Source organism: Mycobacterium sp. PO1 (assembly GCF_017312405.1).
Classification (GTDB): domain Bacteria; phylum Actinomycetota; class Actinomycetes; order Mycobacteriales; family Mycobacteriaceae; genus Mycobacterium.
In genome coordinates this window covers 1-82,918 of record NZ_BLTG01000052.1, presented here as the reverse complement: position 1 = coordinate 82,918, position 82,918 = coordinate 1, and the positions used below count along the sequence as shown (strand labels likewise).

The window sequence follows — 82,918 nt, the reverse complement described above, 5'->3', positions numbered from 1 at the left end:
AGCCGCTCCGGCGGCGACATTAGACATCGCGACAACTCTAACCGGCGCTTCCAGGCGCGGATGCTCCACCTGACGGTGTCTGTGATCTGTTGCAGCGCCGTTATCCGTCCGTTTCGTACGGCGATGACGTGTGCGAACGCCGCGTCGACGCGGGTGTGGCGTCGCGTGCGGCGCCTCGGTACGTCACCATGAGGGCGACGTGTCGCCGGCGCCGATCTCGAGGAAAGCCACGGCCGGGTCGTACGCCGCATCGGTGCGCCCCCGCACCTCGGCGATCGTCGCGACACGCCCGTGGTGCTCGCCTCCGACGCCGTGCGGCATCGCGACGCTGACTGTCGCATGGAAACCTGCTGAGAGCGCGGCGGATAACGCGACGGCATCACCGTCGGAAGGGGCGCGACAGACGGGCTCGGCGACGGCGATGGCGGTGGGCGCGGGCGGCTGCCGTCATATTAGAGATGTACCTCTACTTTAGGGTGGTGCAATGCCGCGGCCCGCCCGATACTCCGTAGACCTCCTTCTCGATGTGGCCGCGGAGCTGCTGGCCGCCGAAGGGCCTTCGGCCGTCACGATGTCTGCCGTCGCCCGCGCCGCGGGAGCGCCGAGCGGCTCGGTGTACCACCGCTTTCCCACTCGCGCCGCCCTGTGCGGCGAGCTGTGGGTGCGCACCGAGGAGCGGTTCCAGGAGGCGCTGATCGACGCGCTGTCGGAGGACAGCGACGCGCAGCAGCGCTGCGTCGCCGGGGCGTTGCGGATCGTGCAATGGTGCCGCGAGAACTCGACCGAAGCGCAGGTGCTGTTGGCCGGCCCGCACGAGCTCGGTCTGGGGGACTGGCCGGACACGATCGCCGGTCGGCGGAAGCGCTTGCAGCGCAAGCTCCGTAAGGCGATGAACGACCTGCCCGACGAGGAGGGACGGGTCAGTGCGGCCGTGCTCGACGTGCCCGGCGCCATCGTGCGCCGTCATCTCCGGGCTCGTCAGAGCATTCCGGTCAGCGCCGACACGATCGTCGCCGATTGCGCCCGGGCGCTCATACCCCCGGTGTGACGGTGTCCGGGGAACCGGTCACCACACAGTGCGTGTGGCTGTAGATCGTCGCCATGCACTGATTGCAATGCGTGCACAACGATTTCACCGCCTCACCGTCGGCCTGGATCCGGTTGAGCAGATCCGGTTCGGCCAGCAGCGCGCGCCCCATCGCGACGAAGTCGAACCCCTCGGCCATGGCCAGGTCCATCGTCTGGCGGTTGGTGATGCCGCCCAGCAGGATCAGCGGCATCGACAGCTCGGCGCGGAATTGCTTGGCATCACGCAGCAGGTAGGCCTCTCGGTAGGGGTACTCCCGCAGGAACTTGGTGCCCGTCATCCGGATGCCCCAGCGCAGTGGCGGCTTGAAGGCGCCGGCGAACTCCTTGATCGGCACATCGCCGCGGAACAGGTACATCGGGTTGACCAGAGAGCTGCCGGCCGTCAACTCGATCGCGTCCAATCCTCCGTCCTCCTCGAGCCACTTCGCGGTCTGCAGCGCTTCCTCGGTCGAGATGCCACCCCGCACCCCGTCGGCCATGTTCAGCTTCGCTGTCACCGCGATCGGTGTGCCGGCCTTCTCCACTGCCCGGCGCACCGCCAACACTGTTCCGCGGGCGACCTTGGCCCGATTGGCCAACGACCCGCCGAACTCGTCGGTGCGCCGGTTGATCAGCGGCGACAGGAACGAACTCGCGAAGTAGTTGTGCCCGAGATGGACCTCGACAGCGTCGAAGCCGGCGTCGATGGCATAGCGTGCCGCCGCGGCATGGGCCGCCATGACGTCGTCGATGTCGGCTCGGGTGGCGTGGCGGGCGAACCGCATCGACAGCGGGTTGAAGAACCGCACCGGCGCCAGCGCGGTGGCCTTGTTCGACCGCGCGTTGGCCACCGGACCGGCGTGACCGATCTGAGCGCTGATCGCCGCACCCTCGGCGTGGATGGCGTCGGTGAGGCGACGCAACCCGGGGATCGCCTCCGGACGCCAGTAGATCTGGTTGCCCTCGGTGCGGCCGCCCGGGGACACCGCCAGGTACGCCACGGTCGTCATGCCGACCCCACCGGCGGCAGGCAGCCGGTGGTAGGTGATCAGATCATCGGTGACCAGTGCGTTCGGGGTCGACGCCTCGAAGGTCGCCGCTTTGATGACACGGTTGCGCAGGGTGATCGGGCCCAGCTTGGCAGCAGTGAACACATCGTTGGGGGCTGTCATGTCGCAGAGCCTGCCACGGCTGCTGTCAGAATGGCAGCCGTGGGTGCAATCACTTTGGACGGCAAGGCCACGCGCGACGAGATCTTCGTCGATCTCACCGAGCGGGTGAAGAAGCTCACCGACTCCGGTCGCACGCCGGGGCTGGGCACGGTGCTGGTCGGTGACGACCCCGGTTCGCAGGCCTACGTGCGGGGAAAGCACTCCGACTGCGCCAAGGTGGGCATCAACTCGATCCGTCGCGACCTGCCCGCCGACATCAGCCAGTCGGCGCTCGAGGAGGTCCTCGACGAGCTCAACGCGAACCCTGACTGCACCGGCTACATCGTGCAGTTGCCGCTGCCCAAGCACCTGAACGAGAACGCTGCGCTCGAGCGGGTCGACCCCGGCAAGGACGCCGACGGGCTGCACCCGACGAACCTGGGCCGGCTCGTGCTCAACGAGCCGGCACCGTTGCCGTGCACGCCGCGCGGCATCGTGCATCTGCTGCGCCGCTACCAGGTCGAGATCGCCGGCGCGCACGTCGTGGTCATCGGGCGCGGTGTCACGGTGGGCCGGCCGCTGGGGCTGCTGCTGACCAGGCGCTCGGAGAACGCGACCGTGACGCTGTGCCACACCGCCACCCGGCATCTGCCACAGATCACCCGGGAGGCCGACATCATCGTCGCCGCGGCCGGGGTGCCGCACATGGTGACCGCGGAGATGGTGCGTCCGGGCGCGGCCGTGGTCGATGTCGGGGTCAGTCGCGACGACGCCGGCAAGCTCGTCGGCGACGTGCATCCCGGGGTTTGGGACGTCGCCGGCCACGTCTCCCCGAACCCCGGCGGAGTGGGTCCGCTGACCCGGGCGTTCCTGCTGACCAACGTCGTCGAGCGCGCCGAGGCCGCCGCAGCCTCGTGACGCTGAAGGATGTCGCCCGCAAGGTGTTCGCCGGGCAGTGGCCGATCTTGCTGGTCGGCCTGTTCCTGGTGGCCGCGTTCGGGTTGGTCGCCTTCGGTTACTGGCGTCGCGGTGCCGCCGTGATGGCGGTCGGTGTCGGAGTGGCCGCCGGCTTGCGGCTGATGCTGTCCGAGGATCGTGTGGGGTTGCTCGCGGTGCGCAGCCGCACGGTCGACGTGGTGACCACCGCGTCGGTCAGCGCGGCGATGCTGTACATCGCCTGGACCATCGATCCTCTCGGTACCAGCTGAGGCGCCCTCGTCGGTTGCGGACGATGTGTGTACTACGCCGCAGGCGATGTTTGGTTACTGCTCAGTAAGGTTACTCGTCCGCCGTCAGCGTTGTGACAGCTGTCACAGCACCGAGAGACGGGAGGCCTGATGTCGGCGATCAAAGCGTTGGCCCGGTGGAGCAAGGCTCCCGCGCGGGACGTCGAAACGGCGTCGGGACCCTGGGTCAACATCGTGCGGGGATTGGCGGCCCGGGCGACGACGCCGTTGCTGCCCGACGACTATCTGTCTTTGCTGAACCCGCTGTGGTCGGCGCGCGAACTGCGCGGCGAGATCATTGCGGTGCGGCGGGAGACCGAAGACACCGCCACGGTGTTCATCCGCCCGGGATGGGGTTTCGCCGGGGACTACCGACCCGGCCAGTACGTCGGCATCGGGCTGCGGGTCAACGGCCGGTGGCACTGGCGGTCGTATTCGTTGACCTCGGTGCCCGAACAGGACGGTGAGCAGATCTCGATCACGGTCAAGGCCACCCCCGAGGGGTTTCTGTCGACCCACCTGGTCAACGGTGTCGAACCGGGCACCGTCATCCGGTTGGCGGCGCCGAAAGGGGACTTCGCGCTGCCCGATCCGCCCCCGCCGGCACTGTTGTTCATCAGCGCCGGCAGCGGGATCACCCCGATCATGGGCATGCTGCGCTCGCTGCGGGCGCGCGAACAGCACCCCGACATCGTCCACGTGCACTCGGCGCCGTCGGCCGACGCGGTGATCTTCCACGACGAGCTGCGCGAACTGGAGAGCAAGCAGGACGGATACCGGCTGCATCTGCAGCTGACCGACAGCGACGGCCATGTCGACTTTGCGCAGTTCGACACGGTGGTGCCCGACTGGCGGGAACGTTCGGCGTGGGCCTGCGGTCCCGCGGCGATGCTCGACGATGTCGAAAACCTGTGGAAGGAGCACGGTCTCGACAGCGAGCTGCACATGGAGCGGTTCACCATCGCCGCCACCGACAAGGGCGGCGAGGGCGGCACCGTCACATTCGCCATCTCCGACAAGCAGGTCGAGGTCGACGGGGCGACGACCCTGCTCGAAGCCGGTGAGCAGGTCGGCATCCAGATGCCGTTCGGCTGCCGGATGGGAATCTGCCAGACCTGCGTGCTGCCGCTGGACGGCGGGCACGTCCGCGACATCCGCTCCGGTGACGAGCACGGCGCCGGCGATCGTATCCAGACCTGTATCTCCACCGCATCCGGCGACTGCACCATCAACATCTGAGAGGCAACCATGGCCATCACCGACATCAAGGCGTACGCCCACCTCACCGACGAGGACATCGAAGCGCTGGCGGCCGAACTCGACGCGATTCGTGCGGAGGTCGAGGAGTCACGCGGCGAGCGCGACGCTCGCTACATCCGGCGCACCATCCAGTTGCAGCGGGCGCTGGCCGCGGGCGGGCGTATCGCGTTGTTCGCCAGCAGCAGTCGCCTGGCCCGCATCGCGGGAACGGCGATGCTGGCCAGCGCCAAGATCATCGAGAACATGGAGCTGGGCCACAACGTCATTCACGGTCAGTGGGACTGGATGAACGATCCCGAGATCCACTCCACCGAGTGGGAATGGGACACCGCCTGCCCGTCGGCGCAGTGGAAGCACTCCCACAATTTCGTCCATCACAAGTACACCAACGTCGTCGGACTCGACAGCGACGTCGGCTACGGGATCATGCGGGTGACGCGTGACGAGCCGTGGGAGCCGTGGATGATCGGCAACCCGGTGTACAACCTGCTGCTGGGCACGCTGTTCGAGTGGGGCGTGGCGCTGCACCACATCGAGACCGAGAAGATCCGCAACAAGGAGAAGACCTGGGCCCAGGCGATGAAGGATCTGCGGGTCATGGGCAAGAAGATGGGCAGGCAGGCCGGCAAGGACTACCTGGTGTATCCGGCGTTGGCGGGGACGAACTGGAAGAGCACCCTCAAGTGCAATGTGGTCGCCAACCTGATCCGCAACTACTGGGCCTACATGGTCATCTTCTGCGGGCACTTCCCCGACGGGGCCGAGAAGTTCACCGTCGAGGAGTTCGAGAACGAGACGCGCGGGGAGTGGTATCTGCGGCAGATGCTGGGGTCGGCCAACTTCAACGCCGGACCCGTGATGGCGTTCATGAGCGGCAACCTCTGCTACCAGATCGAGCACCACCTGTTCCCCGACCTGCCCAGCAACCGGTACGCGGAGATGAGCGTGCGGATACGTGAGCTGTGTGAGAAGTACGATCTGCCCTACACCACCGGACCATTGGCCCGTCAGTACTGGCAGTCGTTCTGGACGATCCTCAAACTCGCGCTGCCCGATAGGTTCCTGCGGGCCACGCCGGACAACGCGCCCGAGACGAACTCCGAGCGCCGCTTCGAGGCGGCGGTGCCGCTGGCCAAGACCAACGGGGACACGTCGGGACAGCGTCGCGGTCTGCGCACGGCTATCCGGCAGCGGATGACGTCCGCAGCCTGACAATCCTGCCTGTGCTGCGCCGAATGTGACTGCGCTGCGCCGAGCGTGCTCTGCCGGTAGCGGTTTCACTCACCTGGCTACCGTGCGAGCACGTTCGGCGCACACGCTGGGCGAACCTGACGCCGGCCACGCCGACGCGGAGTCGCGCCGGCGGGGACGCTACTGCAGGCCGGCGGGGACGATGTCGCGGGCGGCCAGGAAGCTGGGGCGCCGGGATTTGGCGGCGAACGGCTCGACGAGGCCGTTGTCCACCGAGTTGAACACCAGGAACACGTTGGAGCGCGGATACGGCGTGATGTTCGAGCCCGACCCGTGCAGCAGGTTGGCGTCGAACCACAATGCGGTGCCCGCCGGTCCGGTGAACTGGTCGATGCCGCGTTCGTCGCACGCCTTGACCAGGGTGTCCTGGTCGGGGGTGCCGATGCGCTGGGATACCAGCGACGACGTGTAGTTGTCGTCCGGGGTCGCCCCCACGCACGGATAGAACGTCTGGTGCGAACCCGGCATCACCATCAGCGAGCCGTTGAACGGATAGTTGTCGGTGAGCGCGATCGAGCAGGAGACCGCCCGGATCGCGGGCATACCGTCTTCGGCGTGCCAGGTCTCGAAGTCCGAGTGCCAGTAGAAACCGCTCCCGGTGAAGCCCGGCATCATGTTGATCCGTGCCTGGTGGATGTACACGTCGCTGCCGAGCAGTTGACGCGCCACCGGCAGGACGGTCTCCAGGCCCACCACCTCGGCGATCAGATTGCTGAGCAGGTGCGGTTCGAACACCGAGCGGATGCCGCCACCGGGCTCGCGGATGACCCGCGGGTCATCGTGATCGAGCTCGGCGCCGAGGCGGTTGAGCTCCATCGACAACGGCGGCAGCCACTCCGGCCCGACGGTGCGGGGCCGGATGAGGTAGCCGCCATCGGCATAGCTCTGAAGCGCCTCGTCGTCGAGCGGGCCCTGATCGGCACTGCCCCACACACCGGGTTCGATGCGCGGGATCGGCGGGATCGCGTGGTCGAGTCGGGTTGGATAGTGGTCGTCAGTGCGTGTGTTCATAGGCAAAAACTTCGTTGGCTAGTTGGTCATGCGATTTGCGCTGGCGGAGGGTACGCCCCTGTCTCGTCGTGGACCTCACGGCCGGTGACCGGCGGGTTGAACACACACAGCATACGCATCTGCTCGTCGCAGCGGATGCGATGGCGTTCATGCCCGTTGAGCAGGTACATCGAGCCGGCTTTGAGCGGATGTTCCTCGCCGGTCTCGAGGTTGGTCAGCACGCCGGAGCCCTCGACCAGCCAGACGGCCTCCACGTGGTACTGGTAGTGGAACTCGTTGACCGAGCCGGCCTGAATCGTCGTCTCGTGGAACGAGAATCCGACCCCGTCGTCGGCCAGGATGATGCGCTTCGATCTCCAGGTCCCGTCCGACACATCGCGTTCGGTGCCGGTGATGTCGTCAGTGGTGCGCACGATCATGAAATTGTCACTCCTCGGGTGTGGGTTTCGGTCAGCCGAGTGCGGCGGAGATGGACTCGTCGAGCACCTCGAGCCCGGCGGTCAGGTCGGCCTCCGATGTGGTCAGCGGCGGCAGCAGCTTGACGACCTCGTCGGCCGGGCCACTGGTTTCGGCGAGCAGACCACGTTCGAAGGCAGCCTTGCAGACCGCGCCGGCCAGATCGGCATCCTCGAATTTCAGCCCCTGGACCATACCGCGGCCGCGGGCGCTGATGCCGTCCCGGTTGGCGGCCATCTTCTCCATCAGATCGCGCATGAGCGTGCCCTTGGACAGCGTCTCATCGCTGAATGTGCTGTCCTGCCAATAGGTTTCCAGCGCCTTGGTGGCGGTGATGAATGCCGGGTTGTGCCCGCGGAAGGTGCCGTTGTGCTCGCCGGGGGTCCACACGTCGAGATCGCGGCGGAACAGCGTCAGCGCCATCGGCAGCCCATAGCCGCTGATCGACTTGGACAGCGTGACGATGTCGGGGGTGATCCCGGCTGCTTCGAAGCTGAAGAACGGCCCGGTGCGCCCGCACCCCATCTGCACGTCGTCGACGATCAGCAGGATGTCGCGCTTTCGGCACAGCTGCTCCAGCGCCTGCAGCCACTCGGCGCGGGCGACGTTGACGCCGCCTTCACCCTGCACCGTCTCCACGATCACCGCGGCCGGCCGGTTCAGCCCGCCGCCGGAGTCGTCGAGCACCCGCTCGAACCAGTGGAAATCTTCGGTGACCCCGTCGAAGTAGTTGTCGTAGGGCATCGGGGTGGCGTGCACCAGCGGGATGCCGGCGCCGGCCCGCTTCATCGAGTTACCGGTCACCGACAGCGCGCCCAGCGTCATACCGTGAAAAGCGTTGGTGAAGTTGATGATCGATTCGCGACCGGTGACCTTGCGGGCCAGTTTGAGTGCTGACTCCACGGCGTTCGCGCCGGTCGGGCCGGGAAACTGCACCTTGTAGTCAAGTTTGCGCGGAGCCAGGATGACGTCGTTGAAGGTCCGCAGGAAGTCGGTCTTGGCCACCGTGGCCATGTCCAGCGAGTGGACGATCTTGTCCGAGGTCAGGTAGTCGATCAGGGCCTGCTTGAGCGCCGGGTTGTTGTGGCCGTAGTTCAGCGCGCCGGCACCGCCGAAGAAGTCCAGGTAGCGGCGCCCGTCGACGTCGGTGACCCAGGAACCCTGGGCGGTGTCCATGACGGTGGGCCAGCCGCGGCAGTAGCTGCGGACCTCGGACTCGATGCTGGTGTACTCGTCGGGAAGGCTGGGTTGCGACAGTGTCGACTCCGTAATGATGGTCATTGACATCCTTTCGTTCGACCTATTGCAGTTCTGCACTAGTCGTTTCAATTACTTCAATCGTTCAAAGGGGCCGTGATCGGTCCGATTCGCAGCAGTGGTTCGTCCTCGTGTGCGCCCTCGGGGTCCAGGTCTGCGGCCGAGAAGTGGTCGTGCTCGGTCATCGGCACACCGTGCCGGCGGGCCAGCCCGCCGAACAGCGCGCGCGATGATGCGTTACTCGGTGCGACGGTCGCCTCCACCGTCACCGGGTGTCCGCCGCGCTCGCTGCGGATGCGGTGCACAAGTGCGTCGAGCATGGCTCCACCGAGTCCGGTGCCACGCTCCGAGGCGGCGACCACGACCTGCCACACGAACAGCACGTCCGGTCGCTGCGGAGGGTGGTACCCACCGATGAACCCGCATACACGTCCATCTCGCTCCGCAACGATGGAACTATCGGCAAAGTCGGTGCACAGCAGCACATAGGCGTAGGTGGAGTTCAGGTCCAGCACACCGCTGTCGGCGACCAGCTTGTGCACGGCCAGCCCGTCGGCCGCGCGCGGACGGCGCAGGTGCTGTTCCCTGGGTTCAGGGCGTGGTTGCCCGCCTGGGGCGCTTTCACCTGAAAGATCGTTTAGCGCAGGGTTGACCGATTCCATAAGTTGTTAGCTGTCACCACCGAGTTACGTATCGCGTGTCGAATTTCAAATCGTCGGCCCAATGACCGTATGCGAGGTGACGTGCCGACTTCAAGTTGCTCGACGACGCAGTTGACCAGGTAGTCAGCCGTCCACACCGTGCTCAGCTGGGCAAACACGCACGAAGGCGTGTGCAAAACCTGTGAGCGTATTGTTTCCGAATTGTTACCTCGGCTGTGGGCTGGGTCATGCGACCATCGCGCGCACGCACACCGTCACGTAGGGCAGTGCCAGGCCGTTGGCGCCGGCCAGCGCGGGGTGCGTGTCAAGTAGCCGGCGGACCTGCTCGAGTGTGCGCGTGCGAACGTTCTCCGGCGAGGTGATGCAGTAACTGCGCGAGGCCACCAGGTCGATCAACGCCTGCGGGGTCAGGTAGCTGGTCCACTCCACCTGGTGCCGTGCGACATCGGTGAACGGCGTCGGCAGCTCGACCGTCTGGCTGAATGGGTCGGCCTCGTGGCCGATTATGCGCCCCAGCTCTTTGACCCAGCCGAGACGTTCGTCACGGTTGTTCCACACCAGCCCCAGCCGCCCCCCTGGTCGCAGCACCCGGGCCACCTCCTGGATCGCCCGCTCGGGGTCGAACCAGTGCCAGGCTTGGGCCACCAGCACGGCGTCCACGCTGTCGTCGGGCAGGGGAATCTCCTCCGCCGTGCCCAGCAGCGCCGGTGTGTCGGGCAACGACCGGGTCAACAGCTCCAGCATCTCCGGAACCGGGTCGACGGCGACGACGTCGAGGCCGCGCTCGACCAGGCGGGTGGTGAGCTTGCCCGTCCCGGCGCCCAGGTCCAGGACACGGCGTGCACCGTCGGGGAGCAGCCAGTCGATGGCCTCGGGCGGATACGACGGGCGACCACGCTCGTAGGCGGCGGCCTCGGCGCCGAACGACAGGGAGCGCTGTCGCGAGGTCTCGGTCACCGCTCCGCGAGTTCCAGGGTCCGGCGGATCAGTTTGCCGACAGCCTCGGTTTCGAGCAGGAAGCCGTCGTGTCCGTATTTCGAGTCGACCACGTCGAGACCGTCGCAGCCGGGCAGCAACTCGGCCAACTCGGCTTGCAACCGCAGCGGGTACAGCCGATCGGAGGTGATGCCACCGACCACCGCGGGCACCGGGCAGCCCCGCAGCGCGGCTTCGATCCCCCCGCGGCCACGGCCGACGTCGTGGCTCGACAGCGCGTCGGTGAGAGTGACGTAGGTTCCGGCGTCGAAGCGCGCGACCAGCTTTCGGCCCTGGTACTGCAGATAGCTCTGTACCGAGTAGCGTCCGCCGTCACCGGGGTCCTCCCCGGCCTGCGGGTCGTTGCCGAATCGGTCGTCCAGTTCGTGCTCGCCGCGGTAGGTCAGATGTGCGAAGCGCCGCGCGATCTCGAGGCCGACGTCGGGGCTGCGGCCTGTGCCGTAGTAGTCGCCGCCGCACCAGTTCGGGTCGGCCTTGATGGCCGCGACCTGGTTGGACTGTGTGCCGATCTGGTCGGCGGTCGCGCGGGCGCCGACGGCCAGGACCAGCCCGGCCCGGACCCGGTCGGGATGGGTGATCATCCACTCCAAGGCACGGGCACCGCCCATCGAGCCGCCGACGACGGCGGCGACTTCGCTGATACCGAGGCGGTCCAGCACCGCGATGTCCGCGGCCACCTGATCGCGGATCGACACCGCGGGAAAGCGTGAGCCCCAAGCTTTTCCGTCGGGCGCGGGCGAGCCCGGCCCGGTGGAGCCGCGGCATCCGCCCAGCACGTTGGTCGAGATCGCGCACCAGCGGTCGGTGTCGATCGGGGCACCCGGTCCGGCCACCCCATCCCACCATCCGGCGGTGGGATGACCGGGCCCGGCCGGTCCGATGATGTGCGAGTCGCCGGTCAGCGCGTGCAGCACCATCACCACGTTGTCCCGCTCGGGCGACAGTGTGCCCCAGCGCTGCACCGCGATCGACACGTCGTCGACGACCCGACCGTTCTCCAGGGTGAGCGAGCCGATGTCGACGACACCGACCTCGCCTTCGGGGGGCAGTGTCACCGGATGCGCAACCACGTCCACGATTGTCACGTCACGATCCCTAGAACGAGGCAACGGTGTGCGGATCCGTACTCGTGGAAGCCGACCGGGCGGCCCCGGCGGCGGCGAAGCCCTGTTCGAGGTCGGCGATGATGTCGTCGATTCCTTCGATGCCGACCGCGAGACGGACCAGGCCCGGGGTGACCCCGCTGGCGAGCTGCTCCTCGGGCGACAGCTGCTGGTGCGTCGTCGACGCCGGATGGATGACCAGGGAGCGGACATCGCCGATGTTGGCGACATGGCTGTGCAGGGTCAGCGCGTTGACGAAGGCCTTGCCGGCATCGATGCCGCCCTCCAGTTCGAAGGCCAGCACCGCGCCGGTTCCCTTGGGCGCCAGCTTCTTCCCGAGCTCGTGCCACGGTGAGCTGGGCAGCCCGGCGTAATTGACCGAGATGACGTCGGGGTGTGCGGCCAGGTATTCGGCCACCCGCTGCGCGTTGGCCACATGGCGTTCCATGCGCAGGCTCAACGTCTCCAGGCCCTGCGCGATCAGGAAGGCGTTGAACGGTGAGGCCGCCGAACCGAGGTCGCGAAGCAATTGCACCCGCGCCTTGAGCGCGAACGCCGGCGCGCCCAGTTCGGCGAACACCACACCGTGGTAGCTCGGATCGGGGTTGGTGAAGCCGGGGAAGCGGCCGTTGGTCCAGTCGAAGGTGCCGCCGTCGACGATCACGCCGGCGATCGCGGTGCCGTGTCCGCCCAGATATTTGGTCGCCGAGTGCACGACGATGTCCGCCCCGTGGGCGAGCGGCTGGATCAGATACGGCGTGGCGATCGTGTTGTCGACGATCAGCGGGACCCCGGCGTCGTGGGCGACGGCTGCGACGGTCGGAATGTCGAGGACGTCGATCTGCGGGTTGGAGATCGTCTCCCCGAAGAACGCCTTGGTGTTCGGCCGGACCGCGGCACGCCACGACTCGGCATCGTCGGGGTTGTCGACGAAGGTGACGTCGATGCCGAGCTTGGGCAGCGAGTAGTGGAACAGGTTGTAGGTTCCGCCGTAGAGGCGCGGGCTGGAGACGATGTGATCGCCGGCGTTGGCGATGTTGAGGACCGCGAACGTCTCCGCGGCCTGGCCGGAGGCCAGGAACAGGGCGGCCACCCCGCCCTCGAGGGCGGCGATGCGCTGTTCGACGACGTCGGTCGTCGGGTTCATGATCCGCGTGTAGATGTTGCCCGGTTCAGCCAGGCCGAACAGCGCCGCGGCGTGATCGGTGCTGTCGAAGCTGTAGCTGGTGGTCTGGTAGATCGGCAGAGCCCGCGCGTGGGTGGCGGTGTCGGGCTGCTGTCCGGCATGGACCTGCTTGGTCTCGAACGACCACCGGGCGCTGGGGTCGGTGTTGTGCTCGCCGCTCATTGTTGTGTTCTCCTCCGCGAAGGGGCCTGGAATGGGTGAGGTGATCGCTGCTGCGCGTTACCGACAACAGTGGATCGGTGACCTCGCCATCAGGTGTCCCCATCTACTCAGGGGGCCCGTTCACGGCGGACCCGCGCTTGCCGCGTAGCCGGTGTGGCTACTCAACCTGGTTCATCACCCGGGGCACCCCACCGCGGTTGGAGGGTTGCCGGCCAGCAAGCCGGGGCTTCACGCTGGCGCTCATGACCGAGACGAAGCGTAGCGCACTGCGCAGCGACGATGCCAGCGGGTTGGACGCGCGGAGGTGCTGACCGGCGTCAGCCGGTGGCCTGCCCAGGGTCGGCGCGGGAGTCGGAGTGCCGGTCGATGAAGTCGGCGATCAGCGCCGAGATCTGGTCGGGTGCCTCGAGCATCGGAATGTGTCCGACGCCGGGCAGGCGGACGACCTCGGCGCTGTCGGGCAGATGCTGCAGGAAGTAGCGGTTGCCGCGGGGAGTCGGGAACACCCGGTCCTTCTCGCACAGCACCAGTTGGGTCGGCGCGCCGAGACCGGCCAGCTCCAGCAGTCCGGGTAGGTGCAGCGTCTTGACCAGCAGCTGCAGGTAGGCGCGGCAGTGGGTGGCGTCCTCGACGAGGGCGCGCAGCTCGGCCTCGGGCGGTCCGTCGGCGGGTCCGCTGACCGGAAGGGTCGCCAGCCGGCGGACGAACGGCCACGTCAGGATGCGCGGACCCACCAGCCGGGCCGCGATCAGCGCCGGGCCGCCGAGGACGAACTTCAGCACGGTTTCGTACTTGGACAGCGAGTGATGCGGCCACCCTCCAGCCGGGGCGATCGCGGTCAACGTCCGGGCCCGGCCGCGGCGCTCGAGCTCGAATGCGGCCCAGCCGCCCAGCGAATTGCCCACGATGTGGGCGGTCTGCCAGCCCAGCTCGTCCATCCGCTGCTCGATGTCGTCGACGAGCATCGCGGTGTGCAGCAGCCAGCTCGGCGACGGACGCCCGCCGTGGTGGCCCAGCATCGTCGGGGCGTACACCTCGAACCGACCCGTGGCGGCCAGGTCGGCAGCGACGGTGTTCCAGACGTTCTGCGAGCACAGGAAAGGGTGCAGCAGCAGGACCGGCTCGCCGGTTCCGGCGTGGATCGGCTCTCGTTGTGCCATGCGCCCGACACTAAGGTGATACCGCCGGTACCGCAAGAATGTGCGCGCCGACCGGCCCGTTATGGTCGGCGGTCGTGACAGGCCCTCTCACGGTGAGCACCGTCAACGTCAACGGCATCCGGGCGGCGGTCAAGCAGCGCTCGGCCGAGAACCTCGGGTTGTTGCCGTGGCTGAGGCAGACCACCACCGACGTGGTGTGCCTGCAGGAGACCAGGGCGGACGACGAGCAGCTCGCCGCCGCGCTGGCCCCGGCATTGGCCGACGGCTGGCATCTGGCCTCGGCCACGGCGCACGTCAAAGGCCGCAACGGTGTCGCCCTGCTGTCCCGCGCGCCGTTCGACGACGTCAGGATCGGCTGCGGCGCCGAGGAATTCGCCTGCCACGGCCGCTACATCGAGGCGGACACGGCCGGGGTGACGGTGGGCAGCGTGTACGTGCCCACCGGCGAGGCCGAGACCGAACGGCAGCGGGAAAAAGAGCGCTTCATGGCCGCCGTGCAGGCGCGGATGGCCGATCTGCTGGCGCGAGGTGCCGATGCGGTGCTGTGTGGGGACTGGAACATCGCGCACACCGAGAACGACATCAAGAACTGGAAGGGCAACGTCAAGAAGGCCGGCTTCCTGCCTCAGGAGCGGCAGTGGTTGACCGACCTGCTGGCCACCGGCTGGACCGACGTCGTGCGCCAGGCGCATCCCGGGGTGCCCGGCCCGTACGCGTGGTGGTCGTGGCGCGGCAAGGCGTTCGACAACGACGCCGGCTGGCGCATCGACTACCAGCTCGCCACCCCGAAGCTGGCCGCGCGCGTGGCGTCGGTGCGCACCGAACGGCCGGCCGCCTACGCGTTGCGCTGGTCCGACCATTGTCCGGTCACCGTCGAATACCGCTGACCACGAGGACACTCAGGCCGCCGGGCAGCCCTCCCGGTTGGGGCCGTCCAGGGCCGCGGGGGCGTTCTCGATGGCGGCGTGCACCGCGTCGAGGACCGCCGGATCCCACGTCAACGCGGTCTGCCAATCCAGGTCGGCCAGGTTGGACACATAGATGCTGTGCGTGTCGTCGAACACATGGCAACGCCGGTGCGGCAGCACGGGATCGCCGATATCGGCGGCCAGCGCGCTCTGCAACGCCACCAGGCCGTCGTTGGGCCAGACCGCCGAGTTCACCGGACCCTGCTTGGTGAACTTCTTGCCGCCGATCAGCACCACGGGGATCTGGTCGAGGACCCCTGACTGGAATTCGTTCCAGCCGTTCTCGCCCATCAGGTACGCCTGATTGACTTCTCGGCCCGAACCGGCCATCAACCGCTGCACCTCGGTCTTCATGTCCTTCATCGCGCTCTCGCAGAATTCGTCACCGAGGCAGTCGGACAGCGGAAGCAGACCGTTCGCGTAGTCGGACAGATAGGAACCCTGCCACGGTGTCCCGAGGGTGGTCAGCGAGCGGACGCGCACCGGAGAATCCGTCGACACGAGCACCCGGATCGCGGCGCGGGAGTACAGACCGCCCATCGAGTGGCCGACCAGGTCGACCTCGTTGACGCCTTTCTCGGTGTGCAACCACGTCAGGAAGCGCGCCAGGTGCTCGCCGGCGGTGTCGATGCTGCCGGTGGAATTGACCGTCATGTTCTCCGGCAGCGTGACCGGGCAGACCCCGAACGCGCCGAAGCCGGTCTGGTCGACCACCTGTCCGCGTCCGGCCATCGCCGGCGACGTGTACACCGTCAGCCCCTTGTCGAGCAGGTACTCCCGCAGTGCGGTGTCGGTGTTGCCGGCCGCGAGCCCGGTGGCACACGCCTGGTCCGGGGTGGTGAACGGGCTCGTCGCGTCGCCTCCTGAGACGATGACCGCCGCGCTCGTCGAGTCGCGGGACGCGGATCCACCGTCGCTCTGGCATCCGGCCAGTGCCGCCGTCATCACCGCGGTCACACCCAAAGCCAGCAATCGTCGCACGAAGCGGAATGCTAGCCCTGCCGGCGGTGACCCGTACCGGAGTTGACCGCAGACGTCGCGGCAACCCCGTCAGCGTCACGGCCCAGATGGCGCAGGAGTTGGGCGAAGTCGTCACCGACGTCGGCGTCGGTCGCGGTTGGCTGGACCGAGCGCGCGAACGGGAAGGCGTCGTCGTCGCGAATCTCGCCGTCGGGCACCGCCATTGCGATGGGCAGCGCAGCGGCGATGACATCGGCGGGCAAGCGGTACGGCCGTCCGAGCGTGGTGGCGACGTCCCATCCGTGCACCACGTAATCGACGAAGTGGAAGCCCAGTGCCATCGCGCCGGGCACGGTGATCTCGGGTCCGAGTTCAGGCAGAGCGAACAGCGCGTCTTCGACGCCGTCGGTGGCGAACGCCCGGAGCGCGTCGTCGGCGGCCGAAGCGTAGGTGCCGGCCGGATCGGCAGTCACGGCGCCCGCGTAGGACTCGGCGTTCCACACCGCGTGCTCGCGACCGCCCCCGCGCGCCGCCGCGGCGAATCCATGATGCTGGGCGGTCATGTGGGTCAGCAGGTCCGCAAGCGTCCACCCGGCGCACGGCGTGAGCAGCGTCAGCATGTCGGGCCGCACGTGTCGGACCACCGCGACGGAGGACTCGATGGCGGTCCGGTGCTGAGCGTTGAACGTGTACATGAGCGGATAATAGGCATCCGCACATCATTGTGCAATGCTTATGCTGTCGCGGTGGCCTCCGGAACGCGCCCCGATCTCGCGGCGATGCTCACGCCGCTGCTGCGCGAACTGGTTGCCGCAGAGAAGCCGGCTCTCGCCCGAAACGACCTGACCATGTGGGGTTATGTCGTGCTGTGTGCGTTGGATCGAGGGACAGTACGGACACAGGCCGCGCTCGCGCAGGCGGTGAACGCCGACAAGACCCGGATCATCGGCACTCTCGACGAACTGCAGGACCGGAACTTGATCGAACGACGTCCCGACCCTGAAGACCGACGGGTTCGGCTACTGGCGATCACCGATGCGGGTCGTGCGGTCAAAGAAGCGGCGCAGGCGGAGATCCAATCGGGCGAAGAACGATGGCTGGGCCTGTTGACCGCCGAGGAACGCTCGGTGTTCCTGCGCGCGCTCCAGCGGATGACCCACGCGTGACCTCGCGCCCAGCAATGGGAAAATGGTCAGCACCATGAGCACCACAACCAAGCCGGTCGTCTTCTCCGGCGCGCAGCCGACCTCGGATTCCCTGCATCTGGGCAACGCCCTGGGCGCGGTGGCCCAGTGGGTGGGTCTGCAGGACGGCCATGACGCCTACTTCTGCGTCGTCGACCTGCACGCGATCACCGTCGCGCAGGAACCCGAGACTCTTCGCAAACGCACCCTGGTCACCGCCGCGCAGTACCTGGCCCTGGGTATCGACCCGCAGCGGGCCACCGTGTTCGTCCAGAGCCACGTCCCAGCCCATGCTGAATTGGCCTGGGTGCTGGGGTGTTTCACAGGTTTCGGACAGGCCTCGCGGATGACGCAGTTCAAGGACAAGTCGCAGAAGCAGGGTGCTGATGCCACCACGGTCGGCCTGTTCACCTATCCGGTGTTGATGGCTGCCGACGTGTTGCTCTACGACACCGACCTGGTGCCCGTCGGTGAGGACCAGCGCCAGCACCTGGAACTGGCACGCGATCTGGCGCAACGGATGAACGCCCGATTCCCGGACACGTTCGTGGTGCCCGAACCGATGATCCCCAAGGCCACGGCCAAGATCTACGACCTGTCCGACCCGACCGCGAAGATGAGCAAGTCGGCGGCCACCGACGCGGGGCTGATCTCGCTGCTCGACGATCCGGCCAAGACCGCCAAGAAGATCCGGTCCGCCGTCACCGACAGTGAACGCGAGGTCCGCTTCGACCCGGAGGCCAAACCGGGGGTGTCCAACCTGCTCACCATCCAGGCCGCGGTCACCGGCGCCGACATCGACAAGCTCGTCGACGGTTATGCCGGACGAGGGTACGGAGACCTCAAGAAGGAGACCGCCGATGCGGTCGTGGAGTTCGTCACGCCGATCAAGAACCGGGTCGACGAGCTCCTTGCCGACCCCGCAGAACTGGAGAGTGTGCTGGCCACCGGTGCGCAGCGCGCACGTGAAGTGTCTGGACAGACGTTGCGGCGGGTATATGACCGCCTAGGGTTCTTGCCAGCGAAACCATAAGCCGTCGCTGGGCGACGACGACAGATCCAGGGGGTCGGATGACCGGGCCGTCCGCGACCGAGGCCGACGAGAAGCCCGGTTTCCTCGACCGGATGCGTGCCCGCATGCCGTGGTTCGACCACGTCATGCGGGCCCAGGAGCGTTACGCCTCCAGCAAAGGTGACTTCTACGCAGCGGGCATCACCTATTTCACGATCTTCGCGCTGTTCCCGCTGCTGATGGTCGGGTTCGCGGTCGGAGGCTTCGTGCTCGCCAGCCGGCCCGAGCTGATCGTCGAGATCGAGGAGCAGATCCGCGCGAACGTCTCCGGGGACCTCGGTCAACAACTCATCGAGCTGATGGAGTCCGCGATCGAATCACGCGCCACCGTGGGCATCATCGGTCTGGCCACCGCGGCCTGGGCCGGGCTGGGCTGGATGAACAATCTGCGCGAGGCGCTCAGCCAGATGTGGGGGCTCTACCGTGACGAACTGCCCGGGTTCGTCAAGAAGAAGCTGTCGGACCTGCTCGCCCTGGTGTCGCTGTTCCTGGCCAGTGTGTTGACGCTGGCACTGACGGCGCTGGGCAACACGACCGTGATCCAGGACATCCTGATGTGGTTCGGGTTCCCCGACTCCACCGCCCTGAGCGTGCTCCTGCGTGTGGCGTCCATCGCGATCTCGATCCTGGTGTCGTGGCTGCTGTTCACCTACGTCATCGCCCGGCTGCCGCGCGAGTCGGTCAGCCTGCGCAGCAGCATGCGCGCCGGGCTGATCGCCGCGGTCGGGTTCGAGATCTTCAAGCTGGTCGCCTCGATCTACCTGAAATCGGTGCTGACCGGCCCGGCGGGCGCGACGTTCGGTCCGGTGCTGGGCCTGATGGTGTTCGCCTACATCACCGCGCGGCTGGTGCTCTTCTCCACGGCATGGGCGGCGACGCTGCCGGAGAACATGGGGGAGGAGCCCGTCCCGGCCCCCGGGCCGGCGGTCATCAACAACCGCATCATCCACCGTCCCGGCCTTCGTCCCTGGCAGGCCGCTGCGGCGGTCGCCGCGGGAGCGGCTGGCGCGCTGAGTCTTTCGCGGTGGCGGCAGCGGTAGTCGTCAGTGCTGCGGGCGCCGGTTGAGCGCTCGTGCGCCCATGATGAGGCTGAACACGATCACACTGCCGATCACGCCCACGCCGACCCGCACCGGCATCGCGTCAGCGTCGGGCAACACGGCGTCGGCCATGGTGGTCGTCGTCGCGGACTCGGGGCCCGGTTCCGGCGCGACGAGCGCCGGATCGGGTTCGATCAAGGTCCCCACCTTGGTGCCGGGCGCGGTGGCGAATCCGTAGTCGAGCAGCCGTACCGCTTGCTCCCACGGCGCGATCGGCTGGCGGGTTCCGCGCAGCAACACCGCGATCAGCCGGCGGCCGTCGCGTTCGGCCGCGCCGACGTACGTCTGGCCCGCATCGTCGGTGAAGCCGGTCTTGCCGCCCAGCGCCCCGGGATAGTTGGCGAGCAGCCTGTTGTCGTTCTCGATCGGGTAGCTCGACCCGTCCCGGCCGGGGAAGGTGAAGTCGCGGGTGGCCACGATGTCCGCGAACACCGGGTTCTTCCAGGCGTATCGGTAGAACAGGCCCAGGTCGTACACCGAGGTGCTCATGCCGGGTCCGTCGAGTCCGGACGGGGTGGCGATCCGGGTGTCTCGGGCGCCCAGTTGCCCGGCGAGCACGTTGAGCTTGTTCAGCGTGGTCTGCATGCCGCCCATCTGCATGGCCAGCGCGTGCGCCGCGTCGTTGCCGGAGTACATCAGCAGCCCGTGCAGCAGGTCGTTGATGGAGTAGAAGCCGCCCTCGCCGACCCCGACCTTGGTGCCCTCCTGGGCCGCGTCGTCGGCGGTGCCCGGCACCACTTTGTGCAACGGCAGATCGCGCAGCGCCTGCGCGGCGGTGGCGACCTTGATGACGCTGGCGGGCCGGTGCCGGCCATGCGGGTCGCGGGCGGCGATGACGTCGCCGGTGTCGAGGTCGGCGACCAGCCAGGCTTCCGCCGAGACCTCCTCGGGTACCGGCGGGGTGCCCGGGGCGGTGATGATGCCGCAGCCGGACAGCGCGTCGCCGCCCATCGGTTTGGCGGGCACGGGCAGCGGAGCCGGCGGATCACCGAACTCGGGTACCTCCGACAGGTCGACAGCCGGCGGTGTCGTTTCGCGGTAGGGGCAGATGTTGGGGTCGACGGCGGGGTCGGCCGCCGCGCCCGGGGCCATCACCAGCATCCCGGCCATGACCAGCGCCGACGCGCGCACGCAGAACTTCCGTAGGGTCGCCATCGTGAGCGCAGATTAAGCGATGCGGGCCGTCGGATCGGTGCGCCACGCGGTGACTGTTGTGATCAGTGTTGCAATTGTGACTCGCCCTCTCCGTTCAGACTGCGACCACTGCGGGGTCCTCTCGCACTTTCCCGCCAGGAGCGCAGCCTCAACGCAGGGGCCGTGACTTTCGTCGGCCGAACTAGGGTGGTGCCAACGCCGCGTCACGCTAAGGACCCCATGTTCATCCTTGTTCTCGGCTCGATCCTCGGGCTGATGCATCTCTATGTCTGGAAGCGGACGGTCAAGGACACGACCTCGCCCGGCCGGACGAGAGTCCTGATGTCGGCGGCTCTGGTGCTGCTGCTGGCGCTGTTGATCGCCGCCCTCGTGTTGCCCCGGACACTCGGGGTGACCCACACCGGGTGGGTGGCCTGGCCGGGATACCTGTGGTTCGGCGTGGTGGTGTACCTGTTCCTGCTGCTGCTCGCGGTGGAGCCGGTGCGGCTGGTGCTGTGGCTGGCGCGTCGGCGCCGGCGCGCCGACCCACCGGCGGCGGAGCCGACCGTGGATCGCCGGGTGTTTCTGGCCCGCACCACCGCCGCAGCAGCGGGAGTCGCGGCCGTCGGGTTGGTCGGCGTCGGCGCCACCACCGCGCTGCGGCGCCCCGATCTGCTCCGCGTTCCGGTCCGCCTGCGGCGCCTCGACCCTGCGATGGACGGCTTCCGCATCGCCGTGGTGTCCGACATCCATCTGGGACCGCTGCGCGGACGGGCACACACCGAACGGATCGTGTCGATGATCAACGCGACCGAACCCGACCTGGTAGCCGTCGTCGGCGATCTGGTCGACGGGACCGTGGCCGAGCTCGGCTCCGCCGCACAACCGCTGCAGGACTTGGTCTCCCGCGAGGGGACATTCTTCGTGACAGGCAATCACGAGTACTTCGTCGAGGACACCGCCGAGTGGTTGACCGAACTCGAACGGTTCGGGATGAACATTCTGCGCAACGAGAGCACCCGGATCCGTCGCGGCAGCGGTGGTTTCGTCCTCGCCGGTGTCAACGATCCTGCCGGCGACTCGGATTCAGCCGGGCCGGACTACGAACGGGCGCTGGCCGGTGCGACCCCCGACCAACCCACGATCTTGTTGGCGCACCAACCGGTCCAGGTGCAGCAGGTGGCGCAGCGGGGCGTCGACCTCCAGCTCTCCGGTCACACCCATGGCGGTCAGATGTGGCCGTTCCACTACGCGGTCGAGCTGGCCCAGCCCGCGTTGGCCGGGTTGTCCGAGGTGGACGGGACGCAGCTGTACGTCACCCGCGGAGCAGGCTTCTGGGGACCACCCGTCCGTATCGGGGCGCCGCCGGACATCAGCGTGTTGACGTTGCGCAGCGACAGCGTTTAGCCCCTGATCCGGCCGGGCATTTCTTATCAAGTTCACGGCAAACGACGACGCAAATACTCAGGTCACCTGGGCACGCTTGTCATATCCAGCCTCAGCGGAAGGGCTCTGAACATGATGCCGACCATGACGACGAAGACCGCCGCCAACCCTGTTGTCCACCTGGAATCGCACCCGGCCTGGCGTGCGTCGCGACGGCGTGCCCGCGAGCTCGACGAGGCGATGCGCCGACATCCGTCCTACCAGTCGAGGACAGAACTGCCGCCGGTTCGACTGCACAGCGTCTAGCACCGCGACGAAAAGGGGCACCCCGGGTACTCGGGGTGCCCCTCTGTCGTCGGGCGGTCCGCTCAGCGGACTCCTGCCTGATTATCCGCTCAGCGGACTCCTGTCCGATTATCCGCTCAGCGGATGTCGACGTAGTAGACCTGGCCGGTGACGACGTCCTGGCGGTTGTCGTCGTTGTAGCCGGTGTTGGGCACGGTGCCGCGCAGGGCCGGTCCCGGTTGGACGGCGACGACGGTCGCCTGCGACAGCGGGGTGTCGGACAGGCGGTTGACGATGACGCGGTTGCCGTCGGCTTCGAGCTGGCTGATGGTCTGCTGGGCATCGGAGCCACTCGGGGCGGCGGCGGCGGGGGCGGCCAGTCCCAGGACGGCGGCGGTCAATCCGGCAGCGGCGGCGGTGGCGACAGTGATGCTCTTCATCTCGGTTCCTCTTTCTGATCTTGAGTTCTGCCCGGTGTAACCCGCAGGTCAGGCAGTTGATTTCCGCTGGCAGAAATTGACCGGTCGCTGGCAGGAATCGACTACTCCCGCGCCAAAACCGGGTGGTAGCCGGAATACTGTGATGGTCGTCAGCGTCGATGACACACGCCGGCCTCACGAGCACGATCGACGCCAGGCAGGTCCGAACCGATCGACAGCGAAGGAACCCGCATGGCCACCATCACCACGTCCGACGGCACCGAGATCTTCTACAAGGACTGGGGTTCCGGCCGGCCCATCGTCTTCAGCCACGGCTGGCCGCTGTCGTCGGACGACTGGGACAACCAGATGTTGTTCTTCGTGCAGCAGGGCTACCGGGTCATCGCCCATGACCGACGCGGTCACGGCCGCTCCACCCAGACTCCCGGCGGTCACGACCTCGACCACTACGCCGACGATCTCGCGGCGCTCACCGAGCACCTCGACCTGCGCGGCGCCATCCACGTCGGTCACTCCACCGGCGGCGGCGAGGTCGTCCGTTATCTCGCGCGCCACGGACAGAGCCGGGTCGCCAAAGCCGCCCTCATCAGCGCGGTGCCGCCGTTGATGGTGCGCACCGAGGCCAACCCCGACGGGTTGCCGAAGGACGTCTTCGACGATCTGCAGTCGCAACTGGCCGCCAACCGGTCGGTGTTCTACCGCTCGCTGGCCGCCGGACCGTTCTACGGGTTCAACCGACCCGACACCGAGCCGTCGGAGGCGATCATCGAAAACTGGTGGCGCCAAGGAATGATGGGAGACGCGTTGTCCCACTACGATGGCATCGTGGCGTTCTCCCAGACCGATTTCACCGAGGATCTGACGAAGATCACCGTGCCCGTCCTGGTGATGCACAGTGTCGACGACCAGATCGTCCCCTACGTGGCGTCGGGTCCGAAATCGGCTGAGCTGCTTCAGAACGCGACGCTGAAGACCTATCAAGGCTTTCCGCATGGCATGCCGACCACCCACGCGGACACCATCAACGCCGACCTCCTCGACTTCATCAAGGAGTGACTGACCCCCCCGCGTTCAGAATGCGCTCACGGTGCTGCTCTCTCGCACTTTCCCGCCACAGCCGCAGTCTCAACGCCGGGGGAGTCGGGTCTGCTCGAGGTCGACCCAGCCGAGGTATCCCGCGCCGATGCTGCCCAGCCAGAGCCGCCCGTGGGCCTCGACGGCTGCGGTGACCATGCTGAAGTCCGGATGGGTGGTGCGCAGACCCGCAACCGGTTCGCCGCTGTCGGGGTCGAACGCCACCGCCCACACCACCGACGCCGGTTTCGGCTGCAGGCGTGGTGGTAGTCGCCACACCATCTTGCGCAACATCGGTGGCCCTGCCGCCAGGCGATCGGCCACCGGGTTGGCCGGGGTGACCATGGCGCACCAGATCCGGCCGTCGGCCCCGGTCGACAGGTTGTCGGGCATTGCGGGCAGGTTGACCGCCAGCGGTGTCAGCTGACCGGCCTGCGGGCCGGTCAGCCAGTACTTGGACAGGCGCCGGCCCTGTGTCTCGGCGATCACCAGCGCCGAGCCGTCCGCGGTCAGCGTCACCCCGTTGGCGAAGTACAGACCGTCGACGACGGTGGTGACGGTGCCGTCCGGGTCGAGGCGGTGCAGCGCCCCGCGCCCGCGCGCCTCCAGGATGGCCCCGACATAGTCGGCGACCGTGAACGCGCTCGTCGACTCGGTGAAATAGACGGTGCCGTCCGCGGTTTCGACCACATTGGAGCAGAACTGCAAGATCCCGCCACCGACCTGCGTGACGAGGGTCGTGACATCGCCGGTGGCGGTGTCGACGGAGAGCAGCCCCTTCGGGCTGTCGCATACCAGCAGCCGTCCGTCCGCACGGAAACCCAGGCCGAGCGGACGCCCGCCGGTGTTTGCGACGACCTCGGCGGCGCTGCCGTCGGGTCGCAACCGCACGATGCCGCCGTCGTGGGCACCGGTCCACAACTGCCCGTCACTGCCGACGCGGACATCCTCGGGCTCGCCGCCGGGCACCGGTACCAGGTTGATCACCGGAGCGGGGACCTCGGGTAGCGCGTCCACGGCGGGGGCCTGCCACCGCACCGGATCGACGGGTGGCTTGGACCTCGCGGGGACCTTCACACCAGAAGTCTCGCCGGAATTGCGCTCCGCGAGGGGAGTTCGCGCGAAAACGCGCTCGGAACGCAATTCCGGCGGAGACGTCTACATGCGTGCCGAGGCCTCGCTCAGTACGCCGTGCAGGATGTCGTAGATCGCGTCGAACTCCTTCTGCCCGCAGATCAGCGGCGGAGCCAACTGCACCACTGGGTCGCCGCGGTCGTCGGCGCGGCAGTACAACCCCGCCTCCCACAACGCCGGCGTCAGGAACCCGCGCAGCAGCCGCTCGCTCTCCTCGTCGTTGAAGGTCTCCTTGGTGGCCTTGTCCTTGACCAGCTCGATGCCGTAGAAGAACCCTTCACCGCGCACGTCACCGACGATCGGCAGGTCGTGCAGCTTCTCGAGCGTGGCGCGGAACGCCGGCGCCATCTGCTTGACGTGGTCGTTGATGCCTTCACGTTCGAAGATGTCGAGGTTGGCCAGGGCCACCGCCGAGGACACCGGGTGCCCGCCGAAGGTGTAGCCGTGCCCGAACGTGGTCTTGCCGTCGTTGAACGGCTCGAACAACCGGTCGCTGGCGATCATCGCCCCGATCGGGGAGTACCCCGAGGTCAGACCCTTGGCGCAGGTGATCATGTCGGGTACGTAATCGAAGTCGTCGCAGGCGAACATCGACCCGATGCGGCCGTAGGCGCAGATCACCTCGTCGGAGACCAGCAGGACGTCGTACTCGTCGCAGATCTCGCGGACCCGTTCGAAGTAGCCGGGCGGCGGCGGGAAGCAGCCGCCGGCGTTCTGCACCGGCTCCAGGAAGACGGCCGCGACGGTGTCGGGGCCCTCGAACTCGATGGCCTCGGCGATGCGGTCGGCGCAGTAGGCGCCCCATGCCTTGATGTCGGTGTCATACGGCGCGGGTGCGCGGTAGAAGTTGGTGTTCGGCACCCGGAACCCGCCGGGGGTCAGCGGCTCGAACGGCTTCTTGAAGTCGGGCAGGCCGGTGATGGCCAGCGCGCCCTGAGGGGTGCCGTGATAGGCGATGGCCCGCGAGATCACCTTGAACTTGCCGGGCTTGCCGGTCAGCTTGAAGTACTGCTTGGCCAGCTTCCAGGCTGATTCGACGGCCTCGCCGCCGCCGGTGGTGAAGAACACCCGGTTCAGGTCGCCGGGGGCGTAGTGGGCGAGACGCTCGGCGAGCTCGATCGCCGTCGGCGTGGCGTAGGACCACAGCGGGAAGAACGCCAGCTTCTCGGCCTGCTTGGCGGCGGCTTCGGCGAGCTCCTTGCGGCCGTGGCCGGCCTGGACCACGAACAGTCCGGAGAGCCCGTCGATGTACTGGCGGCCCTGGTCGTCCCAGATGTGGACACCCTCGCCGCGGGTGATGATCGGCGGGGTGATGCCGGCGCCGTGCCGGGCGAAGTGTCCCCACAGATGGCGGTTGGCCTTGGCGCCCAGATCTGTGGACACCTCGGGTGCGATATCGGTTGTTGTCATCGTGTTCCCCAATTATATTGCTGCTTAACAAGTTTGAGATAGACGAGCGTTTCTGTGGATATCACTCCCGGCAATGCGCGGATCTGGGTGTTGAGTAGGTCGAGCAGGCTGTCGTCGTCCTCGCAGACCACTTCGACGATCGCGTCGAAGGATCCTGCGGTGAGCACCACGTAGTCCACCGACTCGATGGCGGCGAGTTTCTCCGCGATCTTGGTGGTGTCGCCGGTGCAGCGGATGCCGATCATCGCCTGGCGCGCGAAGCCCAGCTGCATCGGATCGGTGACCGCCACGATCTGCATGACGCCGGCGTCGACCATGCGCTGCACGCGCTGACGCACGGCCGCCTCGGACAGGCCGACCGCCTTGCCGATGCCCGCATAGGAGCGGCGACCGTCCTGCTGCAGCTTCTCGATGATCGCCTTCGACAGCTCGTCGAGCTGGAACGCGGCCCCGGGGCGGGACTGGTTGACGCGGAAAGAGACGGGGCCGACGGCGCGCGGTATCCCCGGGTTAGCCATGCCGATGATTGTGCACGGAATCCGTCGTCGCAAGCAACCAGAACCATGAAATCACGCGTGGCGGGTATCTGACGCTGAGGTAATACGTACCCGCGGCATGGCTATCCCGCACGCTGCGCGATAGCGTTGGGTGCATGACTGTGGTTTCTTCGCAGACGGTGGCCGGCAGCTGGATCGACGGAGCGCCGGTGACCACCGGCGGCCCCGCGCACACGGTGACCAACCCGGCCACGGGCGCCCCCGTCGTCGAATTCGCCCTGGCGGGCCCCGGTGACGTCGACGCCGCGGTGGCGTCGGCCCGTCGCGCCCTGCCCGGCTGGGCCGGGGCCACCCCGGCCGAGCGCTCCGCGGTGCTGGCCAAACTCGCCAAGCTGGCCGACGAAGCCACCGACACGTTTGTCGCTGAGGAGGTCGCCCAGTGCGGCAAGCCGGTGCGGCTCGCCCGAGAGTTCGACGTGCCCGGCAGTATCGACAACATCGACTTCTTCTCCGGCGCGGCCCGGCTTCTCGAGGGCAAGGCGTCGGGGGAGTACTCCGGGGATCACACGTCGTCGATCCGCCGGGAGGCCGTCGGTGTCGTCGCGACCATCACGCCGTGGAACTACCCGCTGCAGATGGCGGTGTGGAAGGTGATCCCGGCGCTGGCCGCGGGCTGCAGCGTCATCATCAAGCCCGCCGAGATCACCCCGTTGACGACGCTGACACTGGCCCGGCTAGCCAGTGAGGCCGGCCTGCCGGACGGGGTGTTCAACGTCGTCACCGGCGGCGGCGCCGACGTCGGCACCCGGCTGGCGGGACACGCGGGCGTCGACATGGTGACGTTCACCGGCTCGACACCGGTGGGCCGCAAGGTGATGGCCGCCGCCGCGGTGCACGGGCACCGCACCCAGCTCGAACTCGGCGGCAAGGCACCGTTCGTGGTGTTCGACGACGCCGACCTCGACGCCGCGATCCAGGGTGCGGCCGCCGGTGCGCTGATCAACACCGGCCAGGACTGCACTGCGGCCACCCGCGCGATCGTCGCCGCCGACCTGTACGACGACTTCGTCGCCGGGGTGGGCGAGTTGTTCGGCAAGATCGTGGTGGGCGACCCGGAGGACCCCGACACCGACATCGGCCCGCTGATCACCGCGGCGCACCGCGCCAAGGTCGCGGGCATGGTGGAGCGGGCGCCCGGCGAGGGGGGCCGGATCGTCACCGGCGGTGTCGCACCTGACGGGCCGGGATCGTTCTACCGGCCGACGGTGATCGCCGACGTGTCCGAGCAGTCCGAGGTGTGGCGCGACGAGATCTTCGGGCCGGTGCTGACGGTGCGCCCGTTCACCGATGACGACGACGCGCTGCGCCAAGCCAACGACACGGCCTACGGGTTGGCGGCCTCGGCGTGGACGCGTGACGTGTATCGCGCGCAGCGGGCGTCACGCGAGATTCACGCCGGTTGCGTGTGGATCAACGACCACATCCCGATCATCTCGGAGATGCCGCACGGCGGGTTCGGCGCCTCCGGGTTCGGCAAGGACATGAGCCAGTACTCGCTCGAGGAGTACCTGTCGATCAAGCACGTGATGAGCGACATCACCGGCGTGGCCGACAAGGAATGGCACCGCACGGTTTTCGCGAAGCGGTAGGGATCGGTCGCGAACGTGCATTCCCGGTAGCCGCCGAGAGGTTCGCGCTACCACCTCTGCACTCTCGCGACACCAGCCTCAGGCGTGCGGCACCACGATCACCGGCACGTCCACCCCGGCGAGGATGCGGGCCGCGGTCGACCCCAGGAAGATCCGGCGCGGGGCTGCGAAGCGGGCCGACCCGACCACCAGCAGATCGCCGTCCTCCCATTTGAGCTTCTTCAGCGCCGATTCCAGCGTCATGCCGGAGGCGACCAGGGATTCGATGTCGGGACTGTCCGGCACCGCCCGCGCCGCCTCGATGAGGTTCTTCTCGGCGGCGGCGACCTGCGCGGCCCGCACCTCCTTGGCGTCGGCGGCCTCGGCGAGGTTCTCCGCGGACACCAGCGACAGCATCCGGATCTCCAGTTGCGCCGCGCTGGCCAGCGTCAGTGCGAACGGCAGCGGGTTGTCCTCTCCGGGTCGGGTGGGCACCGCGGCGGTCACGGCGTCGAACGACTCGTCGGGATCCTCGGCGTAGCCGCGCGGGGCCAGCGCCACGGGGATCGGCGAGGTGTGCAGCAGTGCCCCGGTGACCGGGCCGATGGTGTGGCGGCCGAAGAAGCCGTCGCGGGCCCCGCCGACGACGATCAGATCCGAGTCGTGCTGCTCGGCGAACTCGATCAGCTTCTGCGCGAACGACTCCCCGACGGTCACCGTCGCGGTGGCGTGGACGCCGTCGGCCGCCAATGCGGCCACCGCTTTGCCGGCCCACTGTTCACCGTGCTCGATCAGCCACTGCTGGTACTCGGCCCGGCCGGGGTGCCCGTCGGGCAGTTCCTCGCGGACGACCAGCACGACGTCGACCGTGGCGTCGAAAGTGCGGGCGAGCGCGCTGGCCAGCGCGACGCCGTCGTCGCCGGTCGGGGTGGCAAGGTAGCCGACGGTCAGATGCATTGCAGGGCCTGCCTGTTCAGAAGGTGTCGGGAACTTTGACTTCGGTGGTGGCGTTGAGCGTCTCTCCCCGGAAGAACCGCTTGGTGCCGAAGGCGAAGCACAGCAGCATCAACGGGATGCCCAGCACCAGCATGCCGACGCCGAGCACGAACACCCCGCCCAGCGAGCCGAACGCGGTGTAGCCGTAGTCGGGCTGGATCATGTCCTTGGCGCTGATGACGAACGCCACCGCCATGAAGGTGCCGCCCAGGAACGGGAAGATCCCGCGGAAGAACAGGTTTCGCGTCGACTCGAACAGCGTGCGGCGGAAGTACCACACGCAGGAGAATGCGGTGACGCCGTAGTAGAACGCCACGGCCAGGCCCAGTGAGGCGATGGAGTCGGCCAGCGCGTTCTCCGACAGGATCGTCAGCAGAAGATAGAAGAACAACGCCGACAGGCCCATCACGATGGTGCCGAAGGCGGGAGTCATGTACCGCGGGTGCACGTAGGCGAACCGCTTCGGGATGGCCTCGTAGACGGCCATCGACAGTGTTCCGCGCGCGGTCGGCAGGATGGTGGTCTGCGTCGATGACAGCGCCGACACCGACACGGTGAGCAGCAGCAGCGACGCGGCGAGACTGCCCGCGACCGGTTCGCCCAGCACGGTGAGCACGTCGTCGGTGTTCATCGCGTTGTTCAGCCCGATCCCGACGTCGCCGAACCCGGCGAACGACTGGATGGCGTAGGCCACCAGCACGTAGGTGCAGACCAGGATGACGGTGGTGATCAGCGCCGCGATGCCCGGTGTCTTGCCGGGGTCCTTGGTCTCCTCGCCGACGGCCAGGCACGCGTCCCAGCCCCAGTAGATGAACACGCACAAGATGATCGCCGCGGCGATCGACGAGAGGTCGAGCCCGCTGGGCCACAGCCACGACAGCTGCGGCGTGATCGCCTGTGCGCCTGCGGTGCCGGCAAAGACCCGGACCAGTGCGATGATGCTGACGACGATGAGCACACCGAACTGGATGGCGATCAGCACGTTCTGCATCCGTTCGCTGACCACGATGCCGCGCGCGGACAGTGCGGTCATCGCCAGGATGAAGAACGAACCGAGTGCCACCTTGGCGAAGACGTTGTCGGCCAACGCGTCCAGGCCCAGGAAATTGAACAGGTAGATCGCCGCGATCTCGGCGACGTTGGCCAGCACGATGATCGCCGACACCGCCAGTCCCCAGCCGCCGATCCAGCCGACCCAGGGGCCGAACGCCTTGACGCCCCAGGTGAAGGTGGTGCCGCAGTCGGGGGTGTCCTGGGACAACTCCTTGTAGGCGAACGCCACCAACAGCATCGGGATGAACGCCAGGACGAACATCGACGGCGCCTTCTCGCCGACCGCCAGCACGACGTAGCCCAGGGTGGCCGCCAGGCTGTAGGCGGGGGCCACCGCGGCCAGGCCGATGACGACGTTGCCGACGAGGCCGAGTGCCCCCGCTTGCAGACCCTTGCCACCGACGGCAGGCGTCACGGGAGGTTCATCGGTGATTGCCATGCGCGAAATATACGGTTCCGATGGTTGTTGTGCGCGCCGTACGCTGAAATAGTCGCGACTGCGCTGATCTGCAACGAAATCCGATGGTGCTGAGATGTCGGCAGCGAGTTTTACGCTCGTTTCATGACCGCGGGCACCGGCGCCGGTGACTTCGAGCAATTGCGGCCGCATCTGGTCGCCGTCGCCTACCGATTGACCGGTACGGTCGCCGACGCCGAAGACGTCGTGCAGGACGCCTGGCTGCGGTGGGAGGCCCACCGCGAGACGGCAATCGATGATCTGGCGGCATGGCTGACGACCGTGGTCAGCCGGCTGAGTCTGGACCGGCTGCGCTCGGCGGCGCGTCGGCGCGAGACGTACGCGGGGCAGTGGTTGCCCGAGCCGGTCGTCACGACGGTCGACGGCGACGATCCGCTCGCGGCTGTGGTGGCCGGTGAGGACGCCCGGTTCGCGGCGATGGTGGTGCTCGAGCGGCTGACGCCCGACCAGCGGGTGGCTTTCGTCCTGCACGACGGCTTCGCGATGCCGTTCTCTGAGATCGCCGAGGTGCTCGGGGCGACGCCGGGGGCTGCGCGGCAGCTCGCCTCACGGGCGCGCCGGGCCGTCGCCGGGGCCTCGAAGCCTGCCGACGAGCACGCCGAGGTGGTCGGGAAGCTACTGGCCGCGATGGCGTCCGGGGATGTGGCGGCGGTGGTCGAGCTGCTGCATCCCGAGGTCACGTTCACCGGGGATGCGAACCGCCGCGCCCCGACTGCCCCGCAGGTCATCCGGGGCAGCGACAGGGTGGCGCGGTTCCTGTTCGGGCTGGCTCGCCGCTACGGCCCACGGCTGTTCGAGGTCGCTGCCCCGTGCCTGGTCAACGGTGAGTTGGGGTTGTTCACCGCCGGTGCCGCAGCCAACGATGAGTGGCCGGCGATCGCACCGCGCATCCAGGCGATGACGGTCAGCGACGGCCGGGTGGTGGCGATCTACGACATCGCGAACCCGGACAAGTTCACCGGCTCCCCTCTCGGCCGGGACCTGGTCACCCGTCTGGGGTGAGCTGGGGGATGACGTATTCGGCGAAGCAGCGCAGGGACTCCACTGTTCGCGCCGGATCGCCGATCGCCTCGTGGTAGACCGCTATCCGGTGGGCGCCGGTCTCGAGGATGAAATCGCCGAGCTCGTCGACGACGCAGCCCACCGAGCCGATGATCGCGGATTCGGCCACCATCTCTGCCATCGCTTCCGGCCCGGCGGGGGTGCCGTCGGGTCCGAGGTGACGATTCGGCGCCTGTGGTACGTGCGGATGGTCACCGTCGCGGAAGGACTGCACCAGCGCATTGCGGAGCCGGTCCCGCGCGTCGGTCGAGTCGTCGACGATCGCGATCACGGTGTGTAGATGGTCGGGCTGGTTGACGCCGCCGGCGGCGCGGTAGCGCTGCTCCAGTGCCACCCGGGCCGCTACGGGCGTGGCGAAATAGTGTTGCAGCGCAAGTCCGTTGGTGGCCGCGCATTTGATTCCCGGTTCGCTGCCGGTGGCCAGCAGCAGCGGCGGATGCGGTCGGGTCCGTGGTGCTGGCTGGACGTCTCCGGGGGTCTGGGCCGACCACAGGTCCAGCAACCGGTCCACTGTGGCGTGCGGCTCGTCGTCCCACCGGGCCACGTCGATGTCGAGTCTCTGGTAGTCACGCAGGTAGCCGCCGCGGCCGAGGCCGAGCTCGAAGCGGCCGCCGCTGAGCTGATCGAGCAGTGCGGCGCGCTCGGCCAGATCGACGGGGTGGGCCAGCGGCGAAAGCACCACCGAGGTGCCGACCCGGATGGTGCGGGTGCGGCCGAGCAGGAAGCCGGCGGTGGTCAGCGCGCTGGGGTTGAGTCCGAAGCGGATGAAATGGTGCTCGGTGACCCAGAGTTCGTCGTAGCCGAGCTGTTCGGCGAGCTCGGCTTGGGTCAAGGTCAGATCGAAGACGTCCTCGGGGGTCGCGCCGAGGTTCGCGCTCATGTTGAGCAGGACACCGAATCGCATGGCGACTTAGGCTACCCTAAGTCGCCATGCGGTTGGGGCTCAGTGCCACGGCACCCGGCAGGCGTCCCCGGAGTTGAACCCCTGCTCGGCGATGCCCAGCGCGGTGTTCATCCGGGCCCGCATGTTCTCCACACCGATCTGATACGTCAACTCGATCACCCCGCGCTCGCCGAAGCGATGACGCAGATCGTCGACCTGTCCGTCGGTGACGGTGTGCGGGTCGGCGGTCATCGCATCGGCGTAGGCGATCGCGGCGCGCTCGTCGTCGGAGAAGTGCGACGACGTTGCGTAGTCGTCGATCTCGGTGAGTCGTGTCAGGTCCAGACCTTCCATGCGCATCAGCATCGAGCCGAAGTCCACACACCATCCGCAGCCGATGCGGCGCGCGGTCCAGTACACCGCCAACTCCCGCACGCTTGCCGGCAGGGTGTGTGACGTCCGCTCCAGCAGGGTTTCGTGCACCGCCCCGGCCAGCAGCAGCCCGGGGTGGTGCGCGGTGACGGTGAAAGGTTCGGGCACCTCACCGAAGCGACCGCGGGTTATGCGATACATCAGGCGGGTGATGAGCGAGGCGCGGTCGGGGGACAGGGCGGGGATTCGAGGGGTCATGTCCCTTTGACGGGACAGCCCGCCGGCATGTGACAACGCTGACGCATCCCTGACGAATCCCCTCCCCGGCTTTCCGGCGGGCCGCGCGGTGACGCACTCTGCAGGCAGAAACTGACGTGAGGGTCAACCCTGCTGTATCGGATTGCACTGCTGGCCATTGCCGCGCCTCGTCGAATCGTGGCGGTCGCGGCGATGGTGATGGTTGCCTCGGCCATCTTCGGTATTCCGGTGGCAAGCCAGCTCACCGCGGGTGGGTTCCAGGACCCGACCTCGGAGTCCGCCCGCGCCACCCGGGTGCTCACCGACACCTTCGGCCGCGGGGATCTGCAACTGGTGTTCGCCGTCACCGGGCCCCGTGTACAGGCCGAACCCGTCGGGCGGAGACTCGTCGACCGACTCGAGTCGGACCCGAACGTGGTGCGCGTGGTCTCCGCGTGGACCGCACCCGAGCAGGCGGCGGCGGCCTTGGTCAGCCGCGACGGGCAGACCGGCCTGGTGGTGGCCGAACTGACCGGCGGCGAGGAACGAGCCCCCCGCTACGCCCAGCAGATCGTCGACGAGGTCGAGCCGGCGATCCTGCCCGGCTACCCCGACGTCACTGTGCGCGCCGGCGGCTCGGCGATGGTGTACGCCCAGATCAACGCCCAGACCCAGCGCGACGTCCTGGTGATGGAGGCCATCGCGCTGCCGCTGAGCTTCCTGGTGCTGGTGTGGGTGTTCAAGGGGCTGCTGGCCGCCGCGGTGCCGGTGGCGGTGGGGGCGCTGGCGATCGTCGGTTCGATGGCGGTGTTGCGGCTGGTCGCCCTGGGCACCGATGTGTCGATCTTCGCGCTGAACCTGACCACCGCGCTGGGTCTGGCGCTGGCCATCGACTACACGCTGCTGATCGTCAGCCGCTTCCGCGACGAGGTGGCCGCGGGGGCGCCGCGTGAACAGGCGCTGGTGACGACGATGGTCACCGCGGGCCGGACCGTGCTGTTCTCGGCGTTGACGGTCGCGCTGTCGATGGCGGCGATGGTGCTGTTCCCGATGTATTTCCTGAAATCGTTCGCCTACGCCGGGGTGGCGACCGTGGCGTTGTGTGCGGCCGCCGCGGTGCTGGTGACGCCGGCGGCGATCATGATGCTCGGTGACCGGCTCGACGCACTCGATGTCCGGCGGGTGGTGCGGCGCCGTCCCGACCCCGTCGACGCCCACGAGCGGTTCTGGTATCGGTCGACGAAGTTCGTGACCCGCCGCGCAGTGCTCGTCGCGCTGGCGGGCACGGTGCTGCTGGTGGCGTTGGGCCTGCCGTTCCTGCGCGTGTCCTGGGGGTTGCCCGACGAACGGGTGCTGCCGCGGTCGGCGTCGGCGTATCAGGTCGGCGAGCTGGTGCGCACCGCGTTCCCGGACAACGCCGAGGCCTCGCTGACGGTGGTGGTGCCCGACGCCGGCGGGCTGGCCGCGCAGGACTTCGAGCGCTACGCCACGGCCGCATCCCGCATCGGCGGGGTCACGACGGTCAGCGCCCCGCCGGGCCTCTACGCCGACGGACGCTGGGTCGGTCCGCCCTCGGAGGCGGCCGGGACCGGTGCCGGGGCGGCGTTTTTGACCGTCGGCAGTACCACGGCGCTGTTCACCGATGCCTCGCAGCGCCAACTCGACGCCCTCCGGGCGCTGCCCGGGCCGGGGGGCCGCGACGTCGCGATCACCGGGATCGCGCAGGTCAACCGCGACAGCGTCGCCGCGATCGAACAGCGTCTGCCCGTGGTGCTCGGGGTGATCGCCGCCATCACGCTGGTACTGCTGTTCGTGCTGACCGGCAGTGTCGTGCTGCCGATCAAGGCACTGATCCTCAACATGTTGTCGCTGACCGCGGCGTTCGGAGCGCTGGTGTGGATCTTCCAGGAAGGGCATCTCGGCGCGTTCGGCACCACTCCGACCGGAGCGCTGGTGGCCAACATGCCGGTGCTGCTGTTCTGTATCGCGTTCGGCCTGTCGATGGACTACGAGGTGTTCATCATCGCCCGTATCCGGGAGTTCTGGCTGGCCAGCGGCCGGACCCGGGCCGACAACGACGAGAGCGTGGCGCTGGGGCTGGCCTACACCGGGCGCGTGGTGACCGCGGCCGCGCTGATCATGTCCATTTCGTTCGGCGCCCTGATCGCGGCGCAGGTGTCGTTCATGCGGATGTTCGGCCTCGGCCTGACGCTGGCGGTGCTGGTCGACGCGACGCTGGTGCGGATGGGGCTGTTGCCGGCATACATGGGTCTGATGGGCCGATGGAACTGGTGGGCTCCGCCGGTTTTGAGCAGACTGGTGAGCAGACCGGGAACTTCGCGAAATTAATCCAGGCGTCAACCCATCCGTTCGGGGTACTGCTCCGAATGCAGGTGTGAGCAGCGCAGACCACACAGAAGGAGCGGTCGTTTGAACAGGGGTGATCGACCGGGAGCGCGCCTGATGGCGCCCAACGGCTGGGGCGGGCCATCGCTCGGTCTGGCGACGTGGCGCGAAGAGGTGCGCGACGCGGTGCGCGAGCAGGTCAGCGAGTTCGTGCGCGGCGAGTGCGTGGATCGCCTGGGCGACGCCAACGTGGGTGTGGCCGGGGAACTGCTGTGCAACTTCCTCGAGGGCGGCAAATACGTGCGCTCGACGTTCATGTACCTGGGCTGGCTGTGCGGCGCCGACGAGGACCCCGCCGCGTTGCGCGCCTCGGCCAGCCTGGAGCTGCTGCACGCGTTCGCGCTGATGCAGGACGACGTCATGGACGGTTCGCCGATGCGGCGCTCCCGCCCCGCCGCGCACGTCGTGTTCGCCGGCTGGCACCGCGACCGCGCGATGACCGGATCCCCCGAGCGGTTCGGCGAGTCCGCGGCGATCCTGCTCGGCGATCTGTGCCTGGTGTGGGCCGAGGAGATGCTGCGTCGCAGCGGTGTCGGTGAGCACGCGCTGTCGCGGGTGTGGCCGCGCTACGACGCGATGCGCACCGAGTTGGCGATCGGCCAGTTCTCCGATCTGGTCAACAGCTCCCAGACCTACCCCTGCCTCGACCAGGTGCTCGACGTGCTGCGGCGCAAGTCCGGCAACTACACGGTGCGTCGGCCGCTGGAGATCGGCGCGGCGATGGCCGGCTGCAACCGCGGCGTCATCGACGCGCTGGCCGGCTACGGCGCCGCCATCGGCGAGGCGTTCCAGCTGCGCGACGACATCCTCGGGGTCTTCGGCACGCCGGCCCTGACCGGGAAGTCGGCCGGCACCGACATGGAGGACCGCAAGGCCACCAGCGTCATCGTCGCGGCCTACGAGCTCGCTGACCCGTCGCTGCGCCGCCAGCTCGCCGAGCTGATGGTCGCCCCCGACATCGACGCCGCCGCCGTCGAGCAGTGGCGCAACCTGATCGTCGCCACCGGCGCCGTGCAACGGATCGAGGACCTGATCGCCGACCGGCACGCCGAGGCGCTGAGCCACCTCGACCGCGCCACCATCCCCGACCGACCCCGAGCCGCGCTGGCCGACATGGCCATCGCCTGCACCCAGCGAGCAGCCTGATGCGCACCGTGAACGGAAAGACCGATCGAGTCGTCATCGTCGGGGCCGGGCTGTCCGGCCTGTCGGCAGCACTGCAGCTGGCCGGACGTGGACGCGCCGTCACCGTCGTCGAGCGCGGCGAGCATCCCGGCGGGCGCGTCGGCCGCGCCGACATCTCCGGTTACCGCATCGACACCGGCCCGACGGTGCTGACGATGCCCGACATCATCGACGACGCGTTCGCCGCGGTCGGGCGCTCGCTGGCGGAGTGCCTGCCGATCGACCCGGTCGCCCCCGCCTACCACGCCTCGTTCGCCGACGGCAGCGCGCTGCACGTGCACACCGACGCGACGGCGATGGCCACCGAGATCGAACGGTTCGCCGGCCGCGCCGAGGCCGACGGCTATCTGCGCCTGCGGGACTGGCTGACCAAGCTGTACCGCACCGAGTTCGACGGTTTCATCGGCGCGAATTTCGATTCGCCGCTGTCGCTGCTGACTCCCCAGCTGGCTCGGCTCGTGGCGCTGGGCGGGTTCCGCCGGTGGGAACCGTTGATGCGCAAGTTCCTCAGCGACGAACGGCTGCTGCGGGTGTTCACCTTCCAGGCGCTCTACGCCGGGGTGCCGCCGCAGGGCGCGCTGGCGGTGTACGCGGTGATCGCCTACATGGACACCGTGGCCGGGGTGTACTTCCCGCGCGGCGGTATGCGCGCGCTGCCCGACGCGATGGCCGCCGCCGCAGCTGACGCAGGCGTCGAATTCGTCTATGGGGCAACGGTTTCGGACCTGGAGTTCGCCGGGTCCCGCGTGACGGCCGTGCGTACCGCCGAAGGTCACCGGGTGCCGGCCGACGCGGTGGTGCTGACCATGGAGTTGCCCGACACCTACCGGATGATCGGTCGCACCCCGCGACGGTTGCTGCGACACCGGGCGGCCCCGTCGGCGGTCGTCGCCCACGTCGGTTGCGCGGCAGTCGATCCCGGCGTCGGGCATCACACCATCCTGTTCGGCGAGGCGTGGAAGCAGACCTTCCGCGACATCATCGACGACGGCCGCGCCATGGGTGATCCGTCGCTGTTGGTGACCCGCCCGACCGCCGGTGACCCGTCGCTGGCGCCCACCGGGCGTGACCTGCTCTACGTGCTGGCCCCGGCGCCCAATACCGAGGTCGGCACCGTGGACTGGGATGCCGCGGGACCGGGTTACGTCGACCAGATGCTCAGCGCCGTGCGGGGGCGGATGCCCGGTGTCGCGGAGGACGCCGAGGTGCTGCACGTCGTCACCCCGACCGACTGGGGCCGGCAGGGCATGGCCGCCGGTTCGCCGTTCGCGTTGGCGCACACCTTCGCCCAGACCGGGCCGTTCCGCCCGGCCAACACCGTCCGCGGCATCGACAACGTCGTGCTCGCGGGCTCATCGACGGTCCCCGGAGTCGGGGTTCCGACGGCGATCCTGTCCGGCCGGTTGGCCGCCGACCGGATCACCGGTGTCGTTGCCCCTCGCCCCACATCAGAGGTGAATTGCTCATGATCAGCACCGAGCTCGACGCCGCCGGCGTACGCGAACCGTCGCTGCGCGCGGCGTATCAGCACTGTCGCACCGTGAACGCCCAGCACGGCAAGACGTTCTTCCTGGCCACCCGACTGCTCGCGCCGCGTCAGCGGCCCGCCGTGCACGCGCTGTACGGGTTCGCCCGCGGCGCGGACGACATCCTCGACGACTTCGACGCACGCACCAACGAGGAGCGCGCCGACCAACTCCAGAAGCTGTCCACCCGGCTGTTCAACAGCCTGGTCGAAAACCGTTCCGGTGACGACAATCCGACGTTGACGGCGGTGGTCGACACTGCCCGCAAGTACGACATCGGCTGGGATCTGTTCGACGACTTCCTGGCGTCGATGCGGATGGATCTGACCGTCACCGACTACCCGGACCGCAAGTCGCTCGAGCGTTACATGTACGGCTCGGCCGAGGTGATCGGACTGCAGCTGCTGCCCGTCCTGGGGACGGTCGGCCCCCGCGAGGAAGCCGCCCCGTACGCCGCAGCGCTGGGAAAGGCCTTCCAGCTGACCAACTTCCTGCGCGACATCGACGAAGACCTGTCCCGCGGTCGCGTGTACCTTCCGGCCGACGAGCTGGCCGCCCACGGGGTGGACCGCGACCTGCTCGAGTGGTGCCACACCAACCGGCGCACCGAGCCGAAGGTGCGTGCCGCGCTGGCCGAACAGCACGCCATCACACGTGCGGTCTATGAGCAGGCCCGCCCCGGCATCGACACGCTGGCACCGAGTTCGCGTCCGTGCGTGGCCGCCGCGCTGACGCTGTACTCCGACATCCTGGCGCGCATCGAGGCAATCGATTTCGAGATCTTCGGCCGCCGCGCCACGGTGAGCAAACCGCGGCGGTTGGCGGTCGCGGTGGCGGGCATCGGCAGGGCGTGGGCGAACCGTATCCGGTATGGAAGTGTGTGACGGGTGGATCGCCGGCCGTACCTGATCACGAAGAACGCAGGAGCGTGGCGGTGATCCCGGACGGGGTGGACCGGCACAGGCAGACGCTGCCGGGTTCACCCGGGCCGTCGGCCGTGCCCGCCGGATCGCCGCGCCCGCGGGTGGTCGTCGTCGGCGGTGGCATCGCCGGGCTGGCCGCAGCCACCGGGCTGGCGGAGCGGGGCGTGGCGGTCGACGTCATCGAAGCGCAGAATCACCTGGGCGGACGGGTCGGCGGCTGGCCCGACACCCTCGCCGACGGGTCTCCGGCGGCGATGAACCGGGGCTTTCACGCGTTTTTCCGGCAGTACTACAACCTGCGGGCCCTGTTGCGGCGCACCGACGCCGGCCTCACCGCACTGAGCCCGGTCGACGACTATCCGTTGATCGACGGGCAGGGACGCGTCGACACGTTCCGCGGGCTGCCCACCGCACCCCCGTGGAACGCGTTGGTGTTCGCGTTGCGCAGTCCCACCTTCCGGCTGCGGGACCTGCTGTCGCTCGACGCCAAGGCCGCCGCACCGTTGGCGGCGGTGTCGGTGCCGCAGACCTATGAGTTGCTCGACGACCGCGATGCGGCAACGTTCCTGCGCGACATCAACTTCCCCGAGGCGGCGCGCCATCTCGCGTTCGAGGTGTTCGCCCGCAGCTTCTTCGCGCGGCCCGAGGCGTTGTCGGCGGGCGAGTTGGTCACGATGTTCCACATCTACTTCCTCGGTTCCAGCGAGGGGCTGATCTTCGACGTCGCGAACGCCAACTTCGATGTGGCGCTGTGGAATCCGATGAAGGCCTATTTGCAGGACCGTGGGGTGGAGTTTCACACCGGGGTCCGGGTCGACACCGTGGCCACGAACGACACCGTGGTGGTGACGAGTACGACCGGCCGCTCGTTCAGCGCCGACGCGGTGGTGTTGGCCACCGACGTGCCGGGACTGCGCCGCATCGTGGCCGCCTCGCCGGGCCTGGGTGATGCGCAGTGGCGCGACCGCGTCGCGGCCCTGCAGACCGCGCCGCCGTTCGTGGTGCTGCGATTGTGGCTGGATCGGCCGGTCCGCGCCGATCGTGCCCCGTTTGTCGGGACAGGAGGCCGTGAACCGCTGGACAATGTCAGTGTGGTCAGTCGCTATGAAGCCCAGGCCCGTCAGTGGGCCGCGCGCACCGGCGGCTCGGTGGTCGAGCTGCACGCCTATTCGGTGTCCGACGAGGACGGCGACGACATGGTGCGTGAGGCGCTGTTGAAACGCATGTGCGAGCTGTATCCGGAAACGGTCGACGCGACGATCGTCGACGAGCGGTTGCTGCGCCGCGCCGACTGCCCCCGCTTCGCGCCCGGCGACTTCGCCGACCGGCCCACGGTGACCACCCCCGACCCGCGGGTGGTGTTGGCCGGAGACGGGATTCGCATCGATCTTCCGGTGGCGTTGATGGAGCGCGCGGCGACGACCGGGTGGAGTGCCGCCAACCAGCTGCTCGGCGGCTTCGGGCTGGCCGGGCATCCGCTGCAGACCGTGCCCAACCGGGGCCGCTCGACGCTGCTGCGACGACTGGCCGGTTCGACGACGGGGGCGAGATGAGCACGGGAATCGGGTGGCGTGAGCGGCTGAAGAAGGCGTGGCCGTTCGAGATTCTCGCGCCTGCGGAGTGGGCGGCCCAGACACCGACCTGGCAGGACGCGAACCCGGCGGTCATCCGCGCGGCGCTGGCGCGCGCCCAGCGCCGACCGGGCGGCAACTGGTTCGTCTTCGCGGCGAGTTTGTCGATCGGCGACAAGCCGTTCGGGACCTCGGTGGCCGGCCACGAAGTGGTGGCCTGGCGCAAACCCGACGGCACGCTGGTGGTGGCTCCGCGCGCCTGCCCGCACCTCGGTGCCGACTTGGCCTCGGCGCCGGTGGACTGCGGCGAGCTGGTGTGTCCGTGGCACGGGTTGCGGCTCGGTCAGCGTCGGCACGGCACCTGGAAGCCGTTCACCGCCCACGACGACGGCGTGCTGTGCTGGGTCCGCCTCGACGACACCGCCGAGGTCACCCCGGCCGAGGTGCCGGTGGTTCCGCCCCGCCCCGAGCAGCCCAGGATCGCGGCCGTCACCCGACTCGACGGGGTCTGCGAACCGCAGGACATCGTCGCCAACAGGCTCGACCCCTGGCACGGCGGCTGGTTCCATCCCTACTCGTTCACCAAGTTGCGGGTGCTCAGCGCCCCGCCGATCGACACCGAGCTTCCCGAGCAACTCGACAAGTTCGTCGTCGAGGTGACCTTCCGGATCGGGCGGCTCGGGGTACCCGTCATCGCCGAGTTCACCACGCCCGGACCACGCACGGTCGTCATGCGCATCGTCGAGGGCGAGGGGCTGGGCAGCGTCGTCGAGACGCACGCCACCCCTGTCGACGTCGGCCTCGACGGTCGGCCGCGGACCGCGGTGATCGAGGCGGTGATCGCCCACTCCGATCGGCCCCACTTCGGCAAGGGCATGGTCGCGGCGCCGCTGATCCGGCCGGCGATGAAACAGGCCGCGACGCGGCTGTGGCGCGACGACCTGGCGTACGCCGAGCGGCTCTACCAGCTCCGGTCCTAGCCGCTGCTCAGGTCATCACGACAGCTCAGGTCCTCCCCAGCTCAGGTTTCAACGATGATGTCCCACACCCTCCGCGTCGAGCAGGGGAACCTGTTTGGCCGCCCACGGGCTGATCGCCCAGCCGAACTCGGCGGCTGCCCGCAGCTGCTGCCACGGAACCCAGGTGTAGTCCATGATCTCGTCGCGGTCGGCGCGCACCGGCCCGACGGCGCGCGCGCTGAACACCGGGCACACCTCGTTCTCGACGACGCCGTCGGCGGCGATCGCGACGTAGCGGAAGTCGGGCAGCACGCAGCGCAGATCGGTGATCTCGACGCCGAGTTCCTCCCGCACCCGCCGGGCCACCGCATCGGCCATCGCCTCGCCGGGAGCGGGGTGCCCGCAGCAGGAGTTCGTCCAGATGCCGGGGAACGTCTTCTTGTGCAGCGCGCGGCGGGTCAGCAGCACCGAGCCGGCGTCGTCGAACAGATAGCAGGAGAACGCCAGATGCAGCGGCGTGGCGGTGTGGTGGACGTCGGCCTTGGGCGCCGAGCCGATCGTGCGGCCCTCGTCGTCGAGCAGGACCACCAGCTCCGGGGTGTCTACGGCTGTCATGTCAGGCATTCGTCACTGGATACCCACCGGATGGGTTCGCGATGCCGGCGTGTCCGCGCGCGCCCGCCGCGACTGCCCACGCCGACGTCACCGGGGCGGGTGCGATGGCGGTAGTGCTGGCCTACACCCCGCCCGCGTTCGGGCATCTGTTCCCGTTCTGCGCCCTGCTGACGGAGATGGCGGGGCGCGGTCACGAGATCCACGTCCGGACGCTGGCCGCCGGGGTGGACATGTGCCGAGGTCTGGGCTTCAAGGCCGCCCCCGTCGACGCTCGCCTCGAGGACCTGCAGCCCTCCGGTGCGGCGGGTGTCCTGGCGTCGGCCAGCAAGACGGTGCGCGAGCTGGCCGAACGCGCGGCGGCGGAGGTCGGGGATTTCCAGCGCGCGGTGCGGGCGACCGACCCGGACCTGATCATCGTCGACGCGAACTGCTGGGGAGCCCTCTCTGCGGCGGAGGCCCAGTCGCGGCCGTGGACGGCGTTGTCGCCGTTCGTGCCGTACCTGCGCAGCCCCGGTTCTCCGCCGTTCGGCGCCGGCAAGCGTCCGCTGCCCGGGCGGTGGGGCCGCGTGCGGGACTGGGGCGTCGGCACCGTCACCGGGGTCGTCTTCGATCGGCCGTTCCGCACAGGCATGGCCCCGGTGCGCGCGGGGCTGGGCCTTGCCGCGGTGGACAGCGCCGATGCGCTGTTGCGGCGCGCGCCGCTGCTGTTGGTCACCACGGGCAAGCCGTTCGAGTATCCCCACACCGACTGGGGGGATTCGGTGGAGTTGATCGGTCCCGCAGAATTCGACCCTCGGGCGGATCGTCCTGGCTGGCTCGGCGAGATCGACGAGCCGGTGGTGTTGGTGACCACCTCGTCGGTGCGGCAGGCCGACGAGGCGCTCGTCGATGCCGCGGTGGCGGCGCTGCGCGACGAACCGGTGCACATCGTGGCGACGCGGCCGGCCGACGAGGACGCCGAGGTGTTTCGCCGTCCCGGTGTGACGATGGCTCGGTTCGTGCCGCACTCGTTGGTCCTCGAACGGGCGGTCTGCGTCGTCACCCACGGCGGTATGGGAATCACCCAGAAGGCGTTGAGTCGCGGAATCCCTGTCTGCGCAGTGCCGTTCGGTCGCGATCAGTTCGAGGTGGCGCGCCGGGTGGAGGTCGCCGGGTGCGGCACCCGGTTGCCGGCGCGCCGGTTGACCGTGCCCCGGCTGCGTTCGGCGGTGCGCACCGCGATGACGATGACCGACGGCGCCGCCGCCGTCGCGGCGGGATTCGCCGCGACAGGCGGTGTGCGCCGGGGCGCCGACCTGCTCGAAAGTCGGCTCTAGTCGGCTCTAGTCGGCGAATCGGGCGCGCTATCGGCCGCGGGTGACGCGTTTCGCGCCGGATTCGCGGTGACGTGGGTGCGCGGTGGGTAAGAAGAGGGGCGTGAACGAGGAAACGACGCAAGGTCGTGATCGTGGGTCGGTGTACGCCGTGCATCTACGCTCCAGTGCGGTCGTCGCCGTGCAGTTCGTCGCCGTCGCCGCGGCGCTGTGGGTGTTGGCCTGGGTGGTGGGGGAGACGTGGGTGATCCTGCTGCCGGTGTTGCTGGCGTTGATCGCGTGCACCGTGCTGTGGCCGCCGGTGCGCTGGCTGCGTAGCAAGGGCCTGCCGCCGGCGGCGGCGGTGATGGCGACGCTGCTGCTGGCCGTCCTCGTGGTCGCCGGGGTGATCGCGGCCGTGGCCCCGGCGGTGGTGGAGCAGTCCACCGAGCTCGCCCAACAGGCCTCCGCCGGTGTCGTCAAGGTCCGCGACTGGCTCGGCGGCCCGCCGCTGAACATCAGTGAATCCCAACTCAATTCGGCGGTGTCGGCGATCACCGATCGGCTCAACTCGAGCGGGACCCAGATCGCCACCGGGGTGTTCTCCGGGGTGGGCGCTGCGACGTCGGCGCTCGTCACCGTGTTCACCGCGATCGTGGTGACCTTCTTCTTCCTCAAGGACGGGCCGCGGTTCCTGCCGTGGCTGCGTCGCCATGTCGGCCGTCCGGCCGGGCCGCATCTGGCGGGGGTGTCCGAGCGGGTGTGGTCCACCCTAGGCGGATTCATCCGCACCCAGGCGGTGGTCAGCCTCATCGACGCGGTGCTGATCGGCATCGGTCTGGTCATCGTGGGGGTGCCGCTGGCCTACGCCCTGGCGATCATCACGTTCATCGGCGGCTTCGTGCCGATCGTCGGCGCGTTCGTCGCCGGCGGCCTGTCGGTGTTGATCGCGCTGGTGTCCAACGGTCCGGTCGACGCCCTCATCGTGCTGGGCATCATCGTCGCGGTGCAGCAGCTGGAGGGCAACGTGTTGCAGCCCTGGCTGCAGTCGAAGTCGATGAACCTGCACGCGGTGATCGTCCTGCTGGCGGTCACCCTGGGGGCGTCGACGTTCGGGGTGATCGGGGCGTTCCTGGCCGTTCCGGTGGCCGCCGCGGCAGCCGAGATCATCCGCTACTACGGCGAGCACGTGTCCGGGCTGACCGGCGACGGGGCCGAACCCGACGCCGACTCCGAAGCAGAAGCCGGCCCCGAATCCGACGCTGGGGCCGAGCCGGACAGCGAGGACGACGCGGACGCCGCGGCGGAGGTGCCCTGACCGTCGATCAGGCGCGGGTGCGCTGATAGTGCCTGCGGGCCTTCATCCTGTTGCCGCAGACGGCCATCGAGCACCAGCGCGCGTTGTTGGGTCTGCTGCGGTCGAGCAGGAACAGATGACACGCGGTGTTGGCGCACGGCCGGAGCCGGCCCGGATGGCTGATGCGCAGGCCGTCCCAGGCCAGCGCCATGCGCGCCGCCGTGTCGGCGCCGCTCACCTGCCACGTCACTCCGCTGTCGTGCACCACCGGGCGCAGGTCGACTCCGGACAGGAAGGGTGCCAACAGTTCGGGTGAGGCGCCGTCTCGGACCACCGCGTGCAGCGCCGCGCGCACCCGGATCAGGGCGTCGCGTTCGGCTGGTTCCAGGGCGAGGCCGCGCGCGGCCAGCCACGCCTCGGCGTCGTGAGGGTCGGCGAGGTCGTCGGTCGGGACACCGTCGATGACGGGGGTGGTGTTCAACAGGTCCAGCAGCAGCGCCTCGTCGTCGGTGCCGGTGACGCACAACTCCATCGCTAACCTCCAAACGTCTCTTGACAGGTTACATGCTTTCCGGTTGACTGCGGCTAACCAGCAAAACAGCGATTAGGAGTTAGTTATGTCGGCCGTTCATCATCGCTACGCCACCGTCGCCGGTCGCGCAGTCTTCTACCGGGAGGCCGGCCCCGCCGACGCCCCCGTCATCGTCCTGCTGCACGGCTTCCCGACCAGCTCGTTCATGTTCCGCAACCTCATCCCGGAACTGGCCGACCAGTACCGGGTGATCGCGCCGGACTTCCTCGGTTTCGGCTATTCGGACGCACCCCCGGTCGAGGAGTTCGACTACACCTTCGACGCGCTGGCCGATCACACCGCGGGCCTGCTCGCACAGCTCGGAGTCGACCGGTACGCGATCTATGTCCAGGACTACGGAGCGCCGGTCGGGTGGCGGCTGGCGCTGCGCGACCCGGCGGCGATCACGGCGATCGTCACCCAGAACGGCAACGGCTACGACGCCGGCTTCGTCCCCGAAGGTTGGCAGCCGGTATGGGCCTACCAGCGGGAACAGAACCCCGAGACGGCCGCCGCGCTGCGCGAGTTCCTGTCGTTCGAGGCGACCCGGCACCAGTACCTCGCCGGCGTGCCCGACCCCAGCGTGGTCAGCCCCGACACCTGGCATCACGACTACGCGCTGCTGTCGCGGCCGGGCAATGACGCCGTCCAGCTGAAACTCTTCCTGGACTACGCGAGCAATCCCACGCTGTACCCCAAGCTGCACGACTACCTGCGCGCCAGCGGAGTGCCCGTGCTCGCGGTGTGGGGTGACGGGGACCCGTTCTTCGGCCCGGACGGCGCGCGGGCGTTCGCCGAGGACGCCGTGGACCCCGAGATCCACCTGTTCGAGGGCGGCCATTTTCTGCTGGAGAGCGCGCTGCCGGAGGTGACCGAGCTGATGCGCGACTTCCTGGTCCGCCGGGGATGAGTCACGATTGACGCCTTGACCCTCACGTGGCGTCAGGCGCCACCCTGATCGACATGACGCAGGAGAAGCAGGTGGACGAGCTCACGGTGGGTGAGGTCGCGGAGCGCTTCGGCATCACCGTCCGCACGCTTCACCACTACGACGACATCGGGTTGCTGACCGCGAGCCGGCGAACGGCCTCGGGTTACCGGGTCTACACGTCGGCAGACCTCACCCGCTTGTCCCAGATCATCATCTACCGCAGGCTCGAGTTCCCGCTCGACGAGATTGCGAGCCTGCTGGCAGAAGGGGACGAGGTCAGCCACCTGATTCGGCAGCGCGAACGCGTCATGTCCCGGCTCGACGAGATGGCCACACTCGTCGAGGCAATCGATCAGGCATTGGAGAAGGCGATGACGAACACCCCCATGACCGACGCCGACATGCGTGAGCTGTTCGGTCCCGGCTTCGACGACTATCAGGCCGAGGCCGAGCAGAAGTGGGGCGAGACCGACGCCTGGCAGGAGTCGCAACGCCGGGCCAAGTCCTACGGCAAAGCCGAATGGGTCCGGATCAAGGCCGAGGGCGAAGCCGTCGAAAAGGCGCTGGCCGACGCGTTCCGGGCCGGGCTACCCGCCGACTCGGCCGAGGCGATGGACGCCGCCGAGCAGCACCGCCTGCAGGTGAATCGATGGTTCTACGACTGCCCGCCGGCGTTTCACCGCAACCTGGGCGACATGTACGTCAGCGACCCGAGATACGTCGAGACCTACGACGAGACGTTCGGACTGCCCGGGCTCGCGGCCTACTGCCGCGACGCGATCCACGCGAACGCGGACCGCCTCGCCTGATGCGCCCTAGCGGGCGAACATCAACGCGCGCTTGACTTCCTGGATCGCCTTCGTGACCTGGATACCGCGCGGGCAGGACTCCGTGCAGTTGAACGTCGTGCGGCAGCGCCACACCCCGTCGACGTCGTTGAGGATGTCCAGCCGCTCGGCGGCACCCTCGTCACGCGAGTCGAAGATGAACCGGTGGGCGTTGACGATCGCCGCCGGGCCGAAGTAGGAGCCCTCGGTCCAGTACACCGGGCAGCTGGTGGTGCAGCACGCACACAGGATGCACTTGGTGGTGTCGTCGTAGCGGGCCCGGTCGGTCTGGCTCTGGATGCGCTCGCGGGTCGGCTGGTTGCCGGTGGTGATCAGGTACGGCTTGATCGCGCGGTAGGCGTCGAAGAACGGCTCCATGTCGACGACCAGATCCTTTTCCACGGGCAGACCGCGGATCGGCTCGATCGTGATGGTGAGCTGTTTGTTCGGGTTCTTGGGCAGCATGTCGCGCATCAGCACCTTGCACGCCAGCCGGTTGACGCCGTTGATGCGCATCGCATCCGAGCCGCACACCCCGTGCGCGCAGGAGCGGCGGAAGGTCAGCGTGCCGTCCAGATACCACTTGGCGTAGTGCAGCAGGTTCAGCAGCCGGTCGGTGGGCAGGCACGGCACCCGGAAGCTCTGGAAGCCGGCGGCATCCGGGTCCTCGGGGTTGAACCGCGCGATCTTCAGCGTCACCATCACCGCGCCCTCGGGCACGGGTGGCAGTTCGGGATCCTTCGTCTCGACCTCGGGAGCGATAGTCATCTTCTCAGTACTTCCGTTCCATCGGCTCGTAGCGTGTCTGCACGACGGGCTTGTAGTCCAGGCGGATGTCGGCCAGCAGGCCCTCGCCGGCCTTGTAGGCCATGGTGTGGCGCATGTAGTTGGTGTCGTCGCGGTTCGGGTAGTCCTCGCGGGCGTGCCCGCCGCGAGACTCCTTGCGGTTCAACGCCCCGGCGACGGTGACCTCGGCCAGCTCCAGCAGGAAGCCCAGCTCGATCGCCTCGAGCAGGTCGCTGTTGTAGCGCTTGCCCTTGTCGTGCACCGTGATTCGCGAATACCGCTCCTTCAGCGCGTGAATGTCGGTCAGCGCCTGCTTGAGGGTCTCCTCGGTGCGGAACACCGCGGCGTTGTTGTCCATCGACTGCTGCAGCGCTCCGCGGATGTCGGCGACGCGCTCGTTGCCGTGGTCGGACAGGATGTCGCCCACCCAACCGGCCACCATGCCGGCCGGGTTCTCCGGCAGCTCGACGAAGTCGTGGCCCAGCGCGTAGTTCGCCGCGGCGATGCCCGCGCGACGGCCGAAGACGTTGATGTCCAGCAGCGAGTTGGTGCCCAGCCGGTTGGCGCCGTGCACCGACACACACGCGCACTCGCCGGCGGCGTAGAGGCCCGGCACGACGGTGGTGTTGTCGGAGAGCACCTGGCCGTTGACCGTCGTCGGGATGCCGCCCATCACGTAGTGGCAGGTGGGGTAGACCGGCACGAGCTCCTTGACCGGGTCCACCCCGAGGTAGGTGCGGGCGAACTCGGTGATGTCGGGCAGCTTGGATTCGAGCACGTCCTCGCCGAGGTGGCGCACGTCGATGTAGACGTAGTCCTTGTTGGGTCCGGCGCCTCGGCCCTCGAGGACCTCGAGGACCATGGAGCGCGCGACGATGTCGCGCGGGGCCAGGTCGACGATCGTCGGCGCGTAGCGTTCCATGAACCGCTCGCCGTCGCCGTTGAGCAGTCGGCCCCCCTCGCCGCGCACGGCCTCGGAGATCAGGATGCCCAGCCCGGCCAGACCGGTCGGGTGGAACTGGTGGAACTCCATGTCCTCCAGCGGAAGTCCCTTGCGGAAGATGATGCCCAGGCCGTCGCCGGTCAGCGTGTGCGCGTTGGAGGTGGTCTTGTACATCCGGCCCGAACCGCCGGTGGCGAACACGATCGCCTTGGCGTGGAAGACGTGGATGTCCCCGGTCGCCAGCTCGTAAGCGATGACACCGGTGGCCACCGGGCCCGACGGGGTCTGGGTCATGGCGATGTCGAGGGCGTAGTACTCGTTGAAGAACTCGACGTCGTGTTTGACGCAGTTCTGGTACAGCGTCTGCAGGATCATGTGGCCGGTGCGGTCGGCGGCGTAGCACGCGCGCCGGACCGGCGCCTTGCCGTGGTCGCGGGTGTGCCCGCCGAACCGGCGCTGGTCGATGCGACCCTCAGGGGTGCGGTTGAACGGCATCCCCATCTTCTCCAGGTCGAGCACCGCGTCGATGGCCTCCTTGGCCATGATCTCGACCGCGTCCTGGTCGGCGAGGTAATCGCCGCCCTTGACGGTGTCGAAAGTGTGCCACTCCCAGTTGTCTTCCTCGACGTTGGCCAGTGCGGCGCACATCCCGCCCTGGGCGGCGCCGGTGTGGGACCGGGTCGGGTAGAGCTTGGTCAGCACCGCGGTCCGCGCCCGCGGACCGGCCTCGACGGCGGCACGCATGCCCGCGCCGCCCGCGCCGACGATGACGACGTCGTGGCGATGTTCAACGATCATGGTTTCTGCTCCTCGTCAGGAGATCGTGGCGTCGAAGGTCAGCAGCACATAGGTGCCCAGCACCAGCGTGAAGGCGACCGACAGCGCCAGCAGGGTGTTCAGCCAGAACTTGGTGGAGTCCTTGCGGCTGTAGTCGGCGATGATGGTGCGCATACCGTTGCCGCCGTGCAGCTGGGCGAGCCAGAGCATCAGCAGGTCCCAGGTCTGCCAGAACGGCGAGGCCCAGCGCTGCGCGACGTAGTTGAAGTCGATGCGATAGACGCCGCCATCCCAGATGAGCCCGATGAACAGATGGCCCAGCACCAGGAAGATCAGCGCTACGCCGGAAAAGCGCATGAACAGCCAGGTGTACTTCTCGAAGTTCGGCATGCCGCCGCCGCGCCGCTTGGAGCGCGGGTTGTCCAGGCCGGCGGGCCGGTCGTAGCTGCTCTGCATCACCGGGGCGGGACCGCCGCGGTCGCTGATGTGGTCGTAGGGGTTCTCGCCCCGGCGGTGTTCGACGGCGCTCACAGGAACCGCTCCGCCATGTGCATGCCGATGACCCCGACCGCGGGGATCATCACGGCCAGCCACACGCCGGCGATCACCCACAGCATGAGCTTCTGGTACTTCGGTCCTTGTTGCCAGAAGTCGATCAGGATGATGCGGACCCCGTTGAGCGCGTGGTAGAGCACCGCGGCGACCAGGCCGATCTCCATCAGGCCGACGATCGGGGTCTTGTAGGTGTCGATGACCTCGTTGTAGGCCTCGGGGCTGACCCGCACCAGCGCGGTGTCGAGCACGTGGACGAACAGGAAGAAGAAGATCGTCGCACCGGTGATGCGGTGCAGCACCCACGACCACATCCCGGGATCGCCGCGGTAGAAGGTGCGTCGACGCAGCCGCGGGGCGGGTGCCGCCTCGCTTCCGGTCAGACTCGGTGTCTGCGTGCTCATCTGGCCTCCAACGCCATCGGTGGACGCTCGGGGCGGGGTCCTCGAGGCCCCCTCCGTGACAGGCGTGGCCTGGACCGCTGCCCCAAACCTCGGGGCGACTCTAAACCCATCATCCACCTCGATCGAACTAGCGTGGAGCCGATCAGGGCGTCAAAGGTGTGAAGTTAGGTCTGCCTATTCGGCCGGCCGAGCCGACGGACGGGGATTCGGAATGCATTCAGATGAGTGGTCGGTGAGTCGGAAATGACGGCCGGGATCGATTGGGAGACATTGCGGGACAAAGCGATTGCGGCATCGAAGGACGCCTATGCGCCGTACTCGCGGTTCCCGGTGGGGGCGGCAGGGCTGACCGACGATGACCGAATGGTGACCGGCTGCAATGTGGAGAATGTCTCATATGGCCTAGGTCTCTGTGCCGAGTGCGGTGTGGTCTGCGCACTACATTCCGGTGGCGGCGGACGGCTGGTCGCGCTCGCCGTCGTCGACGCCACCGGCGCCCCGTTGATGCCGTGCGGCCGGTGCCGTCAGCTCCTGCTGGAGCACGGCGGTCCGGAGCTGCTCGTCGACCATCCCGCCGGGCCCCGCCGGCTGGCCGACCTGCTGCCCGACGCCTTCGGGCCCGACGACCTGGCTCGGGTGCGGTCATGACCGGGTCGTTCGACGCTCCGGTGCCGAATGTCGCGCCCGGGGGCGCTCCGGTGCCGAATGTCGCGCCCGGGGGCGCTCCGGTGTCGAATGTCGCGCCCGGGGGCGCTCCGGTGTCCGACAGCGCGTTCGACGCGCTGAAATCGATGTCGCATCTCGATGCTCCGTCCGTGATCCGAACCAAGCGCGACGGGGGAGCCCTGTCCGACGAGGCCATCGACTGGGTCATCGACGCCTACACCCACGGCCGGGTCGCCGACGCCCAGATGTCGGCGCTGCTGATGGCGATCTTCCTGCGGGGGATGACCGGCGCCGAGATCACCCGCTGGACCGCGGCGATGATCGACTCGGGGGAGCGGCTGGACTTCACCAACCTGCGGTCGATGGACGGCACGCCGCTGGCGCTGGTGGACAAGCACTCGACCGGCGGCGTCGGCGACAAGATCACCATCCCGCTGGTGCCGGTGATCATGGCCTGCGGAGGAGCGGTCCCGCAGGCGGCCGGGCGGGGGCTCGGTCACACCGGCGGCACGCTGGACAAATTGGAGTCCATCCCCGGATTCAGCGGCGAGCTCACCAAAGCCCAGATCCGCCAACAACTCTGCGACCTCGGCGCGGCGATCTTCGCTGCCGGCGAGTTGGCGCCGGCCGACCGCAAGATCTACGCGCTGCGCGACGTCACCGCCACGACGGAGTCGCTGCCGCTGATCGCCAGCTCGATCATGAGCAAGAAGATCGCCGAGGGCACCCGCGCGCTGGTGCTCGACTGCAAGGTCGGCTCGGGCGCCTTCCTGGCCACCGAGGCGGAATCCCGTGAGCTGGCCCGCACGATGGTCGACCTCGGTACCGAGCACGGACTGACCACCCGCGCCCTGTTGACCGACATGGAGGTGCCGCTGGGCCGTACCGTCGGCAACGCGGTCGAGGTCGCCGAGTCACTGGAGGTACTCGAGGGCGGCGGTCCCGACGACGTCGTCGAGCTGACGCTGGCGCTGGCCCGGGAGATGCTCGACGCCGCCGGACTCGACGCCGTCGACCCGGCGCAGACCCTGCGCGACGGCACGGCGATGGACCGGTTCCGCGCGCTGGTCGAGGCCCAGGGTGGTGACGTGGCGGCGCTGCGCGCCGAGGCGCTACCGCTCGGCGAGCACAGCGAGACCCTCACCGCGCCGCGCGGTGGCACGATGGGTGACATCGACGCGATGGCGGTAGGGCTTGCGGTGTGGCGGCTCGGAGCGGGCCGCTCGATGCCCGGTGAGCAGGTGCAGTTCGGGGCGGGCCTGCGCATCCACCGCCGGCCAGGTGAACCCGTCGCCGCCGGTGAGCCGCTGTTCACCCTCTACTCCGACACGCCGCAACGTTTCGGGGCAGCATTGGCCCAACTCGACGGCGCCTGGTCCGTCGGGGGCGAGGCTCCCGTCGCGCGCCCGCTGATCATCGACCGGATCGGGATGTAGGAGGTTGCAGTGACCACACCGTTGACGCTGGAGACCATTCGGCAGGCGCCCAAGGCGCTGTTGCACGACCACCTCGACGGCGGTCTGCGCCCGGCCACCGTGCTCGAGCTCGCCGATCATTACGGCTACGACCAGCTGCCCGAATCCGATGTCGACAAGCTGGCCACGTTCTTCCGCACCGCGGCGCACAGCGGGTCGCTGGTGCGTTACCTGGAGCCGTTCGCACACACGGTCGGCGTCATGCAGACCCCCGAAGCGCTGCACCGGGTCGCCCGCGAGTGCGTCGAAGACCTCGCCCGTGACAACGTCGTGTACGCCGAGATCCGGTTCGCCCCTGAACTGCACATCGACGGCGGGCTCTCGCTGGACGCGGTCGTCGACGCGGTGCTGGCCGGGTTCGCCGACGGGGAGAAGGTCGCCGCGGCCGAGGGCCACGCGATCGTGGTGCGCTGTCTGGTCACCGCGATGCGTCATGCCGCGCGGTCCCGCGAGATCGCCGCGTTGGCGGTGCGGTTCCGGGACCAGGGGGTGGTCGGTTTCGACATCGCCGGGGCCGAGGCCGGCCATCCGCCGACCCGCCACCTCGACGCGTTCGAGTACATGCGCAGCAACAACGCCCGGTTCACCATCCACGCCGGGGAGGCGTTCGGGCTGCCGTCGATCCATGAGGCGATCGCGTTCTGCGGGGCCGACCGGCTCGGCCACGGCGTGCGCATCGTCGACGACATCGAGGTCGATTCCGACGGCACGGCGCGGTTGGGTCGGCTGGCGGCGCTGCTCCGGGACAAGCGGATCCCGTTCGAAATGTGCCCGAGTTCCAACGTGCAGACCGGCGCGGTGGCCAGCATCGCCGAGCATCCGTTCGACAGGCTGGCCCGGTTGCGCTTCCGGGTCACGGTCAACACCGACAACAGGTTGATGAGCGACACCACGATGAGCCTGGAGATGCTGCGGCTGGTGGAGGCGTTCGGCTACGGCTGGAGCGATCTGGAGCGGTTCACCATCAACGCGATGAAGTCGGCGTTCATCAGTTTCCCCGAGCGGTTGGCCATCATCGACGAGGTCATCAAACCCCGCTACGCCGTGCTCATCGGCTGACCCCGCGCACCCGGCGCGGCGGAATCACTCCTGGCGCAGGCGGGACTCGACGAAGGACTCCAGCGACTCCCACTGCTCGACGGCGTCGGCGAACGATCCGCCGGTCGGGCGTCCGGTCTCGTCCGGCTCGAGGACGTGGCCGATGACCCGGCCCAGCGCGGTGTCGGGCGCCAGCTTGGTCTCGACGCTGGCCTCTTCGGCATAGTCGCCGACATCGCGGATCAGCTCGACCGCGAGTTCGAGCTGGTCGCGGTCGAGGGCATCGGGCCCCTCGGCCAGGTCGTCGGCGATTCCGGTGAGCACGTAGACGTTGTCGTCGGTGACGTCGATGCGCAACGAGCCGTCGGTGGCCGCGGTGCGGATGTCGTCGTAGGTGGCCAGGTCGGACAGGTCGTGGTCGTGTTCGTCGGCCAGATAGCGCGCCAGCGCGCGCTCTGAGCCGAACACGCTGATGCGGCCGTTGCGGCCCAGGAAGATCGGCCGGTCGTCGAGGTAGCAGCGCAGCGTGAACAGCGTGCCGCCACTGGTCATGATGCGCACCGGGTCGATGCCGACCCGCTGCCAGAAGTCTTCGTCGCTGCCGAGCACCCGGGTCTGAGCCGCTGCTTCCAGCTCGGCGGACTCTTCGTCGGTGTCCACCACGTCGTCGATCACGACGTCGTCCTCGGCCACGTCGTCGTCCAACTCGGGGGCCGGCTCGTCGAGCTCGGCCTGCGCCTTCTGCGCGGCGGTGCGGTCGACGTCGGGAGTGGTGATGATCGCGTCGATGGCCTCCAGAACGTTGTCCCAGCCGCGGGCGATGATCTTCTCGATCTCGGCCCACCGCTTGCGCCCGGCGCGCCCGGCGAAGGCCTCGACTCCGCCGCCGACGGTGCCGAGCACCGGGTTGCCGTTGAAGAACTTGGTGACGGCGGGCAGCTCACACACCGATCCGATCGACGAGACCACGGCCAGTGCACCGTGCACGGCGCTGACGCTGTCGTCGGTGGGCTTCTCGGCCAAAACTTCCTCGAAGCCGACCACGTCGTGCGTGTGTGCCTCGGACGGGACCAGCCTGTGCGCGTTGGCCTCGGTCAGCTTCTCCCACGCGGGATGGTCGGCGAGGTCGTTGTCGGTGTCGGTGCGCACAAAGGCCACCAGGTCGGCGACGGACTCGAACACGTAGAAGTCTTCGTCCTTGCCGAGGAAGGCCTCCCACTCGTCGCCGTCGGCGCGCCACCGCGGGGCCCACAACGTGTACACGTCGCCCTTCGTCAGCTTGAGCTGGATGGGCACGATGTCAGCAGCCATGCGGCACAGCCTAGCTACCGGGCACCGCTGGCCGGCCGCGCCCCGCGGGCCTCCGACCCGCGGCGATCACCGGGCGACCTCGCGTGCGCACGCGCTGACGTCGTCATCGAGGATCCGCCGGTCCGGCACGACGTCTTCCTCCATCGTCTTGATCCGGAAGCAGTCGATGATCCGGCTTCGCTCCAGGTCGCGGAGTTCCAGATAGGCCCACCCGCCGAGGACCCCGCCGGCGGCCGCCAGGAACACCCCTGCCGCACAGATCCACACTTTCGCTCTCCACCCCACGCAGGGAAATTAGCCGCACGGCACCGGCGATGGCTGAGGTCAGCCTGAGGGTTGCAGCGGGATTTGCTAAGCGTTTTCAGGCCGTCGGCCGCCAGAAACCCTGGAAGCCCTGCCCGGCGTTGCTGGTCCGGATCGGGGACAGTTTCACCGGGTCGCCGGCCTCGATCATCAAGTTGTTTCCCACGACCATCGCGACGTGCCCGTCCCACACGGCGAGGTCACCGGGCCGCAGATCACCGGGGGCGACCGCGGCGCCGATGTCCTGTTCCTGCGCCAGCCGCGGAATGTTCAACCCGGCCTCGCGATACGCCCACTGGGTGAGCCCACTGCAATCCAGGCCCACACCCGGGGTGGTCCCGCCCCACTGATAGGGCACGCCGAGTTGGGTGAGTGCGTGCCGGACGGCGGCGGCGGCCGCGGCGTTGGGCGCCAGCACCACGCTGCCGTCGGGTAGCCGGATCTCGACGCCTTCGCCGAAGTTGGCCGCGTCCGGGGTGTCGGCCCCGTGGGTGAATGCCGCCCACTCGCCGGCGCCGCCGCCAGAAGTGCCGACGCCAGCGCCGCCATAGGTTCCGGGTGAGCCGCCGCCCCAGCCTCCCGGTGTCTCAGCACCCCAGCCGCCGGCGCCCGGCGCGGCAGGCGTGCCCGAGGCGGCAGGCACGGTCGGCGCGGCCCCCGCCGTGTGGGTGTCCAGCGCCGCAGCCTGCCGGTCGAGTTCGCCGAGGAGTGCCTCGACCACGGTGATGGCCTGATGCAGCGCCTCCCGCGCCTCGGCGAGCAGCTCGTGCGCGACGCCAGGCGAGTCCAGCCGCGGTTCCAGCGCGCTCGCGACGGCCTCGAAGTCGTCGAGGATCTGTCGCAGCCGCCGCCGCGCGTGCGCCACGGCGTCGGCGGCCTGCCCGGCGACGACGCCCATGGTGCCGGTGCGTGCGGCGGCGTCGTCGATGGCCGCGGTCGTCGCAGCGGCGTATTCGGCGGCCGTGTCGGCACCAGACCCGCGCCATCCCTCGCCGGTGACCCGCCAGGCCCGGGCGGCCGCTGCGGCCGTGTCGGCCAGTGCGTTCCGCGCGTCCCGCAGCGCCGCGGACGGGTCACCGGCCGGCCCGGCCGACCAGCCCGGACCGACCAGCGCCTGCAGGCGTCGGATGGGCTCGGCCAGAACGGCGGTCACAGCGCCGGGCATCACCACCCGCCGAGCAGCTGTGCACCGGCGTCTCCGTCGGCGCGGTGGTAGTTCGACGCCGCCTGCTGAGCGGCGCGGTGCGTGCCGGCCAGCGCCGCGCACACGCCGGCCAACGTCTCGGTCTCCCGTGCGACGGCGCGGTTCAGCCGTGCCAGGAACGCCGCACCCACCGGGCCGAACAGCGATGCATCGGTACCCACGGTGGCCAGGCGGGCGGTGACGGCCTGCAGGTCGTCGGCGTGTCCGGCGGAGGCCGAACCGTAGGCGCGGATGAGGTCGGTGTCCGCGGTCAGACGCGCGTGCATATGGATACGACGTCGCGAAACCGCCGTCGGTTCCCATTAAGGTGCGAATTCATGGATGTGCGCGTTGTCGACCACCCGCTGGCCGCGGCGCGGCTGACCACCCTGCGTGACGAGCGCACCGACAACGCCGCGTTCCGGGCCGCGCTCAGAGACCTGACCCTGATGCTGGTCTATGAGGCCACGCGTGAGCTCGTCACCGACACTGTGGCGGTGCGCACTCCGCTGGTCGAGACCGCGGGCGCCCGCTTGGCCAACCCGCCGCTGCTCGTGCCGGTGCTGCGCGCCGGGCTGGGCATGGTCGACCAGGCGCACGCGCTGATCCCGGAGGCGCGGGTCGGCTTCGTCGGGATCGCCCGAGACGAGGACACCCACCAGCCGATGCCCTACCTCGAGTCGCTGCCTGACGACCTGAGCACCCAGCCGGTGATCGTGCTCGACCCGATGTTGGCCACCGGCGGGTCGATGGTGCACACGCTGGAACTGCTCTACGCCCGCGACGCGGTCGACATCACCGCGATCTGCGTGGTCGTGGCGCCGGAAGGGATTGCCGCGCTGGAGAAAGCCGCCCCGGAGCTCCGGCTGTTCACAGCGACGATCGACTCGGGCCTCAACGACATCGCCTACATCGTGCCGGGTCTGGGTGACGCCGGTGATCGCCAATTCGGGCCCCGCTAGCTCGATCGGCATCGCCGCCCACAGGCGCGGGGTAGCGTCGCGCTGACGGCGAAAGGGTGAACCCAGGCCATGCCAGACGAGTTGGACGCCAACACCCGCTTGGCGGTGGAACGCACCAGGCTCGCCCACGAGCGCACGTTGATGGCGTGGGTACGGACCTCGCTGGCGTTGATTGCCTTCGGCTTCACCATCTATCAGATATTTCGATATCTGGCGGGCTCGCAGCGGCTGCGCGAACCGCTGATCAGTCCGACGGTGTTCGGCGTCATCACGATCCTGATCGGATTGGTTGCGCTCGTGCTGGCGTGGGTCCAGCACCGTCAGGACATGGCTGCGTTGCGGGAGACCTTCGGGCCGACGCCGTGGTCGATAGCCAGTGTGGTCGCGGCCATGGTCGCCGGGTTGGGCGTCGTTGCGCTTCTGGGCGTGGTACTGCGGGTGTAGCGATCGGTGCTTCGGTGACGCTCACCACCGGCGCACGGCCTCGGCGGCGGCGTTCTGCAGTTCGGCGGCCCGTCCGCGGGCAGTGATCAGCTCTTCGTCGCAACGGATTTCGAGGTAGCACTTGAGTTTCGGTTCGGTTCCTGACGGACGCACCACCACCCGCACGGTCGCGGTGTCGTCGCCTCCGGTGAACACCAGCGCGTCGGCGCGGGGTTGCAGGTCGGTGACGGTGAGGTCGAACCCCACCAGTGCCGCCGGCGGTTGATTGCGCAGTCGGGTCATGATCTCGGCCGCCTGCTGCGGGGAGGTGACGCGGCGGGTGACGGCGGCGGTCGTGTGCACGCCGTGCCGCCGGGCCAGGGCATCGAGCGCGTCGAGCACCGAAAGTCCCTGCGCCCGCAGCGCGGCCACCATGTCGCAGGCCAGCACGGCGGCGCTGATGCCGTCCTTGTCCCGCACCGCTTCCGGGTCGAGACAGTGCCCGATCGCCTCTTCGTAGGCGTAGCGCAACGTGCCGGGAACGTCGTCGTCGGCGCGGGCCAGCCATTTGAACCCGGTCAGTGTCTCGACGTGACGCGCGCCGTACGAGGCGGCGATTGCGGCCAGCATGCGCGAGGACACCACCGTGCTCGCCACCACCGCCGACGCGGGGTCATTACACCGGGACAACACGTAATCACCCAAAAGCCATCCGGTTTCGTCACCCGACAGCATCCGCCAACCAGCTGCTGACGGAACCCCGATCGCGCAGCGGTCGGCGTCGGGGTCCAGCGCTATCGACACCTCCGCGTCGACGTCGGCGGCCAGGGCCAGCAGCGCGTCGACGGCTCCCGGCTCCTCGGGATTCGGAAACGCCACGGTGGGGAAATCCGGGTCCGGCGCGAACTGGCCGGTCACCACGTGGACGTCGGCGATCCCGGCCAATGCCAGCGCATCCAACGCGAACTCGCCGCCGACGCCGTGCATCGGGGTCAGGGCCACCCGCACCGAACCTGCGCCGCGGCGCACCGTGGCGGCCCGTTCGGCATAAGCGCTCAGCAGATCTGCACCGGACTCCTCGACGGGGGTCCGCGGTATCTGGTCGGCGGGCGGCGCCGACGCGATCGCCTGCTCGATGTCCCGGTCGGTGGGAGAGACGATCTGCAGTCCGCCTTCGAGGTAGACCTTGTACCCGTTGTCGGTGGGCGGGTTGTGCGAGGCGGTGATCTGCACCCCGGCCACCGCGCCGGTGCGGCGCACCGCGAACGCCACCACCGGGGTGGGCACCGGGCCGGGCATCAGCGTCACGGAGAAGCCCTGAGCAGCAAACACTTCAGCGGCAGCGCGGCCGAATTCGGCGGAGCGGTGGCGGGCGTCGTAGCCGACGACGACGTGCCCGCCGCCCAGTCCCCGCTCGGCCAGCACCGCGGTCACGCCCCGGGTGGTGCGCAGCACGACGGCCAGGTTCATCCCGTTCGGTCCGGCGCGCAGCGGCCCGCGCAGCCCGGCGGTGCCGAACGTCAGGCTGTGCGCGAAGCGCTCGCGCAGTTCCTCGGCGCTGCAGGCGGCGAGTTCGGTCGTGGAGCCGGGGTCGGGATCGTGGGCGAGCCACTCCTGCACGGTCGGCGGCCAGGACGTCATGGGTTCACCCCACCACGAATCGGGCGCGGTAGGCGACATCGAGTGTCGCCTAACGCGCCGAATCCGCCGAGTCGGCGAGCTTGCGCAGGATCGGCGCCACCAGCATCAGCAGGTCGAACTCCAGCGGCGACAGCGTCTCCTGCATGCGCCGGTGCAGCCAGTCGTCGCGTTCGGCGCGGTCGGCGGCCAGCAGTGCCTCGCCGTCAGGGGTGAGTTCGACGAGCTGGCGGCGCCGGTCGGAGGCGTCGGGGCGGCGCCCGATGAGCTGTCGCGTCTCCAGTTCGTTGAGCGAGTCGGTCAGCGACTGGACCCGGACGTGCATGCGGGCACCGAGCTCGGCGGGGGTCGTGACCCCTGCTCGGCTGATCTCGCCGAGCAGCTGCATCTGACTCAGGGGCAGGCCGTTGTCGGGGCGGTGCCGGCGCATCTGGCGGGTCACCGCCATCATCGACTCCCGCAGTTCGGTGGCCGCGGGACGGGCAGCGTCAGCAACGACCGCGTCCTCAATCATTACCAAGTTATACCTTGGTAATTCTGCAGTGTCACCGCTGATAGTCGGCGCGTTGTGATCATGAATCGCCAAGAGCATACTTGTCATCACGATGAGGTGGACGCGGGAATTGCTCAGATGGGCGGTGCTCCTGGCGGTGACCGCCGGGGTGACCGTTCCGCTGACGATGGTGGGGGTGCCCTCGGCGGCCCTGTTCGCCGCACTGGTGGTGGGCATCGCGCTGGCGCTGCTGTCGTGGGGGCCCGCCAGGGTGCCGCGACCGCTGGGGCTGGCCGCGCAGGGCACCCTGGGCGTCTACATCGGCACGATGGTGCAGGACGACGCGCTGGCCGCGCTTGGCGATGACTGGGCGATCGTGCTGGGGATCGGGGTCTCGACGCTGGTTCTCAGCGTCGCCGCCGGGGCGCTGCTCGGCATGCGCCGCGACGTCACCCCGCTGACCGGATCCCTGTCGCTGGTGGCCGGCGGCGCGTCCGGACTGGTCGCGATCGCCCGCGAACTCGGCGGTGACGATCGCGTGGTCGCGGTGCTGCAGTACCTGCGGGTGGGGTTGATCACCGCGTCGATGCCGGTGGTCGTCACGCTGATCTACCACGCCGACCGGTCCCGGCCGCCCACTGTCGACCCCGGGCAGGATCCGACCGCGCCGTGGTACCTCAGCGTGGGCATGCTCGTCGCCCTGGTGCTGGTGGGCTCCACGGTCGGGCGGCTCATCCGACTGCCCGGAGCCGGCCTGCTCGGCCCGCTCGCGCTGACGGTCGCACTGGAGGTCAGCGGCCTGTCCCACGGGCTGTCGGTGCCGGTGGTGCTGGTGCAGGCCGGCTACGCGCTCATCGGCTGGCAGGCCGGCCTGGCGTTCACCCGGGAGTCGCTGCGCGCGGTCGGCCGGCTCCTCCCGGCCGCGGTGGCGCTGATCGTCCTGCTCGGTGTCGCGACCGCCGGGCTGGGCGTGCTGCTGAGCCGGGTGGCCGACCTCACGCTGCTCGAGGGGTACCTCGCGACCAGCCCCGGCGGGGTGTACGCGGTGCTGGCCACTGCGGTGGAGACCGGGTCCAACGTCACGTTCATCATCGCCGCTCAGGTGGTGCGCATTCTGCTGATGCTGTTCGCGGCGCCGCTGCTGGCCCGTGCGGTGGTGTGGGCCGGGGCCCGGTTCGGCCGTCAGAGCCGGGCAATCACCGACGCCAGCAAGGACCCCATCCGCGTCGCCGACTGACGGCCCGCGGCCAGCACCTCGTCGTGGCTGAGCGGCTGTCCGGTCATGCCGGCGGCCAGGTTGGTCACCAGCGACACCCCCAGCACGTCGGCGCCGGCTTCGCGCGCGGCGATGGTCTCGTGCACCGTCGACATCCCCACCAGGTCCGCGCCGAGCGTGCGCAGCATCCGGATTCCGGCGGGCGTCTCGTACTGCGGGCCGAACAACCCCGCGTACACCCCCTCGGCCAGCGTCGGGTCGATCTCGCGGGCCAGCGCCCGCAGCCCCGGCGAGTACGCGTCGACCAGGTCGACGAACCGCGCCCCGACCAGGGGGGAGCGCGATGTGAGGTTGAGGTGGTCGCTGATCAGTACCGGCTGCCCGACGGTGTAGTCCTCACGCAGCCCGCCCGCGGCGTTGGTGAGGACCACGGTGCGGACGCCGGCTGCCGCCGCGGTACGCACCGGATGCACGACATGGCGCAGGTCATGGCCTTCGTAGGCGTGGATGCGCCCGAGCAGCACCAACACCCGGTGCGGCCCGATGCGCAGCGAGAGCACCTGCCCGCCGTGGCCCTCGGCGCTGGGCGGGGTGAAGCCGGGCAGCTCGGCCATCGGCACCGCCGAGGTGGGGTCCCCCAAGCGGGCCGCCGCCGGCGCCCACCCCGAGCCGAGCACCACAGCCACGTCGTGGGCGTCGACTCCGGTGCGTTCGGCGACCGCGCCGGCAGCCCGGCGGGCCAAGTCGTACGGGTCGGCGGCCTGTGACACGTCCCGCAGCCTAACCGGCGGGCTCCGACCCGGTCGGCCACCGCCGAGCGCAGTGAGATACTGCCTGCATGCCTACCGCCGCCGCGTCGACATGTGTCGAGGACGTCGTGGCCCGGCGGCGCGGCGACCTGATCGAGCTGTCGCACGACATCCACGCCGAGCCCGAATTGGCGTTCGCGGAGCACCGCAGCTGCGCCAAGACCCAGGCGCTGGTCGCCGAGCGCGGGTTCGACGTCACCACGCCCGCGGGGGGTCTGGACACCGCGTTCCGCGCCGTCTACGGCAGCGGGTCGCTGGTGGTCGGGGTGTGCGCGGAGTACGACGCGCTGCCCGGCATCGGCCACGCGTGTGGGCACAACATCATCGCCGCGTCCGCGGTCGGCACCGCGCTGGCTCTGGCCGAGGTCGCCGACGACCTCGACCTGACCGTGGTGCTGCTGGGCACCCCGGCCGAGGAGGCCGGCGGCGGGAAAGTGCTGATGCTCGAGGCGGGGCTGTTCGACGACATCGCCGCCACGGTGATGCTGCATCCCGGCCCGCTGGACATCGCCGCGGCCCGATCGCTGGCACTGTCCCAGGTGGCGGTCAGCTATGTGGGCCGCGAGTCGCACGCCGCGGTCGCCCCGCACCTGGGCATCAACGCCGCGGACGCGGTGACGGTGTCGCAGGTCGCGATCGGCCTGCTGCGCCAACAGCTGGCGCCTGGGCAGATGGTGCACGGCATCGTCACCGACGGCGGGCAGGCCAGCAACGTCATCCCGGCGCACGCCGAGATGCAGTACACGATGCGCGCCGACGATGCCGCCAGCCTGGCCGCGCTGGAAGCCCGGATGGCCGACTGCTTCCTGGCCGGCGCGGTGGGCACCGGCTGCGACTACGACATCGCCGCGACCGAGCCGCCGTACCTGGAGCTCACCCCCGACGGTTGGCTTGCCGAGACCTTCCGCGCCGAGATGCAGCGGGTGGGGCGCAGCCCGGTGGGACGCGAGCTGGAGGTGGCGCTTCCACTGGGCAGCACCGACATGGGTAACGTCACTCAGGTCATGCCCGGCATCCATCCGATAGTCGGCATCGACGCCAACGGGGCCTCGGTGCACCAGCCGGGGTTCACCGCGGCGGCCGTCGGCCCGAGCGCCGACCAGGCCGTGGTGGAGGGTTCGATCATGCTGGCGCGCACCGTGGTGGCGCTGGCCGAGAACAGCGCGGAGCGTGAGCGCGTGCTGGAGCTGCAGAGGAGGCGGACGTCATGAGCGCGTTGCAGCACGCCGCCGCGCGCTGGCTGTCCGCCCACTACGACGACCTGGTCGGGTGGCGCCGCCATCTGCACCAGCACCCCGAGCTGGGCCGCCAGGAGTTCGCCACCACGCAGTTCGTGGCGGCGCAGCTGGCCGATGCGGGCCTGAACCCGAAGGTGCTGCCCGGCGGCACAGGTCTGCTGTGCGACTTCGGGCCCGACGACGGGCCGCGGGTGGCGTTGCGGGCGGACATGGACGCGCTGCCGCTCGACGAACGCACCGGTGCGCCCTATGCGTCGCTGGTGCCGGGGGTCGCCCACGCCTGCGGGCACGACGCGCACACCGCCGTGCTGCTGGGGGCGGCGATGGCGCTGGCTTCGGCGCCCGAGCTGCCGGTGGGCGTCCGGCTGATCTTCCAGGCGGCCGAGGAGTTGATGCCCGGCGGCGCGATCGACGCGATCGCCGCGGGAGCGTTGACCGGGGTGTCACGGATCTTCGCGCTGCACTGCGATCCGCATCTCGCGGTCGGCCGCGTCGCGGTCAAGGCCGGTCCGATCACGTCGGCCGCCGATCACATCGAGGTGACCCTGCGCTCCCCGGGTGGGCACACCTCGCGCCCGCATCTGACGTCGGATCTGGTCTACGGGCTGGGCACGTTGATCACCGGTGTGCCCGGGGTGTTGTCACGGCGCATCGATCCGCGGCACTCCACGGTGATGGTGTGGGGCGCGGTCAACGCCGGGGTGGCCGCCAACGCGATTCCCCAGATCGGCACGCTGGCAGGGACCTTGCGCACCGCCAGCCGCGAGACCTGGCTGACGCTGGAAGATATTGTGCGCGAGACGATTTCGTCGCTGCTCGCGCCGCTGGGCATCGAACACATGCTGCAGTACAAGCGCGGCGTGCCGCCGGTGGTCAACGAAGAGGGGTCCACCCGCATCATCACCCACGCCGTCGAGGCGATCGGCCCCGAGGTGCTGGCCGACACACTGCAGTCCGGCGGTGGCGAGGACTTCTCCTGGTACCTGGAGGAGGTGCCCGGCGCCATGGCCCGCCTGGGGACGTGGAGCGGCCACGGCCCGCAGCTGGATCTGCATCAGCCGACGTTCGACCTCGACGAGCGTGCCCTCGGTGTCGGGGTGCGCCTGCTGGTCAACCTGATCGACAACGCCCTGGTCTAGTTCCGCGAACGCGCGTGTCTGCCCGGCGGCGCGCCGGCAATTCCGGCATCCAGCGCGCGGTCACACCACCTCCCCGAGCAGTCCGGTGGCCACGTCGAAGACGAATCCGCGCAGCGAATGGTGCAGCGTCACGAACGGGCTGGCCTCGATCCGGCGCAGCGACTGCCGCACGTCCTGCTCGAGATCACCGAACGACTCCGCCGACCACGCAGGCTTGATGCCGATCTCATCCTGGATCGCGCGCTTGAAGTCGTCGTCGGTGAACGTCAGCATGCCGCAGTCGGTGTGATGGATGAGGATGATCTCGCGGGTACCCAGCAGCCGCTGGCTGATCGCCAGCGAGCGGATCTCGTCATCGGTGACGACCCCGCCGGCGTTGCGGATGACATGAGCCTCACCGTCTTTCAGCCCAAGGATGCGGTAGACGTCCATCCGCGCATCCATGCAGGCCACCACTGCCACGTGCCGGCTCGGCGGCAGCGGCAACGGGCCCTCGAAGCCCTCGGCGTAGGCACGGTTGTTCTCCAGGTACTCGTCGGTCACGGACATGGGCGTCTCCTCGAGATGTCGGCCAGGACGTGGGGCTCGACGATGATAGGGCGGGCTACGAGTCCGTCGCGCCCGAATCGCGCGGCGGGGCGTCGGAGGACGGGCGGGCCGTCACCGGCGCTGCCGCGATCAGCCGTCGTTCGTCGTCGCGGTGGCGGCGATGCTGCGAAAACGAGTACGCCACCGCAGCGGCCCAGATCACCGAGATCGCGACGTAGAACACGGCGCGGATGCCGTCGGGTGCGTCGATCCAGTCGCTGCGCAGCAGCGTGCGGGTGTTGGTCAGCACGATCAACCCGCCCACCGCGGCGCCCAGCACACGAGGCGGAATGTGGCGCACCAGCCACGCCGCGACGGGTGCGGCGATCACCCCGCCGATGAGCAGCGCCGCGACCCACGCGTAGTTCACCCCCGCCGAACCGATGCCGAGGATGAACCCGATACTCGCGGCCACCGCGACGAGGAACTCGCTGGTGTCGATCGAGCCGATCGTCTTGCGCGGTTCCAGGCGTCCGCTGGCCAGGATGGCGGGAGTGCCGACCGGGCCCCACCCACCGCCACCGGTGGCGTCGACGAAACCGGCGACCAGGCCGAGTGGCCCGAGAAAGCGCTTGCGCAGGGGAGTTCCGAGACGGCTCGTGGGTAAGCCCTGCGCGGTGAACCGGGCCAGTACGTACACCCCGAGAGACAGGAGCACGATGGCCATCAGCGGCGCGGCGACCTCGGTCGACAGGTTCGACAGGAATGTCGCGCCGAGGAACGCGCCGACGGCCCCCGGGACACCGATCTTGGCCACCACCGCCCAGTCGACGTTGCCGAACTTCCAGTGCGCGGCACCGGACATCAGCGTGGTGCCGATCTCCGCCAGATGCACCGTCGCCGACGCTGCCGCCGGGTTGGTGCCGATGGCCAGCAGCAAGGTCGTCGACGTGACGCCGTAGGCCATGCCGAGGCTGCCGTCGACGAGTTGGGCGCCCAGGCCCACGAGCGCGAGGAGAAGCAGTTGCCTCATCAGAATCCTGTTCTTGTGCCGACGGTTTCCGCTGCGGTGTCCGTCTCGGTGGGCACAGGGTCCACGTCCGGACGGCAGAAGTCAGCATTTGAAATCGCGGTGAGCGAATTGTCCACGTGCGCACGATGACCCCGAACCTGCTAGATTCCTCGTCATGTTCGTCCCCGGATCACCGTCGGCCGCCCTCGGCCGCGAGTGTTGTCGTCGCGCATCGCGCCGCGACTGACCCGACCGGACGTTTCGGTATCCCCCTGAGTCGGCGCGGCATCGGCCACCGCCCCCCGACTCCTGAGGATCCTCATGCTTTCCACCACCACCGTCATCACCGCCCCCGCCGCACCGCTGGTGGTGGCGCCGAGGCTGGGCGTCGCCGACACCGCCGCAGCCTCGGTGCTGGCGGTGGTCCGTCGCCGCGGTCCCGTCACCCGGGACGTGATCGTGAAGGTGACGTCGCTGAGCGTCGCGACGGTCAACCGGCAGGTCGGCAGCCTCATCGACGCCGGATTGCTGCAGGAGCGCCCCGACCTCGCGGCGAGCGGCGCCGTCGGGCGGCCCCGGATCCCGGTCGAGCTCAACCACCGGCCGTTCCTGACGCTGGGCCTGCACATCGGTGCCCGGAGCACCAGCATCGTGGCGACCGACATCCGGGGCCACACCCTCGACGCCATCGAAACGCCAACGCCGCAAAGCGATCCCGCGACAGCGCTGCCCGCCCTGGCGGACGCGGCGCAGCGCTACCTGCAGCGTTGGCGCAAGCGCCAGGTGCTCTGGATCGGTGTCGCCGTCGGCGGAACGGTGGACAGTGCCTCGGGTTCGGTCACCCATCCGCGGCTGGGCTGGCGAGCGGCTCCGGTCGGCACCGTCATCGCCGAGCGTCTGGGTGTGCGGGTGTCGGTGGCCTCGCACGTCGACGCGATGGCCGCCGCCGAGCTCGTCCTCGGGCTGCCGAGACGAGACGAGCCGGCCGCGACGACATTGTACGTGTACGCCCGGGAGACAGTGGGTTTCGCGCTGACGATCGGGGGCAAGGTGCACACCCCGGCGCGCGGGCCGGGCAGCATCGCCGGGCTACCGGTGCAGCGCGACCTCAACGGTCAGCCTGCGACACTGGAAGACGCCGTCAGCGACGACGCCGTGCTGCGCGCGGCCCGCGCGGCGGGGCTCGTGCCGGGCGCGACCACCGTGGCAGCGCTGACGCGGGCGGCGCGCGCCGGGGACACGGGCGCGGCGGCGTTGCTGACCGACCGGGCCCGCATCCTGGGGGAGTCCGTCGCGCTGCTGGCCGATCTGCTCAACCCTGACAGCGTCGTCGTCGGCGGGCAGGCCTTCACGTGCTATCCCGAGGGCATCACCGAGGTGCAGGACACCTTTACGCGCCGGTCGAGCGTCTCGGGCGGCCGGGTCCGCGCCACCGTGTTCGGCGACAGGGTTCAGGAAGCCGGCGCGGGCGTGGTGTCCCTCAGTGCGCTCTACGCCGATCCGGTCTCGGCGATGCGGCGGGCTCGGGCCATGGCGGCGGGCGGACGGGGACGCTTCGACAACTGATGACGCTGGTGCGCAGCATGATTCGTCAGGGGTGACGATGGAGCCCGTAGGGCACCGCGGCGAGCAGTGTCACCGAGATCGACGACCCGCCGGGCGTGCGGTAGACGCGTTGCTCGCCGGGCCGGGCGCCTGCGATCGCCGCGCCGAGCGGCGAACGCAGCGAATAGACCTCCATGCCGTTGTGCTCGGTTCCCCGCACGCCGAGCAGGAACGTTTCGGTGTCGCCCGCCTCGTCGTAGCGCACCGTCAGGACCATGCCGGGCTCGGCGACCCCGTCGTCGGGTGGGTCTTCGCCGACGACCGCATACACGAGCAGGTCGTGGATCTGCTGTATCCGTACCTGCCGCACACGCTGGATCGCGGCGAGGTTCTCGTCGCCGCCCGCGCTGCCGTCGACATCGCGCGCGAGCATGGCGCGCAGTTCGGTCAGCTCGTCGTGCAGACGTTGGTGTGCCGACTCGGAGATCCATACTCGGGTTGGGGTGCTCATAGCCGTTCTCCTGCTGGTTCGTGGATGTGCCTGGGCGCGGGTGGGGGTCGTCGTCAGGGGCGGGATGCTCGCCGCCCCTGACGACACGCTGGGCCTGGACGGGGCCCGTGGAACGGTGTTCGCGCTATCGCCGGGGATCGAAGGGGCGCAGCGCGGCGGGTTGCTTACCGGTCGTGATCTGTTCTGCCAGAAGCCGGCCCGTGACGGGTCCGTGCGCCAGTCCCCACATGCCATGGCCGCCGGCCACATAGATGCCGCGCGACACCTCGCCGATCAGGGCCCGGCCGTCGGGCGTCACCGGGCGTGGCCCGACCCAGATGTCGCTGCGTTCCTCCCACCGCACACCGTCGAGCAGCGGTCCGGCGGAGTCGAGGATCGCACCGATTCGCCGGGGCGCCAGAGGTTCGTCGGGTCCCCGGAACTCCATGGTGCCGGCGACCCGCATCGCGCCCTGGTAGGGGGTGCAGGCGACGCGGATGTCGGGCAGGTAGATCGGGCAGGGCATGGCCCGCTCCACGGGGACGGTGAACGAGTAGCCACGTCCCGCGCGCACCGGGACGCGGACCTGGGGGCTGATCAATTCGGGTAACCAGGCGCCGGTGGCGACGACGACGACGTCGGCGGTCATGGGCTCGGCCGCCAGCGGACGCACCTCGACGCCTGTGCGTGACGTGCCCACCCGGCCGATGTCGAGTCGCCGGATTTCGGCGCCGCGGTCCTGCACCGAACACGCCAGGGCGTCGACGAAACGGCCCGGGTCGACGAAACGTTGACCGCTGATGCTGATTCCGGCGGTGATGGCCGGCGACACCAGCGGCGCCTGTGTCCGAAGGTCCTCCCCGGACAGTGTCGTCGCCGTCACCGGTTGACCCTCGTTCTGCATCAGGCGCAGTTCGTGCATCAAGTGTTGTGCTTGGTGCCGGCTTCGGAACACCGCGGTGATCGGCGCATCGGTGGTGGGTGCGTCGACCCCGTTGGCGGTGAGGACGTCATAGGCTTCGAGGCACTCCTCGTTGAGCGGAACGTTGGCCTTCACCGCCCGGCGCCAGGACGACCACCGGCAGTTGGCCGCGAATCTCACCAGGAACGCTGCCAGTGCGGGATCGGCGCGCAGGGGAATGTGCAGGGCCGATTTCGGGTCGCGGAGAGCGGTGAACGCGTACCGCAGCACCGACGGCTGGTTGAGCGGGATCGTCAGCGCGGGGGACACCCATCCGGCGTTGCCCCAGGAGGCTCCCGCCGCGACCCCGGAACGGTCGACGACAGTGACGTCGACTCCGCGTTCCTGCAGGAACCACGCCGTGGACAGTCCGACGATCCCCGCTCCGATGACGATCGCGGAGCGCGGTCCACCGTCGAATCGTTCGCCGCCGACCATCGCGCACCTCCCCACTGACTTGTCGTTGACACCCAGCATGGGTGCCTGGCGTCGGCGGGGCTTGCGTGTTCCCGACAATCGTGAGGGGCTCGATTGTCGGGCTCCGACAGCTCAATGCTCGTTGGTCGCCGACAGCTCCTGCTCGTTGGTCGCCGCCAGCTCGATCATCGTGGCCAGACGCCACTGGGGGTCTGTCAGATCGAGCGCGGCGACCTCGGCCATCTTCCGCAGCCGGTAGCGCACGGTGTTCTCGTGGACACCGAGCAGCGCACCCGCGTCGGCGAGGTCGCCCATCGCCGCCAGCCACGCCTGCAGGGTGGCCACGTAGCGCGTGTTGGTCTCGGCGTCGTGGCGACGTAGCTCGGCCACCGGTCCGCGGTTGGGGGTGCGGCCCGACCTGGCGGCGATGCGCAGCCGCTGCAGCAGGATGTCCTGCCAGGATTCGTCGTACGCAGGTGCGGGACCGCGCGAGGCCCGGAGTTCGTGCAGTGCCAGGCACTCGTCGGCTTCCGGCCGGGCTGCGCTCAGCTCGGTGGACGAGGCGACGCCGCTGATTCCCGCCGACACCACTGCGCCGTCGATCAGCGCGGCTCGTAACCCGTTGACCCACCGGCGTGCAGCGTCGGCATCCTCGGCGGGCAACACGGTGTAGACAGCGTTGCCGGACAGTGCGCTGCGGCCTGGCCGTGACCAACCGAAGCCGGAGGTCGCACGGTCGAACAGCATCAACAAGGCGGCATCGCGATCGGCATCCAGCTGCGCGTGCACGGCGATCACCCGCAACCCTTCGGCCGGCAATCCGAGCCGGCTGGCCGCCGTGGCGGCGTCGGCGGAGCCTTCGAGCAAGCGGAGGACCAGGTCGGATTCGACCTGGCGTTCCAAGTCGGCGCTGGCGCGGGAGCGCAGGAGGTGAAGTGCGACGGTCTTGGCGCCGTCGGCCAGCGCAGCGCGCCGGGGCTCGTCCAGCGGCGTCGGCGTCGCCACCCACACCGATCCGAGCAGCCGACGTCCGGCCCGGGCAGCAACGACCATCCGCCCGGACAGGCCGTGGTCGGGCGCGGCGGACACGTACAGGGGTTCGTCGGAGTCGGCCAGATGCGCGAAGACGCCGCGTTGTTCGAGCAGCGCGCGCACCTGCTTCGGGGCTTGCCGACCCATGATGGTTTCGACGCGGGCCTGGTCGGCGTGGGTGTGCTGGCGCGAATACGCCAGCACCCGCGACAGCCGGTCTTCGATGGTGACCGCTGCCCCGACCGCGTCGGCGAGGCTGTCGGCCAGCGCGAACAGATCGGTCGGGCCGCGGCCGGAATCGGTCTCTCGCCCTTCGAGGACCAATCCGTAGACGACTGCCGCCAGCTCGCTCCAGGCCACCGCGGGGTCGACGGTCAACACCGCCACCGCGACGTCGGGGCCGACGACCGTGGCGTCCTGATCCGGTTGTCGCACCAGCACCGCCGAGGCCTGCGCCAGTGCTGCCCAGCGCACGGCCTGCTCGACCGACTCCGCGCCGACGGCCAGGAGCACATCGCCGGTGACCACGACGCGTTCCGCCGTCGATTCGTGCAGCGCGACGCTGCTCAGTGGGGTGTCGCGGGGGAGGGAACAGGACCTCAGTCGCACTCCGCTGCCGCCCAGCACGTTCACCAGACGATCCAGCGTCACCATCGGCCACTCCTCACTCTGCGAAGGCCATCAGCCTAGGAACCGCGGCGGGCGATCCCTCGCGAAGTGCTGAACGGGCTCGTCGGGCGCTACTGCGCCGGCACGCACACCTCGAGGAACCGCTTGGTGAAGTCGAGCAGGATCTTCTGCAGTTCGGCGTCCTCGAGGTCGGCGATCATCGGGTCGTTGACACAACCGTGAACCCCGGCGCTGAGCATCGAGATCGCCACCCGCGACGCGGTGTCGGGGGCGGGGCCGAGCAACACGTCGGCGAGCCGTTCCCCGATGCGGCGGTACTCGTCGTTGGTCTCCAGCAGGTGGTGCACGGTGGGATCGCCGTAGAACACGCTGGAGACCCGGCGGTGCCGGATGATCAGCTCGACCATGCCGCTCATCGACACGCTGCGCCGGGCCTCGGCGGTGGGCAGCGTCTCGGTGATCCGCAGCAGGTGCTCGATGTCGTCGTACACCGGTTTGACGACGGCGAGTGCGATGTCGTCCTTGGAGTGGAACTGGTAGTAGACCGCGGCCTTGGTCACCCCGAGCCGGTCGGCGATCATCTGCAGCGACGTGCCGCTGACGCCGTGGGCGGCGAACAGGTCCAGGGCGGCGTCGAGCACCCGCTCGCGCGCGAAGCCGCGCGTCGCCACCGGTTTGGCCACCGTGCCTCCTCGATCGACGTCGGGACGCCGAACTGTATCTCCGCTCACATCGCGGAAGGACCCCGGCTCAGGTCACTAGTTAACCTAACGGCTTGTTTGAAGTTAGCCGCTTGGATAGGGTAAACCTGCTGATCGGGCATCGCGCACTGATTGCCCGGCGGGGCAGCGCATCTCGAGGCGCCCGTCACGATCACCTCGGTTCGGAAGGAGTTTGGTGGCTCCGAGCACTGCGCTGACCGAAGCCCCTTCCGGTCACGAGCGGCCCCACTTCTACCGCATCGCACGCGCCATCCGGCTCGCCTCGCTGCCGATCATCCTGATCTGGATCGCCGTCGCGGCATTCCTGAACATCTCGGTGCCGCAGCTCGAAGAGGTCGGCAAGCAGCGCTCGGTGTCGATGAGTCCCGACGAGGCGCCCGCCGTCATCTCGATGCAGCGCATCGGCGAGGTGTTCGAGGAATACGAGTCCAACAGCTCGGTGATGATCGTGCTGGAGGGCGACCAGCCTCTCGGTGACGACACCCGGGCGTACTACGCCGACCTGATCGACCGGCTCGAGGCCGACACCCGGCACGTCGAGCACATCCAGGACCTGTGGAGTGACCCGCTCACCGCGTCGGGCGCTCAGAGCGCCGACGGGCGGGCCACCTATTTCCAGGTCTATCTCGCCGGTAACCAGGGTGAGGCGCTGGCCAACGAGTCGGTGGCCGCCGTCCAGGACATCGTCGCCGAAAGCCAGCCACCCGACGGCGTCGCCGCCTACGTCACCGGTGCGTCCGCGTTGGCCGCCGAACAGGAGAACGCGGGCCACGAGAGCATGCGCACGGTCGAGGCGCTGACGTTCCTCGTCATCACGATCATGCTGGTGCTGTTCTTCCGTTCGATCGTCACCACGCTGCTGATCCTGGTCATGGTCGGGCTGAGCCTGCTGACCGTCCGAGGCGCGGTGGCCTTCCTGGGTTTCCACGAGATCATCGGGCTGTCCACGTTCGCGACGAGCCTGCTGGTCACCCTCGCGATCGCGATCGCGGTGGACTACGCGATCTTCCTCATCGGCCGATACCAGGAGGCCCGGGGCCGAGGTGCGAGCCCCGAGGATGCGTATTACACGATGTTCGGCGGCACGGCGCACGTCATCGTCGGCTCCGGCCTGACCATCGCCGGCGCGACGTTCTGCCTGAGCTTCACCCGGTTGCCGTACTTCCAGACGCTGGGCGTGCCGCTGGCGCTGGGCATGCTGGTGCTGATCTGCGTGGCGATGACGTTCGGCCCGTCGGTGGTCACGGTGGCCAGCCGCTTCGGCCTGCTCGACCCCAAGCGCGACATGCGGGTGCGCGGGTGGCGCAAGGTCGGCGCGGCCACCGTGCGCTGGCCCGGTGCCATCCTGGTGGCCAGCATCGCGGTGTCGCTGATCGGGCTGCTGGCCCTGCCCGGCTACCAAACCAGCTACAACGACCGCAACTATCTGCCGGCCGACATCGAGTCCAACGTCGGGTATGCCGCGGCCGAGCGGCACTTCTCGCCGGCGCGCCTCAACCCCGAGGTGTTGATGGTCGAGTCGGACCAGGATCTGCGTAACCCGGCCGACTTCATCGTCATCGACAAGATCGCCAAGGCGATCTTCGGGGTGGAGGGCATCGGCCGGGTGCAGACCATCACCCGGCCTGACGGAACCCCGATCGACGGCACCACGATTCCGTACATCATGAGCCGGCAGGGCAACACGCAGAAGCTCAACGAGAAGTACATGCTCGACCGGATGGACGACATGTCCGTTCAGGCGGCGGCGCTGCAGAACACCATCGACACGATGGGACGGATGCAGGCGCTGATGACGCAGATGTCCGATGTGACCCAGAACATGGTGGCCAAGACCAAGACCATGGCTGACGACATCACCCAGTTGCGCGACCACATCGCCGATCTGGACGACTTCCTGCGGCCGATCCGCAACTACTTCTACTGGGAACCGCACTGCTACGACATCCCGGTGTGCTGGTCGATCCGGTCGGTGTTCGACCTGATCGACGGCACCAACCTGTTGACCGACAACGTTCAGGAGCTGGTGCCCGAGATCGAGAAGCTCGCGTCGCTGATGCCGCAGCTGATCGAGCTGATGCCCTCGCAGATCGAGTCGATGGAATCGCAGCGCGACATGATGCTGACGATGCAGCAGACCCAGGGCGGACAGCAGGAGCAGCAGGCCGCGATGGGCGACGACGCGACGTCGATGGGCGACGCGTTCAACGACGCGATGAACGACGACACGTTCTATCTGCCGCCGGAGGCGTTCGACAACGCCGACTTCCAGCGCGGCATCGAGCAGTTCATCTCGCCCAACGGGCACGCGGTGCGCTTCATCATCGCCCACGAGGGTGATCCGTTGTCGCCGGACGGCATCGACAAGATCGACGCGATCGAGACGGCGGCCAAGGAGGCGATCAAAGGCACCCCGCTGGAGGGTTCGAGGATCTATCTCGGTGGCACCGCGGCCACCTTCAAGGACATGGCCGACGGCACCCGCTACGACCTTCTGATCGCCGGAATCGCCGCCATCGGACTGATTTTCGTGATCATGCTGCTGCTCACCCGCGCCGTCGTGGCGGCCGCGGTGATCGTCGGGACGGTGGTGCTGTCCCTGGGTGCGTCCTTCGGGCTGTCGGTGCTCGTGTGGCAGCACCTGGTGGGCATCGAGTTGCACTGGATGGTGTTGCCGATGGCCGTCATCATCCTGCTGGCGGTCGGTGCGGACTACAACCTGCTGGTGGTGTCGCGGCTCAAAGAAGAGGTGCATGCCGGGTTGCACACCGGGCTGATCCGCACGATGGGTGGTAGCGGGTCGGTGGTCACCGCCGCGGGCATGGTGTTCGCGCTGACGATGATGACGATGGCGGTCAGCGACCTGACGATCATCGGTCAGGTGGGCACCACGATCGGCATGGGGTTGATCTTCGACACGCTGGTCATCCGGTCGTTCATGACGCCGTCGATCGCGGCGCTGCTGGGCCGCTGGTTCTGGTGGCCGCAGCAGGTGCGCACTCGCCCCCGCCCGGTTCCGTGGCCCAAGGTCTCTCCGTCGTCGGGTCTGCACACCGACACGCCGTGATCTCTGGCATTCAGCGTGCGCTCGCGCCCCGCGTGCCATCCCCCATTGCCACCAGATCTCCGGCGCTGACGCGCTGAGCATCGCAACCGGCGCGGGTGGCGTTCGAGCATGGCCTCGTGGACGAACTCGCCGGCTCAGGACGGCGTGGCCACCAGCGGACAGATCCTGGGCCACCTCAACCGGGCGGGGATTCGAGCGCGCCGTGAATACCGTTGTGCTGGAACGGCTATGGCAGGGGATCTACTGCCTCGGCGAACCCTCCGACGAGCTGCGCTTGCGTGGCCTGGAGCTGTCGGCGGGCGCCCGGTTGGCGGTGTGCCTGGGCACCGCCGCAGCGATTATGGATTCGAGACCGAACCGCCGGATCGTCGTGTGATCAGGAACCTCAGCGAGGTGGCGACACCGCCGACCGGGGCTGCCGCCCACCACAATGTCGTTCTGAGAGCAGTGTTGCGCGCATATATCCGCAGCGCACCGCTCAGAACGACATTGCGTCTACCAGGAACCCGCGCGCCCGCCGAAGTCGAACTCGCGCGCTCGCCGGACTCAAGACCCGGGGCCGGGGCCGATGTTGCTGGCCGGGCGGGTCCGCAGGTCATGCACGTACTCGGCTGGCGCCCCGGCGATTTCGGCGGCCTCGGCGATCACCCCCAGATAGCGCGCCGACGGGATGCCACCCTCCCAGGCGTCCACCACATACAGCCACGCCAGCACAGGGTCGGTGTCGGTGTCCGACGAGATCCGCTCGACGCGGCACCGGATCTTCTTGTGGAAGCCGAGCTCGGAGCCTTCCCAGCGGTCGAGGTTGTCCTCGTCCTCTTTGGTCATGTCGTAGAGCACGACGAACACCTTCGATGCCGGATCCTCGACGAGAGTGGCCAGCGCACCTTCCCAGGCGATGTCCTCGCCGCCGAAGGTCAGCCGCCAACCGTGCAGCCAGCCGGTGCCGGCCACCGGGGAGTGCGGGGCCCGTTGCAGCATCTGCTCGGGATGCATGTTCGATCCGTAAGCGGCGTAGAGCGGCACCCGAGAAGCTTAAACGCATTGTGAACCCCTGCTGTATCCGAACGCCCGCCTCGGGGTCGGTGCAATAGGTTGGTGGCGTGGTAACGCGCATCGTGATCATCGGAGGAGGACCGGCGGGATATGAGGCGGCGCTGGTCGCAGCCGCCCACGGACGTGACGTCGTCCAGGTGACGGTCGTCGACTCGGACGGCCTGGGCGGGGCGTGCGTGCTGTACGACTGCGTCCCGTCGAAGACGCTGATCGCCTCGACCGGGGTGCGCACCGAGCTGCGCCGCGCGTCGGGTCTGGGCTACGACATCGGTATCGACGCCGCGCCGATCTCGCTGCCCGACATCAACAACCGGGTGAAGACGCTGGCCGCGTCGCAGTCCGCCGACATCGGCCGGCAGCTGCTCAACCACGGTGTGACGATCATCGGCGGTCATGGTGAGCTCGTGGACGACACCTCGGGCATGGCGCATCACCGGGTGAGGGTGACCACCCCGGACGGCAAGGTTGGCGTGCTGAAGGCCGACGTGGTGCTGATCGCCACCGGCGCGAGCCCGCGGATCCTGCCCAACGCCGAGCCCGACGGCGAGCGGATCCTGACCTGGCGGCACGTCTACGACCTGCCTGAACTGCCGGAACATCTCATCATCGTGGGCTCGGGGGTGACGGGCGCGGAGTTCTGCAACGCCTACACCGAGCTCGGGGTGACGGTGACGGTCGTGGCCAGCCGTGACCAGATCCTGCCGCACGAGGACTCCGACGCGGCCGCGGTGCTCGAGGAGGTCTTCGCCGAGCGCGGCGTGACGCTGGTCAAGAATGCCCGGGCCGACTCGGTGACCCGCACGGATTCGGGGGTGAAGGTGACGATGGCCGACGGCCGTTCTGTGGAGGGCAGCCACGCGCTGATGACGGTCGGATCGGTGCCCAATACCGCGAACCTGGGCCTGGAGCGGGTCGGCGTCGAACTCAAGCGGGGCGGCTACATCCCCGTGGATCGGGTGTCGCGCACCCCCGCATCGGGGATCTACGCCGCCGGTGACTGCACCGGTCTGCTGCCGTTGGCCTCGGTGGCCGCGATGCAGGGCCGCATCGCGATGTATCACGCGCTGGGGGAGGGGGTGTCCCCGATCCGGCTGCGGACGGTGGCCTCGGCGACGTTCACCCGCCCGGAGATCGGGGCGGTCGGCATCCCGCAGTCGGCGATCGACAGCGGGGAGGTGCCCGCCCGCACGCTGATGCTGCCGCTGAGCACCAACGCCCGGGCCAAGATGAGCCTGCTTCGCCACGGCTTCGTCAAGATCTTCTGCCGACCCGCGACCGGCGTGGTGATCGGGGGCGTCGTGGTGGCGCCGATCGCCTCGGAGCTGATTCTGCCGATCGCGCTGGCCGTGCAGAACCGGATCACGGTGACCGATTTGGCGCAGACGCTGTCGGTGTATCCGTCGCTGTCGGGCTCGATCGTCGAGGCGGCCCGCCGCCTGATGACGCATGACGACCTGGACTGACGCAGCTTTGCGTGTACAGAGATCGACGTCTCTGAGCTGGTAATTTGCGCTTCAGTTAATTCGCTGGAACATTGGTGGCGTGTTCGTTCGCAGTGGTGTGGCCGTTCTCGGGGTGCTGGCCGCCGTCACGATCAGCCCCGGCGTGGCATTTGCTGACGGTGACGGCTCAAGTGGTGCGGACACCGCGAGCCAGTCGACCGGGACGTCTTCCGATATCCAGACCGGGTCGGGGGAGCGGGACGGCGGCGACGCCGACACCACCGGCGCCGACGTCACCACCACCACCGACGTCGCCGGTGCCGCCGGTGATGAGGCGGATGTAGCCGAAGAGGTCACCGACGAGCTGTCTGCGGACGGCACCGTCGACGACGAGGAGACGGATCTCGTCGAGCCGGTCGGGGAGCCCGTGGCCGAGACCGTGGCCGATGCGCCCGCGGAGGAGCCCGTGGCCGACGAATCTGCGTCCGAGGGATCCGTGGCCGACGAATCCGTGGCTGACGGAGGCGGAGACACCGTCACGACCGACCGCCGCGAAGGAACCGGCGCGACCGACCGTGGCGGAGACACCGTCACGCCCGACCCGGCCGACGCGCCCGCCCCGAAGACCGAAGTTGCGGCCGGATCCGCCGCCGAGCCCGCGACGGAGCCGACCGGCGAGGCGGAGCCGGAGCGCACCCTCGGCGGTGACCTCGCATCCCCGACCCAGCCGACCCTCGTCCCGGCTGCGGACGCCACCGCAGAGACGGGCGAGTCGATGTCGACCGCGCTGGCCACGATGACGGCCGCCGCCGCGTCGAGCACGGCCGAAGCGGTGCGGCCGTCGCCGCTGGAGCTGATCGGGTCGTGGCTGTTCTCGGCGCTGGCCGGGCTGGTGCGGCTGTTCGATCCCAAGCCGTCGATCCCGGCGGGCAGCCTGGTCACCAGGCAGACCTCGAAACTGGAGGTCGGGTGCGGCTGCGGTGAAACCCTTGACGCTGACTGGTATTTCCCCAACCAGGCCGAGGAGCCGGCGGGCCTGATCTATCTGCAGCACGGCTTCTTCCGGTCGAAAGCCAACGTGTCGGCGCTGGCGGTGCAGCTGGCCGAGCAGACCAACAGCGTCGTCGTCGTGCCCACGGTGGCGTCCAATCCGTTCGCCCAGGGCGGTTGCTGGGTCAACGGGGACGCGATGCACCGCGCGGTCGCTGACCTGTTCGTCGGTGACATGACGGCTCTGACGGCCAGCGCGACGGCAGCCGCCGGGCATGCGGTCATCCTTCCGACGCAGTTCGTGCTGGCCGGCCAGTCCGCAGGCGGCAACCTGGCGGCCTCGGCGGCGGCCTACACCGTCGACAACGGCGCGATCGACCGGCTGCGGGCCGTGGTGATGTTCGACGGAGTCGACAACGGCGGCCGCATCGCCGCCGGCTCGGCGGCGTTGACCGGCGTGAACGCCCGTCCGGTGTTCCAGATCGCCGCCGACTGCGCGCTGTGCAACGTCTTCGGCGCCGGCACGTCGGCGTTGGTGGACAGCCGCCCCGACGGCTTTGTCGGGGTCCGGCTCGAGGGTGGCAAACACACCGACGCCGAGGGCGCCAGCAGCGGTCTCATCGGCATGCTCACCTGCGGCGTCCCGGACTCGGCGAATGTGGCGGCCGTCCCGGTGATCGCCGCCGGCTGGATCAACGACGTGTTCACCGGCTCGCAGGACGGGCTCTACGGTGCGGGCGGTGAACGTTTCCACATCGGCGCGGCGACGGCCGTGGTCCTGGGAACGGGCTCCGGGGTGGCGCGAGCATCCGCGGCAGTCCACGTAGGCTGGTCTGAGTACTGACCGGTAACAAGGGAGTCCTGCGTGGGCAACGAGATGCCCGATTCCGTCCTTCATCCCGAGGGGCGTGTCCGGGCCTGGGAGCGACTCGGCAGTGAGCAGTTCGACGTCGTCGTGATCGGCGGTGGCGTCGTCGGTGCGGGGGCTGCGTTGGACGCCGCGACGCGGGGCCTGAAGGTGGCGCTGGTCGAAGCGCGCGACTTCGCGTCGGGCACCTCCAGTCGCAGTTCGAAGATGTTCCACGGCGGGTTGCGCTACCTCGAGCAGCTGGAGTTCGGCCTGGTCCGGGAAGCGCTGCACGAACGGGAGCTGTCGCTGACCACGCTGGCGCCGCACCTGGTCAAGCCGTTGCCGTTCTTGTTCCCGCTGACCAAGCGGCTGTGGGAGCGGCCCTACATCGCCGCCGGCATCATGCTCTACGACCAGCTCGGTGGCGCGAAATCCGTTCCCCCGCAGAAGCACCTGACCCGTGCCGGGGCATTGCGGCTGTCGCCGGGGTTGAAGCGTTCGGCGCTGATCGGCGGGATCCGGTACTACGACACCGTCGTCGACGATGCCCGCCACACGATGACGGTCGCGCGCACCGCCGCCCATTACGGGGCCGTGGTGCGGACCTCGACGCAGGTGGTGGCGCTGCTGCGGGAAGGCGACCGGGTCACCGGGGTGCAGGTCCGGGATTCGGAGAACGGAGCGGTCACCGATGTCCGGGGCCATGTCGTGGTCAACGCGACCGGGGTGTGGACCGACGAGATCCAGGCGTTGTCCAAGCAGCGCGGCCGTTTCCGGGTGCGGGCCTCCAAGGGTGTGCACGTCGTGGTGCCCCGCGACCGCATCGTCAGCGAGGTCGCCATCATCCTGCGCACCGAGAAGTCGGTGTTGTTCGTCATCCCGTGGGGGACCCACTGGATCATCGGCACCACCGACACCGACTGGAACCTCGATCTGGCACATCCGGCCGCGACGAAGGCCGACATCGATTACATCCTGGGCCATGTGAACACGGTCCTGGCCACTCCGTTGACCCATGACGACATCGACGGGGTGTATGCCGGGTTGCGGCCGTTGTTGGCCGGGGAGAGCGAGGAGACCTCGAAACTCTCCCGCGAGCACGCGGTCGCGGTGCCCGCGCCGGGCTTGGTCGCTATCGCCGGCGGCAAGTACACCACCTACCGGGTGATGGCCGAGGACGCCATCGATGCGGCCGCCGAGTTCGTGCCCACCCGGGTGGCGCGTTCCATCACCGAGAAGGTGCCGCTGGTCGGCGCCGACGGCTACTTCGCGTTGGTCAACCAAACCCAAAGGGTGGGAGGCTTCTACGGCCTGCACCCGTACCGGGTGCGCCACCTGCTGGATCGCTACGGTTCGCTGATCAGCGAGGTGCTCGCGATGGCCGATGACCGCCCGGAGTTGCTCGAGCCGATCACCGAGGCGCCGGTCTATCTCAAGGTCGAGGCGGCCTACGCGGCGGCGGCCGAAGGTGCCCTGCATCTGGAGGACATCCTGGCGCGCCGGATGCGGATCTCCATCGAATATCCGCATCGCGGCGTGGACTGTGCCCGCGAGGTCGCCGAAGTCGTTGCGCCGGTGCTGAACTGGACGGCAGAGGACGTGGATCGCGAAGTCGAGACCTATCGGGCCCGGGTGGAGGCCGAGGTGCGTTCGCAGGCCCAGCCCGACGACGAGTCGGCCGATGCGCTGCGTGCCGCTGCTCCGGAGGCGCGCGCCGAGATCCTCGAACCGGTGCCGCTGAATTGAGCCGGGCTCCGCTTCCCGTGCGTGACGGTCTCGGTCCCGCGCGGGTGCGGATGCGCGGCGGCAACGTCGCCGAGGAGTTCGAACGCCGGTGGGGTGCTGGTGCGAAAGTCGCTGCTGGAGAGGTGTTTCGCGCTGACGGATCGGTGCTCGACGCGACGTCGGTGCTACCCGCAGGCGCCGTGGTCTACCTCTACCGCGACGTTCCCGACGAGGTCGTCGTCCCGTTCGACATCCCGGTGCTGCATCGCGACAAGAACATCCTGGTGGTGGACAAGCCGCATTTCCTGGCCACGATGCCGCGCGGTCGGCACGTGATGCAGACGGCGCTGGTGCGGTTGCGGCGTGAGCTGGGTTTACCCGATCTGGCGCCCGCACACCGGCTCGACCGACTGACCGCGGGTGTGCTGGTGTTCACGGTGCGCCCCGAGGTTCGTGGCGCCTACCAGGTGTTGTTCGCCCAGGGAAGGGTGTCGAAGACCTACCTCGCGTGTGCCGGCGTCGCCCCGGGGTTGACGTTCCCGCTGACGGTCCGCAGCCGGATCGTCAAGCGCCGCGGGTGTTTGCAGGCGGTCGAGGAGCCTGGGGCGCCGAACGCCGAGACGCTGGTAGAGCACCTGGGCGACGGGCGCTATCGCCTGACGCCGCGCACCGGGCGCACCCATCAGCTACGGGTGCACATGGCGTCGTTGGGTCTGCCCATCATCGGGGATCCGCTCTACCCGGACGTCGTCGAGGTGGCGGCCGACGATTTCGCCACGCCGCTAAGCCTTCTCGCGCACACGTTGGCATTCGACGATCCGCTGACCGGTGTTGGCCGGACGTTCACCAGCACCCGGTCGTTGTGGCTTTAGTGTGCGTCCAGATCGCAAGCACCCCTCGAACAACTGCGATCTGAACGCACCAGGTGCGCGACCCGTTGGCTGCGCACAGTACGAAAATGTACGACATCGTCAAAGAGTTCGCTGGGTGAATCGTTGATCTCGACAAAGACTTTCTGACAAGCGATCTTTTACAGATCGACGAGAATGACAAGTTTGCTCGCTACCTCGCGGATTCCGCTACGGATGAGGGTGCGAGCGTGGGGTCCGGAGTATGCCCAGAACCTGTGGCAACACAGAGCGCAGACGACGCACGGTGCTGATCTGGCAAACCGTCCGGTGTCGTCATCGGCGCCGCGACCCGGCACCGGGACGCGGGTTCGCCCGCGCGCGTCCGAGTCGACTGTCACAATCAACGTGGTGTCGCGGCCCCGGCCGCTGAGAACGTGAAGGAGCTCGACTTGCGCCAGACCTGGCTCGTCGCAGTCGCCGCGGTCTTCGTCGGCGGGGTGCTCAGCCCCGTGGTCATGCCCGCACCGAAGGCGGAGGCGATCTGCGGTTCCATCGGTGGACGATGGGTCGAAGTCTCGGGATGTTCGGACCCGCTCTGGGAGATGAACTACGTGCCGCCCCCACCGCCGGTGTACACACCCAACGTGGCGGTGTGTGCTGATGTGGGCCGCCGCATCAGCGTCAGCGGCTGCATCTAGTGGACCGCTCGTCGTTCGACCGGTTGTTCGACATGGCCGGTCGGACCGTCGTCGTGACCGGCGGTACCCGCGGGATCGGACTGGCGCTGGCTGAGGGATATGTGCTCGCCGGAGCGCAGGTCGTCGTGGACAGCCGCAAGC

At 68.9% G+C, this 82,918-nt stretch carries 81 protein-coding genes, 1 pseudogene and 1 riboswitch; of the genes and pseudogenes, 41 read left to right on the top strand and 41 right to left on the bottom strand.

Annotated elements, in window-relative coordinates; translation table 11 throughout:
• Window positions 1-183 precede the first annotated feature (183 nt).
• Window positions 184-321, bottom strand: a complete 138-nt coding sequence (locus J3476_RS18465; RefSeq protein WP_207067843.1) for a hypothetical protein — start codon at window positions 319-321, stop codon at window positions 184-186.
• A 163-nt stretch (window positions 322-484) separates the two neighbouring features.
• On the opposite strand from J3476_RS18465, the gene J3476_RS18460 reads away from it, so the two are divergent.
• Window positions 485-1,048, top strand: coding sequence for a TetR/AcrR family transcriptional regulator (locus tag J3476_RS18460; RefSeq protein WP_207067842.1), 564 nt, complete (start codon window positions 485-487; stop codon window positions 1,046-1,048).
• On the opposite strand, the gene J3476_RS18455 is transcribed toward J3476_RS18460, so the two are convergent.
• Window positions 1,032-2,240 carry an NADH:flavin oxidoreductase gene (locus J3476_RS18455; RefSeq protein WP_207067841.1) on the bottom strand — a complete coding sequence of 403 codons (1,209 nt, stop codon included), beginning with the start codon at window positions 2,238-2,240 and terminating at the stop codon, window positions 1,032-1,034. The two genes, J3476_RS18460 and J3476_RS18455, sit on opposite strands and share 17 nt — an antisense overlap.
• 39 nt (window positions 2,241-2,279) lie before the next feature.
• On the opposite strand from J3476_RS18455, the gene J3476_RS18450 reads away from it, so the two are divergent.
• The 4 genes from J3476_RS18450 (at window position 2,280) to J3476_RS18435 (ending at window position 5,917) form a co-directional block, all read left to right on the top strand.
• Window positions 2,280-3,137, top strand: coding sequence for a bifunctional methylenetetrahydrofolate dehydrogenase/methenyltetrahydrofolate cyclohydrolase (locus J3476_RS18450; protein ID WP_207067840.1), 858 nt, complete (start codon window positions 2,280-2,282; stop codon window positions 3,135-3,137).
• Window positions 3,134-3,427: a DUF3017 domain-containing protein gene (locus J3476_RS18445; protein WP_207067839.1), complete on the top strand. Its 294-nt coding sequence runs from the start codon at window positions 3,134-3,136 to the stop codon at window positions 3,425-3,427. Before J3476_RS18450 ends, J3476_RS18445 begins: the two co-directional genes overlap by 4 nt.
• Window positions 3,428-3,556: 129 nt before the next feature.
• Window positions 3,557-4,684 carry a ferredoxin reductase gene (locus J3476_RS18440; protein ID WP_207067838.1) on the top strand — a complete coding sequence of 376 codons (1,128 nt, stop codon included), beginning with the start codon at window positions 3,557-3,559 and terminating at the stop codon, window positions 4,682-4,684.
• Window positions 4,685-4,693: 9 nt separating this feature from the next.
• Window positions 4,694-5,917 (top strand): fatty acid desaturase, encoded by a 1,224-nt coding sequence (locus J3476_RS18435; RefSeq protein ID WP_207067837.1) that lies wholly within the window; start codon window positions 4,694-4,696, stop codon window positions 5,915-5,917.
• A 159-nt stretch (window positions 5,918-6,076) separates the two neighbouring features.
• Here the strand turns inward: J3476_RS18435 and thpD are convergent, their stop codons facing one another.
• From thpD to J3476_RS18395, 8 genes are all read right to left on the bottom strand, one after another.
• Entirely contained in the window at window positions 6,077-6,967 is an 891-nt protein-coding gene (gene thpD / locus J3476_RS18430; protein WP_207067836.1) for an ectoine hydroxylase, read from the bottom strand.
• 26 nt (window positions 6,968-6,993) lie between these two features.
• Window positions 6,994-7,386 carry an ectoine synthase gene (locus J3476_RS18425; protein ID WP_207067835.1) on the bottom strand — a complete coding sequence of 131 codons (393 nt, stop codon included), beginning with the start codon at window positions 7,384-7,386 and terminating at the stop codon, window positions 6,994-6,996.
• 31 nt (window positions 7,387-7,417) lie between these two features.
• On the bottom strand, window positions 7,418-8,704 hold the full coding sequence (gene ectB, locus J3476_RS18420) for a diaminobutyrate--2-oxoglutarate transaminase (RefSeq protein WP_207067834.1): 1,287 nt from the start codon (window positions 8,702-8,704) through the stop codon (window positions 7,418-7,420).
• 53 nt (window positions 8,705-8,757) lie between these two features.
• Window positions 8,758-9,342, bottom strand: coding sequence for a diaminobutyrate acetyltransferase (ectA, locus tag J3476_RS18415; protein ID WP_207067833.1), 585 nt, complete (start codon window positions 9,340-9,342; stop codon window positions 8,758-8,760).
• Window positions 9,343-9,567: 225 nt separating this feature from the next.
• Window positions 9,568-10,299, bottom strand: coding sequence for a class I SAM-dependent methyltransferase (locus J3476_RS18410; protein ID WP_207067832.1), 732 nt, complete (start codon window positions 10,297-10,299; stop codon window positions 9,568-9,570).
• A complete protein-coding gene (locus J3476_RS18405) occupies window positions 10,296-11,423 on the bottom strand; it encodes a homoserine O-acetyltransferase (protein ID WP_207067831.1) in 1,128 nt (375 codons plus the stop codon). The genes J3476_RS18410 and J3476_RS18405 overlap by 4 nt, the downstream gene beginning before the upstream one ends.
• 10 nt (window positions 11,424-11,433) lie before the next feature.
• On the bottom strand, window positions 11,434-12,789 hold the full coding sequence (locus J3476_RS18400; RefSeq protein ID WP_207067830.1) for a bifunctional o-acetylhomoserine/o-acetylserine sulfhydrylase: 1,356 nt from the start codon (window positions 12,787-12,789) through the stop codon (window positions 11,434-11,436).
• Between the two features lie 128 nt (window positions 12,790-12,917).
• A riboswitch (SAM riboswitch) is annotated at window positions 12,918-13,037 on the bottom strand.
• Between the two features lie 69 nt (window positions 13,038-13,106).
• A complete protein-coding gene (locus J3476_RS18395) occupies window positions 13,107-13,949 on the bottom strand; it encodes an alpha/beta fold hydrolase (protein WP_207067829.1) in 843 nt (280 codons plus the stop codon).
• 74 nt (window positions 13,950-14,023) lie between these two features.
• Here J3476_RS18395 and J3476_RS18390 point away from each other — a divergent pair, with 74 nt between their 5' ends.
• Window positions 14,024-14,836: an exodeoxyribonuclease III gene (locus J3476_RS18390; RefSeq protein WP_286183314.1), complete on the top strand. Its 813-nt coding sequence runs from the start codon at window positions 14,024-14,026 to the stop codon at window positions 14,834-14,836.
• Window positions 14,837-14,848: 12 nt separating this feature from the next.
• On the opposite strand, the gene J3476_RS18385 is transcribed toward J3476_RS18390, so the two are convergent.
• Together J3476_RS18385 and J3476_RS18380 are read right to left on the bottom strand one after the other, a co-directional pair.
• Window positions 14,849-15,898 (bottom strand): hypothetical protein, encoded by a 1,050-nt coding sequence (locus J3476_RS18385; RefSeq protein WP_286183313.1) that lies wholly within the window; start codon window positions 15,896-15,898, stop codon window positions 14,849-14,851.
• 11 nt (window positions 15,899-15,909) lie between these two features.
• Window positions 15,910-16,572 (bottom strand): TIGR03086 family metal-binding protein, encoded by a 663-nt coding sequence (locus J3476_RS18380; protein WP_207067827.1) that lies wholly within the window; start codon window positions 16,570-16,572, stop codon window positions 15,910-15,912.
• A gap of 84 nt (window positions 16,573-16,656) precedes the next feature.
• Between J3476_RS18380 and J3476_RS18375 the strand changes: the two genes are divergently transcribed.
• From J3476_RS18375 to yhjD, 3 genes are read left to right on the top strand one after another with little or no spacing between them, the layout of a single operon-like run.
• Window positions 16,657-17,043, top strand: a complete 387-nt coding sequence (locus tag J3476_RS18375) for a MarR family winged helix-turn-helix transcriptional regulator (protein WP_207067852.1) — start codon at window positions 16,657-16,659, stop codon at window positions 17,041-17,043.
• A 34-nt stretch (window positions 17,044-17,077) separates the two neighbouring features.
• Window positions 17,078-18,094, top strand: coding sequence for a tryptophan--tRNA ligase (trpS, locus tag J3476_RS18370; protein ID WP_207067826.1), 1,017 nt, complete (start codon window positions 17,078-17,080; stop codon window positions 18,092-18,094).
• A 38-nt stretch (window positions 18,095-18,132) separates the two neighbouring features.
• On the top strand, window positions 18,133-19,173 hold the full coding sequence (gene yhjD / locus J3476_RS18365) for an inner membrane protein YhjD (protein ID WP_207067825.1): 1,041 nt from the start codon (window positions 18,133-18,135) through the stop codon (window positions 19,171-19,173).
• A 3-nt stretch (window positions 19,174-19,176) separates the two neighbouring features.
• Here yhjD and J3476_RS18360 read toward each other — a convergent pair whose 3' ends face one another.
• Entirely contained in the window at window positions 19,177-20,388 is a 1,212-nt protein-coding gene (locus J3476_RS18360; RefSeq protein WP_207067824.1) for a D-alanyl-D-alanine carboxypeptidase family protein, read from the bottom strand.
• A gap of 219 nt (window positions 20,389-20,607) precedes the next feature.
• Here J3476_RS18360 and J3476_RS18355 point away from each other — a divergent pair, with 219 nt between their 5' ends.
• Both J3476_RS18355 and J3476_RS18350 read left to right on the top strand, forming a co-directional pair.
• Window positions 20,608-21,774, top strand: coding sequence for a metallophosphoesterase (locus J3476_RS18355; protein ID WP_207067823.1), 1,167 nt, complete (start codon window positions 20,608-20,610; stop codon window positions 21,772-21,774).
• A 123-nt stretch (window positions 21,775-21,897) separates the two neighbouring features.
• Complete coding sequence (locus J3476_RS18350) at window positions 21,898-22,059, top strand: hypothetical protein (protein ID WP_207067822.1); 162 nt, start codon at window positions 21,898-21,900, stop codon at window positions 22,057-22,059.
• Window positions 22,060-22,175: 116 nt separating this feature from the next.
• Here J3476_RS18350 and J3476_RS18345 read toward each other — a convergent pair whose 3' ends face one another.
• Entirely contained in the window at window positions 22,176-22,478 is a 303-nt protein-coding gene (locus J3476_RS18345) for a hypothetical protein (RefSeq protein WP_207066579.1), read from the bottom strand.
• Between the two features lie 231 nt (window positions 22,479-22,709).
• Here J3476_RS18345 and J3476_RS18340 point away from each other — a divergent pair, with 231 nt between their 5' ends.
• Window positions 22,710-23,534 (top strand): alpha/beta fold hydrolase, encoded by an 825-nt coding sequence (locus J3476_RS18340; RefSeq protein WP_207067821.1) that lies wholly within the window; start codon window positions 22,710-22,712, stop codon window positions 23,532-23,534.
• A gap of 69 nt (window positions 23,535-23,603) precedes the next feature.
• On the opposite strand, the gene J3476_RS18335 is transcribed toward J3476_RS18340, so the two are convergent.
• From J3476_RS18335 to J3476_RS18325, 3 genes are all read right to left on the bottom strand, one after another.
• A complete protein-coding gene (locus J3476_RS18335; RefSeq protein ID WP_207067820.1) occupies window positions 23,604-24,629 on the bottom strand; it encodes an SMP-30/gluconolactonase/LRE family protein in 1,026 nt (341 codons plus the stop codon).
• Window positions 24,630-24,710: 81 nt separating this feature from the next.
• A complete protein-coding gene (locus J3476_RS18330; protein ID WP_207067819.1) occupies window positions 24,711-26,096 on the bottom strand; it encodes an aspartate aminotransferase family protein in 1,386 nt (461 codons plus the stop codon).
• On the bottom strand, window positions 26,093-26,614 hold the full coding sequence (locus J3476_RS18325) for an Lrp/AsnC family transcriptional regulator (protein WP_152516030.1): 522 nt from the start codon (window positions 26,612-26,614) through the stop codon (window positions 26,093-26,095). Before J3476_RS18325 ends, J3476_RS18330 begins: the two co-directional genes overlap by 4 nt.
• Window positions 26,615-26,748: 134 nt before the next feature.
• Between J3476_RS18325 and J3476_RS18320 the strand changes: the two genes are divergently transcribed.
• A complete protein-coding gene (locus tag J3476_RS18320) occupies window positions 26,749-28,242 on the top strand; it encodes a gamma-aminobutyraldehyde dehydrogenase (RefSeq protein WP_207067818.1) in 1,494 nt (497 codons plus the stop codon).
• Window positions 28,243-28,320: 78 nt separating this feature from the next.
• On the opposite strand, the gene J3476_RS18315 is transcribed toward J3476_RS18320, so the two are convergent.
• Both J3476_RS18315 and J3476_RS18310 read right to left on the bottom strand, forming a co-directional pair.
• Entirely contained in the window at window positions 28,321-29,178 is an 858-nt protein-coding gene (locus J3476_RS18315; RefSeq protein ID WP_207067817.1) for a universal stress protein, read from the bottom strand.
• A 16-nt stretch (window positions 29,179-29,194) separates the two neighbouring features.
• Window positions 29,195-30,709: an APC family permease gene (locus tag J3476_RS18310; RefSeq protein WP_207067816.1), complete on the bottom strand. Its 1,515-nt coding sequence runs from the start codon at window positions 30,707-30,709 to the stop codon at window positions 29,195-29,197.
• 123 nt (window positions 30,710-30,832) lie between these two features.
• Here J3476_RS18310 and J3476_RS18305 point away from each other — a divergent pair, with 123 nt between their 5' ends.
• Complete coding sequence (locus J3476_RS18305) at window positions 30,833-31,750, top strand: sigma-70 family RNA polymerase sigma factor (protein WP_207067815.1); 918 nt, start codon at window positions 30,833-30,835, stop codon at window positions 31,748-31,750.
• Here J3476_RS18305 and J3476_RS18300 read toward each other — a convergent pair.
• Together J3476_RS18300 and J3476_RS18295 are read right to left on the bottom strand one after the other, a co-directional pair.
• Window positions 31,734-32,714 carry an LLM class flavin-dependent oxidoreductase gene (locus J3476_RS18300; protein ID WP_207067814.1) on the bottom strand — a complete coding sequence of 327 codons (981 nt, stop codon included), beginning with the start codon at window positions 32,712-32,714 and terminating at the stop codon, window positions 31,734-31,736. The genes J3476_RS18305 and J3476_RS18300 overlap by 17 nt on opposite strands.
• Before the next feature lie 39 nt (window positions 32,715-32,753).
• On the bottom strand, window positions 32,754-33,323 hold the full coding sequence (locus J3476_RS18295; protein ID WP_207067813.1) for a carboxymuconolactone decarboxylase family protein: 570 nt from the start codon (window positions 33,321-33,323) through the stop codon (window positions 32,754-32,756).
• A gap of 129 nt (window positions 33,324-33,452) precedes the next feature.
• Here J3476_RS18295 and J3476_RS18290 point away from each other — a divergent pair, with 129 nt between their 5' ends.
• The 6 genes from J3476_RS18290 (at window position 33,453) to J3476_RS18265 (ending at window position 41,893) form a co-directional block, all read left to right on the top strand.
• Complete coding sequence (locus tag J3476_RS18290; RefSeq protein ID WP_207067851.1) at window positions 33,453-35,651, top strand: MMPL family transporter; 2,199 nt, start codon at window positions 33,453-33,455, stop codon at window positions 35,649-35,651.
• A gap of 114 nt (window positions 35,652-35,765) precedes the next feature.
• The gene (locus J3476_RS18285; RefSeq protein ID WP_207067812.1) at window positions 35,766-36,854 is read left to right on the top strand and encodes a polyprenyl synthetase family protein; all 1,089 of its coding nucleotides are present in this window, start codon (window positions 35,766-35,768) and stop codon (window positions 36,852-36,854) included.
• Window positions 36,854-38,362 (top strand): phytoene desaturase family protein, encoded by a 1,509-nt coding sequence (gene crtI / locus J3476_RS18280; RefSeq protein WP_207067811.1) that lies wholly within the window; start codon window positions 36,854-36,856, stop codon window positions 38,360-38,362. Before J3476_RS18285 ends, crtI begins: the two co-directional genes overlap by 1 nt.
• Complete coding sequence (locus tag J3476_RS18275) at window positions 38,359-39,303, top strand: phytoene/squalene synthase family protein (RefSeq protein ID WP_207067810.1); 945 nt, start codon at window positions 38,359-38,361, stop codon at window positions 39,301-39,303. The genes crtI and J3476_RS18275 overlap by 4 nt, the downstream gene beginning before the upstream one ends.
• 44 nt (window positions 39,304-39,347) lie before the next feature.
• Window positions 39,348-40,895, top strand: a complete 1,548-nt coding sequence (locus J3476_RS18270; RefSeq protein WP_373889092.1) for an FAD-dependent oxidoreductase — start codon at window positions 39,348-39,350, stop codon at window positions 40,893-40,895.
• The gene (locus J3476_RS18265; protein WP_207067809.1) at window positions 40,892-41,893 is read left to right on the top strand and encodes a DUF5914 domain-containing protein; all 1,002 of its coding nucleotides are present in this window, start codon (window positions 40,892-40,894) and stop codon (window positions 41,891-41,893) included. Before J3476_RS18270 ends, J3476_RS18265 begins: the two co-directional genes overlap by 4 nt.
• A 48-nt stretch (window positions 41,894-41,941) precedes the next feature.
• On the opposite strand, the gene idi is transcribed toward J3476_RS18265, so the two are convergent.
• Complete coding sequence (gene idi / locus J3476_RS18260; protein ID WP_207067808.1) at window positions 41,942-42,487, bottom strand: isopentenyl-diphosphate Delta-isomerase; 546 nt, start codon at window positions 42,485-42,487, stop codon at window positions 41,942-41,944.
• A 104-nt stretch (window positions 42,488-42,591) separates the two neighbouring features.
• Between idi and J3476_RS18255 the strand changes: the two genes are divergently transcribed.
• Together J3476_RS18255 and J3476_RS18250 are read left to right on the top strand one after the other, a co-directional pair.
• Window positions 42,592-43,803, top strand: coding sequence for a glycosyltransferase (locus tag J3476_RS18255; protein ID WP_207067849.1), 1,212 nt, complete (start codon window positions 42,592-42,594; stop codon window positions 43,801-43,803).
• 100 nt (window positions 43,804-43,903) lie between these two features.
• Window positions 43,904-45,097, top strand: coding sequence for an AI-2E family transporter (locus tag J3476_RS18250; RefSeq protein WP_207067807.1), 1,194 nt, complete (start codon window positions 43,904-43,906; stop codon window positions 45,095-45,097).
• 7 nt (window positions 45,098-45,104) lie between these two features.
• Here the strand turns inward: J3476_RS18250 and J3476_RS18245 are convergent, their stop codons facing one another.
• The gene (locus J3476_RS18245) at window positions 45,105-45,608 is read right to left on the bottom strand and encodes a CGNR zinc finger domain-containing protein (RefSeq protein ID WP_207067806.1); all 504 of its coding nucleotides are present in this window, start codon (window positions 45,606-45,608) and stop codon (window positions 45,105-45,107) included.
• An 85-nt stretch (window positions 45,609-45,693) separates the two neighbouring features.
• Here J3476_RS18245 and J3476_RS18240 point away from each other — a divergent pair, with 85 nt between their 5' ends.
• Together J3476_RS18240 and J3476_RS18235 are read left to right on the top strand one after the other, a co-directional pair.
• Window positions 45,694-46,557, top strand: a complete 864-nt coding sequence (locus J3476_RS18240) for an alpha/beta fold hydrolase (protein WP_207067805.1) — start codon at window positions 45,694-45,696, stop codon at window positions 46,555-46,557.
• A 71-nt stretch (window positions 46,558-46,628) separates the two neighbouring features.
• On the top strand, window positions 46,629-47,387 hold the full coding sequence (locus tag J3476_RS18235; RefSeq protein ID WP_207067848.1) for a MerR family transcriptional regulator: 759 nt from the start codon (window positions 46,629-46,631) through the stop codon (window positions 47,385-47,387).
• Between the two features lie 6 nt (window positions 47,388-47,393).
• Here the strand turns inward: J3476_RS18235 and J3476_RS18230 are convergent, their stop codons facing one another.
• The 4 genes from J3476_RS18230 to sdhC all read right to left on the bottom strand — a co-directional run bounded on the left by J3476_RS18230 (window position 47,394) and on the right by sdhC (window position 50,867).
• Window positions 47,394-48,173, bottom strand: coding sequence for a succinate dehydrogenase iron-sulfur subunit (locus J3476_RS18230; RefSeq protein ID WP_163673331.1), 780 nt, complete (start codon window positions 48,171-48,173; stop codon window positions 47,394-47,396).
• Window positions 48,174-48,177: 4 nt separating this feature from the next.
• On the bottom strand, window positions 48,178-49,932 hold the full coding sequence (sdhA, locus tag J3476_RS18225) for a succinate dehydrogenase flavoprotein subunit (RefSeq protein ID WP_207067804.1): 1,755 nt from the start codon (window positions 49,930-49,932) through the stop codon (window positions 48,178-48,180).
• A 15-nt stretch (window positions 49,933-49,947) separates the two neighbouring features.
• Window positions 49,948-50,367, bottom strand: coding sequence for a succinate dehydrogenase hydrophobic membrane anchor subunit (locus J3476_RS18220; RefSeq protein ID WP_152519566.1), 420 nt, complete (start codon window positions 50,365-50,367; stop codon window positions 49,948-49,950).
• 71 nt (window positions 50,368-50,438) lie between these two features.
• Complete coding sequence (gene sdhC, locus J3476_RS18215; RefSeq protein WP_152516047.1) at window positions 50,439-50,867, bottom strand: succinate dehydrogenase, cytochrome b556 subunit; 429 nt, start codon at window positions 50,865-50,867, stop codon at window positions 50,439-50,441.
• Between the two features lie 243 nt (window positions 50,868-51,110).
• On the opposite strand from sdhC, the gene J3476_RS18210 reads away from it, so the two are divergent.
• The 3 genes from J3476_RS18210 to J3476_RS18200 all read left to right on the top strand — a co-directional run bounded on the left by J3476_RS18210 (window position 51,111) and on the right by J3476_RS18200 (window position 54,067).
• Complete coding sequence (locus J3476_RS18210; protein ID WP_207067803.1) at window positions 51,111-51,515, top strand: cytidine deaminase; 405 nt, start codon at window positions 51,111-51,113, stop codon at window positions 51,513-51,515.
• Between the two features lie 143 nt (window positions 51,516-51,658).
• A complete protein-coding gene (locus tag J3476_RS18205) occupies window positions 51,659-52,969 on the top strand; it encodes a thymidine phosphorylase (protein ID WP_207067847.1) in 1,311 nt (436 codons plus the stop codon).
• A 9-nt stretch (window positions 52,970-52,978) separates the two neighbouring features.
• On the top strand, window positions 52,979-54,067 hold the full coding sequence (locus tag J3476_RS18200) for an adenosine deaminase (protein WP_207067802.1): 1,089 nt from the start codon (window positions 52,979-52,981) through the stop codon (window positions 54,065-54,067).
• Between the two features lie 24 nt (window positions 54,068-54,091).
• Here J3476_RS18200 and J3476_RS18195 read toward each other — a convergent pair whose 3' ends face one another.
• From J3476_RS18195 to J3476_RS18180, 4 genes are all read right to left on the bottom strand, one after another.
• Window positions 54,092-55,357 (bottom strand): primosomal protein, encoded by a 1,266-nt coding sequence (locus J3476_RS18195; RefSeq protein ID WP_207067801.1) that lies wholly within the window; start codon window positions 55,355-55,357, stop codon window positions 54,092-54,094.
• Window positions 55,358-55,423: 66 nt separating this feature from the next.
• Window positions 55,424-55,642, bottom strand: a complete 219-nt coding sequence (locus J3476_RS18190) for a hypothetical protein (RefSeq protein ID WP_207067800.1) — start codon at window positions 55,640-55,642, stop codon at window positions 55,424-55,426.
• Window positions 55,643-55,718: 76 nt separating this feature from the next.
• The gene (locus J3476_RS18185) at window positions 55,719-56,825 is read right to left on the bottom strand and encodes a C40 family peptidase (protein ID WP_207067799.1); all 1,107 of its coding nucleotides are present in this window, start codon (window positions 56,823-56,825) and stop codon (window positions 55,719-55,721) included.
• Complete coding sequence (locus tag J3476_RS18180) at window positions 56,825-57,130, bottom strand: type VII secretion target (RefSeq protein ID WP_207067798.1); 306 nt, start codon at window positions 57,128-57,130, stop codon at window positions 56,825-56,827. The genes J3476_RS18185 and J3476_RS18180 overlap by 1 nt, the downstream gene beginning before the upstream one ends.
• A 51-nt stretch (window positions 57,131-57,181) precedes the next feature.
• On the opposite strand from J3476_RS18180, the gene upp reads away from it, so the two are divergent.
• Together upp and J3476_RS18170 are read left to right on the top strand one after the other, a co-directional pair.
• Complete coding sequence (gene upp / locus J3476_RS18175; protein WP_207067797.1) at window positions 57,182-57,805, top strand: uracil phosphoribosyltransferase; 624 nt, start codon at window positions 57,182-57,184, stop codon at window positions 57,803-57,805.
• Window positions 57,806-57,874: 69 nt separating this feature from the next.
• A complete protein-coding gene (locus J3476_RS18170) occupies window positions 57,875-58,249 on the top strand; it encodes a DUF202 domain-containing protein (protein WP_207067796.1) in 375 nt (124 codons plus the stop codon).
• A 21-nt stretch (window positions 58,250-58,270) separates the two neighbouring features.
• Here J3476_RS18170 and J3476_RS18165 read toward each other — a convergent pair whose 3' ends face one another.
• A complete protein-coding gene (locus J3476_RS18165; protein WP_207067795.1) occupies window positions 58,271-59,869 on the bottom strand; it encodes a phospho-sugar mutase in 1,599 nt (532 codons plus the stop codon).
• Window positions 59,870-59,918: 49 nt separating this feature from the next.
• The gene (locus J3476_RS18160; protein ID WP_207067794.1) at window positions 59,919-60,380 is read right to left on the bottom strand and encodes a MarR family winged helix-turn-helix transcriptional regulator; all 462 of its coding nucleotides are present in this window, start codon (window positions 60,378-60,380) and stop codon (window positions 59,919-59,921) included.
• Window positions 60,381-60,471: 91 nt separating this feature from the next.
• Between J3476_RS18160 and J3476_RS18155 the strand changes: the two genes are divergently transcribed.
• On the top strand, window positions 60,472-61,596 hold the full coding sequence (locus J3476_RS18155) for an AbrB family transcriptional regulator (RefSeq protein WP_207067793.1): 1,125 nt from the start codon (window positions 60,472-60,474) through the stop codon (window positions 61,594-61,596).
• Here J3476_RS18155 and J3476_RS18150 read toward each other — a convergent pair.
• Window positions 61,542-62,345, bottom strand: a complete 804-nt coding sequence (locus J3476_RS18150; RefSeq protein WP_207067792.1) for a purine-nucleoside phosphorylase — start codon at window positions 62,343-62,345, stop codon at window positions 61,542-61,544. The genes J3476_RS18155 and J3476_RS18150 overlap by 55 nt on opposite strands.
• A gap of 68 nt (window positions 62,346-62,413) precedes the next feature.
• Between J3476_RS18150 and J3476_RS18145 the strand changes: the two genes are divergently transcribed.
• Both J3476_RS18145 and J3476_RS18140 read left to right on the top strand, forming a co-directional pair.
• On the top strand, window positions 62,414-63,595 hold the full coding sequence (locus J3476_RS18145) for a M20 family metallopeptidase (protein WP_207067791.1): 1,182 nt from the start codon (window positions 62,414-62,416) through the stop codon (window positions 63,593-63,595).
• Window positions 63,592-64,761: an amidohydrolase gene (locus tag J3476_RS18140; RefSeq protein ID WP_207067790.1), complete on the top strand. Its 1,170-nt coding sequence runs from the start codon at window positions 63,592-63,594 to the stop codon at window positions 64,759-64,761. The genes J3476_RS18145 and J3476_RS18140 overlap by 4 nt, the downstream gene beginning before the upstream one ends.
• 60 nt (window positions 64,762-64,821) lie before the next feature.
• Here J3476_RS18140 and J3476_RS18135 read toward each other — a convergent pair whose 3' ends face one another.
• Complete coding sequence (locus J3476_RS18135; protein WP_207067789.1) at window positions 64,822-65,310, bottom strand: carbonic anhydrase; 489 nt, start codon at window positions 65,308-65,310, stop codon at window positions 64,822-64,824.
• A 55-nt stretch (window positions 65,311-65,365) separates the two neighbouring features.
• Window positions 65,366-66,322, bottom strand: a complete 957-nt coding sequence (locus J3476_RS18130; RefSeq protein ID WP_207067788.1) for a sulfite exporter TauE/SafE family protein — start codon at window positions 66,320-66,322, stop codon at window positions 65,366-65,368.
• A 300-nt stretch (window positions 66,323-66,622) separates the two neighbouring features.
• On the opposite strand from J3476_RS18130, the gene J3476_RS18125 reads away from it, so the two are divergent.
• Window positions 66,623-67,867 (top strand): ROK family transcriptional regulator, encoded by a 1,245-nt coding sequence (locus J3476_RS18125; protein ID WP_207067787.1) that lies wholly within the window; start codon window positions 66,623-66,625, stop codon window positions 67,865-67,867.
• 25 nt (window positions 67,868-67,892) lie between these two features.
• On the opposite strand, the gene J3476_RS18120 is transcribed toward J3476_RS18125, so the two are convergent.
• The 4 genes from J3476_RS18120 to J3476_RS18105 all read right to left on the bottom strand — a co-directional run bounded on the left by J3476_RS18120 (window position 67,893) and on the right by J3476_RS18105 (window position 72,059).
• On the bottom strand, window positions 67,893-68,357 hold the full coding sequence (locus J3476_RS18120) for a GreA/GreB family elongation factor (RefSeq protein WP_207067786.1): 465 nt from the start codon (window positions 68,355-68,357) through the stop codon (window positions 67,893-67,895).
• Window positions 68,358-68,481: 124 nt separating this feature from the next.
• Complete coding sequence (locus tag J3476_RS18115) at window positions 68,482-69,735, bottom strand: FAD-binding oxidoreductase (protein WP_207067785.1); 1,254 nt, start codon at window positions 69,733-69,735, stop codon at window positions 68,482-68,484.
• 111 nt (window positions 69,736-69,846) lie between these two features.
• Window positions 69,847-71,400, bottom strand: a complete 1,554-nt coding sequence (locus J3476_RS18110; RefSeq protein WP_207067784.1) for a CdaR family transcriptional regulator — start codon at window positions 71,398-71,400, stop codon at window positions 69,847-69,849.
• A gap of 86 nt (window positions 71,401-71,486) precedes the next feature.
• A complete protein-coding gene (locus J3476_RS18105; protein ID WP_207067783.1) occupies window positions 71,487-72,059 on the bottom strand; it encodes a TetR/AcrR family transcriptional regulator in 573 nt (190 codons plus the stop codon).
• A gap of 211 nt (window positions 72,060-72,270) precedes the next feature.
• On the opposite strand from J3476_RS18105, the gene J3476_RS18100 reads away from it, so the two are divergent.
• Together J3476_RS18100 and J3476_RS28195 are read left to right on the top strand one after the other, a co-directional pair.
• Complete coding sequence (locus J3476_RS18100; protein WP_207067782.1) at window positions 72,271-75,165, top strand: RND family transporter; 2,895 nt, start codon at window positions 72,271-72,273, stop codon at window positions 75,163-75,165.
• 202 nt (window positions 75,166-75,367) lie between these two features.
• Window positions 75,368-75,541 carry a hypothetical protein gene (locus J3476_RS28195; protein WP_373889091.1) on the top strand — a complete coding sequence of 58 codons (174 nt, stop codon included), beginning with the start codon at window positions 75,368-75,370 and terminating at the stop codon, window positions 75,539-75,541.
• Window positions 75,542-75,711: 170 nt separating this feature from the next.
• Here J3476_RS28195 and J3476_RS18090 read toward each other — a convergent pair whose 3' ends face one another.
• Window positions 75,712-76,191 (bottom strand): gamma-glutamylcyclotransferase, encoded by a 480-nt coding sequence (locus J3476_RS18090; protein ID WP_207067781.1) that lies wholly within the window; start codon window positions 76,189-76,191, stop codon window positions 75,712-75,714.
• Between the two features lie 77 nt (window positions 76,192-76,268).
• Here J3476_RS18090 and J3476_RS18085 point away from each other — a divergent pair, with 77 nt between their 5' ends.
• The 6 genes and pseudogenes from J3476_RS18085 to J3476_RS27980 all read left to right on the top strand — a co-directional run.
• On the top strand, window positions 76,269-77,684 hold the full coding sequence (locus tag J3476_RS18085; protein ID WP_207067780.1) for an NAD(P)H-quinone dehydrogenase: 1,416 nt from the start codon (window positions 76,269-76,271) through the stop codon (window positions 77,682-77,684).
• Between the two features lie 79 nt (window positions 77,685-77,763).
• Window positions 77,764-79,497 (top strand): alpha/beta hydrolase fold domain-containing protein, encoded by a 1,734-nt coding sequence (locus J3476_RS18080; protein ID WP_207067779.1) that lies wholly within the window; start codon window positions 77,764-77,766, stop codon window positions 79,495-79,497.
• A gap of 33 nt (window positions 79,498-79,530) precedes the next feature.
• Window positions 79,531-81,249 (top strand): glycerol-3-phosphate dehydrogenase/oxidase, encoded by a 1,719-nt coding sequence (locus tag J3476_RS18075; protein WP_207067846.1) that lies wholly within the window; start codon window positions 79,531-79,533, stop codon window positions 81,247-81,249.
• Window positions 81,250-81,299: 50 nt separating this feature from the next.
• Complete coding sequence (locus tag J3476_RS18070; protein WP_207067845.1) at window positions 81,300-82,100, top strand: pseudouridine synthase; 801 nt, start codon at window positions 81,300-81,302, stop codon at window positions 82,098-82,100.
• Window positions 82,101-82,513: 413 nt separating this feature from the next.
• Complete coding sequence (locus tag J3476_RS18065; protein WP_307726974.1) at window positions 82,514-82,777, top strand: RNA-binding protein; 264 nt, start codon at window positions 82,514-82,516, stop codon at window positions 82,775-82,777.
• Window positions 82,777-82,918: pseudogene (locus tag J3476_RS27980) on the top strand (oxidoreductase); the annotation flags it as partial. The gene J3476_RS18065 and the pseudogene J3476_RS27980, both read left to right, overlap by 1 nt.

Coding starts and splice junctions, on each gene's coding strand:
- J3476_RS18220 (WP_152519566.1), bottom strand. CDS start 50,367: ATGCAGAGCAGCTACGACCGGCCCGCCGGCCTGGACAACCCGCGCTCC.
- crtI (WP_207067811.1), top strand. CDS start 36,854: ATGCGCACCGTGAACGGAAAGACCGATCGAGTCGTCATCGTCGGGGCC.
- J3476_RS18425 (WP_207067835.1), bottom strand. CDS start 7,386: ATGATCGTGCGCACCACTGACGACATCACCGGCACCGAACGCGATGTG.
- J3476_RS18465 (WP_207067843.1), bottom strand. CDS start 321: ATGCCGCACGGCGTCGGAGGCGAGCACCACGGGCGTGTCGCGACGATC.
- J3476_RS18115 (WP_207067785.1), bottom strand. CDS start 69,735: ATGGTCGGCGGCGAACGATTCGACGGTGGACCGCGCTCCGCGATCGTC.
- J3476_RS18330 (WP_207067819.1), bottom strand. CDS start 26,096: ATGACAACAACCGATATCGCACCCGAGGTGTCCACAGATCTGGGCGCC.
- thpD (WP_207067836.1), bottom strand. CDS start 6,967: ATGAACACACGCACTGACGACCACTATCCAACCCGACTCGACCACGCG.
- J3476_RS18315 (WP_207067817.1), bottom strand. CDS start 29,178: ATGCATCTGACCGTCGGCTACCTTGCCACCCCGACCGGCGACGACGGC.
- J3476_RS18245 (WP_207067806.1), bottom strand. CDS start 45,608: ATGGAGTTGTGCGTCACCGGCACCGACGACGAGGCGCTGCTGCTGGAC.
- J3476_RS18205 (WP_207067847.1), top strand. CDS start 51,659: ATGTCGCATCTCGATGCTCCGTCCGTGATCCGAACCAAGCGCGACGGG.
- J3476_RS18350 (WP_207067822.1), top strand. CDS start 21,898: ATGACGACGAAGACCGCCGCCAACCCTGTTGTCCACCTGGAATCGCAC.
- sdhC (WP_152516047.1), bottom strand. CDS start 50,867: ATGAGCACGCAGACACCGAGTCTGACCGGAAGCGAGGCGGCACCCGCC.
- J3476_RS18265 (WP_207067809.1), top strand. CDS start 40,892: ATGAGCACGGGAATCGGGTGGCGTGAGCGGCTGAAGAAGGCGTGGCCG.
- J3476_RS18230 (WP_163673331.1), bottom strand. CDS start 48,173: ATGACTATCGCTCCCGAGGTCGAGACGAAGGATCCCGAACTGCCACCC.
- J3476_RS18285 (WP_207067812.1), top strand. CDS start 35,766: ATGGCGCCCAACGGCTGGGGCGGGCCATCGCTCGGTCTGGCGACGTGG.
- J3476_RS18340 (WP_207067821.1), top strand. CDS start 22,710: ATGGCCACCATCACCACGTCCGACGGCACCGAGATCTTCTACAAGGAC.
- J3476_RS18240 (WP_207067805.1), top strand. CDS start 45,694: ATGTCGGCCGTTCATCATCGCTACGCCACCGTCGCCGGTCGCGCAGTC.
- J3476_RS18195 (WP_207067801.1), bottom strand. CDS start 55,357: ATGGCTGCTGACATCGTGCCCATCCAGCTCAAGCTGACGAAGGGCGAC.
- J3476_RS18455 (WP_207067841.1), bottom strand. CDS start 2,240: ATGACAGCCCCCAACGATGTGTTCACTGCTGCCAAGCTGGGCCCGATC.
- J3476_RS18320 (WP_207067818.1), top strand. CDS start 26,749: ATGACTGTGGTTTCTTCGCAGACGGTGGCCGGCAGCTGGATCGACGGA.
- J3476_RS18180 (WP_207067798.1), bottom strand. CDS start 57,130: ATGCACGCGCGTCTGACCGCGGACACCGACCTCATCCGCGCCTACGGT.
- J3476_RS18185 (WP_207067799.1), bottom strand. CDS start 56,825: ATGCCCGGCGCTGTGACCGCCGTTCTGGCCGAGCCCATCCGACGCCTG.
- J3476_RS18375 (WP_207067852.1), top strand. CDS start 16,657: ATGCTCACGCCGCTGCTGCGCGAACTGGTTGCCGCAGAGAAGCCGGCT.
- sdhA (WP_207067804.1), bottom strand. CDS start 49,932: ATGATCGTTGAACATCGCCACGACGTCGTCATCGTCGGCGCGGGCGGC.
- J3476_RS18075 (WP_207067846.1), top strand. CDS start 79,531: ATGCCCGATTCCGTCCTTCATCCCGAGGGGCGTGTCCGGGCCTGGGAG.
- J3476_RS18070 (WP_207067845.1), top strand. CDS start 81,300: ATGCGCGGCGGCAACGTCGCCGAGGAGTTCGAACGCCGGTGGGGTGCT.
- J3476_RS18460 (WP_207067842.1), top strand. CDS start 485: ATGCCGCGGCCCGCCCGATACTCCGTAGACCTCCTTCTCGATGTGGCC.
- ectB (WP_207067834.1), bottom strand. CDS start 8,704: ATGACCATCATTACGGAGTCGACACTGTCGCAACCCAGCCTTCCCGAC.
- J3476_RS18395 (WP_207067829.1), bottom strand. CDS start 13,949: ATGGCACAACGAGAGCCGATCCACGCCGGAACCGGCGAGCCGGTCCTG.
- J3476_RS18275 (WP_207067810.1), top strand. CDS start 38,359: ATGATCAGCACCGAGCTCGACGCCGCCGGCGTACGCGAACCGTCGCTG.
- J3476_RS18300 (WP_207067814.1), bottom strand. CDS start 32,714: ATGCGATTCGGTGTCCTGCTCAACATGAGCGCGAACCTCGGCGCGACC.
- J3476_RS18305 (WP_207067815.1), top strand. CDS start 30,833: ATGACCGCGGGCACCGGCGCCGGTGACTTCGAGCAATTGCGGCCGCAT.
- J3476_RS18255 (WP_207067849.1), top strand. CDS start 42,592: ATGGCGGTAGTGCTGGCCTACACCCCGCCCGCGTTCGGGCATCTGTTC.
- J3476_RS18130 (WP_207067788.1), bottom strand. CDS start 66,322: ATGAGGCAACTGCTTCTCCTCGCGCTCGTGGGCCTGGGCGCCCAACTC.
- J3476_RS18380 (WP_207067827.1), bottom strand. CDS start 16,572: ATGTACACGTTCAACGCTCAGCACCGGACCGCCATCGAGTCCTCCGTC.
- J3476_RS18155 (WP_207067793.1), top strand. CDS start 60,472: ATGAGGTGGACGCGGGAATTGCTCAGATGGGCGGTGCTCCTGGCGGTG.
- upp (WP_207067797.1), top strand. CDS start 57,182: ATGGATGTGCGCGTTGTCGACCACCCGCTGGCCGCGGCGCGGCTGACC.
- J3476_RS18310 (WP_207067816.1), bottom strand. CDS start 30,709: ATGGCAATCACCGATGAACCTCCCGTGACGCCTGCCGTCGGTGGCAAG.
- J3476_RS18295 (WP_207067813.1), bottom strand. CDS start 33,323: ATGACCCCTCGAATCCCCGCCCTGTCCCCCGACCGCGCCTCGCTCATC.
- yhjD (WP_207067825.1), top strand. CDS start 18,133: ATGACCGGGCCGTCCGCGACCGAGGCCGACGAGAAGCCCGGTTTCCTC.
- J3476_RS18165 (WP_207067795.1), bottom strand. CDS start 59,869: ATGACGTCCTGGCCGCCGACCGTGCAGGAGTGGCTCGCCCACGATCCC.
- ectA (WP_207067833.1), bottom strand. CDS start 9,342: ATGGAATCGGTCAACCCTGCGCTAAACGATCTTTCAGGTGAAAGCGCC.
- J3476_RS18110 (WP_207067784.1), bottom strand. CDS start 71,400: ATGGTGACGCTGGATCGTCTGGTGAACGTGCTGGGCGGCAGCGGAGTG.
- J3476_RS18170 (WP_207067796.1), top strand. CDS start 57,875: ATGCCAGACGAGTTGGACGCCAACACCCGCTTGGCGGTGGAACGCACC.
- J3476_RS18360 (WP_207067824.1), bottom strand. CDS start 20,388: ATGGCGACCCTACGGAAGTTCTGCGTGCGCGCGTCGGCGCTGGTCATG.
- J3476_RS18135 (WP_207067789.1), bottom strand. CDS start 65,310: ATGTCCGTGACCGACGAGTACCTGGAGAACAACCGTGCCTACGCCGAG.
- J3476_RS18160 (WP_207067794.1), bottom strand. CDS start 60,380: ATGATTGAGGACGCGGTCGTTGCTGACGCTGCCCGTCCCGCGGCCACC.
- J3476_RS18345 (WP_207066579.1), bottom strand. CDS start 22,478: ATGAAGAGCATCACTGTCGCCACCGCCGCCGCTGCCGGATTGACCGCC.
- J3476_RS18210 (WP_207067803.1), top strand. CDS start 51,111: ATGACGGCCGGGATCGATTGGGAGACATTGCGGGACAAAGCGATTGCG.
- J3476_RS18440 (WP_207067838.1), top strand. CDS start 3,557: ATGTCGGCGATCAAAGCGTTGGCCCGGTGGAGCAAGGCTCCCGCGCGG.
- J3476_RS18355 (WP_207067823.1), top strand. CDS start 20,608: ATGTTCATCCTTGTTCTCGGCTCGATCCTCGGGCTGATGCATCTCTAT.
- J3476_RS18125 (WP_207067787.1), top strand. CDS start 66,623: ATGCTTTCCACCACCACCGTCATCACCGCCCCCGCCGCACCGCTGGTG.
- trpS (WP_207067826.1), top strand. CDS start 17,078: ATGAGCACCACAACCAAGCCGGTCGTCTTCTCCGGCGCGCAGCCGACC.
- J3476_RS18400 (WP_207067830.1), bottom strand. CDS start 12,789: ATGAGCGGCGAGCACAACACCGACCCCAGCGCCCGGTGGTCGTTCGAG.
- J3476_RS18120 (WP_207067786.1), bottom strand. CDS start 68,357: ATGAGCACCCCAACCCGAGTATGGATCTCCGAGTCGGCACACCAACGT.
- J3476_RS18145 (WP_207067791.1), top strand. CDS start 62,414: ATGCCTACCGCCGCCGCGTCGACATGTGTCGAGGACGTCGTGGCCCGG.
- J3476_RS18140 (WP_207067790.1), top strand. CDS start 63,592: ATGAGCGCGTTGCAGCACGCCGCCGCGCGCTGGCTGTCCGCCCACTAC.
- J3476_RS18435 (WP_207067837.1), top strand. CDS start 4,694: ATGGCCATCACCGACATCAAGGCGTACGCCCACCTCACCGACGAGGAC.
- idi (WP_207067808.1), bottom strand. CDS start 42,487: ATGACAGCCGTAGACACCCCGGAGCTGGTGGTCCTGCTCGACGACGAG.
- J3476_RS18325 (WP_152516030.1), bottom strand. CDS start 26,614: ATGGCTAACCCGGGGATACCGCGCGCCGTCGGCCCCGTCTCTTTCCGC.